87 protein-coding genes (2 of these 87 only partly in view) are annotated in these 115,343 nt (G+C 68.7%); 23 read left to right on the top strand and 64 right to left on the bottom strand.

Translation table 11 applies throughout. From position 1 onward, the window contains the following. The 9 genes from greA to AC1PLR_RS09580 form a co-directional block, all read left to right on the top strand. On the top strand, window positions 1-330 hold the 3' portion of the coding sequence (gene greA / locus AC1PLR_RS09540; RefSeq protein ID WP_026143501.1) for a transcription elongation factor GreA. The gene continues 135 nt to the left of window position 1, outside the view; the window shows 330 of its 465 coding nt (coding positions 136-465); its start codon lies beyond the left edge, outside the window; its stop codon occupies window positions 328-330. Between the two features lie 4 nt (window positions 331-334). Continuing rightward, window positions 335-1,255: a phosphoglycerate mutase gene (locus AC1PLR_RS09545; RefSeq protein WP_481098234.1), complete on the top strand. Its 921-nt coding sequence runs from the start codon at window positions 335-337 to the stop codon at window positions 1,253-1,255. Then, entirely contained in the window at window positions 1,252-2,985 is a 1,734-nt protein-coding gene (gene recJ, locus AC1PLR_RS09550) for a single-stranded-DNA-specific exonuclease RecJ (RefSeq protein ID WP_481103385.1), read from the top strand. The genes AC1PLR_RS09545 and recJ overlap by 4 nt, the downstream gene beginning before the upstream one ends. A 311-nt stretch (window positions 2,986-3,296) precedes the next feature. Further along, window positions 3,297-6,209: a VIT domain-containing protein gene (locus AC1PLR_RS09555; protein ID WP_481103569.1), complete on the top strand. Its 2,913-nt coding sequence runs from the start codon at window positions 3,297-3,299 to the stop codon at window positions 6,207-6,209. Between the two features lie 50 nt (window positions 6,210-6,259). Further along, window positions 6,260-7,156: a LytTR family DNA-binding domain-containing protein gene (locus tag AC1PLR_RS09560; RefSeq protein WP_481103386.1), complete on the top strand. Its 897-nt coding sequence runs from the start codon at window positions 6,260-6,262 to the stop codon at window positions 7,154-7,156. A gap of 68 nt (window positions 7,157-7,224) precedes the next feature. Next, window positions 7,225-8,350, top strand: a protein-coding gene (gene prfB / locus AC1PLR_RS09565; protein ID WP_100224025.1) for a peptide chain release factor 2 whose coding sequence is annotated in 2 segments (ribosomal slippage) — window positions 7,225-7,299 and window positions 7,301-8,350 — 1,125 coding nt in all. Because the reading frame shifts where the segments join, the coding sequence is not laid out codon by codon here. A gap of 95 nt (window positions 8,351-8,445) precedes the next feature. Beyond that, complete coding sequence (gene lysS, locus AC1PLR_RS09570) at window positions 8,446-9,963, top strand: lysine--tRNA ligase (RefSeq protein WP_010343334.1); 1,518 nt, start codon at window positions 8,446-8,448, stop codon at window positions 9,961-9,963. 146 nt (window positions 9,964-10,109) lie between these two features. Continuing rightward, window positions 10,110-11,246, top strand: a complete 1,137-nt coding sequence (gene rpfG / locus AC1PLR_RS09575) for a cyclic di-GMP phosphodiesterase response regulator RpfG (RefSeq protein ID WP_209029182.1) — start codon at window positions 10,110-10,112, stop codon at window positions 11,244-11,246. Window position 11,247: 1 nt separating this feature from the next. Beyond that, window positions 11,248-13,428: an ATP-binding protein gene (locus AC1PLR_RS09580; protein ID WP_481103387.1), complete on the top strand. Its 2,181-nt coding sequence runs from the start codon at window positions 11,248-11,250 to the stop codon at window positions 13,426-13,428. A gap of 51 nt (window positions 13,429-13,479) precedes the next feature. On the opposite strand, the gene AC1PLR_RS09585 is transcribed toward AC1PLR_RS09580, so the two are convergent. The 4 genes from AC1PLR_RS09585 to AC1PLR_RS09600 form a co-directional block, all read right to left on the bottom strand. Next, window positions 13,480-14,352 (bottom strand): crotonase/enoyl-CoA hydratase family protein, encoded by an 873-nt coding sequence (locus AC1PLR_RS09585; protein WP_371182298.1) that lies wholly within the window; start codon window positions 14,350-14,352, stop codon window positions 13,480-13,482. Between the two features lie 149 nt (window positions 14,353-14,501). Further along, a complete protein-coding gene (rpfB, locus tag AC1PLR_RS09590) occupies window positions 14,502-16,187 on the bottom strand; it encodes a fatty acyl-CoA ligase RpfB (protein ID WP_209029185.1) in 1,686 nt (561 codons plus the stop codon). 664 nt (window positions 16,188-16,851) lie between these two features. Further along, on the bottom strand, window positions 16,852-19,611 hold the full coding sequence (acnA, locus tag AC1PLR_RS09595) for an aconitate hydratase AcnA (protein ID WP_481103388.1): 2,760 nt from the start codon (window positions 19,609-19,611) through the stop codon (window positions 16,852-16,854). A 170-nt stretch (window positions 19,612-19,781) separates the two neighbouring features. Continuing rightward, a complete protein-coding gene (locus tag AC1PLR_RS09600) occupies window positions 19,782-20,684 on the bottom strand; it encodes a LysR family transcriptional regulator (RefSeq protein WP_420009933.1) in 903 nt (300 codons plus the stop codon). A gap of 104 nt (window positions 20,685-20,788) precedes the next feature. Between AC1PLR_RS09600 and AC1PLR_RS09605 the strand changes: the two genes are divergently transcribed. The 8 genes from AC1PLR_RS09605 to acnB all read left to right on the top strand — a co-directional run bounded on the left by AC1PLR_RS09605 (window position 20,789) and on the right by acnB (window position 29,658). Beyond that, window positions 20,789-21,895: a 4-oxalomesaconate tautomerase gene (locus tag AC1PLR_RS09605; protein WP_481103389.1), complete on the top strand. Its 1,107-nt coding sequence runs from the start codon at window positions 20,789-20,791 to the stop codon at window positions 21,893-21,895. Window positions 21,896-21,979: 84 nt separating this feature from the next. Beyond that, window positions 21,980-23,032, top strand: a complete 1,053-nt coding sequence (locus AC1PLR_RS09610) for an ABC transporter substrate-binding protein (RefSeq protein ID WP_481103390.1) — start codon at window positions 21,980-21,982, stop codon at window positions 23,030-23,032. Between the two features lie 11 nt (window positions 23,033-23,043). Then, window positions 23,044-23,877, top strand: a complete 834-nt coding sequence (locus AC1PLR_RS09615; protein ID WP_481103391.1) for an ABC transporter ATP-binding protein — start codon at window positions 23,044-23,046, stop codon at window positions 23,875-23,877. Further along, a complete protein-coding gene (locus AC1PLR_RS09620; protein WP_010343324.1) occupies window positions 23,861-24,637 on the top strand; it encodes an ABC transporter permease in 777 nt (258 codons plus the stop codon). The genes AC1PLR_RS09615 and AC1PLR_RS09620 overlap by 17 nt, the downstream gene beginning before the upstream one ends. Before the next feature lie 119 nt (window positions 24,638-24,756). Continuing rightward, entirely contained in the window at window positions 24,757-26,190 is a 1,434-nt protein-coding gene (locus AC1PLR_RS09625) for an OprO/OprP family phosphate-selective porin (RefSeq protein WP_481103392.1), read from the top strand. Between the two features lie 158 nt (window positions 26,191-26,348). Then, window positions 26,349-26,612 carry an AbrB/MazE/SpoVT family DNA-binding domain-containing protein gene (locus AC1PLR_RS09630; protein ID WP_010343322.1) on the top strand — a complete coding sequence of 88 codons (264 nt, stop codon included), beginning with the start codon at window positions 26,349-26,351 and terminating at the stop codon, window positions 26,610-26,612. Further along, window positions 26,609-27,016, top strand: a complete 408-nt coding sequence (locus AC1PLR_RS09635; RefSeq protein WP_010343321.1) for a type II toxin-antitoxin system VapC family toxin — start codon at window positions 26,609-26,611, stop codon at window positions 27,014-27,016. Before AC1PLR_RS09630 ends, AC1PLR_RS09635 begins: the two co-directional genes overlap by 4 nt. 50 nt (window positions 27,017-27,066) lie before the next feature. Beyond that, window positions 27,067-29,658 carry a bifunctional aconitate hydratase 2/2-methylisocitrate dehydratase gene (gene acnB / locus AC1PLR_RS09640; RefSeq protein WP_420009928.1) on the top strand — a complete coding sequence of 864 codons (2,592 nt, stop codon included), beginning with the start codon at window positions 27,067-27,069 and terminating at the stop codon, window positions 29,656-29,658. Window positions 29,659-29,795: 137 nt separating this feature from the next. On the opposite strand, the gene AC1PLR_RS09645 is transcribed toward acnB, so the two are convergent. The 19 genes from AC1PLR_RS09645 to AC1PLR_RS09735 form a co-directional block, all read right to left on the bottom strand. Next, on the bottom strand, window positions 29,796-32,393 hold the full coding sequence (locus tag AC1PLR_RS09645) for a sensor domain-containing protein (protein WP_481103393.1): 2,598 nt from the start codon (window positions 32,391-32,393) through the stop codon (window positions 29,796-29,798). A gap of 4 nt (window positions 32,394-32,397) precedes the next feature. After that, entirely contained in the window at window positions 32,398-33,471 is a 1,074-nt protein-coding gene (locus AC1PLR_RS09650; protein WP_041500147.1) for a protein-glutamate methylesterase/protein-glutamine glutaminase, read from the bottom strand. Further along, window positions 33,468-34,070 carry a chemoreceptor glutamine deamidase CheD gene (gene cheD / locus AC1PLR_RS09655; RefSeq protein ID WP_010343316.1) on the bottom strand — a complete coding sequence of 201 codons (603 nt, stop codon included), beginning with the start codon at window positions 34,068-34,070 and terminating at the stop codon, window positions 33,468-33,470. The genes AC1PLR_RS09650 and cheD overlap by 4 nt, the downstream gene beginning before the upstream one ends. Further along, the gene (locus tag AC1PLR_RS09660; protein ID WP_017917563.1) at window positions 34,067-34,933 is read right to left on the bottom strand and encodes a CheR family methyltransferase; all 867 of its coding nucleotides are present in this window, start codon (window positions 34,931-34,933) and stop codon (window positions 34,067-34,069) included. The genes cheD and AC1PLR_RS09660 overlap by 4 nt, the downstream gene beginning before the upstream one ends. Window positions 34,934-35,030: 97 nt before the next feature. After that, complete coding sequence (locus AC1PLR_RS09665; protein WP_481103394.1) at window positions 35,031-37,253, bottom strand: methyl-accepting chemotaxis protein; 2,223 nt, start codon at window positions 37,251-37,253, stop codon at window positions 35,031-35,033. A 440-nt stretch (window positions 37,254-37,693) separates the two neighbouring features. Continuing rightward, window positions 37,694-39,919, bottom strand: a complete 2,226-nt coding sequence (locus tag AC1PLR_RS09670; RefSeq protein ID WP_481103395.1) for a methyl-accepting chemotaxis protein — start codon at window positions 39,917-39,919, stop codon at window positions 37,694-37,696. A 168-nt stretch (window positions 39,920-40,087) separates the two neighbouring features. After that, window positions 40,088-42,469 (bottom strand): methyl-accepting chemotaxis protein, encoded by a 2,382-nt coding sequence (locus tag AC1PLR_RS09675; RefSeq protein WP_481103396.1) that lies wholly within the window; start codon window positions 42,467-42,469, stop codon window positions 40,088-40,090. Between the two features lie 100 nt (window positions 42,470-42,569). Beyond that, on the bottom strand, window positions 42,570-42,950 hold the full coding sequence (locus AC1PLR_RS09680; protein WP_244667628.1) for a hypothetical protein: 381 nt from the start codon (window positions 42,948-42,950) through the stop codon (window positions 42,570-42,572). A gap of 176 nt (window positions 42,951-43,126) precedes the next feature. Next, window positions 43,127-43,621, bottom strand: a complete 495-nt coding sequence (locus AC1PLR_RS09685; RefSeq protein WP_010343304.1) for a chemotaxis protein CheW — start codon at window positions 43,619-43,621, stop codon at window positions 43,127-43,129. A gap of 121 nt (window positions 43,622-43,742) precedes the next feature. Continuing rightward, window positions 43,743-44,525: a flagellar brake protein gene (locus AC1PLR_RS09690; RefSeq protein ID WP_420009922.1), complete on the bottom strand. Its 783-nt coding sequence runs from the start codon at window positions 44,523-44,525 to the stop codon at window positions 43,743-43,745. 59 nt (window positions 44,526-44,584) lie between these two features. Next, complete coding sequence (locus AC1PLR_RS09695) at window positions 44,585-46,792, bottom strand: methyl-accepting chemotaxis protein (protein ID WP_481103397.1); 2,208 nt, start codon at window positions 46,790-46,792, stop codon at window positions 44,585-44,587. Further along, a complete protein-coding gene (locus AC1PLR_RS09700; protein WP_481103398.1) occupies window positions 46,789-47,292 on the bottom strand; it encodes a hypothetical protein in 504 nt (167 codons plus the stop codon). Before AC1PLR_RS09700 ends, AC1PLR_RS09695 begins: the two co-directional genes overlap by 4 nt. 277 nt (window positions 47,293-47,569) lie before the next feature. After that, entirely contained in the window at window positions 47,570-50,056 is a 2,487-nt protein-coding gene (locus tag AC1PLR_RS09705) for a methyl-accepting chemotaxis protein (protein WP_481103399.1), read from the bottom strand. Between the two features lie 623 nt (window positions 50,057-50,679). Then, a complete protein-coding gene (locus tag AC1PLR_RS09710) occupies window positions 50,680-52,923 on the bottom strand; it encodes a methyl-accepting chemotaxis protein (RefSeq protein ID WP_481103400.1) in 2,244 nt (747 codons plus the stop codon). 358 nt (window positions 52,924-53,281) lie between these two features. After that, window positions 53,282-55,531 carry a methyl-accepting chemotaxis protein gene (locus AC1PLR_RS09715; protein WP_481103401.1) on the bottom strand — a complete coding sequence of 750 codons (2,250 nt, stop codon included), beginning with the start codon at window positions 55,529-55,531 and terminating at the stop codon, window positions 53,282-53,284. A 243-nt stretch (window positions 55,532-55,774) separates the two neighbouring features. Then, window positions 55,775-58,144, bottom strand: coding sequence for a methyl-accepting chemotaxis protein (locus AC1PLR_RS09720; RefSeq protein WP_481103402.1), 2,370 nt, complete (start codon window positions 58,142-58,144; stop codon window positions 55,775-55,777). A gap of 13 nt (window positions 58,145-58,157) precedes the next feature. Then, complete coding sequence (locus AC1PLR_RS09725) at window positions 58,158-58,919, bottom strand: transporter (RefSeq protein ID WP_481103403.1); 762 nt, start codon at window positions 58,917-58,919, stop codon at window positions 58,158-58,160. Between the two features lie 231 nt (window positions 58,920-59,150). Further along, window positions 59,151-61,799, bottom strand: a complete 2,649-nt coding sequence (locus AC1PLR_RS09730; protein ID WP_481103404.1) for a methyl-accepting chemotaxis protein — start codon at window positions 61,797-61,799, stop codon at window positions 59,151-59,153. Between the two features lie 180 nt (window positions 61,800-61,979). Next, window positions 61,980-62,909: a LysR family transcriptional regulator gene (locus tag AC1PLR_RS09735; protein ID WP_481103405.1), complete on the bottom strand. Its 930-nt coding sequence runs from the start codon at window positions 62,907-62,909 to the stop codon at window positions 61,980-61,982. Between the two features lie 206 nt (window positions 62,910-63,115). On the opposite strand from AC1PLR_RS09735, the gene AC1PLR_RS09740 reads away from it, so the two are divergent. The 4 genes from AC1PLR_RS09740 to AC1PLR_RS09755 all read left to right on the top strand — a co-directional run bounded on the left by AC1PLR_RS09740 (window position 63,116) and on the right by AC1PLR_RS09755 (window position 65,681). Continuing rightward, entirely contained in the window at window positions 63,116-63,895 is a 780-nt protein-coding gene (locus tag AC1PLR_RS09740; protein ID WP_481103406.1) for a DODA-type extradiol aromatic ring-opening family dioxygenase, read from the top strand. A gap of 2 nt (window positions 63,896-63,897) precedes the next feature. Continuing rightward, on the top strand, window positions 63,898-64,275 hold the full coding sequence (locus AC1PLR_RS09745; protein ID WP_481103407.1) for a glutathione S-transferase N-terminal domain-containing protein: 378 nt from the start codon (window positions 63,898-63,900) through the stop codon (window positions 64,273-64,275). 28 nt (window positions 64,276-64,303) lie between these two features. Continuing rightward, a complete protein-coding gene (locus AC1PLR_RS09750; RefSeq protein ID WP_481103408.1) occupies window positions 64,304-64,717 on the top strand; it encodes a DoxX family protein in 414 nt (137 codons plus the stop codon). A 61-nt stretch (window positions 64,718-64,778) separates the two neighbouring features. Further along, a complete protein-coding gene (locus tag AC1PLR_RS09755; protein WP_481103409.1) occupies window positions 64,779-65,681 on the top strand; it encodes an NADP-dependent oxidoreductase in 903 nt (300 codons plus the stop codon). Window positions 65,682-65,879: 198 nt separating this feature from the next. Here the strand turns inward: AC1PLR_RS09755 and AC1PLR_RS09760 are convergent, their stop codons facing one another. The 34 genes from AC1PLR_RS09760 to AC1PLR_RS09925 all read right to left on the bottom strand — a co-directional run bounded on the left by AC1PLR_RS09760 (window position 65,880) and on the right by AC1PLR_RS09925 (window position 107,193). Further along, window positions 65,880-68,132, bottom strand: a complete 2,253-nt coding sequence (locus AC1PLR_RS09760) for a methyl-accepting chemotaxis protein (protein ID WP_481103410.1) — start codon at window positions 68,130-68,132, stop codon at window positions 65,880-65,882. A 456-nt stretch (window positions 68,133-68,588) separates the two neighbouring features. Beyond that, complete coding sequence (locus tag AC1PLR_RS09765) at window positions 68,589-70,856, bottom strand: methyl-accepting chemotaxis protein (RefSeq protein ID WP_481103411.1); 2,268 nt, start codon at window positions 70,854-70,856, stop codon at window positions 68,589-68,591. A gap of 717 nt (window positions 70,857-71,573) precedes the next feature. Further along, window positions 71,574-73,577 (bottom strand): chemotaxis protein CheA, encoded by a 2,004-nt coding sequence (locus AC1PLR_RS09770; protein WP_481103412.1) that lies wholly within the window; start codon window positions 73,575-73,577, stop codon window positions 71,574-71,576. Window positions 73,578-73,608: 31 nt separating this feature from the next. Further along, a complete protein-coding gene (locus tag AC1PLR_RS09775) occupies window positions 73,609-73,974 on the bottom strand; it encodes a response regulator (RefSeq protein ID WP_010341778.1) in 366 nt (121 codons plus the stop codon). Beyond that, window positions 73,971-74,279, bottom strand: a complete 309-nt coding sequence (locus tag AC1PLR_RS09780) for an STAS domain-containing protein (protein WP_209248374.1) — start codon at window positions 74,277-74,279, stop codon at window positions 73,971-73,973. The genes AC1PLR_RS09775 and AC1PLR_RS09780 overlap by 4 nt, the downstream gene beginning before the upstream one ends. Before the next feature lie 109 nt (window positions 74,280-74,388). After that, the gene (locus AC1PLR_RS09785) at window positions 74,389-75,867 is read right to left on the bottom strand and encodes a chemotaxis protein CheW (RefSeq protein ID WP_481103413.1); all 1,479 of its coding nucleotides are present in this window, start codon (window positions 75,865-75,867) and stop codon (window positions 74,389-74,391) included. Beyond that, the gene (locus AC1PLR_RS09790) at window positions 75,864-76,646 is read right to left on the bottom strand and encodes a ParA family protein (RefSeq protein WP_209029213.1); all 783 of its coding nucleotides are present in this window, start codon (window positions 76,644-76,646) and stop codon (window positions 75,864-75,866) included. The genes AC1PLR_RS09785 and AC1PLR_RS09790 overlap by 4 nt, the downstream gene beginning before the upstream one ends. Further along, window positions 76,646-77,593 (bottom strand): flagellar motor protein MotD, encoded by a 948-nt coding sequence (gene motD, locus AC1PLR_RS09795; RefSeq protein WP_481103414.1) that lies wholly within the window; start codon window positions 77,591-77,593, stop codon window positions 76,646-76,648. Before motD ends, AC1PLR_RS09790 begins: the two co-directional genes overlap by 1 nt. Window positions 77,594-77,600: 7 nt before the next feature. Then, a complete protein-coding gene (locus tag AC1PLR_RS09800) occupies window positions 77,601-78,341 on the bottom strand; it encodes a flagellar motor protein (RefSeq protein ID WP_010341770.1) in 741 nt (246 codons plus the stop codon). A gap of 325 nt (window positions 78,342-78,666) precedes the next feature. Further along, a complete protein-coding gene (locus tag AC1PLR_RS09805; protein WP_420009901.1) occupies window positions 78,667-80,421 on the bottom strand; it encodes a chemotaxis protein CheA in 1,755 nt (584 codons plus the stop codon). 264 nt (window positions 80,422-80,685) lie between these two features. Continuing rightward, window positions 80,686-81,297, bottom strand: a complete 612-nt coding sequence (locus tag AC1PLR_RS09810) for a protein phosphatase CheZ (RefSeq protein ID WP_010341543.1) — start codon at window positions 81,295-81,297, stop codon at window positions 80,686-80,688. Next, complete coding sequence (gene cheY / locus AC1PLR_RS09815; protein WP_010341542.1) at window positions 81,298-81,690, bottom strand: chemotaxis response regulator CheY; 393 nt, start codon at window positions 81,688-81,690, stop codon at window positions 81,298-81,300. Window positions 81,691-81,709: 19 nt separating this feature from the next. After that, window positions 81,710-82,459, bottom strand: a complete 750-nt coding sequence (locus tag AC1PLR_RS09820; protein ID WP_010341541.1) for an RNA polymerase sigma factor FliA — start codon at window positions 82,457-82,459, stop codon at window positions 81,710-81,712. Next, on the bottom strand, window positions 82,456-83,340 hold the full coding sequence (locus tag AC1PLR_RS09825) for a MinD/ParA family ATP-binding protein (protein WP_010341540.1): 885 nt from the start codon (window positions 83,338-83,340) through the stop codon (window positions 82,456-82,458). Before AC1PLR_RS09825 ends, AC1PLR_RS09820 begins: the two co-directional genes overlap by 4 nt. After that, window positions 83,327-84,952 (bottom strand): flagellar biosynthesis GTPase FlhF, encoded by a 1,626-nt coding sequence (gene flhF, locus AC1PLR_RS09830; RefSeq protein ID WP_481103415.1) that lies wholly within the window; start codon window positions 84,950-84,952, stop codon window positions 83,327-83,329. Before flhF ends, AC1PLR_RS09825 begins: the two co-directional genes overlap by 14 nt. 177 nt (window positions 84,953-85,129) lie before the next feature. Continuing rightward, window positions 85,130-87,190, bottom strand: coding sequence for a flagellar biosynthesis protein FlhA (gene flhA / locus AC1PLR_RS09835; protein WP_481071095.1), 2,061 nt, complete (start codon window positions 87,188-87,190; stop codon window positions 85,130-85,132). Window positions 87,191-87,207: 17 nt separating this feature from the next. Beyond that, the gene (flhB, locus tag AC1PLR_RS09840) at window positions 87,208-88,338 is read right to left on the bottom strand and encodes a flagellar biosynthesis protein FlhB (RefSeq protein ID WP_481103416.1); all 1,131 of its coding nucleotides are present in this window, start codon (window positions 88,336-88,338) and stop codon (window positions 87,208-87,210) included. A gap of 100 nt (window positions 88,339-88,438) precedes the next feature. Then, complete coding sequence (locus AC1PLR_RS09845) at window positions 88,439-91,348, bottom strand: ligand-binding sensor domain-containing diguanylate cyclase (protein ID WP_481103417.1); 2,910 nt, start codon at window positions 91,346-91,348, stop codon at window positions 88,439-88,441. A 235-nt stretch (window positions 91,349-91,583) separates the two neighbouring features. Further along, on the bottom strand, window positions 91,584-92,375 hold the full coding sequence (fliR, locus tag AC1PLR_RS09850) for a flagellar biosynthetic protein FliR (RefSeq protein WP_209029218.1): 792 nt from the start codon (window positions 92,373-92,375) through the stop codon (window positions 91,584-91,586). Further along, window positions 92,375-92,902, bottom strand: a complete 528-nt coding sequence (locus AC1PLR_RS09855; RefSeq protein ID WP_481103418.1) for a hypothetical protein — start codon at window positions 92,900-92,902, stop codon at window positions 92,375-92,377. Before AC1PLR_RS09855 ends, fliR begins: the two co-directional genes overlap by 1 nt. 5 nt (window positions 92,903-92,907) lie before the next feature. Then, window positions 92,908-93,177 carry a flagellar biosynthetic protein FliQ gene (locus tag AC1PLR_RS09860; protein ID WP_010343869.1) on the bottom strand — a complete coding sequence of 90 codons (270 nt, stop codon included), beginning with the start codon at window positions 93,175-93,177 and terminating at the stop codon, window positions 92,908-92,910. Window positions 93,178-93,180: 3 nt separating this feature from the next. Next, entirely contained in the window at window positions 93,181-94,011 is an 831-nt protein-coding gene (fliP, locus tag AC1PLR_RS09865) for a flagellar type III secretion system pore protein FliP (protein ID WP_029562219.1), read from the bottom strand. 2 nt (window positions 94,012-94,013) lie between these two features. Then, window positions 94,014-94,430, bottom strand: a complete 417-nt coding sequence (fliO, locus tag AC1PLR_RS09870; RefSeq protein WP_481098198.1) for a flagellar biosynthetic protein FliO — start codon at window positions 94,428-94,430, stop codon at window positions 94,014-94,016. After that, on the bottom strand, window positions 94,427-94,765 hold the full coding sequence (gene fliN / locus AC1PLR_RS09875; protein WP_010343865.1) for a flagellar motor switch protein FliN: 339 nt from the start codon (window positions 94,763-94,765) through the stop codon (window positions 94,427-94,429). The genes fliO and fliN overlap by 4 nt, the downstream gene beginning before the upstream one ends. Next, window positions 94,762-95,769 (bottom strand): flagellar motor switch protein FliM, encoded by a 1,008-nt coding sequence (gene fliM, locus AC1PLR_RS09880; protein WP_010343864.1) that lies wholly within the window; start codon window positions 95,767-95,769, stop codon window positions 94,762-94,764. The genes fliN and fliM overlap by 4 nt, the downstream gene beginning before the upstream one ends. Before the next feature lie 12 nt (window positions 95,770-95,781). Beyond that, window positions 95,782-96,300, bottom strand: a complete 519-nt coding sequence (locus tag AC1PLR_RS09885) for a flagellar basal body-associated FliL family protein (RefSeq protein WP_019800353.1) — start codon at window positions 96,298-96,300, stop codon at window positions 95,782-95,784. Between the two features lie 249 nt (window positions 96,301-96,549). Next, entirely contained in the window at window positions 96,550-97,866 is a 1,317-nt protein-coding gene (locus AC1PLR_RS09890; RefSeq protein WP_481103419.1) for a flagellar hook-length control protein FliK, read from the bottom strand. Beyond that, window positions 97,863-98,324 carry a flagellar export protein FliJ gene (gene fliJ / locus AC1PLR_RS09895; RefSeq protein ID WP_010341649.1) on the bottom strand — a complete coding sequence of 154 codons (462 nt, stop codon included), beginning with the start codon at window positions 98,322-98,324 and terminating at the stop codon, window positions 97,863-97,865. Before fliJ ends, AC1PLR_RS09890 begins: the two co-directional genes overlap by 4 nt. Before the next feature lie 3 nt (window positions 98,325-98,327). Continuing rightward, entirely contained in the window at window positions 98,328-99,704 is a 1,377-nt protein-coding gene (gene fliI / locus AC1PLR_RS09900; protein WP_481098196.1) for a flagellar protein export ATPase FliI, read from the bottom strand. Continuing rightward, complete coding sequence (locus tag AC1PLR_RS09905; RefSeq protein WP_010341651.1) at window positions 99,701-100,324, bottom strand: FliH/SctL family protein; 624 nt, start codon at window positions 100,322-100,324, stop codon at window positions 99,701-99,703. The genes fliI and AC1PLR_RS09905 overlap by 4 nt, the downstream gene beginning before the upstream one ends. After that, the gene (gene fliG, locus AC1PLR_RS09910) at window positions 100,321-101,310 is read right to left on the bottom strand and encodes a flagellar motor switch protein FliG (protein ID WP_017912588.1); all 990 of its coding nucleotides are present in this window, start codon (window positions 101,308-101,310) and stop codon (window positions 100,321-100,323) included. Before fliG ends, AC1PLR_RS09905 begins: the two co-directional genes overlap by 4 nt. Window positions 101,311-101,320: 10 nt before the next feature. Further along, the gene (fliF, locus tag AC1PLR_RS09915; RefSeq protein WP_481103420.1) at window positions 101,321-103,042 is read right to left on the bottom strand and encodes a flagellar basal-body MS-ring/collar protein FliF; all 1,722 of its coding nucleotides are present in this window, start codon (window positions 103,040-103,042) and stop codon (window positions 101,321-101,323) included. 12 nt (window positions 103,043-103,054) lie between these two features. Further along, entirely contained in the window at window positions 103,055-103,417 is a 363-nt protein-coding gene (fliE, locus tag AC1PLR_RS09920; protein WP_481103421.1) for a flagellar hook-basal body complex protein FliE, read from the bottom strand. A gap of 251 nt (window positions 103,418-103,668) precedes the next feature. Further along, entirely contained in the window at window positions 103,669-107,193 is a 3,525-nt protein-coding gene (locus AC1PLR_RS09925) for a glycosyltransferase (protein WP_481103422.1), read from the bottom strand. A 151-nt stretch (window positions 107,194-107,344) separates the two neighbouring features. On the opposite strand from AC1PLR_RS09925, the gene AC1PLR_RS09930 reads away from it, so the two are divergent. Both AC1PLR_RS09930 and AC1PLR_RS09935 read left to right on the top strand, forming a co-directional pair. After that, window positions 107,345-107,785: a hypothetical protein gene (locus AC1PLR_RS09930; protein WP_481103423.1), complete on the top strand. Its 441-nt coding sequence runs from the start codon at window positions 107,345-107,347 to the stop codon at window positions 107,783-107,785. A gap of 1,121 nt (window positions 107,786-108,906) precedes the next feature. After that, on the top strand, window positions 108,907-109,356 hold the full coding sequence (locus AC1PLR_RS09935) for a hypothetical protein (RefSeq protein ID WP_481103424.1): 450 nt from the start codon (window positions 108,907-108,909) through the stop codon (window positions 109,354-109,356). Between the two features lie 164 nt (window positions 109,357-109,520). Here the strand turns inward: AC1PLR_RS09935 and AC1PLR_RS09940 are convergent, their stop codons facing one another. The 7 genes from AC1PLR_RS09940 to AC1PLR_RS09970 all read right to left on the bottom strand — a co-directional run. Then, a complete protein-coding gene (locus tag AC1PLR_RS09940) occupies window positions 109,521-110,654 on the bottom strand; it encodes an FkbM family methyltransferase (protein ID WP_481103425.1) in 1,134 nt (377 codons plus the stop codon). Window positions 110,655-110,956: 302 nt separating this feature from the next. After that, on the bottom strand, window positions 110,957-111,574 hold the full coding sequence (locus AC1PLR_RS09945; protein ID WP_481103426.1) for an acetyltransferase: 618 nt from the start codon (window positions 111,572-111,574) through the stop codon (window positions 110,957-110,959). Next, window positions 111,571-112,710 carry an aromatic ring-hydroxylating oxygenase subunit alpha gene (locus tag AC1PLR_RS09950; protein ID WP_481103427.1) on the bottom strand — a complete coding sequence of 380 codons (1,140 nt, stop codon included), beginning with the start codon at window positions 112,708-112,710 and terminating at the stop codon, window positions 111,571-111,573. The genes AC1PLR_RS09945 and AC1PLR_RS09950 overlap by 4 nt, the downstream gene beginning before the upstream one ends. Window positions 112,711-112,735: 25 nt before the next feature. After that, window positions 112,736-113,383 (bottom strand): acetyltransferase, encoded by a 648-nt coding sequence (locus AC1PLR_RS09955; protein WP_481103428.1) that lies wholly within the window; start codon window positions 113,381-113,383, stop codon window positions 112,736-112,738. Further along, window positions 113,380-114,141, bottom strand: coding sequence for an SDR family NAD(P)-dependent oxidoreductase (locus AC1PLR_RS09960; RefSeq protein ID WP_420009887.1), 762 nt, complete (start codon window positions 114,139-114,141; stop codon window positions 113,380-113,382). The genes AC1PLR_RS09955 and AC1PLR_RS09960 overlap by 4 nt, the downstream gene beginning before the upstream one ends. A 14-nt stretch (window positions 114,142-114,155) precedes the next feature. Next, complete coding sequence (locus AC1PLR_RS09965) at window positions 114,156-114,917, bottom strand: SDR family NAD(P)-dependent oxidoreductase (protein WP_481103429.1); 762 nt, start codon at window positions 114,915-114,917, stop codon at window positions 114,156-114,158. A 2-nt stretch (window positions 114,918-114,919) separates the two neighbouring features. Further along, on the bottom strand, window positions 114,920-115,343 hold the end of the coding sequence (locus AC1PLR_RS09970; RefSeq protein WP_481103430.1) for a ketoacyl-ACP synthase III. Its footprint extends 617 nt past the window's final position; only the last 424 of its 1,041 coding nucleotides appear in the window; its start codon lies off the right edge, out of view — the gene reads right to left on this strand; the stop codon is at window positions 114,920-114,922.

Raw genomic sequence — 115,343 nt, forward strand, 5'->3', positions numbered from 1 at the left:
GCGCGCGAGCAGCAGGGCTTCATCGAAGGCCGCATCAAGCAGCTGGAAAGCGAGCTGTCGCACGCCGAGGTCATCGACGTCAGCAAGCTGGCGGTCGGCAGCAAGGTGGTGTTCGGCGCCACCGTGACCCTGGCCGACGTCGAGACCGACGAGGAGAAGCGCTACCAGTTGGTCGGCGACCTGGAAGCGGACATCAAGCTCGGCCTGATCGCGATCTCCTCGCCGCTGGCGCGCGCGCTGATCGGCAAGATGGAAGGCGACAGCGTCAGCATCGACGCCCCCGCCGGTCGCCGCGAGTACGAGATCGTCAGCGTCGCCTACGTCGGCTGATCCGATGGCGGTTGCCACCTTGCTGTTGCCCGAGCGGGTCCGCCTGGCCGGCGCCGTGCTGGCCGGCGAGGTGGCGCGCGCGTTCGGCCGCGCCGACCGCACGCAGGCCGCGCCGGGCGGCGAGGCGCAGTTGCGCCGCCATTTCGCGTTGGCAGCAGCATCGCTGCCGGCGGCGGCGTTGACCCGGCAACTGGACGCCGGCGATGCCGGCGACGGCCTGTGGCTGCGCGCCGATCCCGCCTACGTGGTGCCGGACATGCAGGGCGCGCGACTGATGGCGCATGGCGACATGCTGCCGCTCGACGCGGTGGACCTGGACGCGCTGTTGCCGGCGGTGCAGGCCCTGTTCGCCGAGAGCGGGCTGACCCTGGATGCGCCCGATCCGACCCGCTGGTACCTGCGCCTGCCGGCCGACAGCGCGCTGCCGGTGTTCGCGGCGCCGGCGCAGGTGCTCGGGGCGGACCTGTTCGATCACCTGCCGCAGGGCGAGGACGCGCGCCGCTGGCGTGCGTTGCTGACCGAGGCGCAGATCGTGCTGCATCAGCATCCGTGGAACCGCGAACGCGTCGCCCGCGGGCAGCCGGCGATCAATTCGCTGTGGTTCTGGGGCGGCGGCCGCCTGCCGGCCACGGTCGGCACCGCGCATGCGCAGGTGCGCAGCCGCGATCCGCTGTTGCGCGCGCTCGCCCAGGCCGCCGGCGTCGCCGACGCACAGGCGCCGCGGGTCGATGCGCTGGTCGACCTGCGCCAGCTGCGTGCGCCCGAGCAGTTCGTCGGCGAGGTGGTACAGCCGCTGCTGCAGGCGCTGCGCGACGGCGAACTGCAGCAGCTGCAATTGGATTTCGAGGACGGCACCTGTTTCCGCATCGCCCCCGCGCAACGCTGGCGCCTGTGGCGGCGGCCGCTGTCGCGCCTGGACGCATGAGTTCCAGCGCGCGCATCGTGCGGCGGCCCGCGGCGGCCGCGGCCGGCCCGTGGCACGAGGCCACCTTGCCGCTGCTGCGGCGCATCTATGCCGCGCGCGGCGCCCACGACAGCGGCCTGGCGCAGCCCAAGCTGGCGCAACTGCTGCCGCCCGATGCGCTGAGCGGCATCGACGCCGCGGTGGCGTTGCTGGCCGAGGCCATCGCGGCGGGCAAGCGCATCCTGGTGGTCGGCGATTTCGATTGCGACGGCGCCACCGCCTGCGCGGTGGCGGTGCGCGGGCTGCGCCTGCTTGGCGCCGCGCAGGTGCTGCACGCGGTGCCCAACCGCATGGTCCATGGCTATGGGTTGTCGCCGGCGCTGGTGGCCGAACTGGCGCCGTTGCAGCCAGACCTGCTGGTGACGGTGGACCACGGCATCGCCTGCCATGCCGGCGTTGCCGCAGCCAAGGCGCTGGGCTGGCAGGTGCTGGTCACCGACCACCACCTACCGGGTCCGGCCTTGCCGCCGGCCGATGCCATCGTCGATCCGAACCTCGCGGGCGACGCCTTCCCGAGCAAGATGCTGGCCGGCGTCGGGGTGATCTTCTACGTGCTGCTGGCGCTGCGCCGGTACCTGCGCGCGCGCGGTGCGTTCGCCGCCGCGCCGCCGGACCTGGGCGTGCTGCTGGATCTGGTCGCGGTGGGCACCGTCGCCGACCTGGTGCCGCTGGATCCGAACAACCGCGCGCTGGTCTCGGCCGGCCTGCGCCGCCTGCAGCGCGGCGAAGGTTGCATCGGCCTGCGCGCGTTGATTGAAGCCAGCGGCCGCGACCCGGCACGGCTCAGCGCCAGCGACATCGGCTTCGCCCTGGCGCCGCGGCTCAACGCCGCCGGCCGGCTTGAGGACATGGCCCTGGGCATCGAGTTGTTGCTGTGCGAGGACCCACAGCAGGCACGCGCGATCGCCGCGACGCTGGAGGAGATCAACGCCGAGCGCCGCGCGGTGCAGCAGCAGATGACCGACGAGGCCGAGGCAGTGGTGGCCAAGGCGCTGCTGGCCGCACCCGAGCAGCCGCCGGTGGCGGTATGCCTGTTCGATGCGCAGTGGCATCCCGGCGTGATCGGCCTGGTCGCCTCGAAGATGAAGGACCGCCTGCACCGGCCGGTGATCGCCTTCGCCCCGGCCGAACCGGGCAGCACCCAGTTGCGCGGCTCGGCGCGCTCGATTCCCGGCTTCCACATCCGCGACGCGATGGCGGCGGTGGAGGCGCAGCGGCCGGGCCTGATGGAGAAGTTCGGCGGCCACGCCATGGCCGCGGGCCTGAGCCTGCCGCAGGACGCGCTGGCCGAATTCGAGCAGGTATTCCGCAACCATGCGTTGGCCAGCCTGGACGCGGAACTGCTGCAGGCCGAATTGCTCAGCGACGGCGCGCTGGAGCCGCACGAGCTCGACCACCGCCATGCCGAGGCGCTGCGCCAGGGCGGGCCTTGGGGGCAGGGCTTTCCGGAGCCACTGTTCGATGGCGAATTCGAGGTGCTGCAGTGGCGCGTACTGAAGGAGCGCCACCTCAAGCTGAGCCTGCGCTGCCCTGGCCGCGCCGTGCCCTTGAACGCGATCCACTTCAACGGCTGGCACGGCCGCGAACCCGGCCGCCGCGTGCACATCGCCTATCGGCTGGTTGCCGACGACTACCGCGGCGGCGATGCGGTGCAATTGGTGGTGGAGCACTGTTTGCCGTTGGATGGCTGAGCAGTTGGCGGTCTGACGCTGCAGGTGGTGCCGCACCCTCACCCCAACCCCTCTCCCGATGGGAGAGGGGCTTTGGCTTTTCCCTTCTCCCACCGGGAGAAGGTGCCCCGTAGGGGCGGATGAGGGTACGGGCAAAGCCTCGCATCGCCGAAGTGCCGCGCCTTGCGCCGCACCGTCATCCCTGACCCCTCTTCCGATGGGGGAGGGGCTACGCGTCGCCTGAGGTCTGGATGCACACAAGCAACCCCATCGCGCCGCGGCGGACGTTCAAGCCATACCGTCCCATCAAGGAGCGATCCATGCCGTCCACCATGCGTAGGAATGTTTGCGTGTTGTTGCTTTTGTTGTCGTTCCTCGCCACGGGCCCGGCCGGGGCGCAGCCTGCGCCGCAGCGGCAGTTGGTGGCGCCGTTGCTGCACACCGACGCCGGCGAACGTCCGGTCGAGCTGCGCTCGGCGGCAGTGCGTGCGCAGGCCGCCGCCGGCCTGGCCGAGACCACGGTCGAACTGGAGTTCTTCAATCCCAACGCGCGCGTGCTGGAAGGGCAACTGACGTTTCCGCTGCGCGACGGGCAGCAGCTCAGCGGTTTCGCCCTGGACATCGACGGGCAGATGCGCGACGCGGTGCCGGTGCCCAAGGCGCGCGGGCGGCAAGTGTTCGAGGCGGTCGAGCGGCGCGGCGTGGATCCGGGCCTGCTCGAGCAGACCGCCGGCAACCAGTTCCGGCTGCGCGTCTACCCGCTGCCGGCACATGGCAGCCGACATGTGCGCCTGGTCTATCGCGAATCGCTACAGCGCACCGCCGCCGGCTGGCAATGGCGCTTGCCATTGGCGTATGCGGCCAGCGCGCGGTCGCTGCAGGTAGCGCTGAGCACGCAGGCCGCACCCGCCGAGCGTGCCGTGGTGGCGTCCGGCATGCGTCTGCTGCCGACGGCGGACGGCGGCTACGCCGCGTCCTGGTCGGGCAGCCCGTCGCAGTTGCCGCCGGAGCTGGTGCTGTCGCTGCGCGCGGGCGCCACACCGCGCGTGGCGACCGGTATCCACGATGGCCAGCGCTACTTCCAGGCGCTGGTGCCGATCGCCGACCTTCATGGCCCACGTCCGCTGCCGCAGCGCATCGGCCTGCTGTGGGATGCGTCCGGATCGGCGCGGCAGCGCGACATCCCCGCCGAACTGGCCTTGCTGCAACGCTATTTCGCCGCGGTCGACACGGCCCAGGTCGATCTGATCGTGTTGCGCGACCGCGCCTCGGCGCCGCGCAGGTTCCACGTGCGCAATGGCGACTGGAGCGCCCTGAAGGCGGCGTTGCAGGCCGAGCAGCCCGACGGCGCCAGCGCCCTTGGGTCCTGGCAAGCTGCGCCCCACGTGCAGGAGTATCTGCTGTTCAGCGATGGCCTGGGCAATTACGGCGCGCAGGCCATGCCGGCGCTGGCGCCGACACAGCGCCTGTATTCGATTAACTCGGCCGGTGTGCACGCCGATGCCGCGCGCCTGGCGGCGATCGCGGAAGCACGCGGCGGACGCGCGATCGCGCTGGACGGACTGCAGGGCGTCCAGGTTGCCAGCGAACGCTTGTTGCAGCGTGGCGGCGAACTGGTCGCGATGGACGGCACCAAGGTCGCCGATTTGGTCGCCGACGCGCGCGACGCCGACGATGGCTACCTGCGCGTCGCCGGACGCCTGCTCGGGTCCGATGCGAGCCTGCACCTGGAGATCGCCACGGCCGCCAGCACGCGGCACCTGCACCTGCCGCTGCGCGCGGCGGATGACGTTCCCGGCGACCTGATCCCGGACGCATGGGCGCGCGCCATGCTACGCAGCCTCTCTGCCGATCCGCTGGGTGCGGCCGCGCGCCGCCAGGCACTCGCCACACGCTTCGGCCTGGTCAGCGCCGACACCTCGCTGCTGGTGCTGGAGAACGTCGACGACTACGTCCGCTACGGAATCCCGGCACCCCCGGCGCTGCGCGCGGCGGTAGCGGCTGCGCAGGTGCGGCAGCAGAAGATGCAGGGCCAGACGCGCGAGCGACGCATCGACGAGATCGCCGAGGCGTTCGCGCAACGCATCGCCTGGTGGCAGCGGCGCTTTCCCAAGAACGCGCCGCCAACGGCCATTGCCACTGCTGAAGATGCCGACCAGCGGATGCAGGCCACGTCCGGTGCGCCGCCGCCCATGGCCCTTGCAACGCCTGCGCCGATGCCCGCGGCCGCACCTGCATCCGCTCCGCTGGAACTGAATATCGTCGGTGGTTCGTCCGCTGCGCCCGGCGACGCTGCCGCGTCGGCGGCGGCGCGCAAGCGCGTGGCGTCTGCGGCCACCATCTCCCTGACCCTGCAGCCCTGGCAGCCGGATTCGCCGTATGCGCGGCGCCTGCATGCGGCCGCCGCGGACGCGGTGTATCCGCTGTACCTGAGCGAACGCGCCGCGCACGCCGACAGCGTCGCGTTCTACCTGGATGTGGCCGACGTGCTGTTCGCGCGTGGCCAGCGCGACCTGGCCCTGCGGGTGCTGTCCAACCTGGCCGAGCTGCAACTGGAAAATCGCCACGTGCTACGCGTGCTCGGCTACCGGCTGCTGCAGGCCGGTCGCGCCGATCTGGCGGTGCCGGTGTTCGAGCAGGTGCTGCGGCTGGGCGAGGAGGAGCCGCAGAGTTTCCGCGACTTGGGCCTGGCCTATGCCGCGCGCGGCGACGCGCAGGCGGCGATCGCGCAGCTGTACCAGGTGGTGGTGCGCGACTGGGACACGCGCTTCGACGGGGTGAGCATGATCGCGCTCAACGAACTGAACGCGATCGTGGCGCGGGCGCCGCGGCCGCTGGACACCGGCTTCATCGATCCGCGGCTGCTGCGCAACCTGCCGCTGGACCTGCGCGTGGTGCTCAACTGGGACAGCGACAACAGCGACATGGACCTGTGGGTGACCGACCCCAACGGCGAGCGCTGCTATTACGGCAACCGCGCGACCTACCAGGGCGGTCAGCTGTCGCCGGATTTCACCGGCGGCTACGGGCCGGAGGAGTTCTCGCTGCGCACCGCCAAGCCCGGCAAGTACAAGGTGGAAGCGAACTTCTTCGGCGAGCGCCAGCCCCTGGTCACCGGCGCGACCACCTTGCACCTGCAGCTGAGCACGGGCTGGGGCACGGCGGCGCAACGCGACCAGCAGGTGACGCTGCGCCTGACCGAGCGCAAGGAGACGGTGCTGGTCGGCGAGTTCGAGGTGCGCTGATCCGCCCAGGGCGCGCCGGTGCGGTCATGCCGGCGCGCTACACTTTGCCGATGTCAGACCCCTCCGGCGCCAGCGCCTACTCCCGTTTCCAGCCCTGGCGCCGCAGTTTCGAGATCGGCTTCTGGGTCGCGCTGACGCTGATCAACGCCACCGCCAACAGCATCACGGTGCTGATCGACATCCGCAACACCGGGCTACATTTCGCCGCCTGGGAGCCGGTGGTGTGGGAGTGGTCCAGCAATCTGATGTTCCTGCTGATCGTGCCGTTGGTGGTGCTGCTGACCCGGCGCTACCCGCCGCATTGGGACACCTGGCGGCGCCGGCTGCCGGGCTACCTGCTGGGCAGCGTGGTGCTGTCGGTGCTGCACGTGGTGGGGATGGTGGCCGTGCGCAGCCTCGTCTACCGCCTGCAGGGCCAGCACTACGATTTCGGGCCGTGGCCGCAGGGCCTGGCCTACGAGTATCTGAAGGACGTGCGCAGCCTGGCCTCGATCGCGCTGTGCGTGGAGATGTATCGGTTCCTGTTGCGGCGCTGGCAGGGCGAAGCGGCGCTGCTCGGCGCGCCCGACGCCGGCCCGCCGGTGGGCTCGCTGGAACGGCCGGAGCGCTTCCTGGTGCGCAAGCTGGGCCGCGATTTCCTGGTTGCCGCGGCCGATATCGAATGGCTGCAGGCGGCCGGCAACTACGTCAACCTGCGCGTGCGCGGCCACGACTACCCGCTGCGCAGCACCATGGCCGCGATCGAGGCACGGCTGGACGCTGCGCGGTTCGTGCGCATCCACCGCAGCTACATCGTCAACCTGGCCAGCGTGGTCTCGATCGAGCCGCTGGAGGCGGGCGAGGCGCGCGTGCACCTGCGCGACGGCAGCCAGGTCCCGTGCAGCCGCCGCTACCGTGCCGGGCTGCGGGTGGCGGCCGGGGAGGGCGAGGCCGCCCCCGTCGAGTAGGCGGGCGGCGCTGTGGCGCAGCGGCCGGAATTGCTAGAATCGCGCTCTTGTCTGCCGGAAATGCCGCAATGATCGAACTCAATCCGATTCGCCACCGCATCGCCGATCTGTCCGATCGGGTGCTGTCGCTACGGGGGTTTCTTTGACTACGACGCCAAGAAGGAGCGTCTAGAGGAAGTCACCCGGGAGCTGGAAAGTCCCGACGTCTGGAACGACCCCGAGCGCGCCCAGGGCTTGGGTCGCGAACGCGCCAGCCTGGAGAAGACCGTCGGCGGCATCGCCAGCGTGCTCGATGGCCTGAACGAATCGCTGGAATTCCTGGAACTGGCCGAAAGCGAGAACGACGAGGCCACCGCGCAGGCGGTGCTGGCCGACGTCGACCGCTTCCAGGCGCAGGTGGAGAAGCTGGAATTCCAGCGCATGTTCTCCGGGCAGATGGACGCCAGCAATGCCTTCGTCGACATCCAGGCCGGCGCCGGCGGCACCGAGGCCCAGGACTGGGCCGAGATCCTGCTGCGCATGTACCTGCGCTGGTGCGAATCGCGCGGCTGGAAGACCGAGCTGATGGAAGTCTCCGGCGGCGAAGTGGCCGGGATCAAGTCCGCCACGCTGCGCGTGGAGGGCGACTTTGCCTACGGCTGGCTGAAGACCGAGACCGGCGTGCACCGGCTGGTGCGCAAGTCGCCGTTCGACTCGGACAACCGCCGCCATACCAGCTTCACCTCGGTGTTCGTGTCGCCGGAAGTGGACGACAACATCGACATCGACATCAATCCGGCCGACCTGAAGACCGACGTGTACCGGTCCTCCGGCGCCGGCGGCCAGCACGTCAACAAGACCGAGTCGGCGGTGCGCATCACCCACGTGCCCACCGGCATCGTGGTGGCCTGCCAGACCGGGCGCAGCCAGCACCAGAACCGCGACAACGCGATGAAGATGCTGGCCGCCAAGCTGTACGAGCTGGAGATCCAGAAGCGCAACGCCGAGCGCGATGCGGTGGAGGCGACCAAGTCCGACATCGGCTGGGGCAGCCAGATCCGCAACTACGTGCTCGACCAGAGCCGGATCAAGGACCTGCGCACCGGCGTGGAGCGCTCGGACACCCAGAAGGTGCTCGATGGCGACCTGGACGAGTTCGTCGAGGCCAGCCTCAAGTCCGGCCTGGAAGCCGGCGCGAAACGCAGCGACGCCTGAACCGGCGGCCTCCGTCCTGGCGACGGAGGCCGTGCGGCGGCACACGGCCGCGTCGGCTGGTGCATTCTTTCCCTTCCTCACGCATCCCCCATCCCATGACCGAGCAGACCCCCGCGCCGTCCCTTCCCGTCGACGAGAACAGCCTCATCGCCGAACGGCGCGCCAAACTCGCCGCGCTGCGCGCACAGGGCGTGGCCTATCCGAACGATTTCCGCCGCAGCGACTTCGCCGGCGATCTGCAGGCCGAGTTCGCCGACACCGAGCGCTGGACCGCCGAGGCGCTGGAGGCCCAGGGCCGCAGCCTGCGCCTGGCCGGCCGCCTGCTGGCCAAGCGGGTGATGGGCAAGGCCAGCTTCGTGCAGCTGCAGGACGAGTCCGGGCGCATCCAGCTGTTCCTGCAGGCCAACGCCCTGGGCGAGGCCTACGACGCCTTCAAGGGCTGGGACATCGGCGACATCATCGGCGTGGAGGGCGGGCTGACCCGCACCAAGACCGGCGAACTGTCGATCAAGGCCACTGGCCTGCGGCTGCTGACCAAGGCGCTGCGGCCGCTGCCGGACAAGTGGCACGGCCTGTCGGACGTGGAGCAGCGCTACCGCCAGCGCTACGTCGACCTGATCGTGTCGCCGGAGGCGCGCGAGGTGTTCGTCAAGCGCTCCAAGATCATCCGCGCCATGCGCGCCTGGCTGGACGCGCGCCGCTTCCTGGAAGTGGAGACGCCGATGATGCACTACATCCCCGGCGGCGCCACCGCCAAGCCGTTCACGACCCACCACAACGCCCTGGACCTGGACCTGTACCTGCGGGTGGCCCCGGAGCTGTACCTGAAGCGCCTGGTGGTCGGCGGCCTGGAACGGGTCTACGAAATCAACCGCAATTTCCGCAACGAAGGCGTTAGCACCCGGCACAATCCGGAATTCACCATGATGGAGCTGTACGAGGCCTACGCCACGTACCACGAGGTGATGGACCTGACCGAGAACGTCATCCGCGACGTCGCCCGCGAGGTGCTGGGCACCACCCAGGTCCACTGGGACGGCGCCGACATCGACCTGGCGCCGGCGTTCCGTCGCTGGCGCATGGACGAGGCGGTGCGCCACCACAACCCGGAGATCAGTGCCGCCGACTGCACCGACCGCGAGGCCCTGCTGCGCCACTGCGAGCGGCTGAAGATCCGCACCAAGCCGTCCTACGGCTGGGGCAAGCTGCTGCTGGAGATCTTCGAGGCCACGGTCGAGCACACCCTGATCCAGCCCACCTTCATCACCGACCACCCGGTCGAGGTGTCGCCCCTGGCCCGTTCCAGCGACACCGAGCCGGGCTACACCGACCGCTTCGAGCTGTTCATCAACGGCAAGGAAATCGCCAACGGCTTCTCCGAGCTCAACGACCCGGAGGACCAGGCGGCGCGGTTCCAGGCCCAGGTGGCGGCGAAGGAGGGGGGCGACGACGAGGCCATGCATTTCGACGCCGACTACATCCGGGCGCTGGAAGTGGGGCTGCCGCCGACCGGCGGCCTGGGCATCGGCATCGACCGGCTGGTAATGTTGCTCACCGGCAGCAGCTCAATCCGTGACGTGCTGCTGTTTCCGTATATGCGTCCGGAGGCTTAACCTAGCCGCGGACGAGGTGGTGCGGTTCTTGCACTAGGCGTTGCACGCAAAAGGAAGTGAGGTGGACGCGCCGGGTGACCCCGCTCCGGTGCGTTCCCGTTGTCGTCTCAGCAGCCCGCGCAGATGCGACGGGCGGAGGATTGCAGATGCATGATGCCAGCATGAGCCTCTCCGGCGCGTCCTCGAACGGGGACCGTCTCCACTGGGCGGACGGAAGCGACAATCGTTTGAACATCGTCATCGTCGACGATCAGACCTCCGCGCGCACGATGCTGCGGCATGTCATCGAGGACATCGCCCCGGAACTGACCGTACGCGACTTCGGCGACTCGCAGGCCGCGCTGGCCTGGTGCGAAGCGGGCAAGGTCGATCTGCTGTTGCTCGATTACCGCATGCCGGGCATGGACGGGCTGGAGTTCGCGCGGCGCCTGCGCCGGCTGCCCAAGCACCGCGACATTCCCATCATCCTGATCACCGTGGTCGGCGACGAGCCGATCCGCCAGGCGGCGCTGGAAGCGGGGGTGATCGACTTCCTGGTCAAGCCGATCCGCCCGCGCGAGCTGCGCGCGCGCTGTCACAACCTGCTGCAGCTGCGGTTGCAGAGCGAGAACATCAAGCAGCGCGCGATGTCGCTGGAGCAGCGCCTGCTGGCCAGCATGCGCGAGGTCGAGGAACGCGAGCGCGAGACCCTGTCGCGGCTGGCGCGGGCCATCGAGTACCGCGATGTCGGCACCAGCGCCTACCTGGAACGCATGGCGCACGTGGCCGGGCTGATCGCCGAGCAACTGGGCCTGTCCGAGGACGAGGTGCGGGTCATCGAGATGGCGGCGAGCCTGCACGACATGGGCAAGATCGCCATTCCCGACGCGGTGCTGCTCAAGCCGGGCAAGCTCAGCGAGGACGAGATGGCGGTGATGCGCATGCACCCGCGCATCGGCTACGAACTGCTCAGCGGCAGCCAGAACCGCTTCATCCAGGTCGGCGCGCTGATTGCGCTGCGCCACCACGAGCGCTACGACGGCAGCGGCTACCCGGACGGCCTGGTCGGCGAGGCGATTCCGCTGGAAGCGCGGATCGTGGCGGTCGCCGACGTGTTCGACGCGCTGATCTCGCCGCGGCCCTACAAGGAAGCCTGGACCATGGATGCGACCCTGGCCTACCTCTACGCCCAGCGCGGCCGCCTGTTCGACCCGCGCTGCGTGGACGCGCTGTTCCGCGGCCGCGAGCAGTTGCAGGTGATCTGCGAGAAATTCTCCACCGCCTCGGCGCGACCAGGAGTCTGACATGATCTCGGCGATCAGGTGGTTGCGGCAACGGTTCGCGGAGCGCAAGGATACCGAGCACGGCCAGGCGTTCGTCCGCATCTGCATGGTCGCGCTGATCCTGGCCTACGAACTGTCGTTCTCGCAGGGCTGGGACATCGCCCCGCGGCAGCGCGCCTACGTCATCGGCCTGACCCTGATCTCGCAGGCGGTGGCCCTGGCCCTGATGACCTGGATCGTGATGCGGCCGCAGCGCTCGGACGTGCGCCGGATCATCGGCATGGTGGCCGACTACGGGCTGATGTCGATGGCGATGAGCGCGATCGGCGAGCCGATGGCCTGCATTTACGTGGTCATCATGTGGGTCACCATCGGCAACGGCCTTCGCTACGGCAACCGCTATCTGTACCTGGCCGTGGCCATGGCGGTAGCCAGTTTCAGCATCACGCTGATGACCAGCGACTACTGGATCGCCAATCGCGGCCTGGGCATCGGCCTGCTGGTCGGCTTGGCCGCCATCCCGCTGTACCTGTCGGGACTGTTGCGGCAATTGACCAGCACCACCGCCGAGGCGCGCCGCGCCAGCGAGGCCAAGAGCCGTTTCCTGGCCAACATGAGCCACGAGTTCCGCACCCCGTTGAATGGCCTGTCCGGCATGACCGAGGTGCTGGCGACCACGCGCCTGGACGCCGAGCAGCGCGAGTGCGTCAACACCATCCAGGCGTCCGCGCGCAGCCTGTTGTCGCTAGTCGAGGAAGTGCTGGACATTTCCGCGATCGAGGCCGGCAAGCTGCGGCTCGACAAGCGCGATTTCTCGCTGCGCGAAACCCTGGAAGGGATCAGCCTGATCCTGCAGCCGCAGGCACGCGCCAAGCTGCTGACCTACCAGGTGGATGTCGCCCCGGACGTGCCGGACTACCTCTCCGGCGACCCGGGTCATCTGCGCCAGGTGCTGCTGAACCTGGCCGGCAATGCCATCAAGTTCACCGAGACCGGCCGGGTCGACATCCGCGTACGCCTGCACAAGAACGAACACGGGCAGCCGACGCGCCTGAGTTTCGACATCGTCGATACCGGCATCGGCGTGACGCCGGACATGCGGCCGCGCCTGTTCGAGGCGTTCGAGCAGGCCGACGTCGGCCTGTCGCGCCGCTACGAAGGCAGCGGCCTCGGCACCACGATCGCCAAGGGCCTGGTCGAGGCGATGGGGGGCAGCATCGGCTACCAGGAGAATGCGCCGCGCGGCAGCCATTTCTGGTTCGAACTGCCGTTCGTGGCCGCGGCGGTGCCGGCGTCGGCGGACCTGGGTGCACAGCAGGCCAGCGTGCCGGCGGCGGCCGAGGAGTTCGATACCAGCGGCAACGTCATCGCCTTCTCCGATCCGTTCCTGCGCCACCGCGCGCGGGTGCGCGGCATGCGCATCCTGGTCGCCGACGATCACGCCGCCAACCGCATGGTGCTGCAGCGGATGCTGCAGAAAGCCGGCCATCGTGTCATCTGCGTCGACGGCGCGGAAGCGGTGCTGGACGCGCTGGCCGAGACCGAATTCGACGCGGTGATCGTCGACCTGCACATGCCCGGCATGAGCGGCCTGGACATGCTGCGGCAGTTGCGGGTGATGCAGGCCGGCGGACCGCGGACGCCGGTGGTGGTGCTCAGCGCCGATGTGACGCCCGAATCGATCCAGCGCTGCGAACAGGCCGGCGCCAGGACCTTTCTGGCCAAGCCGGTGGTGGCCAACCGTCTGCTGGACACGCTCTCGGACATCGCGATGGAAGGGCGCCTGCGCGTCGGCAACGACACGACCGTGCGGCAGATGCCGGTATCGAGCGAAGGGGTGCTGGATTCGTCGGTCCTGGACGAACTCGCCGGGCTCGGCATGGGCGATGGCTTCGAGCGCGAGTTCATCTCGCAATGCCTCAACGATGCCGAGGGCTGCCTCGGCGGCATGCAGATCGCCGGCGAAGCCGAGCATTGGGAGCGCCTGCGCGAACACGCGCACGCGATCAAGGGCGTCGCCAGCAACCTCGGCCTGATACGGCTCGCCAGCCTTGGCGGCGAGCTGATGCAGATGCCGGAATGGCAGGTGCGCAGCGAGTGGCGCCAGCGCTTGATGGCGCTCAACGCCAGCCTGACCGAAGGCCGCGAAGCCCTGGAGTTGCGCGCCCGGCAGAGCGCCGTGCAGGACGGCGAACTGCGCTGAGGAACGCCCGGCGCGAGGCCGGGTCATCCCTCGCTGCCGGCGGCATGCCGCTCAGGCGGCAACGACGCCGGATTGCGCGCGCCGGACCTGGGCCCGCACCAGCCGATCCATCGTCCGCAGCGACTTCTCGCCCAGGGCCAGCGCGGCGTCCACCCAGATTTCGGTCACCGTCAGCAATTCCTCGCGGCTGACCGGCTGCACCACGTTGCGCATCGCGTTCATCGCCAGATGCGCCAGCGGCGCCCGTCGTTGTTGCTGGATCAGGTCGCGCACCGCCTCCTTGCCCTGGCCCTTGGGGACCAGCACGTCGACGATGCCCAAGGCGTGCATCTCCTGGCTGCTGAAGACATGGCCTCCCAGGATGAGTTTCTCCGCGGCATGCGGCGCGATACGACGGCTGAGGAACGAATACGCGCCCATGCCGGGAAACAGGCCGAACATGATTTCCGGCAGGCCCATGCCGACGTCCTCCTCGGCCACGATCAGATGGCACGACAGCGCCATCTCCAGGCCGCCGCCGAGCGCGTCGCCCTGCAGCAGGGCAATGGTGCGGAAATTGCCGCCGAGCCCTGTATGGAAGCGGTGGACGCCATCGATGCAGCTCGTCGCGTAGGCCATCAGGCCGGCACGATCGCGGCGGCGGATGTAATGGCCGAACAGTTCCAGGTCCCCGCCCAGGTTGAACGCGCTGCCATCGGAGGCCAGCACCAGGCTGCCCAGCCGCGCCGAGGCCAGGGTGCCGGGCTGGCTGATCGCGGCGAGATAGCTGTGCATCTCGCGCATCAAGGTGGGATGGAAGCAGGGCCGCTGCTTCGCGGCACCGCCTGCATGCATGTACAGCCAGTGGCTATCGTCGTCGCCGTCGGCATCGATGCGGATGCTGGAGTAGGCGCGGGTACGGGGCAGCGGGTCGATCGTGCTCATGGCGGGCTCTCGGAAAGACGCCCGCGGAGATGGCGTGGCGCAGCGGGCGAGTGCGTTTCCACCCGGCGGATGCTACACCCGGGTGCCGCGGCCGGAACCCGCCCTGCCAGCGCCTGCATGGGCGCCGCGTGGGCGCCCGTTGGACCCGTTTACTGAGGCGGCGGCGCGTCGCGCAGTTCGCGCCGCAGGATCTTGCCGACGTTGGTCTTGGGCAGCTCCTTGCGGAACTCGACGATGCGCGGATGCTTGTAGCCGGTGAGGTTGGCGCGGGCGTGGGCTTTGACCTCGTCGGCGGTCAGGTTGGGGTCCTTCTTCACGATCACCACCTTGACCGCCTCGCCGGATTTTTCGTCCGGCACGCCGACCGCGGCCACTTCCAGCACGCCCGGCATCATCGCGATGACGTCCTCGACCTCGTTCGGATACACGTTGAAACCGGACACCAGGATCATGTCCTTCTTGCGGTCGACGATATAGAAGAAGCCCTGCGGATCCATCCGCGCCATGTCGCCGGTGTGCAGCCAGCCGTCGGCGTCGATGGCGCTGGCGGTTTCCTCCGGCCGGCGCCAGTAGCCCTTCATCACCTGCGGCCCGCGGATGCACAGTTCGCCGACCTCGCCATGGGCGAGGATCTGGCCCTGGTCGTCCTTGACGCAGGCGTCGGTAGAGGGGATCGGCAGGCCGATCGCGCCGTTGTATTCGGTCAGGGTCAGCGGATTGATGCAGGCCGCCGGCGAGGTCTCGGTGAGGCCATAGGCCTCGACCAGGGTGACCCCGGTGACCTGCTTCCAGCGTTCGGCCACCGCGCGTTGCACCGCCATGCCGCCGCCGAGGGTGAACTTCAGCGAGGAAAAATCCACCTTGTCGAAGCCGGGGGTGTTGAGCAGGCCGTTGAACAGGGTGTTGACGCCGGTGAAGGCGGTGAAGCGGGTCTTCTGCAGTTCCTTGACGAAGCCGGGCATGTCGCGCGGATTGCTGATCAGGTGGTTGAGTCCGCCGAGCTTCATGAAGACCAGCCCGTTCGCGGTCAGCGCGAAGATGTGGTACAGCGGCAACGCTGTGATGATGACTTCCTTGCCTTCCTCCAGCTTGCCGGTCGCCGAGATCCACGCACCGGCCTGCAGCATGTTGGCGACGAGGTTGCGGTGGGTCAGCATGGCGCCCTTGGCCACGCCGGTGGTGCCGCCGGTGTATTGCAGGAAGGCGATGTCGTCCGGCGCGATGTCGATCGGCGGCAGTGTGTGCAGGCGGCCGAGGGTCAGCGCGTCGCGGAAACGGATCGCGTTGGGGATGTCGTAGTCCGGGACCAGCTTCTTGACGTACTTCAGGACGAAGTTGACCAGCGGGCCCTTGGGGAAGCCCAGCATGTCGCCCAGGCCGGTGGTGATGACCTGCTTGACCGGGGTATCGGCGAGCACGTCCTGCACGGTGGTGCCGAAGTTGTCGATCACCACCAGTGCGCTGGCACCGGAGTCGATCAGTTGGTGGCGCAGTTCGCGCGGGGTGTACAGCGGATTGACGTTGACCACGGTCATGCCGGCCAGCAGCACGCCGAAGGTGGCGATGGGGTATTGCAGGCAGTTGGGCATCATCAGGGCGACGCGGTCGCCCTTCTTGAGCTGCAGTTCGCCCAGCAGGTAGCCGGCGAATTGCCGGGCCAGTTCGCCGGCCTCGCGGTAGGTCAGGGTCTTGCCGAAGTTGCTGTAGGCGGGGCGGTCGCCGAACTTGGCCACGGAGCTTTCGAAGACGGCGGCGACGGAGCGGTATTCCTCGACATCGATGTCGGCGCCAACGCCGGCCGGATAACTCTGCAACCACGGACGATCCAGACTCATATTCCCCCTCCAGGAAACGTGTTGATTGGCTCACAACGGACAGTATCCGCCAGAACCGGCAACGGCAGCATACCGTTCCGTAGGGAAAAGGCGAACAGGGAGAGCACCGAATGCCGGTGGACTGGTGCCTTTGGGTGACGGTTCTGCGAGGAATGCCGAAGAGCGATGACCGCCTGGACGCCAGCAACGCTGCTTTTGCCGTTGCACTTGCTGTTGCTGTTGCTGTTGCCGTACCGGGTTCCCTTCCGAAGCGGCGGCCATCGCGGGGAAACACCCGAAGGGCGGCGCACATGGATGTGCGCCGTCCGCGGCAGGGGCAGGATGCCCCTTCCGCGGATCCCCGTGATGGACGCGGACCCGGAGCGCGCAGCGCGGAGGGCGCGAGGCAGGGTGTGCTTTCTTTTGGTTACTTTTCTTTGCACAAGCAAAGAAAAGTAACTCGCCGCAAGGCGAAAGCCTTTGCTTTTAGAGCGTATGCGGTCAGTGGTTCGCACAAACTGCAAGGTGCATCAGTGCGCAGCCACTGGGTACGCAGGTACTGCAGCAATTCACTGTGGTCACGGCGCGGGCGCGCGAACACGCGAATAGCAGGTTCAAGCGCCCAGACAGAGCCCCCGCGCAGGCGCGGGGGCCGGACTTCCGCTGCCGGAAAGCGCAGGGTCGGTCAGCGCGCGGCCAACTGACGCAGCACGTACTGCAGCAGGCCGCCGTGGCGGAAATACTCCACTTCCTTCGGGGTCAGCAGCATCACCGCCACCTCGAAGGTCTGCGCACTGCCGTTGGCCTTGCTGGCGACGACCTTGGCGCGCTTGCTGGCGCCGTCCTGCAGGCCAGTGATCTCGAAGACTTCCGAGCCGTCCAGGCCCAGGCTCTGCGCGTTCTGGCCGTCGAGGAACTGCAGCGGCAGCACGCCCATGCCCACCAGGTTGGAGCGGTGGATGCGCTCGAAGCTCTCGGCGATCACCGCCTTGACCCCGAGCAGGTTGGTGCCCTTGGCCGCCCAGTCGCGCGAGGAGCCGGTGCCGTACTCCTTGCCGCCGATCACCACCAGCGGCACGCCGTCGGCCTTGTACTTCATCGCCGCGTCGTAGATCGCCAGCTTTTCCGGCTGGCCGCCGCCGGGCGGGTGGTACAGGGTGTTGCCGCCTTCCTCGCCGCCGAACATCAGGTTCTTGATGCGGATGTTGGCGAAGGTGCCGCGGACCATGACATCGTCGTTGCCGCGGCGGCTGCCGTAGCTGTTGAAGTCGGCCGGCTGCACGCCGCGCTCCTGCAGGAAGCGGCCCGCCGGCGAGTCCTTCTTGATGTTGCCGGCCGGGGAAATATGGTCGGTGGTGATCGAATCGCCGAACAGGCCCAGCACGCGCGCGCCGTGCACGTCCTCGATGCGGCCGACCTGCATGGTCATGCCGTCGAAGTAGGGCGGGTTCTTGATGTAGGTGGAGGCGCCATCCCAGGCGTACAGCTCGCCGTCGGGCGAGGCGATGGTGTTCCAGCGGCTGTCGCCCTTGAACACGTCGGCGTAGTTCTGCTTGAACATCTCCGGGCCGACCGTGGCGGCGATGGTGTCGCCGATCTCCTTGTTGCTCGGCCAGATGTCGCGCAGGTACACCGGCTGACCATCGCTGCCGGTGCCCAGCGGGTCGCGGGTCAGGTCGATGTCGGTGGTGCCGGCGATGGCGTAGGCGACCACCAGCGGCGGCGAGGCCAGGTAGTTCATCTTCACTTCCGGATGCACGCGGCCTTCGAAGTTGCGGTTGCCCGACAGCACCGAGGCCACCACCAAGTCGTCCTGGGCGATCGCCGCGGACACGTCTTCCGGCAGCGGGCCGGAGTTGCCGATGCAGGTGGTGCAGCCATAGCCGACCACGTAGAAGCCGAGCTGTTCCAGGTCGTCCATCACCCCGGCCTTCTTCAGGTAGTCGGTGACCACCAGCGAGCCCGGCCCGAGTGAGGTCTTGACCCAGGGCTGCGCCTTCAGGCCCTTGGCCACGGCGTTGCGTGCGAGCAGGCCGGCGCCGAGCATCACTGCGGGGTTGGAGGTGTTGGTGCAGGAGGTGATCGCCGCGATCACCACCGCGCCGTCGCGCAAGCGCCAGCCGGCGCCGCTGGCCTCGGCCTCCTGCGCCTGCGCCGCCTGGGCACCGACCGCGGTGCCGCCGCCGCCTTCGTTCTTGAGCCGGTCTTCCTGTTTCGCATCGCTGTGGCGCTTGCTGCGCGCGTCGGCGAAGGGCACCAGGCTGTCGCGGAAGTTGCGCTGCATGTCTTCCAGCAGCACGCGGTCCTGCGGGCGCTTGGGGCCGGCCAGCGACGGCTTGACGTCGCCCATGTCCAGTTCCAGCGTCGCGCTGTAGCTGGCGTGCGCGCTATCGGCGTCGTGCCACAGGCCCTGCGCCTTGGCGTAGGCCTCCACCAGCGCGATCTGCTCCTCGCTGCGGCCGGACAGGCGCAGGTAGGTCAGCGATTCGGCGTCGATCGGGAAGATGCCGCAGGTGGCGCCGTACTCCGGCGCCATGTTGCCGATGGTGGCGCGGTCGGCCAGCGGCAGGTGCTGCAGGCCGTCGCCGAAGAACTCGACGAACTTGCCGACCACGCCGTGCTTGCGCAGCATCTGCGTCACCGTCAGCACCAGGTCGGTGGCGGTGGCGCCTTCGGGCAGCTTGCCGGTGAGCTTGAAGCCCACCACCTGCGGGATCAGCATCGACGAGGGCTGGCCGAGCATCGCCGCTTCGGCCTCGATGCCGCCCACGCCCCAACCGAGCACGCCGATGCCGTTGATCATGGTGGTGTGGCTGTCGGTGCCGAACACGGTGTCCGGATAGGCCAGCGCCTCGCCGTCGCGTTCGCCGGTCATCACCACCCGCGCCAGGTGCTCCAGGTTGACTTGGTGCACGATGCCGGTGTTCGGCGGCACCACCTTGAAGTTGTCGAAGGCCTTCTGGCCCCAGCGCAGGAAACCGTAGCGTTCCTTGTTGCGCTGGAACTCGATCTTGCCGTTCAGATCCAGCGCGTCGGGCTTGCCGAACACGTCCACCTGCACCGAGTGGTCGATCACCAGTTCCGACGGGATCAGCGGATTGATCTGCTCCGGACGTCCGCCGAGCTTGACCACCGCATCGCGCATCGCCGCCAGGTCGACCACGCACGGCACGCCGGTGAAGTCCTGCAGCACCACGCGCGCCGGCATGAACGCGATCTCGGTGTCCGGCTCGGCGGTCGGCTGCCATTGCGCCACCGCTTCGATGTGCTCCTTGCCGACGGTCGCGCCGCCGTCCTCGTGGCGCAGCAGATTCTCCAGCAGGATCTTCAGCGAGTAGGGCAGGCGCGAGATGTCGAAGCGCTCGCCGAGCTTGGGCAGGCTGAAGTAACCGTAGGTCTTGCCGCAGACGTGCAGTTGGCTGCGGGTGGAGAACGAGTCGTTCATGCGGGGGAACTCCTGATTGCGGGTGGCTTGCAGTGGCCCGCTGTGACGAGCCTGCTTGCGAGTGCCGGGCCGTTGCGTTGCCGGCATTGCGTCGCGTCGCGGCGCGGCCGGAAGGCGCGGCGGCCCAAGGCGTCGGGCCGAAGCTTACACGTTCAGATGTAGCGCCCGTGTCACGGCTTGCCGCGCCAGCGGCTCATCAGCATCTGCAGGAAACGTTCGGCGCTGGGCGAGAGCAGCGCGCTGCGCCGGCGCACGATGCCGATGGTGCGCGAGACCACCGGATTGCCGATCGGCCGCGTCACCAGGATCGGATGTTCGCCGTCGGGGGTGGCCATCTTCGGCAGTACCGACACGCCGATGCCGGCCTCGACCATGCCCAGCGACGTGGACAGGTGGGTCACTTCGTAGTGCCAGCTGAGCTTCAGGTTCTCGCGCGCCAGCGCGCCGTCGAGCAGGGTGCGGTTGCCGCTGGTGCGGTGCACGGTGATCAACTGGTGCTGGGCGAGGTCGGCCCATTCGATCCGGCGTTTCTTCGCCAGCGGATGGTCGCGGCGGCAGGCCAGCACGAACGGGTCCTCGGCGAGCACGTCGAAATCCAGGTTGGGATCGTTGGCGCCCATGAAGTTGATGCCGAACTCGACCTCGCCGCGTTCCACCGCCTGCAGGCCCTCGGTGGCCGGGATGTCGAGAATGCGGAAGCGCACATGCGGATGCGCCTCGCGGAAGCGCGCCATCACGCTGGGCAGGAAGTAGAACGCAGCGGTCGGCAGGCAGGCGATGGTAACGGTGGCGCCGCGCGTATCGTCGTGGCCGCGCACCGAGAACAGCGAGCCGTCGAACTCCTCGATCATGCGCCGCACCAGCGGCAGCAGGTTCTCGCCGATGGCGGTGGTGGCCACGCTGCGGGTAGTGCGCTCCAGCAGCGGCGACCCGACCGCCTGTTCCAGCTTCTGGATGCGCCGGCTCAGCGCCGGTTGCGACATGTGCAGCGCCTCGGCCGCGCGATGGAAGCTGCGCGTCTCGGCCACCAGCAGGAACGCGCGCAGGTCGAGGATTTCGCAATTGATGCTCATAGGTAATCAATCATCGAAAAATTAGCAATTCACAGATCAATTGGGGTCATGCCAGTATCGAATCAGACGAAGACATTCATCTTCAGGGCGCATCAATCTACACCATGTCCAACGATCTGCTCGGCATTCCCTGCGTGCTCATGCGCGGCGGCACCTCCAAGGGGCCGTTCTTCTTCGCGCCGGACCTGCCGGCCGATCCCGCCCGCCGCGACCGCCTGCTGCTGGAGGTGATGGGCGCCGGCCATCCGCTGCAGATCGACGGCATCGGCGGCGGCAACGCGCTGACCAGCAAGGTCGCCATCGTCGACCGCTCCAGCCGCGCCGACGCGGACGTGGACTATCTGTTCGCGCAGGTGCGGGTCGAGCAGCAGGTGGTGGACACCTCGCCCAACTGCGGCAACATGCTGGCCGCGGTGGCGCCGTACGCGATCGAGCGCGGCCTGGTGCAGGCGCAGCATCCGCGCACCCAGGTGCGCATCCACAACGTCAACACCGGCAAGCTGATCGTGGCCACGGTGGAAACGCCGCATGGCCGGGTGGTGTACCGTGGCGAGACGCGCATCGCCGGGGCGCCCGGCGCGGCCGCGCCGATCTGGCTGTCGTTCCTGGACGCGGCCGGCGCGCGCACCGGCAAGCTGTTGCCGAGCGGGCAGGCGCAGGACACCATCGACGGGGTCGCGACGAGTCTGGTGGATTGCGCCATGCCGATGATGTTGCTGCGCGCCGCCGATCTCGGCGTGCGCGGCGATGCCTCGCCTGCCGAGCTGAATGCCGATGCCGCGCTGCTGGCGCGGCTGGAGGCGCTGCGGATCGAGGCGGGCGCGCGCATGGGCATCGCCGACGCCGGCAGCAAGGTGATTCCCAAGCCGGTGCTGCTGTCGGCGCCGCAGCACGGCGGCGACCTGCAGGTGCGCTATTTCATGCCGCAGCAGTGCCACACCGCGCTGGCCATCACCGGCGCGGTCGGCATCGCCACCGCGGCGGCCACGCCGGGTACCCTGGCCAATGCCTTCGTCGGCGATGCGGCGCTGCCGCGCCACGTCGTCCTGGAACATCCGAGCGGCGCCCTGGAGGTGGGATTGAGCCGCACCGCGGCCGATGCGCCGATCGTCGCCAGCGTGGTGCGCACCGCCCGCCGGCTGTTCGAAGGGCGGGTCTTCGCGACCTCGCCCGTGTCCACCGAGGCCCGCCAATGGATCTCCGCGGCATGACATGACCCGAACCGGCCGGGCGCCTGCACGCACGCACGGCGTCCGCGACCGACAACGCACACGCTTCAATCCTGGGAGGGATCGATGTTGTCCAGAACGTTCTTCACCGCGGCGCTCGCCGCGGCCGGCCTGCTGCTTCTCACCGCCTGCAGCAAGGGCGGCGGCGATGCGGCGAGCGCCGACGCCACGCCCGTGCGCATCAGCGTCGGGTCCTACAATCTCAACAACCTGCCGTTCTTCATCGCCGACGCCAACGGCTACTTCGACCAGGTCGGGGTCAAGGTCAAGACCGAGAACTTCGCCCAGGGCGGCTCCAAGGTGCTGCAGGCCTTGGTGGCCAACTCCACCGACGTGGCGGTGGGCTTCTACGACCACACCATCCAGATGCAGTCCAAGCGCAAGGATGTGGTCGCCTTCGTGCTGCTCTCGCGCAATTCCGGGCTGGTGCTGGCCGGGCGCAACGACACCGCCTTCGATCCGGCCAAACCGCAGACCATCCGGGGCCTGAAGGTCGGCATCACCGCGCCGGGCTCCTCGTCCGATTTCTTCGTGCGCCACTACCTCTCGCGCAACGGCATCGCCGAGAGCGCGGTGTCGCTGATCGGCGTGGGCTCGGGCGCGGCCGCGGTGGCGGCCCTGGAGCAGGGCAAGATCGACCTGCTGGTCAACTACGATCCGGCGGCGACCCTGATCAGCGAGCGCAAGATCGGCAGGATCCTGATCGACGCGCGCAGCGATGCCGGCGCACGCCAGGTCTACGGCGGGCTGTACCCGACCTCGGTGATGTACGCCAACCGCAGCTTCCTGGAAAAGCGGCCGCAGGATGCGGAGAAGATCGTGCGTGCCGAGCAGATGGCGCTGCGCTTCATCGCCGACCACTCCGCCGAGGAGATCGTCGCGGCCTTGCCCGATGCCTATGTCTCAGGGGACCGCGCCACCTATGCGCGTGCGGTGGAGAACGCCCGTGCCATCTTCACCCGCGACGGACGCTTCGTCGCCGCCGACCTGGAAACGCCGTTGACCGTGCTGCGCGAGTTCAACAAGGACGTGGCGCGCGCGGACATCGACCTGACCAGGACCTACACCAACGCCTTCGTGGATCGCGCCAGCGGTGCGGCGAAGGCGGCCCAACCGTGAGCGGAGGAACCATGGCACGCAACGCTACCGTGCAGCGCCTCAACGGCGCGCCACACCTCGATCCGGCGCAGACGATGGTCGCGATCAACAACGTCACCATGTCCTTCGGCGATTTCACCGCCGTGCGCGACGTGGACATCCAGGTCGCCGATGGCGAATTCCTCGCCATCGTCGGCCCCACCGGCTGCGGCAAGAGCACCATCCTCAACGCGGTGGCCGGCCTGCTGTCGCCGTCCGCCGGCCAGGTCGTCATCGACGGCCGCCCGGTCGCCGGTGTGCAGGAGGCGGTCGGCTATCTGTTCCAGCAGGATGCGCTGCTGCCGTGGAAGACTGCCTTCCAGAACGTGGAATTGGGCCTGCGCTTTCGCGGCGTGGCCGACGCCGAGCGCAAGCAGCGCGCCAATGCCTGGCTGTCCAAGGTCGGCCTGGCCGGGTTCGAGCACCGCTACCCGCACCAGCTCTCCGGCGGCCAGCGCAAGCGCGTGCAAATGGCGCAGGCGCTGATCGTGGAGCCGAAGGTGATCCTGATGGACGAGCCGTTCTCGGCGCTGGACATCCACACCCGCCACCTGATGCAGAACGAACTGCTGCGGCTGTGGCAGGAGCAACGCCGCTCGGTGATCCTGATCACCCACGACCTGGAGGAGGCGATCGCGCTGGGCGACCGCGTGGTGGTGCTGTCCTCCGGCCCTGCCAGCCGCGTGGTGCGCAGTTTCGACGTGGACCTGCCGCGCCCGCGCAACGTCGCCGAGATCAAGCTCGACACGCGTTTCACCGACCTGTATCGCGACATCTGGGCCTGCCTGCGCGGCGAAGTGGAGAAGAGCTATGCACGCCAAGACTGACAAACTCATCCAGCTCGCGCTGGTCGTGGCCGTGTTCGGCGGCTGGGAGGGCGGCATCGCCCTGGGCCTGATCGACCCGTTCTTCTTCCCGGCGCCGACGGCGATCGTGCAACAGGCCTGGGCCTGGCTGTCCGACACCGGGTTCTACCAGCACGTCTACATCACCCTGACCGAGACCGCGCTCGGCTACGTCATCGGCACCGCGCTGGGTGTGGCCGGCGGCGTATGGCTGGGCCTGAGCCGGCGCTCGGCGCGGATCCTGGATCCCTTCATCAAGGGCTTCAACGCGATCCCGCGCGTGGTGCTGGCGCCGATCTTCGTGCTGTGGCTGGGCCTGGGCCTGTGGTCGAAGGTGGCGCTGGCGGTGACCCTGGTGTTCTTCACCACGTTCTTCAACGCCATGCAGGGCGTGCGCGAGGTCAATCCGGTGGTGCTGGCGAATGCGCGCATCCTGGGCGCCAATCGCCGCGACCTGCTGCGCCACGTGTACTTCCCGGCGGCGGCGAGCTGGATCCTGTCGTCGTTGCGCACCTCGGTGGGCTTTGCCGTGGTCGGCGCGATCATCGGCGAATACCTGGGCGCCTCCGCCGGCCTGGGCTACCTGATCGCGCAGGCCGAGGGCAACTTCAATGCCGTGGGCGTGTTCGCCGGCATCATCATCCTGGCCGCCTTCGTGCTGCTCATCGATGCGCTGCTGGACGTGATCGAGAACCGCCTGATCACCTGGCGCCCCAACGCGCAGAACCAGGCCACCAGCTGACCGCGGCCGCGCGCCGCCGGCCAGGCCGGTGGCGCGCCTGTCGCGCGCATCGCATCCCCCGCACCATCGCAACGGGCCAGCGCCAGGCCAGGCGCCCGGCTGGCCGGAGAGACTCATCCATGCATCCCCATCCCGTGCTGCCCCGCGCAGCGCTGACGCTCGCGCTCGGCCTGCTGCTCGGCGGCGCCAACGAAGCCGCTGCGCAAACCGTGCCGGCCGCGCCGGCCACGTTGAGCCAGGCCGAACTGACCGTGCTGGTGCGCCAGCAGGCGCAGCAGATCCAGCAGCTGCAGGCGCGGCTCGACGCGCTGCAGGCCCCCGCCGCGCCGAGTCCGGCGCCCGCCACCACCGCACCGGCGCTGGAAGGTCGCGTCGCCGCGCTCGAATCGGCGCAGGCCAAGGCACCGAAGGTATCGTGGTCGAAGGGCGCCCCGGAGTTCGCCAGCGCCGATGGCAACGTGGTGTTCCGTCCGCGCGGCCGCCTGTTCGTCGATGCCTCCAGTACCGACGGTTCCGCCGCCAGCCAGCGCAACCTGTCCGGCACCGAGATCCGCTCGGTGCGGCTCGGCGCCGAAGGCCGCTACGGCCAGCTCGGCTGGGTGGTGGAAGGCGACTTCGCCGACAACGCGGTGGCCTGGAAATCGGTGTACGCCAGCGTCGACCATCGCCTGTTCGGCCTGCCGGCCGAACTGAGCGTGGGCAATCGCCTGAACGATCGCGGCATTGACGGCGCCAGCAGCACCTCCAACACCCCGTTCCAGGACCGCAACGTGGTCGGCACGCTGATCCTGCCGCAACGCGGCCTGTTCGGCGTCGGCCTGACCGAGCGCCTCTACGGGCGCGACTGGCACGCCAGCCTGTCGGTGGCAGGCAACGACCTCAACAATGCCGGCGACGATAACGACAGTCTGACCTGGGCGGCGCGCGCGCACTGGAATCCGCTGGTCGGCAAGGCCGCGACCGTGCACGTGGGTGCCTGGGCCTTCCACGAGGAGATCGCCGCCGGCGCCAGTGGCGTGCTGCGCAGTTCGGCGATCGCCGGGCACTTCAACGACCAGGTCAAGATCGCGCCGGGAACGCTGCTGGGCGCGCAGCGCAGCGACGCCTACGGTGCGGAACTGGCGGGCGTCTTCGGCCCGGCCTGGACCAGCGCCGAATGGGGCACGCGCAACCTGCGCGGGCGTGGCGCGGCCGGCGGCTACGATCTCGATCACCAGGCCTGGGCCGTGTCGGCCGGCTGGTTCCTGTCCGGCGCGCTGCCCGCGTATGCCGCCAAGACCGGCACCTGGGGCCGGGTCAAGGTCGCCGACCCGGTCACCACCGGCGGCGCCGGCGCCTGGGAACTGAAGCTGCGCTACGAGGACGTGGACTACGCCGAACTGCCGAGCGGCGGTCGCGGCAGTGCCTGGACGCTGGGGACCAACTGGTACCTCAACGATGTCAGCCGGCTGATGCTCGACGTGATCCGCTGGCAGACCGACAACCGCAGCGGCACGGTGCAGGGCCGGGACCAGGGCACCACCTTCAATACCCGCCTGCAGGTGGCGTTCTGAGCCGCTGAGCGAGGCCAGGGCGGCCGGCGCGAGGTCGCTCCGCACCGGCGGCACGGCGCCCGCCAGCTGACCGGGCGCTGTGCCGTGCCACGTCCGTCGCTGGCGGTATGACCGCTTGGGTATGTATAATTCGTGCATACCGAACCGGGGCTACACCGATGGAAGCCACTGTCGCCGAACGCGGTCAGATCACCCTTCCCAAGGCCGTGCGCGATGCGCTCGGCCTGAGCAAGGGCACCATCCTGAAAGTGGAACTGGACGGCGGCCGGATCATCCTGCGCAAGAGCGTGGACGATGCCATCTCGCGCGCCCGCGGCCGCTTCAAGCTCGACGGCTTCGCCAGCACCGACGAGGCGATGCGCGCGATCCGCGGCCGCGCCCCGGGCGATCCGTTCGAGCCCGAACCCGACGCCGGCGCATGATCGCCATCGACTCGTCCGTGCTGGTGGATCTGCTGGCCGACGGCCCGCAGGCCGACGCCGCCGAAGCCTGCCTGCGCCAGTGCCTGAGCACCGGCCCGGTGGTGGTCTGCGACATCGTCCTGGCCGAGGTCTGCAGTGCGCTGCGCGACGGCGCCGAGGCGTTGTCGGTGCTGGAGGACATGAGCATCCGCTTCAGCGCACTGGAGGCCAAGTCGGCCCTGCGCGCAGGCGAGATGCAGCGCCGCTTCCGCGCCCGCGGCGGCAAGCGCGAGCGGGTGGTGGCCGATTTCCTGATCGGGGCGCATGCGCTGCTGCAATGCGATGGCCTGATCACCCGCGACGACGGTTTTTTCCGCGATTACTTCAAGGGCCTGAAGATCATCGTGCCCAAGCCCGCCGGCTGACGCCGCGCAACCGCTACCGCTCATCCCCACCTTTTTTCCGGAGAACCCGCATGTTGGAAGCCTACCGCCACCACGTTGCAGAGCGCGCCGCGCTCGGAATCCCGCCGCTGCCGCTGAGCGCGCAGCAGACCGCGCAGGTCATCGAACTGCTGAAGAATCCGCCGGCCGGCGAAGAGCAGTTCCTGGTCGAACTGCTCAGCCACCGCGTGCCGGCCGGCGTCGACGACGCCGCCAAGGTCAAGGCCTCGTACCTGGCCGCGGTCGCCTTCGGCAGCGAGACCACCCCGCTGATCTCGCCCACCCGCGCCACCGAACTGCTGGGCACCATGCTCGGCGGCTACAACATCCATCCGCTGGTCGAACTGCTGGACAACCCGGAGCTGGGCGCGGTCGCCGCCGAAGGCCTCAAGCACACGCTGCTGATCTTCGACGCCTTCCACGACGTGCAGGAGAAGGCCGAGGCCGGCAACGCGCACGCCAAGGCGGTGCTGCAGAGCTGGGCTGAGGCCGAGTGGTTCACCAGCAAGCCGGAAGTGCCGCAGAGCCTGACCATCACCGTGTTCAAGGTGCCGGGCGAGACCAACACCGACGACCTGTCGCCGGCGCCGGACGCCACCACCCGCCCGGACATCCCGCTGCACGCGCTGGCGATGCTGAAGAACAAGCGCGACGGCGCGCCGTTCGAGCCGGAAGAGGACGGCAAGCGCGGCCCGATCCAGGCCATCGCCGACCTCAAGGCCAAGGGCCACCTGGTCGCCTACGTCGGCGACGTGGTCGGCACCGGTTCCTCGCGCAAGTCGGCGACCAACTCGGTGCTGTGGTGGACCGGCGAGGACATCCCGTACATCCCCAACAAGCGCTTCGGCGGCGTGTGCCTGGGCTCGAAGATCGCGCCGATCTTCTACAACACCATGGAAGACGCCGGCGCGCTGCCGATCGAGCTGGACGTGTCGCAGATGGAGCACGGCGACGTGGTCGAGCTGCGTCCGTACGAAGGCAAGGCGCTGAAGAACGGGCAGGTGATCGCCGAGTTCGCGATGAAGTCCGACGTGCTGTTCGACGAAGTGCGCGCCGGCGGCCGCATCCCGCTGATCGTCGGCCGCGGCCTCACCGCCAAGGCGCGCGAGTTCCTGGGCCTGCCGGCCTCGACCCTGTTCCGCCTGCCGATGGACCCGCCCGATACCGGCAAGGGCTTCTCGCTGGCGCAGAAGATGGTCGGCCGCGCCTGCGGGCTGCCGGAAGGCCAGGGCATGCGCCCGGGCACCTACTGCGAGCCGAAGATGACCTCGGTGGGTTCGCAGGACACCACCGGCCCGATGACCCGCGACGAGCTGAAGGACCTGGCCTGCCTCGGCTTCTCCGCCGACCTGGTGATGCAGTCGTTCTGCCACACCGCGGCGTACCCGAAGCCGGTGGACGTCAAGACCCACCACACCCTGCCGGAGTTCATCTCCACCCGCGGCGGCGTGTCGCTGCGTCCGGGCGACGGCGTGATCCACAGCTGGCTCAACCGCATGCTGCTGCCCGACACCGTCGGCACCGGCGGCGACTCGCACACCCGCTTCCCGATCGGCATCTCGTTCCCGGCCGGTTCCGGCCTGGTGGCCTTCGCCGCCGCCACCGGCGTCATGCCGCTGGACATGCCCGAGAGCGTGCTGGTGCGCTTCAAGGGGCAGATGCAGCCGGGCGTGACCCTGCGCGATCTGGTCAACGCGATCCCGCTGTATGCGATCAAGCAGGGCCTGCTGACCGTGGCCAAGCAGGGCAAGAAGAACATCTTCTCCGGCCGCATCCTGGAGATCGAAGGTTTGCCGGAACTGAAGGTGGAGCAGGCGTTCGAACTGTCCGACGCCTCTGCCGAGCGCTCGGCCGCCGGCTGCACGGTGCGCCTGAACAAGGAACCGATCGTCGAGTACCTGACCAGCAACATCACCCTGCTGAAGTGGATGATCGCCGAAGGCTATGCCGACGCGCGTTCGCTGGCGCGGCGGATCAAGAAGATGGAGGAGTGGCTGGCCGACCCGCAGCTGCTCGAGCCCGATGCCGACGCCGAATACGCCGCGGTGATTGAGATCGACCTGGCCGACATCCACGAGCCGATCGTGGCCTGCCCGAACGACCCGGACGACGTGAAGACGCTCTCCGACGTCGCCGGCGCGGCGATCGACGAAGTGTTCATCGGTTCGTGCATGACCAACATCGGCCACTTCCGCGCCGCGGCCAAGCTGCTGGAAGGCAAGCGCGACATCCCGACCCGCCTGTGGGTCGCGCCGCCGACCAAGATGGACGCCTCGGAGCTGACCAAGGAAGGCCACTACGGCACCTTCGGCGCCGCCGGTGCGCGCATGGAAATGCCGGGCTGCTCGCTGTGCATGGGCAACCAGGCGCAGGCGCGCGAGGGCGCCACGGTGTTCTCGACTTCCACCCGCAACTTCCCCAACCGCCTGGGCCGCAACACCAACGTGTACCTGGGCTCGGCGGAACTGGCGGCGATCTGCTCGCGCCTGGGCCGGATCCCGACCAAGGAGGAGTACATGGCCGACGTGGGCGTGATCAAGACCAGTGGCGAGCAGATCTATCGCTACATGAACTTCGATCAGATCCAGGACTACCAGGACGTGGCCGCCACGGTCGCGGCCTGATCGCCCCGGCGATGCGCTGACGCGACGGGACCGCGCATGCGGCACCGTCGCAACGAAGAAGCCCGGCATTGCCGGGCTTTTTTGTGGGTGTTGCCAGCGTTGCGATGCGCGACAGGTTGGCCGCGCTGAGGCTGCGCTCACGCCGGCGGCGCGGGCGCACGCCCCTGCAGCCAGTGTTCCAGCGCCGCGGCCGGCAGCGCCGGCGCGAACAGGAAGCCCTGCAGCACGCGGCAGCCGAGCCGCGCCAGGAACGCGCGTTGCGCTTCGGTTTCCACGCCTTCGGCAACGGTATGCAGGCCCAGGGTCTCGCCGATGCGCAGCACCGAGGTGGTCAGGGTCCGCGAGGTCTGGCAATGCTCCAGGTCGCTGACGAAGCTCATGTCCAGCTTCAGTTCGTTGACCGGCAACTGGTGCAGATGGCTGAGGCTGGAGTAGCCGGTACCGAAGTCGTCCAGCGACAGCAGCACGCCGCTGGCCTGCAACTGGCGCAGGTTGGCCAGCACCGCGTTGGGGTTGGAGAGCATGACGCTCTCGGTCATCTCCAGGGCCAGGTCGGCCGGTTGCAGGCCGGAGGCGGCGAGCAGGCCCTCCACCCGCGCCGGCAGCTGCGGATCGGCGAAATTGTTGGCCGACAGGTTCACCGCCACGCGCGGTACCGGGACGCCGCGCAGGCGCCAGTCGGCCATCTGCCGGCAGGCCTCGCGCAGCACCCAGTGGCCGAGTTCGTCGATCAGGCCGCATTCCTCGGCCATCGGCACGAACCGCGCCGGCGAGATCGCACCGAGGTTCGGATGCTCCCAGCGCAGCAGCGCTTCCACGCCGTACAGCGCATGCGGCGCCTGGCTGTCCAGTTGCGGCTGGTAGTGCAGTTGCAGCTTGTCGCGATGCAGGGCCTCGCGCAGCGCGGTCTCCATCGCCACGCGTTCCTGCGCCATGCGGTTCATGTCGGAACTGAAGTAGCGCACGCTGTGACCGCCCTCGTGCTTGGCCCGGAACATGGCCAGGTCGGCATGGCGCAGCAGGGTCTCGATGTCGGTGCCGTCCTCGGGGAACATCGCCACGCCGATGCTGGCGCTGGGGTGCAGGGTCATCTGGCCCACCACCACCGGTTCGGCCAGCGCCAGCAGCAGGCGCTCGGCGACGCCGGCGGCGTGCTCGGCGCTGCAGTGCGGCAACATCAGCACGAATTCGTCGCCGGCCTGGCGGCCGACCAGGTCGGTCACGCCCAGGGTGTCGCAGATGCGCCGGGCGATGTCGCGCAGCAGGCCGTCGCCGGCGGCATGGCCCTGGGTTTCGTTGACGCGCTTGAAGCGGTCGATGTCCACGAACAGGATCGCCACCGGCATGCCCTGGTGCTCGGCGGCGGCCAGCGCCTGCTCGGCACGGGCGCTGAACATCACCCGGTTGGGCAGGCCGGTGAGCGAATCGTAGAAGGCGAGTTGGTGGACGCGCGCCCTGGTCTGCTCGCGTTCCAGCGCCAGCGCGCACAGGTGCACGCACAGTTCGATCAGGCGCAGGTGCCAGGCCAGCGGCTCGCGCACCTGCCGGTAGCACAGCGCGAAGCCGCCGAGGACGCGGCCGCTGCTGGACTTGATCGGGGTGGCCACGCAGGTGCCCAACTGCACATGGTCCACCAGCCCCATGTAGTCGGCGAACAGCGGGTCGGTGCGCGGGTCGAGGACCAGCACCTGTTTGCCGCGCCAGATCGAGGTGGCGAGGGCGCCTGCACGCGGTCCCGCGCGCATGTTGCTCATGGTCTCGCCGAACCGCACCGGCATGCTCGGTGCCGCCAGCGGTTGCAGGCAGCCGCTGCCGTCGACGCTGACGACGGCGGCCATCAGTTCTGGCGCGATGCGCTCGACCTCCTTGCAGATCAGCGTGGCGACCTCGACCAGCGGCTGTTCGCGGACCAGCGCATCCAGCACGTTCTTGTGCAGCACCTCGTGCATCTTGCTCTGGGTGATGTCGGTGAACGAGAGGATGTAGTGCTGTTGGCTGCCGTCCTCGCCGGCGATGGGGGTGGCGACCAGGGTGGCCCACAGCGGGGTGCCGTCCTTGCGGTAGGCCAGGATGTCGGTCTGGTGGCCGAAACCGGCGCGCACGCGCTCGCGGGTGTGCTGCACGGTCTGCATGTCGGTACCCGGACCGGTCAGCACGCTGCTGGGCAGATGTCCCAGCACTTCGCTCTCGGCATAGCCGAACACCTGGCTGAAGCCGGCGTTGACGTAGAGGATGTTCAACTGCGGATCGCAGACGACGATGGCGGCGTCGCTGGTGTCCAGCGCCAGCGACAGCAGCCGCATCCTGGCATCGCGGGCGCGCTGGGCGCTGATGTCGCGGACGAACAGCACCTGCAGCTGGCTGTAGTTCTGCGGGGCCCGCGCTGCGCTCACCGCCAGCCAGCGTGCCGCGCCCTCATAGTCGTGCGTCAGCAGTTCGTAGCTGCCGCTGCCGCTGTCGTGCAGGCAATGCGCGAGGAAGTCGTCGCGCACCTCGGCATCGGCCAGCTCGCCCAGCGGACGCCCCAGCACCTGCGCGCGGGGGCGGTTCCACAGCGCTTCGGCGGTGTGGTTGAAGGCGACCACGCGCCCCTGCGGATCGACGATCAGCACGCCTTCGGGCGCGTATTGCAGGCACAGCAGCAGATCCAGCTCGGATCGGGCCGATGCGACCCGCGCCGCTTCCACGCTGGCGTCGTTGGGCGCGCTCGACGTGACGAGGCGGCGGCCCGGCATGGTCTCAGCGGGCCTGCACGGACAGCGCGATCAGGCGCTCGGCGATCTTGTCCAGCGGCAACACTTCCTGCGCCGCGCCCATGCGGAAGGCGGTGCCGGGCATGCCCCAGACCACGCTGGTGGCCTCGTCCTGGACCAGGGTGCTGGCGCCGGCCTGCAGCATTTCCAGCAGGCCGCGCGCGCCGTCGTCGCCCATGCCGGTCAGGATCGCGCCGATGGCGTTGGCGCCGGCATTGCGCGCCACCGACTGGAACAGCACATCCACCGCCGGCTTGTGCCGGTTGACCGGCGGGCCGTCGTCGATCTTGCAGCGCCAGCGCGCGCCGTCGCGGATCACCTGCAGGTGCTTGCCGCCCGGCGGCAGGTAGGCGTGGCCGGGCAGGATCGCTTCGCCCTCGGTGGCCTCGCGCACGGCCATCGCCGAGTGCCGGTTGAGGCGGTCGGCGAAGGCGGTGCTGAAGCCGGCCGGCAGGTGCTGGGTCATCACCACCGCCGGGGCGTCGGCCGGCATGCCTTCCAGGACCACGCGCAGCGCCTCGGTGCCGCCGGCGGACGCGCCGATGGCGATCAGCCGGTCGGTGGTGCGGAACTTCAGCGAGGACACCGCGGCGGGCGTGGCGGTGGCGCCGGCCGGTTTCGGCGCGGCCGGCCGGTCCAGCGCGCGGACCTTGGCCTTGGCCGCGTTCTTGACCTTGGTGACGATCTCTTCGGCGTAGCCCTCCAGCCCGCGGGCGACGTCGAGCTTGGGCTTGGAGACGAAGTCGACCGCGCCCAGCGACAGCGCCTGCAGCGTGGTGTCGGCGCCGCGCTCGGTGAGCGAGGAGATCATCACCACCGGCGTGGGCCGCAGCCGCATCAGGTTTTCCAGGAAGGCCAGGCCGTCCATGCGCGGCATTTCCACGTCCAGGGTGATCACGTCCGGGTTCAGGCGCTTGATCTTCTCGCGCGCCAGCAGCGGGTCGGCGGCCGAGCCGACCACTTCGATGCCGGGGGCGCCGGACAGGATCTCGGTGAGGATCTGCCGCACGACCGCGGAGTCGTCGACGATCAAGACGCGGCAAGGGGCTTCCAGGCTCATTCGAACAACTCCACGGCGCCGGTGACGGGGGCTTTGGTGAGACGGGCACGCACCGCCGACTCGGCCGCGGCGATTTCGGCCTCCTCGTGCGCGTGCGGCAGGCGCTGCACGACCACGCGGCCGGTGCCGGGGAAGAACCAGATCTTGCGCGGATGGATGCCGCGCAGGTCCTCGGCCACCACCGGGATCTGCTCGGCCTTGAGATAGTTCAGCACGAAGTCGGCATTGCGCGTGCCGACCGGGTTGTTGGTGAATCCCTTGAGCACGTTGCCGCCGCCGAACACCTTGGCTTCCAGGCGGTTGCGCGCGGCGCCGCGCTTGAGCAGGTCGTTGATCAGCACTTCCATCGCATAGCTGCCGTAGCGCGCCGGCGCGCCGTCGCCGCTCTGGCCGTCGGGCAGCATGAAGTGGTTCATGCCGCCGATCTTCAGCAGCGGGTCGCGGATGCAGGCGGCCACGCACGACCCCAGGATCGTGGTCAGCGCGGTGTCGTCGTCCACCACCAGGTACTGGGTCGGCAGCAGCTTGGCCGCCGTCGTCTGGAAGCGCGTATCGTGATAGCGCATCACCTGGTCTACGGCCATGGCGGCGGGGCTCATGCGCGATCCTTTTGCGCCCGGCGGTACAGCGTGCGGCCGCAGGGCTGGATCAGGTCGGCCGCGTGCAGATAGTTTTCCGAATGGCCGGTGTAGAGCATGCCGTCGTCGTCCAGGTGCGGAATCAGCCGCGACAGGATGCCGCGCTGGGTCGGCTTGTCGAAGTAGATCATCACGTTGCGGCAGAACAGCGCCAGGTACGGGCCGGCCACGTCGTAGCGCGGCTCCAGCAGGTTGAGCTGGCGGAACTCCAGCAGGTCGCGCAACGCCGGCAGCACCCGGCACTGGCCTTCGTTGGCGCCGCTGCCGCGCTGGAAATACTTGCGCTTGAGGGCGGGGTCGAGGCTGGCGACGCGCTCCAGCGCGTACACGCCGCGCGAGGCGGTGGCCAGCACCTGGGTGTCCACGTCGGTGGCCAGGATCCGCACCGGCGGGGTCAGCGTGCCGAACGCCTCGCAGGCGGTGATCGCCAGCGAGTAGGGCTCCTCGCCGGTGGACGAGGCGCAGGACCAGATCTTCAGCGGTGCGGCGCCGGAATGCTTCTGCAGCTCCTCGCGCAGCCGCTCGAAATGGTGCGGCTCGCGGAAGAACGAGGTCAGGTTGGTGGTCAACGCGTTGGTGAACGCCTCCCATTCGTCGCCGCCGTCGCGCTCCAGCCAGTCCAGGTAGTCGCGGAACGAGCGCAGGCCCAGCACGCGCAGGCGCCGCGACAGCCGGCCGTAGACCATGTCGCGCTTGGCCGGGGCCAGGGCGATGCCGGCCTTCTGGTAGATGAGGTCGCAGACCCGCTTGAAATCGCGGTCGCTGAAGTCGAAGTCGCGATTGTCGGAACCGGAGGAGGGCGAAGCGGGAGTCTGGATGGCCATGGTGCGCAGCGATGGTCGGTCAATCGGGTTATCGGCCGGGCGCGGCCGAAATTGACAGCCGGCGGTCAGGGGCGGCCGCCGGCGGTGGCTTGCCTGCTCAGAACTCCTGCCACTGCGCCTCGCTGGCCGCGACCGCCGCGATCGCCGGCCGCGGCCGCGCCGCCGCCCGGGTTCCGGTGCGGGCGGGGACGGGGGCGGTCGGCGCATTGGCGGCGACGCCGTGGTAGGTGTCCAGCTTGAAGGCGGCGATGGCCGCGCCCAACTGGCCGGCCTGGTCCTCCATCGAGCGCGCCGCGGCGGTGGCTTCCTCGACCAGGGCGGCGTTCTGCTGGGTGCTCTCGTCCATCTGCACCACGGTCTGGTTGACCTGCTCGATGCCGGCCGACTGCTCCTGCGAGGCGGCGGCGATCTCGCTCATGATGTCGGTGACGCGCTGCACCGAGGTCACGATCTCCTGCATGGTGCGGCCGGCCTGGTCGACCAGGGCCGAGCCTTCGGCGACGCGGCCGACCGACTCGTCGATCAGCGTCTTGATCTCCTTGGCGGCGTTGGCCGAGCGCTGCGCGAGGGTGCGCACCTCGGTGGCGACCACGGCGAAGCCGCGGCCCTGTTCGCCGGCACGGGCGGCTTCCACCGCCGCGTTGAGCGCCAGGATGTTGGTCTGGAAGGCGATGCCGTCGATGACGCCGATGATGTCGGCGATCTTCTTCGACGAGGCCTCGATCCCGTTCATGGTGGTGACGACCTGGCCGACCACGTCGCCGCCCTGCGAGGCGACGGCGGCCGCGCCGGCGGCGAGCTGGTTGGCCTGGCGCGCGTACTCGGCGTTCTGCTTGACGGTGGAGGTCAGTTCCTCCATCGAGGCGGCGGTGCGCTCCAGGCTGGCAGCCTGCTGCTCGGTACGGCGCGACAGGTCGCCGTTGCCGCTGGCGATCTCGGTGGAGGCGACATTGATGTTGGCGGCGGCGGCCTGGATGCGGCCGACGATGGCCGCCAACTGCGCGGCGGTGGCGTTGGCGTCGTCGCGCATGCGTCCGAACACGCCGTGGTACTCGCCATGCATGCGCGCGGTGAGGTCGCCGGCGGCGATCGCCTGCAGCAGCGTCGACAGCTCGCCCAGGTTGCGGTCGCTGACGTCCATCATCGCGTTGAGATCCTGCACCATCGTGCGGAAGCCGTACTGGAACCGCTCGGGGTCGCCGCGCGTGCCGAACGCACCGGCCGCCGCCGCCTCCGCCAGCTGCTTGATCTGCTCGCTCATCGCGGTCAGGTTCTGCTTGGCCATGTCCATGGTCTCGGTGAGCACGGCCTTTTCGCCGGGCAGGCGGTCCATGTCCTCGGACAGGTCGCCGATCGCGTAGCGCTTGATGATGTCCAGCAGGCGCATCTTCACCGCGATGTGCGAGGCCACCAGGTCGTTGGTGCCCTTGACCATCTGCCCGTATTCGCCCGGGAACGCGTTCTCGTCCATGCGGTAGCTGATGGTGCCGTACGCGTGCTGGCGTGCCATCTCTTCCTGCGCGCGGATCACCGTGTGGATGCGCGAGCGCATGATCAGCATGTCGTCCATCAGCTCGCCGATCTCGTCCTTGCCGTGCGGGTAGGTGGCGCCCTCCAGTTCACCGCGCGCCACCGCCTGCGACAGGCGCTTGGCCGCGTGCAGCTGGCGCGCCATGCCGCGTGCGATCAGCCAGGCGGTGACGCCGGCGAACAGCACGGCCAGCCCCAGCAGCGTCAGGATCAGCGTCTTGGTGTTGGACAACTGGCTGTCGGCGCGCTCCATTTCCCGATTCAGTTCGGCGACGTTGTACTCGGTCAGCGCCACGATGCGTTCGAACAGGGTCCGGCGCAGCGCCCGCGACCGGGTGTCGGAGATCGTTTGCGCGCCGGCCACGTCGCCGGCGCGCAGCGCGGCGCCCATCTCGGTGTTGGCCTGCAGGTAGGCCTTCAGGGTTTCCTGCACGCCGGCGTACATCTGCACCTGCTTGGCATCGCGCATCATCGTCGCGATGACCTGCTGGTTCTTCGCCACCTCGGTGCGCACCTTCTGCATGCGCTTGAAGTAGTCGGCCTGGGCCTTGGGGTCGTCCGCGCGCGCCAATTGCGCCAGTTCGTAGGTGCGGAATTCGCCGAGCTGGGCGCGTACCTCGGCCATGGCCTGGGTCGCCGGTACCCAGTCGTGCTGGATGCGCCTGAACTCGGCGATCGAGAGATTGGTGCGCGAGTAGGTGAGGGCCCCCAGCACCAAGGTCAGCAGCGTGGTCACGGCGAAGGCGACGATCAGCTTGTCGCGGATTTTCAGGTGCGCGAGGACGTTCATGGGCATTCCATGTGCAGCAGCGGATTGAAAAGGACGGGGCAACCGGTGGGTCAGCCGGCGAGGACGTGGCGAGGCGAGGGCGGCGACAGGGGGCAGGCGCGGCGGAGGCCATCCCGGAGCGTGCGCAGGCGGCTCCAGGATCTCCGGTGAGACCGCGTAGCGGAGAGCGGGTGGGCGGCACCGGCGGGCAAACGCCGGCCGGTGCCGGGACTGCGCGTGCATGCGGCGACGCGGCCTCGCCACGGGAGGCTGGACGATGGTGGACGGCGAAGGCTAGGCATCACGTGCTCCCTGAACGGTCGCGGTCGTGACCCGGCGGTGTCGTGCGCGGATCACGGAGCGTGATCCTGTTATCGACTCGTGCGGCGATTGCTTGAACCGCGCCAGGGGGCGAATCCTCGCGCGTCGCGTGATTGTTCCTATCGCAGCGGTATCGGTGCTCAATCGGCCCCGACGGTCGGGCCGGCCGTGCGGACCAGCCGCAGCGGCGCCTGCCGCGCGGCGGTGCGTGCCGTTACCGGGGGCGCGGTGCCTGCGCCGCCGTCCGCACCGGCCGGCGCCGCGTCCAGCCGGAACACCGCCGCTGCCTCGCCGAGTCGGCGGCCTTGCTCTTCCAGCGCCCGTGCCGAGGCGCCGGCTTCCTCGACCACGGCGACGTTCTGCTGGATCGCCTGGTCCATCTGCGCCACGGTGCTGCTGACCTGCTCGATGCCCATCGACTGCTCCCGCGAGGCCGCGGCGATCTCGCCGATGATGTCGGTCACGCGCTGCACCGAGGTGACGATCTCGCTCATGGTGCGGCCGGCCTGGTCGACCAGGGCCGAGCCCTCGCTGACGCGACCGACCGAGTCGTCGATCAGCGTCTTGATTTCCTTGGCGGCGTTGGCCGAGCGCTGCGCCAGCGTCCGCACTTCGGTGGCGACCACGGCGAAGCCGCGGCCCTGTTCGCCCGCGCGTGCCGCTTCCACCGCGGCGTTGAGCGCCAGGATGTTGGTCTGGAACGCGATGCCGTCGATGACGCTGATGATGTCGGCGATCTTCTTCGACGAGGCCTCGATGCCGCTCATGGTCTCGACCACCCGGCCGACCACGTCGCCGCCCTGCGAGGCCACCGAGGCGGCGCCCACCGCCAACTGATTGGCCTGCCGTGCGTGCTCGGCGTTCTGCTTGACCGTGGAGGTCAGCTCCTCCATCGACGCGGCGGTCTCCTCGAGGTTGGCGGCCTGCTGTTCGGTGCGGCGCGACAGGTCCTCGTTGCCGCTGGCCAGTTCGGTGGTGGCGCCGTGGATGCTGCGCGCCGCGGCCTGGATGCGGCCGACGATGTCGGCAAGCTGGTCGGCGGTGGTATTGGCATCCTCGCGCATCCGCGCGAACACCCCGTGGAATTCGCCGTGCATGCGCGCGCTCAGGTTGCCGGCGGCGATGGCCTGCAGCAGCGTGGACAGCTTGCCCAGGTTACGGTCGCTGACCTCCATCATCGCGTTGAGGTCCTGCACCATCAGCCGGAAGTCGTGCTGGAAGCGCGCCGCGTCGCCGCGCACGCTGAAGTCGCCGGCCGCGGCGGCGGCGGCCAGACGCTTGATCTCGGTGTTGATCGCCAGCAGGCTGGCCTTGGCCGCGTCCATCGACTCGTGCAGCACCGCGCGGCTGCCGGGCAGGCGGCGGGCGTCGCGGCGCAGGTCGCCATTGGCGTACTCGTTGAGGATCTCGATCGCTTCGACGATGGCGTCCAGGTGCTCGAACATCATGCGGTTGATGCTCGCGGCCAGGTCGCCGTACACGCCGGGGAAGTCCTCCGGCATGCGATGGGTCACGTCCTCGTCGGCGTGCAGCACCGCCATGCGCGCGGTCTCGCTGGAGAAGCGTTGCAGCATCCGGATCATCTCGCCGGTGGCGCGCAGCATTTCGCCGGTTTCGTCGCGGCCGGGATTGTCGATGCGCACACTCAAATCGCCACGCGACACCGCGCGGATCGCTTCCAGGCTGCGCGCCACCGGGCGCAGCACCGAGCTGCCGATCAGCCAGTTGATGCCGAAGGTGAGCAACACCAGGATGCCGCCGGCCAGGGTCATGACGCCGGTGAAGATCAGTGCCTGCCCCTGCACGTCGTCCATGTAGACGCCGGTGCCGATCACCCAGTGCCAGGGCGCGAACGGCGCGTTGTAGGAGACCTTCTCCACCGGCTTGTCGTTGCCGGGCTTGGGCCACAGGTAGTCGACGTAGCCGCCGCCGGCCTCGGCCACCTTCACGAACTCACGGAATACCGGCTTGCCGTCGGCGCTGAGCACCTGGCCGATGTCCTTGCCGACCAGGTCCTTGCGGGTGGGGTGCATCAGCATTGTCGGGTGCATGTCGTGCACGTAGAAATAATCCACGCCGTCGCGGGCACGCATCGACTCCAGCGTGCGCAGGGCGGTGCGTTGCGCTTCCTCCAGCGGCATGCTGCCCTTGTCCACTTCCGCGGCATAGGCGCGCACCACGCCCAGCGCCAGTTCGATCTGGCCCTTCAGCGCCTGCTCGCGGGTATTGCGGATGTCCAGGTACTGCATCCGCGCGGCGATCACCGCCAGCAGGACGATGCCGGCACCCAGCAACACGGTCTGCCACAGGAACTTGCGGCGCAGCGGCAGATCCGAGAGACGGGTGAGCAGTGAGCGAGACGACATGGACGCGGTCCTTGAAGGTGTTCACTAGGCTTTAACGGCCGCGATCGCGATGAAGTTGAGTGCGCGGCGCGCCGCCTTGTAGACAATTCACGCCTTGGCGCGGCGGCAAAAAAAAATCCCCGGCGCGAAGGCCGGGGATGGGAAATGCTGCGACAGGCTGGGCCGGACTCAGAATTCCTGCCAGTCCGAATCGGCCAGCGCCGGTTCGGCCTTGCGGGCGCGCACGGCGGGCTTGGCGGGAGCGACGGCCGCCGGCTTCTTCGCCACCGGTGCCGGCTTCGGCGTGGCCACTGCGTGCGGGGCATACGTCGCCACGGCCTGTGCCGACTGCTCGACACGGAAGATCGACACGGCTTCGGTCAGCTGGCCGGCCTGTTCTTCCATCGAGCGGGCGGCGGCGGTGGCTTCTTCGACCAGGGCGGCGTTCTGCTGGGTGGTCTCGTCCATCTGGGTGACGGTCTGGTTGACCTGCTCGATGCCGGCGGACTGCTCCTGCGAGGCGGCGGCGATCTCGCCCATGATGTCGGTGACGCGCTGCACCGAGGCGACGATCTCGGTCATGGTCTGGCCGGCCTGGCGCACCAGGCTCGAGCCATTGGCCACCTGGCCGACCGACGCGTCGATCAGGCCCTTGATCTCCTTGGCGGCGTTGGCCGAGCGCTGGGCGAGGGTACGCACTTCGCTGGCGACCACGGCGAAGCCACGGCCCTGTTCGCCGGCACGGGCCGCTTCCACCGCGGCGTTGAGCGCCAGGATGTTGGTCTGGAACGCGATGCCGTCGATGACCGAGATGATGTCGCCGATCTTCTTCGAGGACGCCTCGATCCCGCTCATGGTCTCGACCACTCGGCCGACCACGTCGCCGCCCTGCGAGGCCACCGAGGCCGCACCCGCGGCCAGCTGGTTGGCCTGGCGCGCGTGCTCGGCGTTCTGCTTGACGGTGGAGGTCAGTTCCTCCATCGAGGCGGCGGTCTCTTCGAGGTTGGCGGCCTGCTGCTCGGTGCGGCGCGACAGGTCGTCGTTGCCGGCGGCGATCTCGCCGGCCGCGGCATTGATCGCGTTCGCCGCCTGCTGGATGCGGCCGACGATGGCCGCCAGCTGTTCGGCGGTGGCATTGGCGTCGTCGCGCATGGTCGCGAACACGCCCTGGAAGTCGCCGTGCATGCGCGCGGTGAGGTCGCCCTGCGACAGCGAGGTCAGCAGCTTGGACACTTCGCCGATGCTGTCGCCGTTGGCCTGCAGCAGGCCGTTGAGCTGCTGCGCCAGTTGCAGGAAGAAGCCGTGCTTGCCGTCGAGGCCGACGCGCCCGCTCAGGTCGCCGGCGGCGGCCTCGCGCACGATCTTGGCCACTTCCTGTTCGACCTGCGCTTCCAGGGTGCGGTCGCGCGATTCGCAGACGAAACCGATGTGGGTGCCGTGCTGGTCGCGGATGGCGGTGATGGTCTGGGCGATGCGCGCGTCGACGTAGGCCATCTCGCGTTCCATCACACCCTTCTTTTCCAGCTCCGCCAGGGTCTTGGGATCGTGCTGGTTGCCGTACTCCAGCACGGTGACCGGCGAGCCGACCAGCGGCAGGCTCGAATCGAAGGCCGGCGCCACCGAGTGGATCTGCTCGGCGTACTTGTCGGTCAGGCCCTGCATCGAGGGGTTGGCGTAGACGATGTTGTAGTCCAGGTCGACGATGAACATGCCGGTCGAGGAATTGTCCAGCGCGGTGCGGATGCGCAGGTTCTCGGCAGCCACCGCGGCATCGCGCTCGATGCGCCCGCGCAGGTCCTGCTGCATGCGCTTGAGCGCCTGCATCAGTTCGCCGAATTCGTCCTTGCCGTTGGCGTCGATATGCCCGTCGAGCTTGCCGCCGGCCACATCGCTGGCCACCTTGACCGCATCGCGCACGCTGTTGGCCAGCATCCGGCCGAACAGGACGGCCAGGCCGACCGCCGCGCCGAGGCCGATCAGCAGGCAGATCAACAGGGTCGCGGAGGCCTTGCTGTAGGTGCCGCTGGCGGCATCGGCCGCGGCCTTGGCCTGGCGGTCGTTCTCGGCGATCAGGGCGACGACGTCGTCCACCACCTTGTTGTGCAGGGTGCGGGTCTCGCCGGTAAAGGTGTCGATGGCGTCGTCGTGCAGGTCGAGCTGCAGCATCTCGTCGACGGACTGGTAGGAGGCGCTGGCCTTCTTCCAGTCAGCGACCAGGCGCTCGTAGATGGTCTTTTCCTGCGGGCTGCCGATCTTGGGCGGATACTGGGCCAGGATCTGGTCCATCTGCTTCTTCAGCGCGACCTTGCGCGCGGCCGATTCCTTCTTCAGCGCATCGCTGCTGCGGATCAGGCTCTGGTAGGCCGCGTTGCGGTACTCGCCGAGGATGCCGCGCATTTCGCCGCCGGTGCGCACGCTCGGCACGACCTGCGCCGACACGTTGCTGGCCACGCCATTGAGCGAGTGCAGACCGCGATAGGCGGCCACGCCCTGGATGAGCATCAACGCCAGCACGACGCCGAACGCCAGCATCAGTTTGGGCATCACCTTGAGATCTTTAATCCACTGCATGAGCGCGTTTCCCGTAATTCGGAGGGGGCGACAAGGGCAAGAACGGCAAACGCCGCCGCGCCGGACCGCATGCACGGGTCCAGCACGGCGGCGCCGGGGCTTACTTGATGGTGGCCAGCTTCAGGCTGGACGGCGCGCTGACCTGGATTTCGGCGCGCGAGCTGTCCCGCTCGATCTTGCCGATCACGCACACGTCCTTGCCTTCCAGGGTTTCCGGCGGGAAGCCGAACTTGCTGCGGTCGGCGCCGGCGATGCGGGCGGAGAAGGTGTGGCGCGGGAACATGCCGCCCATGTACAGGAAGGTCGGCTCGCCCTCGGAATTCTGCGCGTACTTGGCTTTCTCGACCTTGCCGCAGACCATGCCGTCCTTGCCGACGAAACGGGTGGCCATCTCCGGCGGGATCATCTGCTGGGACTGGGCGAAGGTGCTGGGGCTGGCGGCGAGCAGCAGGACCAGCAGCATGGGAAAGCTCGGTTTCATGGAACGACTCCTAGAGGGCGGGGGGATGAAGTGAGGGCCGTGTGATGCCGGCCACTCTTCAGCTATCGGCCTGAAACCGGTTAACTTGATTCTCACAAGTGATAAACAGTTCGCATTTCAAATAAAAAACCCGCCGGGCGGCGGGTTTCGTCTACAGCCCTGCGGCGCAGGCCGCGTCAGGCGGCTTCGTCGACGTGGGCGTGCTGCTGGCCGAACTCGGCGCTGTCGAGGAGGGTCTCGATATCCAGCAGAATCAACATCTTGTCGTCCTGGGTGCCGATGCCGGAGATGAAGCGGGTGTCGACCGCGGCGCCGAATTCGGGGGTCGGACGGATCTGCTCCTGGTTCAGCGGGATCACGTCGGAGACGCTGTCGACCACGATGCCGACCACGCGGTTCTCCACGTTGAGCACGATCATCACGGTGAAGGCGTCGTAACGGGCTTCCTTCAGGCGCAGCTTCAGGCGCAGGTCGATCACCGGCACGATGGTGCCGCGCAGGTTGATCACGCCCTTGATGTACTCGGGGGCGTCCGGAACCCGGGTGACCGAATCGTAGCCGCGGATTTCCTGCACCTTGAGGATATCCACGCCGTAGTGTTCTTCGCCGAGGGTGAAGCTGAGGAATTCGCCGCCAGTGGCGTCGGAGGTGGAGCTGGTCTTGTCGTTCATCGTGTGCTCCTGGTGCGCACGGGATTGCGGGTGGTGGCGTAAGGGGAAAGCGCGACTCTGATGCTAGATCGGCGCGGTGGCGGCGAACTTTAGGCCCCGAACGGCGCGCCGCTGTCGGCGTTCAGGAAAGGACGCCGCTCTTGCGGGCGCTGCGCTGGCGCTCGATGCGGAACACGTAGCGCTGGATCGCCGCGTCGGCGCCGCGCGGCAGGTCCTGGAAACGCATGCCCACGCGCAGCGTGTCCTGGCCGTTGGCCAGCTTGGAGACATACATGTTGCAGACCTGCAGGGTCAGGCGGATGGCATCGGCATCGGGCAACTGCAGCACGCAGTTGGGATAGCTCTGCTGCAGCTGCGGCATGGGCTGGCCCTGCACCAGGGCCACGGCCAGGCCGCCGCCGCTGATGTCCACCACGCGCAGCTTCAGTTCCACCTTGCCCTCATCGTCCTCGAAACGCAGCACGCACAGCGGCGAGTCGGTGATCGGGGTCTCCAGGCGGAAATGCTCGCGCCGCTGCAGGTAGTACAGCGATTCCGGCAGCGCGGCGCGGAAGCCAGGCTGGCCGTCGTCGTCGGTGCGCTGCGGGGATTCGATGCGGAAACGCACCCGCACCTTGTCCAACTGGGCGAAGCACAGCAGGTATTCGGCCTGCTCGGCGGCGCGGTTGGAGGCTTCGTTGACGCTCAGGTCCAGCAGCAGGCTGTCCTCGTCCAGGTCCAGCAGCGCGGTCGAGAACGCTTGGTCGCGGCCGCCTACGTGGGCGCTGACCTGCGAACGCTGCTGGATCAGCGACTGCAGCAACTGGCGGATCTGCCTTGGCTTGGTCAGCAGGAAACGGTCGTCCTCCACTTCTTCTTCCGGCGAAGACGGGACAGGGGAGTCGCTGGGGATGCCTTCGGCCATGGTGGACAATGCGTACTGGTGGTGGGTGAGGCGGCGCGCGTCGGCCCGCCCCACGCATGCTATCGGCTGAGCACGGCGTTTTTGTAGACCGGACGCACGTTGCCGACTGTGGCACTGGCGCCCAGCGGCGGGCGCTGCTCCAGGGTGAAGGATGCCACGGCGTGCGCCAGTGCGCCGGCCTCCTGTTCCATCGAGCGGGCGCTGGCGCTGGCTTCCTCGACCAGTGCGGCGTTCTGCTGGGTGGCCTCGTCCATCTGCGCGACGGTCTGGTTGACCTGCTCGATGCCGGCCGACTGCTCCTGCGAGGCCGAGGCGATCTCGCGCATGATATCGGTGACGCGCTGCACCGAACTCACGATCTCCTGCATGGTCTTGCCGGCCTGGTCGACCAGCGCCGAGCCTTCGGCCACGCGGGTCACCGAGTCGTCGATCAGGCCCTTGATCTCCTTGGCGGCGCCGGCCGAGCGCTGCGCCAGCACCCGCACCTCGCTGGCCACGACGGCGAAGCCGCGGCCCTGTTCGCCGGCACGGGCGGCCTCGACCGCGGCGTTGAGCGCCAGGATATTGGTCTGGAACGCGATGCCGTCGATGACCGAGATGATGTCGGCGATCTTCTTCGAGGAGGTCTCGATGCCGCTCATGGTGGCGACCACCTGGCCGACCACGCTGCCGCCTTGCGAGGCGACGGCCGCCGCGCCCACCGCCAACTGGTTGGCCTGGTGCGCATGCTCGGCATTCTGCTTGACGGTGGAGGTCAACTCTTCCATCGACGCGGCGGTTTCCTCCAGGCTGGCGGCCTGTTGCTCGGTGCGGCGCGACAGGTCCTCGTTGCCGGCGGCGATCTCGCCGGCGGCGGTGTTGATCGCATCCGAGGCGCCCTGGATCTGCCGCACGATCGCCGACAGCTGCTCGGCGGTGGCGTTGGCGTCGTCCTTCATGTTCGCGTACACGCCCTGCAGGTCGGCATCGATGCGCCGCGACAGGTCGCCCTGGGCCAGCGCGCGCAGCATCTGCTGGATGTGGCCCAGGCCGGAGGCGCCAGCGGCGAGCATGGCGTTGATCTGTTCGCCCAGCTGCAGCAGGAAGCCGTGCTTGTCGTCCAGGCGGATGCGCCCGCCGAGGTCGCCGGCGACCGCGCCGCGCACGATGCCGGCGATCTCCTCTTCCACCGCCACTTCCTCGGTGCGGTCGGCCCATTCCACCACGAAGCCCAGGCGGTTGCCGGTCGCGTCGGTGACCGGATTGACGATCAGGCGCATGGTGTGGCCGCCGACGCGGATCTGCGCGCGGTGGGTGCCCTTCAGCTCGGCGAGCATGCGCGCCTGGTGCTCGGGATGGCGATGGAACACGTCGATGGTCTTGCCCAGCAGATCGCTGGCATCGAACTGCGGCAGGTCGCGGCGCAGATCGTCCTGCACATCAGTCAGCATCTGCAGCAGCGGCCGGTTGACGTAGACGATGCGGCGATCGGCGTCGGCGATCATCACGTTGGTGGTGACGTCGTCCAGCGCGCTGCGGATACGCAGATTCTCGCGCTGGGCCTCGCTGTCCTGCTCGCGGCTGCGCAGCAGTTGCGCGTTGGCCGCGACCAGGGTGTGGGCGATGGAGCCTTCCGGCAGGTCGAGCGCGCGGATCGCGGCCGGCAGCGGCTGCTGCTGGGCGATGGCGCGTGCGGCCTGCGCCAGGTCGTGCGGATCGTGGCCCACGTCCAGCAGTTGCCGGCGCATCTGCACCGCCATCGGCACCAGGATCGCGGTTTCCACGGCCACGTACAGCGCATGGATGGCCAGGATGCCGATGCCCGCGTCGGCAGTGAACGCCAGCACCGGCAGGCCGCGGTGCTGCAGCCAGAAGAACAGCACGTGATGCACGGCGATCGCCGCGGCGGCGACCACGATCGGCCGCCAGTCGCGGTAGTACAGCAGCAGCGCGATCAGCAGGATCACGCCGAAGTGCACCTCGACCATGCCGCCGGATTGCTGGATCAGCACGGCGGCCTGCACCATCAGGCCCAGCGCCACGGTGCAGCGGCTCAACAGGCTGCCCGGGTACAGCTTCACCTGCAGGGCAACGATGGCCAGGGTCGGCAGGCTGACCGCCAGCCATGGTGTCCACGCGGCGGCATGCCAGGCGGCGGCCAGGCTGGCGAGCGTGGCCACGACGGACACCGCCACGAACAGCCGGTCGGCCTGCGCCGCCAGTTTCTGCAGGTAGACGTAGCGCTCGTTGCCGACGAGAAAATGGCCTTGGGTAGGCGAGGCGCTCATGCAAGGGGTTCCTTGGAGTCGGTGGGACAGCTGCACTGGGCAGGAGAGATCAGCGGCGAGGTATCGCCGCTGGCCAGCAAGCGTGGGATCAGCGCGGCGGCGGCGATGGGCGTGCCGCATCCGGCCAGTTGCGCCGGACCGGCATAGATCAGGCGCGCGTGCGCATCGAACACGATCAGCGCATACGGCAGCGCCAGCGGCGCCGGGCGGTCGCGCAGGTCCACGCTGTGGATGCCCGGCAGCGCGAGGGCCGCAGGTGCGGTACAGGCGCAGCCGGCCACGCGCAGGCGAAACGCGACGGCCCGGCCGGTGGGCAGGGCGGTGGGGGCGAACGCCAGCAGGCGTGTGCGGATGGCGTCGGCACTGTCGGCCGGTGGCGGGGTGGCGAGTGCCACCAACCGGGTGGCCGCCCAGACGCTCCAGAGCACCAGCAGCAACAGCCCCCATGGCACGCGGGCGAAACGTCGCGAGCGGTGCGTCGTGGCGGAGAGTGCCTGCATGGGAAACGGGCCAGCGCGACGCCGGTACTCACCGGCTGCTCACGTTATCGACAGCACCTATCGTTCCTTAAGGTGGCATTCATCACAATTCACGTGGTGGTAACGACGCTGATGTGCGCACCTCGCGAAAAACTTGATGCGCAGGGCCAGAAACGCGCTCGGCCGCGGAACCGGTCTGCGGCCGAGTGGTGTGCAGGGTGAGGCCTCGGCATGGGACGGGAGCCGAGGCCCGGGCGCGACGGGTGGCACTTCTGCTTGCGCCACTGCCCGCGTGGACTCAGGCGAAGGCGTGCGCCGGTCTGCGTACGGGCTGCACCGCCGACGGGCTCGCCGCGTCCACCTTGAACACCGCCACGGCCTGGCGCAACTGCCCGGCCTGTTCCTCCATCGCGCGGGCGGCGGCGGTGGCTTCTTCGACCAGGGCGGCGTTCTGCTGGGTGCTCTCGTCCATCTGGGTGACGGTGCGGTTGACCTGCTCGATGCCGGACGATTGCTCCTGCGAGGCGGCGGCGATCTCGCCCATGATGTCGGTGACGTGCTGCACCGAGGTCACGATCTCCTGCATGGTGGTGCCGGCGCGCTCGACCAGCACCGAGCCTTCGGCGACGCGGCCGACCGACTCGTCGATCAGGCCCTTGATCTCCTTGGCGGCGTTGGCCGAGCGCTGGGCGAGGGTGCGCACTTCGCTGGCGACCACGGCGAAGCCGCGGCCCTGTTCGCCGGCTCGCGCTGCTTCCACCGCGGCGTTGAGCGCCAGGATATTGGTCTGGAAGGCGATGCCGTCGATGACGCTGATGATGTCGCCGATCTTCTTCGAGGAGGCCTCGATCCCGCTCATGGTGGCGACCACCTGGCCGACCACCACGCCGCCCTGCGACGCCACCGAGGCCGCGCCCGCGGCAAGGCGGTTGGCGTCGCGCGCGCGCTCGGCGTTCTGCTTGACCGTGGAGGTCAGTTCCTCCATCGAGGCGGCGGTCTCCTCCAGATTGGCGGCCTGCTGCTCGGTGCGGCGCGACAGATCGTCGTTGCCCGTGGCGATCTCGGCGGCGGCGCCGTTGATGCTGATCGCGGCGGTCTGGATACGCGCGACGATCGCGGCCAGTTGTTCGGTGGTGGCGTTGGCGTCGTCGCGCATGGTGGCGAACACGCCCTGGAACTGGCCGTGCATGCGCGCGGTCAGGTCGCCGGCGGCAATGGACTGCAGCAAGGCGGACAGCGCCTGCAGGTTGCCGTCGGCGGTGGCCATCAACTGGTTGAGGCTGTCGACCATCAGCCGGAAGTCGTACTGGAAGCGCTCGGCGTCGCCGCGCACGCTGAAGTCGCCGGCCGCCGCGGCGCCGGCCAGGTGCTTGATCTCGGTGTTCATCGCGGTCAGGTTGTGCTTGACCGTGTCCATCGTCTCGGTGAGGCGGGCCTTCTCGCCGGGCAGCCGATCCATGTCCTCGGACAGGTCGCCGATGGCATAGCGGCCCATGATCCGCGCCAGGCGCTCGGTCACGGCGATGTGCGCGGCGGCCAGGGCGTTGCTGTCGCGGACCATGCGGCCGTAGTCGCCGGGGAACACGGTTTCGTCCATGCGGTAGCTGGTCTGGCCCACGTCGTGGCGCCGCGCCATCTCGGTCTGTGCGGCCAGCACTTCGCGCAGCTGTTGCTGCATGCGCTGCATGTCGGCCAGCAGCCGTCCGCTTTCGTCGCGGCTGGGCACCACGATGCGGGCGTCGAGGCGGCCTTCGGCGATGTCGGCGGCGACACCGGCAGCGCGACGCACATTGCGGGTCAGCGTGACCAGCGTGTGCGCACAGATCGCCGCGATCAGCAGGGTCAACACGCTGAGCCCGGCCGCCGCGGACCACATCGCCTGCAGCGACGCGTCCAGATGCCGCTGCGACTGGCGCTGCAGCGCCTGCAAGGCGGTGGCGCTCAGGCCGTGCAGGGCCTCGTCCCAGCCGTGCAGGGCCGCGTTCCAGCGCTGGTCGGCGTCGGCGCCGCCGCTGTCCAGGGCCTGCGCCAGTTGCGGCAGGGCGCGATCGGCGACGGCGGCTTCGTTGCTCACCGCCTGCGTCAGCGCCGGATCCTGCTGTTCGAGCAGGCTAAGTGCCTTCTTCAGTTCATGTCGCAGGCGCGCCTGGTTGCGTGCCAACTCGCCGATCTGGGCGCGCAGGATCGGGGTCTCCGTGCCTGCCTGGGACGGATCGGGCATCGCGTCCAGTCGGGTCAGGGTCTGGCTGGTCACCGGGGCGTAGATCAGGCTGCTGACCACCAGGTGGTAGCTCTCCACGTAGGGGGTGTAGACCAGTTGGCTGTCGTCGCGCAGCGCGTCCAGCGCGTCGTCGGCCTTGTCGGCGACCGCCGCGAAGTCGTTGCGCCTGGTCTGCAAGGTCTGCTGCAGCTGCGCCAGCGCTTTCGTGCTGCGGTCGAAGCCGGGCAGGGCCGGCACGGTCCGTTGCAGTTCGCCCAGCGCCCGGTCCGCGGTCTCGCGCGCCTGCGCCGCATCGGCGCCGGTGCCGACCTGCTCTTCCTGCAGGGCCGCCAGCAGCGTCAGCATCTGCCGCAGTGGCGCATAGCTGCGCAACTCGGCGCGGCTGACCTCCACGCCGTCGTTGAGCGTTCGGGTGTACAGCAGCAGCGGAATGACCAGGCCGATCAGGGCCAGGACCCCGATCAGGCTGAGTTTGCGCGCGATGGGGAGGTCGTGCCAGATCCGCAAACGGGAGCGGCGTTCGGAGGCGGGCGGAGCGGCGTGGTTCGCGGAGTGCGACGTCATTGCGCGGGTCTCGGAGGAAGAGCGAAAGAAGGCCTGCACTCGGGTGGAGCGCAGGCCATGGGAATGCGGGAAACGTGGCGGCAGGGAACTTCGCCTGGGCGGGGTGACGTGTGCGACGGGGATCGCGCGCGCTCGTCCGACTCGGGCATTTCTTTAGCGGCGGCGTTAGACAAAAATTGAATCTGTGATCGTTTGCGGTTAGACGTTCATCAGGGTTGTGGCATGGGCGTGAGGGTCGGAGCACATACGTCCCGCCGCAGCATGCGGATGCAGCCCGACGCGGGAATCGTCGCAACTTGCTTACGACAGCACGTTCCGGAGATCGCAGGCCCGCTGAGGATGCCGCGGGAACGGTCCCGCCCTGCAGGTGCTGGTATGTCCCCAGCCGGGTCACGTCGCCCGAAGGGATGCTATGCGCCGGTGCAGCCGGTGTCGTACCGGCTGGCAGCCTGGCGTTCGCCGTGGTGATGCGGACGCTGCGCGCGGTAGTTCCGCGGTGGTGTGTGCGGAGACGCGCGGACAGGCGATCGCCGGCTGCGCGTCTCCGCGCAGCCGGCGTCCGAAGCAATGACAGGATGTGCCGCGCGTCAGGACGAGGCGGCCATGCCGTATGCGCGGTGGCCTCAGAACTCCTGCCAGGCGTCGCCATTGCTGGTGGCGGCCACCACGGGCCTGCGTGCCGCCGGTTGCGGCGTCGCGCCGGCCTTGCTCGTGACCCGCACCGCCGGCTTGGCCGGCGCCGCGCGTACCGCGGCCGGCCGCGCGATGCTGGCGACGCTGTCGATCTTGAACAGTGCGACCGCATCGCTGAGCTGGCCGGCCTGCTCCTCCATCGAGCGCGCGGCGGCGGTGGCTTCCTCGACCAGGGCGGCGTTCTGCTGGGTGGTCTCGTCCATCTGGGTCACTGTCTGGTTGACCTGTTCGATGCCGGCCGACTGTTCCTGCGAGGCCGCGGAGATCTCGCCCATGATGTCGGTGACGCGCTGCACCGAGGCCACGATCTCGCTCATGGTGCGGCCTGCCTGGTCGACCAGGGCCGAGCCGGTGGCGACACGGCCGACCGAGTCGTCGATCAGCGTCTTGATCTCCTTGGCGGCATTGGCCGAACGCTGGGCGAGGGTGCGCACTTCGCTGGCGACCACGGCGAAGCCGCGGCCCTGTTCGCCGGCACGGGCCGCTTCCACCGCGGCGTTGAGCGCCAGGATGTTGGTCTGGAAGGCGATGCCGTCGATCACCGAGATGATGTCGGCGATCTTCTTGGAGGACGCCTCGATGCCGCTCATGGTCTCGACCACCTGGCCGACCACCGCGCCGCCCTGCGAGGCGACCGAGGCGGCGCCCACCGCCAACTGATTGGCCTGGCGGGCGTGCTCGGCGTTCTGCTTGACCGTGGAGGTCAGCTCTTCCATCGAAGCGGCGGTTTCTTCCAGGCTGGCGGCCTGCTGCTCGGTGCGGCGCGACAGGTCGTCGTTGCCGGCGGCGATCTCGGTGGCGGCGGCATTGATGCTGACCGCGGCGGTCTGGATGCGGCCGACGATGCCGGTCAATTGGTCGGCGGTGGCATTGGCGTCGTCGCGCATGGTGGCGAACACGCCATGGAACTCGCCGTCCATGCGCGCGGTCAGGTCGCCGGCGGCGATGGACTGCAACAACGCCGACAGCTTGCCGAGGTTGCGGTCGCTGACCTCCATCATCGCGTTGAGGTCCTGCACCATCAGCCGGAAGTCGTGCTGGAAATGCGCGGCATCGCCGCGGGCACTGAAGTCGCCGGCCGCGGCGGCGGCGGCCAGGCGCTTGATCTCGGTGTTGATCGCCAGCAGGCTGGCCTTGGCCGCATCCATCGACTCGTGCAGCACCGCGCGGCTGCCGGGCAGGCGGCGCGCGTCGCGGCGCAGGTCGCCGTTGGCGTATTCGTTGAGCACGCCGATGGCGTCGACGATGGCGTCCAGGTGTTCGAACATCATGGTGTTGATGCCCTTGCTCAGCTCGCCGTACACGCCGGGGAAGTCCTGCGGCATGCGGTGGCTGATGTCCTTGTCGGCGTGCAGCTCGATCATCAGCGCGGTTTCGCTGGAGAAGCGCTGCAACTGGGTCTGCATGCGGCCCATCGCGACCAGCAGGCGGCCGGGTTCGTCGTGTGCATCGGTGCTCACGTCGTTGTCCAGGCGGCCGTCGGCGATGGCCTCGGCGGCGCGGGTGGCGCGGCCCAGCGGCCCGGTCAGGCTACGGGTGATCGTCCAGCCGAGCAGGCCGCTGACCAACAGGACGGCGAGGCCGCCGGAGATCAGGACGATGCGGCCACGCGCCATCGCCGTTGAGGAGACCGCATAGGCCTCCTTGCTCAGGCGCCGCTGCAGATCGGCATTGGCGCGGATCGCGGCCTGCTGCTTGTCCATCGCCACCGCCGCATCGCCGAGCAACAGCGCCTGCGCCTGCGTATTCTGGTCCTTTTCGCCCAGCGCGAGCACCTGATCGTTCAGTTGCATCGAGCGCGCGCGCGAGGCCTCGATGGTGTCCATGGCCTGGCGCTCGACCGGGCTGGCCGGCATTGCCGACAAGGCATCGTGCGCGGCCTTGTAGCGCGCACGGTTGCGCTGCACGATGTCGATCATCTTCTGGTTGGCCGCATCCCCATCGACGATGGTGATGGCCAGCAACCCGATTTGCACGTTGGTATTGGCGTCGAGCATCTCGTTGGAGAGCCGCACCTTTTCCATGTTCCTGTTGACGATGCTGTCCAGTTCGCGATGCGCCCTGGCCATGGTCAGCAGCCCCATGGCGACCAGCAGGCCGGACAGCAGGATGAGGATGCCGAACGCCATGCCCAGGCGCCGACCGACGTTGTAGCGTTGCAGAAGTGCGTTCATAGCCGACCTTTTGGGGGACAGAGGGAGCCGGGTCGTAACGCTGGCAATCAGCGCTTGCGACGCGACCTGGCAATGCCGTGTGCAATGCCGTGTCGCACCCTCGATATCGACGTGCCGGTGAGAAATTGAGCATTTCTCACGGACGTGTTGGCAGACGGTTAGGAAGCTGTCTGCGATCCGACCGATGTTGGTCGGCAAGGGCAAAATCCGACGCGGCTCCGACATGCGTTGGCGCGTAATTGGTTGGCCTTTGCCCTGCTTCTTGCTCGCCTGTGTCGACGGGCATGGCGTGCATCGCGCACGCGTGGCATTGCCGCCGCAGTCGGTCGCCATGCCCGCGGCATGGCGACCGTGCGCCTCAGAACTCCTGCCAGTCGCCGCCGACCGCGACCGCAGCGCGCTTGGCGGGCTGCGTGTGCGAACGGGCGGCTGCCTTGGCGACACGCGGTGCGTTGGCCGCAACGGACGGCCCCCGCGCCGGCGCTGGGTGCACGCCAGCGGCGGTACCGCCGATGCTGTCGATCTTGAACAAGGCCACCGTGCTGGTGAGCTGACCGGCCTGTTCTTCCATGGAACGCGCTGCGGCGGTGGCCTCTTCCACCAAGGCCGCGTTCTGCTGGGTGGTCTCGTCCATCTGCACCACCGTCTGGTTGACCTGTTCGATGCCGGTGGCCTGCTCCTGCGAGGCGGCCGAGATCTCGCCCATGATGTCGGTCACGCGCTGCACCGAGGCCACGATCTCGCTCATGGTGCGGCCGGCCTGGTCGACCAGGACCGACCCTTCAGTCACGCGCGTGACCGAGTCGTCGATCAGGCCCTTGATCTCCTTGGCCGCGTTCGACGAGCGCTGGGCCAGGGTGCGCACTTCGCTGGCAACCACGGCGAAACCGCGGCCCTGGTCGCCGGCACGCGCCGCTTCCACCGCCGCATTGAGCGCCAGGATGTTGGTCTGGAAGGCGATGCCGTCGATGACCGAGATGATGTCGGCGATCTTCTTCGACGAGGCCTGGATGCCGCTCATGGTCTCGACCACCTGGCCGACCACGCTGCCGCCTTGCGAGGCGACGGCCGCCGCACCCACCGCCAACTGGTTGGCCTGGCGCGCGTGTTCGGCGTTCTGCTTCACGGTGGAGGTCAGTTCCTCCATCGAGGCGGCGGTTTCTTCCAGGCTGGCGGCCTGCTGCTCGGTGCGGCGCGACAGGTCGTCGTTGCCGGCGGCGATCTCGGTGGCCGCAGCGTTGATGCTGACTGCGGCGGTCTGGATGCGGCCGACGATCGCCGCCAACTGCTCGGCGGTGGTGTTGGCGTCGTCGCGCATCCTGGCGAACACGCCATTGAAGTCGCCGTGCATGCGCGCGGTGAGGTCGCCGGCGGCGATCGACTGCAACATCTGCGACAGCGCCTGCAGGTTGCCGTCGGCAGTGGCCATCAGTTGGTTGAGACTCTCGACGATGGCGCGGAAATCGTACTGGAAGTAGACGGCGTCTCCGCGCGCGGCGAAATTGCCGGCCAGGGCGGCGGCGGCGAGCTGGTTGATCTCGCCGCTCATGCGCATCAGATTGCCCTTCACCGCAGCCATCGCCGTGGTGATCGTGGCCTTCTCGCCTGGCAACTGCGGCATGTCCTGGGACAGGTCGCCGATCGCGTAGCGTTCGATCAGATGCACGGTCTGCATTTTCACTGCGATGTGATCGGCGACCATCTTGTTCGCGTCGTGGACCATGCGCGCGTAGTCGCCCGTGAACACGCTCTCGTCCATGCGGTAGCTGATCTCGCCGAGTTCGTGGCGGCGTGCCATTTCATCCTGCGCGCGCATCAGGTTGCGCAATTGCGTCTGCATGGTGTGCATGGCATTCAGCAGCCGCCCCGGTTCGTCGCGCGTGTCGGTGGCGACGTCGTTGTCCAGGCGCCCGCTCGCGATGGCTTCGGCGGCGCGGGTGGCGCGGTGCAGCGGCTGGGTCAGGCTGCGGGTGATGGTCCAGCCCAGCAGGCCGCTGACCAGCAGCACCATGACGCCGCCGGCGATCAGCAGGTGGCGGCCATTGGCGATCGCCTGCGTCGCACTGGCGTAGGCGGTCTGCAACTGCTCGTTCTGCAACTGCACGTTCTCGCCGATGTAGCCGTTCCAGGTCAGGGTGGCAGGGCGCGAGCGATTGATCAGCAGCGCCTGCGCTTCGTCGTTGCGATTGACGACGGCCAACGCGATGACCTGGTCGTTCAGTGCACGTGCGGTCGCCCGCGCCGCATCGATCTTGGCACGGACCACCTTGCCTTTCGCGGAGGGCGGGAACTTGTCCAGCTCGGCGCGCAATTCGGTGTAGCGCTGACGCTGTTTCTTGATCTCTGCCACAGCCTGCTGGTTGAGTTCGTCGCTGGTCACCATCGCCAGCGTGCCCAGCGCACCAAGGATCTTGTTGTTGGCGTCCAGCATGTCGTTACTGATGCGGGTCTTCTCGACGTTGTTCTTGACGATCTGATCCAGTTCGGTCTGGGCGCGCGACATGGACACCATGCCGGCCGCGACAAGCAGGCAGGACAGCAGGATCAGCAGACCAAAGGCGCCGCCGAGGCGGCGTCCGACGTTGTAGCGTTGCAGAAAGGCATTCATGTCGACCTCTTCGTTGACGGTGTCCCTGGGACATGCTTGTCCCGACGGCTCCGGCGGCGTATGCGCGACCGGAGGAGTGGGCGTGGCGGTCAGAAAAGTGAAGAAAGGAAAACCAATGCGTTGCTGTACAACATGTTTCGCCGTCACCCAAATGTGATATCGGCGTGACGGCGCATTCCTCGATACGTCGTTGGTCGTAAGACGATTCCCGACGCTGTCTGATTCATTTCCTTACGTGGTTCCTCACGCGGTCAGCGGCTGCCAGTCGGTGCCGATCGCGTCGGCGATGGCCTGCGCGTTCGGCTGGGACGCCTGCGCGGCACGCGACGTTGCAGCGGATGCCGACTGGCCGGCCACCACCGCGGCGACGACGGCCGGGGCTGGGGTGGCACGCGTGGCGTGCTGTTCCAACCGGAACACCGCCACCGCGTCGCTCAGTTGCGCCGCCTGGTCTTCCATCGACCGCGCTGCCGCGGTGGCCTCCTCGACCAGGGCGGCGTTCTGCTGGGTACTCTCGTCCATCTGCGTCACCGTGCGGTTGACCTGCTCGATGCCGGCGGACTGCTCCTGCGAGGCGGCGGAGATCTCGCCCATGATGTCGGTGACGCGGCCCACCGAGGCCACGATCTCCTGCATGGTCTGGCCGGCGCGCTGCACCAGCTCGGCGCCGGTGGTGACGCGGCCGACCGAGTCGTCGATCAGCCCCTTGATCTCCTTGGCGGCATTGGCCGAGCGCTGGGCGAGGGTGCGCACTTCGCTGGCGACCACGGCGAAACCGCGGCCCTGTTCGCCGGCACGGGCGGCTTCCACTGCGGCGTTGAGCGCCAGGATGTTGGTCTGGAAGGCGATGCCGTCGATGACCGAGATGATGTCGGCGATCTTCTTCGAGGAGGTCTCGATGCCGCTCATGGTGTCCACCACCTGGCCGACCACCGCGCCGCCTTGCGAGGCGACCGCGGCCGCGCCGGCGGCGAGCTGGTTGGCCTGGCGTGCGTGCTCGGCGTTCTGCTTGACCGTGGCGGTCAGCTCTTCCATCGAGGCGGCGGTCTCTTCCAGGCTGGCCGCCTGCTGCTCGGTGCGCTGCGACAGGTCGCTGTTGCCCTGGGCGATTTCGGTGGCGGCGCTGTGGATGTCGCCGGCGGCACGCTGGATGCGGCCGACGATGTCGGCCAGGCGCTCGGCGGTGCCGTTGGCGTCGTCGCGCATGGTGGCGAAGATGCCGTGGAAGTCGCCGTGCATGCGCGCGCCGAGATCGCCGTCGGCCAGCGCGCTGAGCAGCCGCGAGACCTCGGCGATGCTGATCGCGTTGGCGTCGAGCAGGCCGTTGAGTTGCTGCGCCAGCATCAGGAAGAAGCCTTGCTTGCCGGTGCGGTCGATGCGCTGCGACAGGTCGCCGGCGGCGGCGCTGCGCACCACCGCGGCCACTTCCGCTTCCACCCGGGTCTCGGCGGTGCGGTCGCGCCATTCGCAGACGAAGCCCAGGTGCGCGCCCTCGGCATTGCGGATGGCGGAAATCTCCTGGGCGATGCAGACCTCGCGATAGCGGACCTCGCGCTGCGCCGCGCCTTGCCGGTCCAGCCGCTGGTAGATTTCCGCGTCCTGCGAATTGCCGACTTCCAGCAGCGCCACCGACTGGCCCAGCAGCGGCGCGGAACGGTCGAACGCCGGCGCGCAGGCGCGGATGTCCTCGGCGTGGGTCTGCAGCAGGGTCTGCAGCGCGGTGTTGGCGTAGATGATGGTCAGGTCGGGATCGGCGATGTACATGCCGGTGGAGGCATTGTCCAACGCGGTGCGGATGCGCAGGTTCTCCGCGGCGACGCTGCGTTCGCGTTCGATGCGCTCGCGCAGTTCCCGCTGCATCCGCGCCAGCGCCGCCATCAGGCTGCGCCCGTGCCTGGCCGCGAACGGGATCGGCTGATCCAGGCGGCCTTCTGCGATGTGCTGGGCGGCGTCCATCGCCACCCGCGGCTCGCCGCCGAGCAACTGCGCGACCGAGCGCAGGATCCAGGCCGCGGCGGCGGCCAGGCACAGCACGGCCACCAGCACCGCGCCAGCCTGCTGCCAGGTGGCGCGCTGGCTCTGCTGTTCGGCGGCCTTGCGGCTCTGCTCGTTCAGCGCCAGGATGCGGTCGCTGATCGCGTCCATCTCGCTTTCCAGCCGAGTGAACTGCGCGGTGAAGTCCGCATAGGCGGCGCTGCTGTCGCCGTGGGTCTCGGCCAGCGTCACCACCTTGTCGGCGGCGGCGATGTAGCGCTGCAACGCAGGCCCGGCGGCATCCAGCTGCGCGCGCAGGGCACCGTCCAGCGGCAGCTTCTGGTTGTCGTCCAGCGCCTTGCGGAACTCGCCGGCGTGTTCGCCCAGGGCCGCGCGCGCCGCCTTGATCCCGTCCGCATCCTGCCGCGCCGACGCCAGCAACGCGGCGGTGACGTCGCCGCGCAGGGCGTCGTGCATCATGTCGGCCTGCATGTGGTTGCGCAACGCGTCCGAGGAGGTGACCTGCGCGGCGACCGAGCGCAGCAGGCCTTGCTGGGCGCCGTAGCCGACCCCGCCCAACGCGAGCAGGGCGAGGACCGCCACCAGCACCAGGATCCCGAGCATATGCATGATTTTCATCGGTGTGGCCCGATCAGAAACGGAAGGACAGGCCCGCGCCCAGCGCGTGGTCCGGCGAACGGTCGTTGAGGCCGCGGCTGTACACCACGTCCAGTTGCACGTCCTGGCTGAGCAGCCAGGCCGAGCCCACGTCGAGCAGGGCGATGGTGCCGCCGTCGTCGGCATGCGCGATCTGCGGCAGGGCCAGTTCCACGAACGAGCGGGTGCGGTCGTTCCAGGCCTTGCCCAGCACCACGCCGAAGATGCCGGCGGTGTAGCGATGGCCGTTGTCGCCTTCGTCGCGGATCAGTCCGGGCATCATTCCCAGCGAGACGCTGTCGCTGAGTTCCCATTCGGCCACCAGGCGGAACGAGGGGCGGGCACCGCTGCCGCGCACGTCGCGCGCGCCGCTGGGCAGGTCCACATGCAGCAGCCAGGCCAGCGAGGCGCCGCCGATCTCGCTGGCCAGGTGGTGCTTGAGGCCGAGTGAGATGTCGGAGAAGCCGGAGACGTCGTCGCCGACCGGGACGTCGATGGTCTGCCAGCCGTCGGTCTCCAGGCGCAGTTCCCAGCTTGGGCCGATGCCGTAGCGGAACAGGGTGGGCGTGGCGTAGCCATCGACGTCGCCGTCGCGTTCCCAGGCCACGCTGGTTTCCACCTGCAGGCGCCGATCGCCGACGGTGAGGCTGGATTCCACGAAGTCGGGGCGATCGGTGGCGATCGGCTCGGCTGCGGCATGCGCCCCTCCCGCAAGGCCGAACAGAGTCAGACAAGTGGCAAGAACGACTGGCTTCATGGTGCCTCCCGTGGCGGTTCGGTCGGAACCGGGATCCGGGCGCAGTGCGTCCGGCGCCGAGGCGCGTGCGGTGCCCATGGCGTGGCAGTTCCGCTTTCTATATCGACCCTGAAGACCGTTTCTTTACGAACGTGACGTGCTAAGCGCTCTGCGGTGGCCGACGCGTCTGAGGGCTGGGGAGGGGCGCAAGGCGCTCGGGCGCCTTGCGCGGATCAGGGACGACCGGGTGGCTCAGAATTCCTGCCACTGCGCGTCGTCCGGCGGCGTGGTCGCGCGTGGGACCGCGCGCAGCGGGGCCGCAGCCGGCCGTCGTGGCGTCGCCGCGGCTGCCACCGGGGCGGCCGCGGCAGGACGGCGTGCGGGCGCCGTTGCGACGCTCTCCGCCTTGGCGCCGGTCTCCAACTTGAACAGCGCCACGGCCTGATTGAGGTGGCCGGCCTGGTCTTCCATCGAGCGCGCCGCCGCGGTGGCCTCCTCGACCAGCGCGGCATTCTGCTGGGTCGCCTCGTCCATCTGGGTGATGGTCTGGTTGACCTGCTCGATGCCGGCCGATTGCTCCTGCGAGGCGGCGGCGATTTCGCCCATGATGTCGGTGACGCGCTGCACCGAGGCGACGATATCCTGCATGGTGGTGCCGGCCTGTTCGACCAGCGCCGAACCCTCGGCGACGCGCTCGACCGAATCGTCGATCAAGGTCTTGATCTCCCTGGCCGCATTCGACGAACGCTGGGCGAGGGTGCGCACTTCGCTGGCGACCACGGCGAAGCCGCGGCCATGTTCGCCGGCACGGGCCGCTTCCACCGCGGCATTCAAGGCCAGGATGTTGGTCTGGAAGGCGATGCCGTCGATGACGCCGATGATGTCGGCGATCTTGCGGGACGAGGTCTCGATGCCGCTCATCTTGTCCGAGACCTGGCTGGCCAGTGTGCCGCCCTGCGAGGCCACCGCGGCGGCGCCGGCGGCCAACTGGTTGGCCTGTCGCGCGTGCTCGGCGTTCTGCTTGACGGTGGAGGTCAGCTCCTCCATCGATGCGGCGGTCTCTTCCAGGCTGGCCGCCTGCTGCTCGGTGCGGCGCGCCAGGTCGTCGTTGCCGGCGGCGATCTCGGCCGCGGCCCCGTTGATGCTCATCGCGGCGGTCTGGATCCGCGTGACGATCGCCGCCAACTGCTCGGCGGTGGCATTGGCGTCGTCGCGCATGGTCGCGAACACACCCTGGAAGTCGCCGTGCATGCGCGCAGTCAGGTCGCCGGCGGCGATCGCCTGCAACAGCGTGGACAGCGCGTGCAGGTTGCCATCGGCGGTGGCCATCAACTGATTGAGACTTTCGACCATGAGGCGGAAGTCGTACTGGAAGCGCTCGGCATCGCCACGCACGCTGAAATCGCCCGCCGCGGCGGCGCCGGCCAGGTGCTTGATCTCGGTGTTCATCGCGGTGAGGTTGCGCTTGACCGTGTCCATCGTTTCGGTCAGCACCGCTTTTTCGCCGGGCAGCCGATCCATGTCCTCGGACAGGTCGCCGATGGCATAGCGGCCCATGATCTGCGTCAGGCGCATCTTTACCGCGATGTGCGAGGCGGCCAGGGCATTGCTGTCGTGGACCATGCGCCCGTAGTCGCCCGGGAAGGCGCGCTCGTCCATGCGGAAGCTGATCTCGCCGGCATCGTGGCGCTGGGCCATTTCCTTCTGCGCGTCGAGCACCGCGCGCAGCTGCTGCTGCATGCGCTGCAACGACCCCAGCAACTGTCCCAGCTCATCGTTGCGCGGGTACTGGATGCGGCTGTCCAGGCGGCCGGCGGCGACCGCACTGGATACTTCCACCGCACTGGCCAATGGCTTGACCACCAGACGCCGCAGCAGCAGGTACAGGCCGCCACTGAGCAGCAGCGCGGCGCACAGGCCGACGACGGCGATGGTCCACAGCAGGTGGTGCGCGGGCGCCATCAGCACCGCCTTCGGCACCGCCACGCTCAGCGCAAAGCGCTCCTGGGCCTGGCCGATCTGCAGCGGCACGTACACTTCCACGTCGGTGGCACCGGTCTGCGGATCCACGCTGTCGCGGCTGACGGTCCTGCCCTGGGCGATGTCGGCCAGCAAGGCGCGGGTGGCCGGATCCTGCAGCGTCTTGCCGACCAGCGCGGGATCGCGATCGGCGATGATGGCGCCGCCGGGCGAGAGCAGGCGCACGTGGCCGGCGCCGAGCGGGCGCAGCTTGGCCACGCGCTGCTGCAGCGCGGCCAGGCCGAAATCGGTGGTGACCACGCCCAGGAACTTGCCGTCTTCCAGGATCGGCGTGCTGACCGTGGTCATCAGCACCTTCTGTCCGGCGATCTCGTAATCGTAGGGTTCGGCGACGGTCGGGCGCAGCAGCTTGCGCGGATTCAGATACCAGTCGCCGGCGCCGGCCACGTCGTAGTCGCGCAGCGGATCGCGCACGAGTTTTCCGTTCTGCCAGGACCAGTACACCATGTAGCGGCCGCTGGCGTCGTGGCCTGCACTGTTGGCGTAGTCCGCGTCCTTGCCGTCCAGTGCCTGCGGCTCCCACAGCGTGCCGATGCCGGTCCAGTCCGGGTGCTGCTGCAGTTCGCGGCGCAGGCTGTCGCTGAACAGCTCGCGCGCCTTGTCCTGGCCGCGCTGGGCGAGCAGCGCATTGGCCAGCGCCTGGTTGGAGACAGCGGAGGCGCCGATGGTGTTGCCGATGCGCTCCGATTCCAGGCGCGCGGCGTCGGTCATGCCGACCTTGGCCGAGGCGAGCAGGGCGGAACTGCTGCGGGCGTAGATGATGGCGGCGGTAATGCCGAAGCACAGCAGGGCGATCGCGGCCACGCCCAACATCAGGCGGGTGGCGACACTGCTCGGGCGTGTGGAGGACGTCGTGGGCATCGCGGTCGTCTCGATGGGAGGAATGAAGCGCGCGCCGTCGTGGACTCCGACTGCCTCCTGGCGTGAGGCGGTCGGGGCAGGGGACGTGCGCGACGTCCTCGTTATCGGCACCGCGTCCCAGAAATGTAGTGTGCGTTGTGGTGTTTCCGCCGCCACGGCTGGCTGGCAGGTGCCGAACCGCTAGGAGTGCACCGCCATCTCGGGGATGCGGTACCAGGTGCAGGGACTGTCCTGCGAGGCGAGATGATCGATGAAGGTCCGTACCTTGGCCGACAGGTATTTCCGGCTTGGGTAGACCGCGTGCAGGGTGGCGCTGAACGTTGCCACCTCGGGGAGCACGGCGCGCAGCCGCCCTTGCATGACGTCGGCCAGCACCATCCACGCCGGCAGCATGGCAAATCCCATCCCCTCCAGGGCCGCCAGATGCAGGAGGGTCTCATTACCGCTGCGCATCACGGCGCGAAAGCGCACCGTCTCAGGTCCGTCCGCGCCATGGAACGTGATATCGGGTCCGATGTTGACGCCGCTGTAGAGCAACAGATTGTGGCCGTTGAGGTCCGCGATCCGTGCAATCTCGTCGGCGCTTTGGAGATAGGACGGCGCGGCGACCAGGCAGAAGTCGATGCGCCCGAGTGCGCGCGCGACCAGACCAGGATCGAGCCGTTCCGGCGTGGTCGCGCGCAGCGCAAGATCGAAGCCCTCGTCGACGAGATTGACCAGCCGACCACTCAGATCCAGATCGAGGCGTACCTCCGGATAACGCCGCTGGTAATCGGCCAGCATCGCGACGATCCGCGGGGTCGCGAGCCAGACCGGCGCGCTCACCTTGAGGGTTCCGCGAGGCGACACCGCGACATCGCTGAGCGCCGCCTCGACCTCGTCCAGGCCGTCGAGGGTCTGCCGCGCCTGGACCAGATAGAGCGCGCCGGCCTCGGTCAGGCTGACACGCCGGCTGGTGCGGTTGAGCAAGCGGATGCCCAGTCGATCCTCCAGGTGCTGCACATGCTTGCTGGCCATGGGGGTCGACAGGCCAAGACGGTTCGCAGCGGCGGTGAAACTTGCCAGCTCGGCCACCGCGCAAAAGACCCGCAAGCTCGTCAGCGTATCCATGGATCGTCAATCTAGAGGAAATGATTCTTCTACGGAAGGGTCGTTGTTCATCTGGAAAGAAAAGATGACCTTGTACGGACGCGGTGGCAACGCCCCGTGCCCCCCGGGCTGACAGCCTGGTTCGGACCATAGCGAGGGTCTCCATCGTGCGTGCAGGTCGTCTTCCTACCTATTTCGTCTGCCATGGAGGCGGTCCCTGGCCCTACATGACCGGCGCGTTCCGTCGTCATTTCGACAGGCTGGAGCAATCGCTGGTCGAGATGCGCGCGGACTTGCACGGCGCGCCGCAGGCGGTGCTCGTCATCTCCGGGCATTGGGACACGGACGGCTTTTCCGTCTCGTCCGGCGAACGGCCCGGCATGGTCTACGACTTTGGCGGCTTTCCGGAGCATCTCTACCGTATTCGTTATGCCGCGCCGGGGTCGCCAGCGCTGGCGCAGCGGGTCAAGACGCTGCTGGGCACCGCCGGCATGGAGGTCAGGCTCGATCCGGCGCGTGGCTTCGACCACGGCACTTTCAGCCTGATGAAGCCGCTCTATCCCGATGAGGACATCCCGGTCGTCCAGCTCTCGCTCGACAGCAGGTTCGATCCCGCGCTGCATATCGCCGTCGGTCGGGCGCTGGCGCCGCTGCGCGACGAAGGCGTGCTGATCGTCGGCAGCGGCCAGAGCTACCACAATCTTTCGAACATCGACGCGGCCGAGAGCCGCGAAGCCTCGCGCCAGTTCGACGACTGGCTGCAGCAGACCGTGGTCCATGCTGCGCCCGATGCCCGTGTCGCGCGATTGCTGCACTGGGAACAGGCACCGGCGGCGCGGAGAGCGCACCCACGCGAAGACCACCTGCTGCCGTTGATGGTGGCCGTCGGCGCCGCAGAGGACGACGCCGCGGCGCTCAGTTACCACCAACACGATTTCATCGATGGGATCACCGCGTCGAGTTTCCGCTTCGGCACGCTTCCTGCGGTTTTTTCCCGGAGCCAGTGACCATGACCGAGACCTTCAAGCCGATCGTCTACCTGAAGCAGCACTGCCCCTTCTGCATGAAGATCCGTGTGTTCATCCTGGAAGCGAATCTCGGGGCCGCGGTCGAGACGCGCGACTTCGCCAGCGGCACCCCGCAGGAAGACGCAATCCGCGCCGAGCTCGCGCCGCAGTTGAGCAGGGTCAGCTTCCCGGCGGCGCAGCTCCAGCCCGGCCAGTACATCGCCGAGTCGGACGACATCGTCGCGTCGCTCGCCCAGCGATTCGGCCGCGATCCAGCGGCAATGCCGGTCTACCGGAACTATGTCGCTGGCGCCCTGGCCGCATTGACGCGGCTCTGGAAGGAAAACATGGACCTCAAGACCGCCGCCGCCACAGCCTGACGCCCCCCCTGGATAGAGAGAAACGATCATGATCGACACCACCGTCTGGACGCCCCGCGTCCTCGCCGTTCTGCGCATCGTCGCCGCACTGCTGTTCCTCGAACACGCGACGATGAAGTTCTTCCAGTTTCCTGCCCCGGTTCCGGGTGTCGCCTATCCGCTGCCGACCATCATGCTGGTCGCCGGCGTCATCGAAATCGTCACCTCGTGCCTGATCGCGAGCGGCTACTACACCCGGATCGCCGCGTTCATCGCGTCGGGGGAAATGGCCGCCGCGTATTTCATGGTGCATCTGTCGATGGGGTTCTGGCCCGCGCTCAACATGGGCGAACCGGCCGTGCTGTTCTGCTTCATCTTTCTCTACCTCGCCTTTGCAGGCGCGGGGGCCTGGGCACTCGACAACGTCCTGCGCCCCGCATCGCGGCGCGTTGCGCTCGCCTGATTCCACCTCCTGCACCCACCGACCCGGCGCTCACGCAGCGCCCTTCACAGGAATACATCCCATGAAAGCGGTTCTTCTTACATCCTATGGCGACACTGACCGGTTCGTGTCCAGCGACACGGCCACGCCGGAACCCGGTCCGGGCGAGGTGCTGCTGCGCCTGCATGCCTCCGCCGTCAATCCGTTCGACCTCTCTCTGCGCCAGGGCTACTTTGCCGAGATGGTTCCCTTGCCGCTGCCGGCGATCCTGGGCAGCGATGCGGCCGGCGTGATCGCCAAGCTCGGCGAGGGCGTGAGCGGCTGGTCGGTGGGCGAGCGCGTCGTCGCCGACTTCCGGCACAACGGTCGCGGCGCCCATGCCGAGCAGGGCGTCGTGCCTGCCACCTCGATGGCACGGCTGTCGGAGGCGTTGAGCTTCGAACAGGGCGCTGCCTTGGTGAAGGCCGGCCTGATCGGCAGGCAGACGGTCGCGGCGCTGGGCATCAAGGCCGGCGACCGCGTGCTGGTGTCCGGTGCCTTGGGAGCGGCAGGCCGCGCCGCGGTGCAATACCTCCAGGAACTGGGCGCGCAGCCCGTGGCCGGGGTTCGCCCTGAGCGCCTCGCGGAGGCGCGTGCCTTGGCCGGCGACGCCATCGACATCACCATCGCCGCCGCCGCACCTGACGTCGACTTCGCGATCAGTACGGCGGCCCCGGTGGCGGGCAACCTGATCGGTCATGTGCGCGATGGCGGCACCATCGCCAGCATCGTGCCGGTGCCCGAAGGCGCCAATGCGATGGGCCGGGTGACGATTCTGGAACTCATTCATCAGACCGACGCGGCCACCTTGGATGCGGTCCTCGACGCGGCTGTACGCGGCGACCTGATCATCCCGATCGCGCAGATCGTTCCGCTGGAACACCTCGGTGCCGCGCACGCCGCCGTGGCAGCCGGCGCACCTGGCAAGGTGGTGTTGAAACACTGATCCGCGCGGGCGCCGCGCCGCACCAAGCGACCGCTCGAGCACCACGTTGGTCGAGGGCATCGACGCATCGCCCCTGCGACCGCAATGACGCCGGGTTCTTCCTGCCCGTGACTGCCATCGCCTGAAGACCCAAAAAAAGCCCCGGGAGCGCGTGCTCCCAGGGCTGTTTGACGCTGGATGGGCGGCCGCTGCGCGGGCTCAGAACTCCTGCCAGGTGTCGTCGCCGCCGGCGACGGCGACCGCACGCGCCGATGGCCGGACCGGGCGCGGGGCAGGCTTGGTCACCGGCTTGGCCGCCGGCCGGGCGATCGCGCGGACCGGCGCGCTCGGTGCGCTGGCGACCGCTGGCGGGGTGGCGTGGCTGCTGTTCGCCTCGATCTTGAACACGGCCACCGCCTGGCTCAGCTGGCCGGCCTGTTCCTCCATCGAGCGGGCGGCGGCGGTGGCTTCTTCGACCAGCGCGGCGTTCTGCTGGGTGGTCTCGTCCATCTGGGTGACGGTCTGGTTGACCTGCTCGATGCCGGCGGACTGTTCCTGCGAGGCGGCGGCGATCTCGCCCATGATGTCGGTGACACGCTGCACCGAGGTCACGATCTCCTGCATGGTCTTGCCCGCCTGGTCGACCAGCGCCGAGCCCTGGGCGACACGGCCGACGGAGTCGTCGATCAGACCCTTGATCTCCTTGGCGGCGTTGGCCGAGCGCTGGGCGAGGGTGCGCACCTCGCTGGCGACCACGGCGAAGCCGCGGCCCTGTTCGCCGGCACGGGCGGCTTCGACCGCGGCGTTGAGCGCCAGGATGTTGGTCTGGAACGCAATGCCGTCGATGACGCTGATGATGTCGGCGATCTTCTTCGACGAGGCCTCGATCCCGCTCATGGTCTCCACGACCTGGCCGACTACCGCGCCGCCCTGCGAGGCGACCGTGGCCGCACCGGTGGCGAGCTGGTTGGCCTGGCGGGCGTGTTCGGCGTTCTGCTTGACGGTGGAGGTCAGTTCCTCCATCGACGCAGCGGTTTCTTCCAGGCTGGCGGCCTGCTGTTCGGTGCGACGCGACAGGTCGTCGTTGCCGGCGGCGATCTCGCTGGCGGCGCCGTTGATGCTGACCGCGGCGGTCTGGATCCGCGCGACGATCGCCGCGAGTTGTTCGGCGGTGGCGTTGGCGTCGTCGCGCATGGTGGCGAACACGCCCTGGAACTGGCCGTGCATGCGCGCGGTCAGGTCGCCGGCGGCGATCGACTGCAACAGCGACGACAGCGCCTGCAGATTGCCGTCGGCGGTGGCCATCAGCTGGTTGAGGCTGTCGACCATCAGGCGGAAGTCGTACTGGAAGCGCTCGGCATCGCCGCGCACGCTGAAATCGCCTGCGGCTGCCGCGCCGGCCAGGTGCTTGATCTCGTGGTTCATCGCGGTGAGGTTCTGCTTCACCTTGTCCATGGTCTCGGTGAGCACGGCCTTTTCGCCGGGCAGGCGATCCATGTCGTCGGACAGGTCGCCGATGGCATAGCGGCCCATGATCTGCGCCAGGCGCAGCTTCACCGCGATGTGCGAGGCGGCCAGGGCGTTGCTGTCGCGGACCATGCGGCCGTAGTCGCCGGGGAACACGGTTTCGTCCATGCGGAAGCTGATCTGGCCGGCGTCGTGGCGCTGGGCCATCTCGGCCTGCGCGGCGAGCACCGACTGCAACTGGCTCTGCATCTTGTCCATGCTCAGCAGCAGCACGCCGGCCTCGTCCTTGCTGCGCAGGTCGATCGCATTGTCCAGCTTGCCGCGGGCGATGGCATCGGCCACGCCGATCGCGGTGCCGAGACGCTTGAGCAACTGCCGGCGGATCACGATCGCCAGGCCGATCGCGGCCACGATCACCAGCAGGTTGCCCAGCAGCACCGCCCACTTGTTCTGCGCGCGCACGGCGATCAGGGTGTCGGTGCGCTTGGCCAGCAGGCCGCGCTCTTCATTACTGAAGTCGCCGAGCAGGCCGCGGATCTCCTGCATCGCCTTGCGGTCGCGGGCCTGGCCGAATTCCGCGGCGATCTTCGCCGGGTCGTTGGATTGGGTGCGCAGCGCGATGATCTGCTTCTCGATGCCGACCAGATCGTCGAACGCCGCGTGCACCTTCTCCAGCCGCGCCTGCTGACGTGGATTGTCAGCGGTCAGGCGCTTGGCCTCGGCGAAATTCTTTTCGAACCCGGCAACGCCCGCGGTGAACGGTTGCAGATGCTGCTGCTCGCCCGCCAGCAGATAGCCACGCGAGCCGGTCTCCACGTTGAGGGCATCGATTTCCATCATGTCGCCGGTGGCCATCACCTTGTAGGTGTGGTCGTTCATGTCGGCGGCGCTGTTGAGCGAAGAAAGGCTGCTCAGGCTGATCGAGCCGATGATCACCGTGATCAGCACGATGACGGCAAAGCTGAGCGCGAGCCTGGCGGAGAGACTGAGATTCTTGAGCGTCATCGTTGTAGTCCTGATGGGTGAAGCGTTGGGGATGGCGTACCCCTTGCCTGAGTCGATGTCCGCGGAGGCGTCGGGCGCTGCCTTATCTATTTCGTCTGTGAATCAAAAACATTCAATTGATAGTTTTCGTCGAATTAATAGGTTTTGAAGATCGAAACGAATGGTTCAGTTGCGTCTGTCTTGCTTTAGCCCGTTCTCAGTCAATCTTGTTCAAATTTGTAGACAATTTGTGTACGCAAGTCTCGTATCGGCGTGTCCTCGGTCTTCTTTAGGAGGTAGTGGCGCGCATTTAGCTTGTTTTCACTTTGTTTTCACGCGAACGTGGATAGGGCTCACGCTCTGCGAGCGCCGCATATCCGCGCGCGACCTTTCGGCAGCGTGGGACGCACAAAAAAGCCCGGGAGCGCGCGCCCCCGGGCTTGATTCAGGTGCTCCGGATGCCTTTGGTGAAGGGCGTCAGAACTCCTGCCAGTCACCGCCCGCGACGGCAGCCGGGACGACAGCGGCAGTGCGGTGCGTGGTCGCCGGTGGCGCAGGCTTGCGGATCGGCCGCGGTGCGCCGACGCTGGCGCGTGCCGGTGCCGGTGCCGGTGCCGGTGCCGGCGCGCGGTTGGGCGCGGCCGGTGCCTGCTGGTCGATCTTGAACAGGGCCACCGCCTGGCTCAGCTGGCCGGCCTGATCCTCCATCGAGCGTGCGGCCGCGGTGGCTTCTTCGACCAGGGCGGCGTTCTGCTGGGTGGCTTCGTCCATCTGCATCACGGTCTGGTTGACCTGTTCGATGCCGGCCGACTGTTCCTGCGAGGCCGCGGAGATCTCGCCCATGATGTCGGTGACGCGCTGCACCGAGGCGACGATCTCGTGCATGGTCCTGCCGGCCTGGTCGACCAGGGCCGAGCCCTGGGCGACGCGGCCGACCGAGTCGTCGATCAGGTCCTTGATCTCCTTGGCCGCGTTCGACGAGCGCTGGGCGAGAGTGCGCACTTCGCTGGCGACCACCGCGAAACCACGGCCCTGTTCCCCGGCACGCGCGGCTTCCACCGCAGCGTTGAGCGCGAGGATGTTGGTCTGGAAGGCGATGCCGTCGATGACCGAGATGATGTCGGCGATCTTGCGCGAGGAGGCTTCGATGCCGCTCATGGTCTGCACCACTTGGCCGACCACGTCGCCGCCTTGCGAGGCGACCGAGGCCGCGCCGGTGGCGAGTTGGTTGGCCTGGCGCGCGTGCTCGGCGTTCTGCTTGACCGTGGAGGTCAGTTCTTCCATCGAGGCGGCGGTTTCTTCCAGGCTGGCGGCCTGCTGCTCGGTGCGGCGCGACAGGTCGTCGTTGCCGGTGGCGATCTCGCTGGCGGCGGCATTGATGCTGACCGCGGCGGTCTGGATGCGCGCGACGATGGCGGCCAGTTGTTCGGTGGTGGCGTTGGCGTCGTCGCGCATGGTGGCGAACACGCCCTGGAACTGGCCGTGCATACGCGCGGTCAGGTCGCCGGCGGCGATCGACTGCAGCAGCGACGACAGCGCCTGCAGGTTGCCGTCGGCCGTAGCCATCAACTGGTTGAGGCTGTCGACCATCAGGCGGAAGTCGTACTGGAAGCGCTCGGCGTCGCCGCGCACGCTGAAATCGCCGGCCGCCGCGGCGCCGGCCAAGTGCTTGATCTCGGTGTTCATCGCGGTCAGGTTGTGCTTGACCGTGTCCATCGTCTCGGTGAGTCGGGCCTTCTCGCCGGGCAGGCGGTCCATGTCCTCGGACAGGTCGCCGATGGCGTAGCGGCCCATGATCTGCGCCAGGCGCTCGGTCACCGCGATGTGCGCGGCGGCCAGGGCGTTGCTGTCGCGGACCATGCGCCCGTAGTCGCCGGGGAAGGTACTTTCGTCCATGCGGTAGCTGATCTGGCCGGCGTCGTGGCGCTGCGCCATCTCGGCCTGCGCGGCGAGCACGGCCTGCAACTGCTGCTGCATGCGTCCCATGGCGTTCAACAGGCGGCCGGTCTCGTCGCGGGCATCGGTGCGCACGGCATTGTCCATGTGGCCATCGGCGATGGACTCGGCGGTGCGGGTGGCCAGGCGCAGCGGCGCGGTCAGGCTGCGGGTGATGGTCAGCGCCAGCAATGCACTGAGCACCAGGGCCAGGACGGTGCCACCGATCAGCAGCATGCGGCCACGGTGCATCGCCTCCAGCGCCGCCTGGTAGCCGCTGGCGGCCTGCGACTTCTGCCGTTCGGCGAACTCGCGAATCTTGCCCTGCCACGCCAGGGTCGCCGGCAGCGCCTCGCGATTCAGCATCTCCAAGGCCTGGGCGTTCTCGCCCTTTTGGCCCAGCGCGACGATGGCGTCGTTGATCTTCTTGGCGGCGGCACGCTTGGCGTCCATGTCGGCACGGATGGCACGGCCGGCCGGCGTGCTGGACAGCTTGTCCATCTTGGTGCGGGCCTCGGCGTAGCGCTCGCGCTGGCGGTTGAACGTGTCCAGCGCCTCTTGCCGCATCGTCGCGTTGGTGGAGGTGGTATAGGTGCTCAGCGCCACCAGCACGGAAGCATTGGCGTCGAGCATCTGGTTGCTGAATTCGATCTTCGCCATGCGGTCCAGCACGATCATGTCCAACTGCTTGCGCGCGTCGGCCATGCCGGACAGCCCGATGATCACCAGGATCACCGAAAGAACAATCAGCAGGCCGAAGGCCGCCGACAGGCGGACACCGACGTTGTAGCGTTGCAGAAAGCGGGTCATTTCACATCTCCAAGGGGCAAAAAGGCGGCTCGGCGCGCAGGGATGCGACGTCGGCGGTTGACGCGGGCAGAGAGACACGGCGTGCGTTGGAGACGTCGGCAGTCACATGGCGTGATGACCGGCGACGCCTCGGGCAGGGCGTGCGAAAGCGCCGCAATCGCGACGGTGACCATGGCGTTGGCATGCCCGATCCGCACCTGGAATCGCCTGTGGCGACGACCGGTCGTATCGGTGGATGCGTCCTGGTGTCGCAAGATCGCATGCATGCTGGGCCCCCGTGTACGAGTGAAGAAACGACGCGTGTTGCGGTGCGCCGGGGATCCGGGGTGTGGTGCGACCTGGACGAAGCGTGTGGCGAAAAACTGCAAGTCGAGCCTGCGCGCATGGCATGCATGCGCGAAAAGATCAGTCGTCAGGGCTTGCCACCTTCCCCCGTTTGGTATTCGACTTCAGCGACCGGCGTGTCTGCCGATCGTTCCCTCTGAAGCGCCGGTGGACCTCCCCAGGCCGTGCCGGCACGCACCGATGTAGACAAAAAGCGTGCGCTTGATGTTGTATCGACAGGCGCAGGGAATTCTTTAGCGCCGCATGCAGCGCACATCGCGCCTGTCCGCGGCGACCATGGGAACAGCTGGGGTTGCAGCGCGCACCGCAAACAAAAAGCCCCGGCATCGCTGCCGGGGCTCGTGTGGGACGTGACGCGGGAGGGCGGGGCGATCAGGCCGCCTGCTGCACCCGCAGCGAGCGCACCAGACCGCCGATGTCCACGATCAGGGCGACGCGGCCGTCGCCGAGGATGGTGGCACCGGAGATGCCGCTGATGCGCCGGTAGTTGTTCTCGATGTTCTTGACCACCACCTGCTGCTGGCCGATCAGCTCGTCCACTTCCAGCGCCAGCTTCTGCCCGTCGGCCTCGACCACCACCACCAGCGGTTCTTCGCTCTGCTCGATGCGGCCGAAGCCGTAGGAGTCGCTGAGCGAGAGGATCGGCAGGTACTCGCCACGGACCCGCAGCACGCGGCCTTCGCCGGCCATGGTGCGGATGTCGTCGGCCTTGGGCTGCAGCGCCTCGATGACGTAGGCCAGCGGCAGGATCAGGGTTTCGCCGGACACCGCCACGGTCATGCCGTCCAGGATCGCCAGGGTCAGCGGCAGGCGGATCAGCACGCGGGTGCCGCGGCCGGATTCGCTTTCCAACTGCACTTCGCCGCCCAGGCCCTGGATGTTGCGGCGGACCACGTCCATGCCGACGCCACGGCCGGACAGGTCGGTGACCGCGTCGGCGGTGGAGAAGCCCGGGGCGAAGATCAGGTCCCAGACCTGCGCATCGCTCGGGTTGTCCGGCACCGCGATGCCGCGTTCGGCGGCCTTGGCCAGGATGCGGTTGCGGTTGAGGCCGGCGCCGTCGTCGCTGACTTCGATGACGATGTGTCCGCCCTGGTGCGAGGCCGCCAGGGTGATGGTGCCGGTCTCGTCCTTGCCGGCGGCGCGGCGCGCCTCCGGCAGTTCCAGGCCGTGGTCGATGGAGTTGCGCACCAGGTGCACCAGCGGATCGGCGATCTTCTCGATCAGGCCCTTGTCCAGCTCGGTGCCCTCGCCGATCGTGCGCAGGCGCACCTGCTTGCCGAGGCGGGTGGAGAGGTCGCGGACCAGGCGCGGGAAGCGGCGGAACACCGCGTCCACCGGCAGCATGCGCACGCCGATCACCGCTTCCTGCAGGTCGCGGGTGTTGCGTTCGAGCAGGTCCAGGCCGGCGAACAAGCGCTCGGCCACGGCCTGGTCCAGACCGGTGGAGACCTGCTTGAGCATGGCCTGGGTGATGACCAGTTCGCCGACCAGGTTGATCAGCGCATCGACCTTGTCGACGCTGACGCGAATCGAGCTTTCCGCTTCGTGCGCGGCGGCGGCGTTGCCGGCCGGGGCGTTGGCGGCCACTGCGGCGGCCGGCGCGGCGGTGGCGGCGGTCGGCGGCGCGGTCAGCACCGGCGCCGGCGCGGTGGCCAGGCTCGGCGGCGGCACCGGACGGATCTCCAGTTCGCAATCGTCGATGACCCAGGCGAAGGTGTCTTCGATGGCGCTGCGCGGAATCTTGCCGACCAGGCCCAGGTCCCAGGCCAGGTAGGCCTCGAGCGGGTCGAGTTCGGCGAAGCCGGGCATGCGCGTGGTGCGGCAGGCGACCTGCAGCGGGCCGAGGTGTTCGAGTTCGCGGATGATGCGCAGCGGGTCGTTGCCGCTCATGAACAGCGACGGCGCCGGGGTGAAGCCGATCTGCCAGGCTTCCGGCTCGGCCGGCTGGTTCGCCGCCGGGGTGGCCGCGGCCGGTGCGGCCGGGCCGCCGTTCAGCGCGTGCTGCAAACGCTCGTGCACGGCCTTGACCGCGGCCGGGTCGGCCGGGACGCCGTGCTCGGCTTCGCGCAGCAGGGCGCGCAGCACGTCCACCGAGCCGAGGATGGCGTCGATCGCGTGCGCCTCGACCTCGCGCTTGCCGGCGCGCAGCTCGTCGAGCAGCGTCTCCAGCACGTGGGTGAGCCCGGCCATCGCCTCGAAGCCGAAGGTGGCGGCGCCGCCCTTGATCGAGTGCGCGGCGCGGAACACCGAGTTGATGGTCTCGGGGTCGCGATTGCCTTCTTCCAACGACAGCAATCCGGCTTCCATCGCATCCAGCCCTTCGCGGCTTTCCTCGAAGAAGGTGGCGTGGAAACGTTGCAGGTCCATGCTCATGGGGCGGGAATCCGGAAAAGGAGGGAAGGGATCAGCCCAGGACTTTCTGGACGGTGGCGATCAGCTGTTCGGGATTGAACGGCTTGACCAACCAGCCGGTGGCGCCGGCGGCCTTGCCCTCGGATTTCTTTTCCGCCGCCGACTCGGTGGTCAGCATCAGCATCGGGGTGAACTTGTAGTCCGGCAGCTGCCGCAGTTCGCGGATCAGGGTGATGCCGTCCATGTTCGGCATGTTGACGTCGGTGACCACCGCGTTGAAGCGCTGGCCCTTGGCACGGCCCAGTGCGACCGCGCCGTCTTCGGCTTCTTCGACGGCAAAGCCGGCCGAGGTGAGGGCGAAGGAGACCATCTGGCGCATCGACGCCGAATCGTCCACAACCAAGATACGTGCGCTCATGCCGCGTTCTCCACAGATTTCAGATTGTCAGGGGTTGCAGGAAGGCCCAGCGATTCGCTGACCCCTAGCAGGCGGGCCGCGTCGCGGAAGGTCGCGTTGCAGGCCTCGAATTCGGTGCGCTTGCCGTCCTTGCGGCGGGCATCGACGAATGCGCACAGCACCTGGACCGACGCGGTATGGACGCGGCGGACCTCGCCGGCATCCAGCCGCAGCACGTCGTCCGACGCAAGGAACGCGGTCAGGCGTTGTTTCAGGTCGGCGCTGGTCTCGATACCGAGATCCTCGCCAAGGGGGACTGTGCTCATCACTACTCCGCACCAATGGTTCTATGGCAGATAACGGCCGTGGCCTGAAAAGCTTTAGCGGCGGTTGGAAAGTGCGGCACCGTTCGCAGTTGCCGCCCGCCGGCCCGGGTCAGTGCAGCAGTTGCTCGGCGTCGAGCAGGATCATCGGCTGTTGCGCAAGCCGCGCCACGCCGCGGAACAGATGGTTGGAAATGCGGCAGATGCGGGCGTTGTCCGGCGGCTCGATCTGCTGGTCGCTGAGGCTGGCCACGTCTTCCACCGCCGACACGCGCAGGCCCAGGGTCTCGCCGTTCTCTTCCAGCACCACCACCCGGGTCTGCATGTCCATCTCGATCGGGGCCGCGCCCAGGTGCACGCCGAGGTCGAGCACCGGCACCACCTGGCCACGCAGGTTCATGATGCCGAGCATCGCCGGCGGGGTGCCGCGCAGGGCCAGCAGCGGCACCGGCAGCACCACTTCCTGCACCTTCAGCAGCTCCAGCGCGTAGGCTTGCTCGCCGCAGCGCAGGCGCAGCCAGCGGGTGCGGCGCTCGGACAGGCGGTCGGGGGCGATGGCCGAGCCGTGCGGCACGCTCGGGGCCATGAAGGACTGCAGGTTCGGCGGCAGCTTGGCGCCGGCGGCCTGGGCGCGGCTGGCCTCGGCGCGGCGTTCCGGCGGCACCGCCATCGGCGGGCGCTTGATTGCGCGCGCGGCGGCGGCGTCGTCTTCGGCGGCCAGGTCGCGCGGCACGGCGGCACGCTGCCGTTCCATCGCCGCGACCGCGTCCAGGTCGGCCTGGCGCTCGGCCTGCTGGGCCGGGGTCAACGCGACAGGCGCGGGCGCGTCCTGCGACATGATGCCGGCCAGGGCCGGATCGGAGTCGGCTTCGGCCAGGACGGCGGCGGCGATCTGTTCGGGCGTCGGGCCGGTCGGGGCGGGTGCGAGCGCTTGCTGCGACATGATGCCGGCCAGGGCGGGATCGGAATCGGCTTCGGCCAGGACCGCGGCCGCGATCTGTTCGGGCGTCGGACCAGTCGGCGCGGGTGCCAGCGCCTGCTGCGACATGATGCCGGCCAGGGCCGGGTCGGAGTCGGCTTCGGCCACGACGGCGGCAGCGATTTCTTCGGGCGTCGGACCAGCCGGCGCGGGTGCCAGCGCCTGCTGCGACATGATGCCGGCCAGGGCCGGATCGGAATCGGCTTCGGCCAGGACCGCGGCCGCGATTTCTTCGGGCGTCGGGCCGGCCGGCGGGGGCGCGAGCGCCTGCTGCGACATGATGCCGGCCAGGGCCGGGTCGGAGTCGGCTTCGGCCAGGACCGCGGCAGCGATCTGTTCGGGGGTCGGGCCGGCGGGGGCGGATGCCAGCGCTTGCTGCGACATGATGCCGGCCAGGGCCGGATCGGAATCGGCTTCGGCCAGGACCGCGGCCGCGATCTGCTCGGGCGTCGGACCGGCCGCGGCCGGGGCCGGCGCGGGCGTCTCGGTTTGCGCCTGCACGTCGGCGACCGCGACCGGCGCGGGGCTCGGCGGCACGGACTTCTGCTCCTCCGCGATCACGTCGTGGAGCAGGCCTTCCAGATAATCGTCGATGATGCCGGGAGTGCTCATGCGGCTTGCTCCATCGGCGTCGCATCGCTGGCCACCAGCCATTCCAGCGCGCGGCGGTAGGCGGCCAGGCCGCGGCCGGGGTAGTCGCCGGGCACGCCGGCCACCGTCAGCGCCTTGACGTTGCAGATCTTGGTGTCGACCGGGATGGCGTCTTCCCAGACCCGCTCGCCGTAGCTGTCCTGCATCTGCCGCAGGGTCTCGTTGCCGGCGCGGGTGCGCTTGTCGAACAGGGTCGGCAGGATCGAGGCGGGCAGGGGGCGGCGGCGCGAACGCTCGACCATGTCCACGGTACGGACCATGCTGGCCAGGCCGTGCAGGGCCAGCGGCTCGGCCTGGGTCGGGATGATCACGCGGTCGGCCGCGGCCAGCGCGTTGATCATCAGCAGGCCCAGGGTCGGCGGGCAGTCGAGCAGGATGTAGTCGTGCTGGCCGGCGTGGCGGGCCATGGCCTGCTGCAGCGCCAGGCCCAGGCCGGGCTGGTTGGCGCTGCGCCGTTCCAGGGTGGCCAGCGCGGTCTGCCCGCAGACGAAGCTCAGGCGCTCGACCGCGGTGTCGCGGGCCAGCGCGGCGAGTTCGCCCGGCGGCGTCCCGAACAGATCCAGCACGCCCGGCGGCTGCGGTTCCTGCGGCACGTCGAAGGCCCGGGTCAGCGAGGCGTGCGGATCGAGATCGAGCATCAGCACGCGGTGCCCGAGCATGGCCAGCCCACGGCCCAGGGCCAGCGTGGTGGTGGTCTTGCCCACGCCACCTTTCTGGTTGGCGATCGCCCAGATGCGCATCAGTTGACTCCTTCAATGGCAGGTACTGCGCGGGACCCAACGGCGCTGCCGGGGGCCGCCGCGGCGGGGGGTGTCGGGGTGGCCGGCGCGGCGCCGGCGCTGAGACGGTCGGGGGCCGACGGCGTCGTATCGCTGCTGTCGCCGGAATCGGCCAGGATCACCAGCACCACGCGGCGGTTGGCGTTGCGGCCGGCCGGGGTGTCGTTGCTGGCGCGCGGGCGGAACTGGCCGTAGCCGATCATCGACAGTCGCGAGGGTTGCAGGCCCTGGTCGGCGAACAGGTGGACCACGCTGGCCGCGCGCGCCGCCGACAGTTCCCAGTTCGACGGGAACTGCGCGGTGGCGATCGGGGTGTTGTCGGTATAGCCCTCCACACGCACCCCGTTGGGCACGCCGGACAGCACCTGCGCCAGTTCCGCCAGGGTGGCGCGTGCGCTCTGGTCGAGCGCGGCCGAGCCGGAGCCGAACAGGATGTCGCTGTTGATCTCCACTTCGATCCACAGCCCGGCGCGGCGCACGGTGATCAGCTTCTTCTGGATCAGCGGCGCCAGCGCGGCGCCGAGGCGGTCGGCGATGCTGTCGAGCTGGCGTTGCGCGCGGCGCAACTGCTGCGCGTCGCGCAGGTCGTCGCCGCGCTGCGCGGTGCCGGTAGGCAGGCGGTTGGGGTCGGGCAGGGTCAGCGCCGGGCTGGACTTGATCGGGGTCGGCCGCTCGCCGCCCTGGCCCTGCAGCGCGTGGTCGCCGACCTGCACCGGACGCAGGGTCGTCGGGGTACCGCCGAACGCCGCGCTCATCGCATCGGCCATGACCCGGTACTTGGCTTCGTTGATCGTGGACAGCGCGTACATCACCACGAAGAAGGCGAGCAGCAACGTCATCAGGTCGGCATAGGGGATGGCCCATGCCTCGTGGTTGGCGTGCTCGTCGTGGGAGTGCTTGCGGGCCATTGGCAACTCAATGCAAGAATCCGGCCAGTTTCGATTCGATGTTGCGCGGGTTCTCGCCCTGGGCGATGGCGATCAACCCTTCGATGATCATTTCGCGCTCGCCGCAGCTGTGCTTGATCACGCTCTTGAGCTTGGCGGCCATCGGCAGGAACAGCAGGTTGGCCGAGGCGATGCCGTAGATGGTGGCGGTGAACGCGGCGGCGATGCCGTGGCCGAGCTTGCTCGGGTCGGCCAGGTTCTTCATCACCGCGATCAGGCCAAGCACCGCGCCGATGATGCCCAGGGTCGGTGCGTAGATGCCCATGCCCTCGAACACCTTGGCCGCGGCCAGGTCGCAATGTTCCTGGCCTTCCAGGTCGATCTCCAGCATGTGCCGGATGGCTTCCGGCTCCACGCCGTCCACCAGCATCTGCAGGCCCTTGCGCACGAACGGATCCTGCTGCTGCGGCACCTGGTTCTCCAGCCCGAGCAGGCCCTGGCGGCGCGCGATGTTGCTCCATTCCACAATCTGCTTGAGCAGCGCCTGGCGATCGCTCGGCGGCGGCCACAGGATCCACTTGGCGATCTGGAACGCACGGCGGAACACGGACGGCGGGGTATGCACCAGGATCGCGGCGACGGTGCCGACGATCACGATCACGAACGCAGCCGGCGACCACAGCGCCGAAATGCCGGCGCCCTTGAGGATGCTGCCGCCGATGAGCGACAGAATCGCCAACAGCAGGCCGATGAGACTGAGCTTGTCCATGCAGGAGGTATCGGCCAGGGGCCAGGGGACTTGATGGGGGCGGGATTCGGGAGTCGGGATTTGGGATTGGCAAGAGCGCGAGGGCGCAGGGTTGGTCGGTGTGTCGTAGGAGCGGCTTCAGCCGCGACGCGCGGACCTTGGCGCGTTGCCTAAGCACAATCGTTCGGATCGTCTCGGCAATTGGCACTGCGCCGCGCGTGCTATCGCCAATCCCAGCCTCACCGCGTCGCGGCTGAAGCCGCTCCTACGGCGGAATCAGGGAAAACGAGGCCCCAGGGAAGCCGCCGTTGCGAATCCCCACTCCCGAATCCCCAATCCCGGCCCCTCAAGCCTTCAAGCCATCCACATCCAGGATCAGCGCCAGGCGGCCGTCGCCGATGAGGGTGGCGCCGGCGTAGCCGGGCAGGCCGCGCAGGGAGCGCGGCAGCGGCTTGATCACCACTTCCTCGCGGCCGCGGACCTGGTCCACGACCAGGCCCATGCGCGATTCGCCGGCCTGCAGCACCACCACGGTGAGCAGCGGCAGTTGCGGGGCGTCGATGTTGAGCCACTGGCGCAGGTCCACCAGCGGCAGGGTGTGCGATTGCCGGTCGAGCACGGCGCGGCCGTCGAACCAGCCCAGCGAGCGGCGCGGGGCGTGCAGCACTTCCACCACGCGCGCCAGCGGCAGCGCATAGACGGTGTCGCCGGCCTGCACCAGCAGGGTCGGCAGGATCGCCAGGGTGAGCGGCACGCGGATCAGGAAGCGGCTGCCGCGGCCCAGTTCCGACTGGATCTGGATCTGGCCGCTGAGTTCGCGGATGCGCGACTGCACCACGTCCATGCCGACGCCGCGGCCGGAGATGTCGGTGACCTCGGACTTGGTCGAGAAGCCGGGCAGGAACACCAGGTGCAGGCATTCCTCGGTGGTCAGGCGGGCCGCGGCCTCGGGGTCGATCAGGCCCTTCTCGCGGGCCTTGGCGCGCAGCCGTTCCGGGTCGATGCCGGCGCCGTCGTCCTGCACCTCGATGCTGACGTAGTCGCCTTCCTGCTGCGCCGACAGGCGCACGTGGCCGCCGCGCGGCTTGCCGGTGGCTTCGCGCAGCGCCGGGGCTTCGATGCCGTGGTCGATCGCGTTGCGCACCAGGTGCACCAGCGGATCGGCCAGCGCCTCGACCAGGTTGCGGTCCAGTTCGGTGTCGGCGCCGATCAGCTCCAGTTCCACTTCCTTGTTGAGCGAGCGGGCGACGTCGCGCGCCACCTTGGGGAAGCGCGAGAACACCTTGCCGACCGGCTGCATGCGCGTGCGCATCACCGCCGACTGCAGGCGCGCGGTGGCGATGTCCAGGCTGCTGACCGCGCGGTCCAGTTCCTCGTCGCGCAGGCGCACGCGCAGGGTCTTGAGGCGGTTGCGCGAGAGCACCAGTTCGCCGATCAGGTTGACGATCGCGTCCAGGCGCTTGGTGTCCACGCGCACGGTGTGCTCGGGCTCGGCGGCCTTGGCCGGGGCGGCCGCGGCCTTGGGCGCGGCGCTGGGCGCACGCGGCGCCGGCTGCAGCGCCTGCGGCGTGGCCGCCGGCGGCGCATCGCCGTGCAACTGGTCCAGCAGCGCCTCGAATTCGTCGTCGCTGATCAGGTCGGCATCGCCCGCGGCGGCCGCGGGCGCCTTGGCGGCGGGCGCCGGCGCGGCGCTCTTGGCCGGCGCCGGCGCCGGCGCGGCGTCGCCGTGCGCGTCGAACTGCGCGATCAGCTCCGCCGGCGCGCGCGGCGGCTCCTGGCCGCTGCCGAAGGCGTCCAGCATCGACTGCAGGTAGTCCAGCGACTGCTGCGCGGCGTCGAAGTGCCGCGCCTGCAGGGTGGCCTGGCCGGCGCGGGCCATGCCCAGGGTTTCCTCCGCGGCGTGGCACAGCTCGACCATGGCGTTGATCGCCAGGAAGCCGGCGCCGCCCTTGAGCGTGTGGAAACCGCGGAACACGGCGTTGAGCTGGCCGCTGTCCTCGGGCGCCTGCTCCAGCGACACCAGCTGCTCGCCGAGCCGGTCCAGGATTTCCTGGGCCTCGATGATGAAGTCGGCAGCGATGTCGTCGGGTACGGCGCTCATGGCTAGAGCCTGCCGACGCGATTGGAACAGGCCACGTTGCCGTGTCCGGTTCCCAGGTGGTTGCGCGCGGCGCCGCGACAGGCCGACCGCCTGTTCAAGCCGTGCGCGGCCGCCTGGGGGCCGGACACGGCAACCCGAAGGGCCGCGCTTGGGTGCGCGCGAACCTGCGTCATCATTTGGTCGTTTGTTGACATAAATTCCCTCATTCTTCTCGCCGCGCGCACCCAAGTGCGGCGTGGCCTATTCCAATGGCGTGGGCAGGCTCTAGAGTCCCAATCCGGACAGCAGGTCGTCGGCGTCGTGCTGCGACACGCCGTGGCGGTCCAGGCCGGGCAGGGCCGGACCGGCCAGGCTGCCGTCGGCCTTCTTGTTTTCTTCCTTCGGCGGCAGACCCAGCGCGCCGAAGCCTTCGTGCACGCGGCGCACGATGCCGGCGACGCGGCGGATGATCTGCCCGGTCAGGTCCTGGAAGCTCTGCGCCAGGGCCATTTCGGTGAGGTTGTGGCGGATCTTGTCGAGGATCTCGCTCTGGTCGCCGCTGAGGCCGCCGGCGGCGAGCTGGTCGGCCAGCGCACGGCATTCCTCGGCCAGGTCCAGGGTGCGGTGGCTGGCCTGTTCGGTCATCTCCACCACGTGGTCCAGGCGCGAGCAGGCGTCGTCCAGCTCGCCGGCCTCGCTGGGCACCACCGGCAGTTCGCCGAGCGCCTGCCCCAGATCGCGCGCGAGCCGGCTCAGGCCCTGCATCATCGGCCGCGTGCGCCAGGCGGCGAGGGTGTCGATCTCCCTGCGCCAGCCGGCCTCGTCGCCGTTTTCCAGCGCGTCCAGCGCGCCTTGCAGGCGTTCGATCAGGGCGGTACGTTCGGCGGTGGCTTCCATTTAGGCGGTCGCTCCCAGGCGTTCGAAGATCTTGCCCAGCTTCTCCTGCAGCGTCTGCGCGGTGAACGGCTTGATGATGTAGCCGTTCACGCCGCACTGTGCGGCCTCGATGATCTGCTCGCGCTTGGCCTCGGCGGTCACCATCAGCACCGGCAGGTGCTTGAGCTTGTCGTCGGCGCGGATGTTGCGCAGCAGATCGATGCCAGTCATGCCCGGCATGTTCCAGTCGGTGACCACGAACTCGAACGGCGCCGAGCGCAGCGCGGCCAGGGCGCTGTTGCCGTCTTCGGCCTCGGCGGTATTGGTGAAGCCCAGATCGCCGAGCAGATTCTTGACGATGCGTCGCATCGTCGAGAAATCGTCCACGATCAAAATCCGCATGTTCTTGTTCACCACTGACTCCTAAGGGTTCCTATTCTTCGTCTTCCAGACCGGCATCGGCGACCTCGAACGCCTTCAGGCGTCCGCGCAACCGTACCGTGGCCTGGCCATGGATCTGACACACGCGCGACTCGCTGACCCCGAGCACCGCGCCGATTTCCTTGAGGTTCAATTCCTGCTCGTAGTACAGCGACAGCACCAACTGCTCGCGTTCGGGCAACTGCGCGATCGCCTTGCCCAGCTCGCGGCCGAATTCGCTGCGCTCGAGCATCTGCTGCGGATTGGGTCCGCCCTTGGCGATGGTATCCAGTTCGCCATGGTCCTCGATGCGCGACTCCAGGCTCAGCACCTGGCCGCGGGCGGCATCTTCCATCAAACGCAGGTATTCGGGAAGCGGCATGTCCATCGCCGCGGCCACTTCGTTGGCGGCGGCGGCGCGGCCGGTGCTCTGTTCGATCTTGCGGATCGCCGAGGCGGCGTCGCGGGCGCGGCGGTGCACCGAGCGCGGCACCCAGTCGCCACGGCGGATCTCGTCGATCATCGCGCCGCGGATGCGGATCGAGGCATAGGTCTCGAACGAGGCGCCCTGTTCGGCGTCGTAGCTGCGCGAGGCCTCGATCAGGCCGATCATGCCGGCCTGGATCAGATCGTCGATCTCGACGCTGGCCGGCAGCCGCGCCGCCAGGTGGTGGGCGATGCGCCGGACCAGGTCCGAGTGCTGGGTGATGTAGTCGTTGGCGCTGTTGCGCTGGACGGCGCGGTAGTGGGCGGCGGCGTTCATGCGGCCACCCCACGCTGGATGATGCGTTCGACGAAGAACTCGACGTTGCCGCGCGGGGCGGTCGGCGCCTGCCAGCGCGCGGTGCGCCGGGCGATCTCGCTGATCGCCTGCGCCGACGGGCTGGACGGGTAGGCCTTGACCACCGGCTGCTGGCGCTGCACCGACAGGCGCAGCCAGTCGTCCTGCGGCACGCAGCCCAGGTAGTTCAGCGACACGTCGCCGAGGAACTTCTCGCAGACCCGGCTGAGCTTGTCGTACAGCAGGCGGCCTTCGTTGAGGTCGCGGACCATGTTGGCGACGATCTGCACCCGGTCCACGCCGCGCTCGCGCGAGAGAACCTTGATCAATGCGTAGGCGTCGGTGATCGAAGCCGGCTCGTCGCAGACCACCACCACCGCGTCCTGCGCGGCCTGGCAGAACGTCAGCACGCTGTCGGTGATGCCGGCGGCGGTGTCGACGATCATCACGTCCAGCTCGCGCTGCAACTCGGAGAACACGTTGACCAGGCCCACGTGCTGGGCCGGCGGCAACTCGGCCATGTAGCGGCGGCCGGAGGCGGCGGGCACCACCATCAGCCCGTTGGGCATGTCGATCAGCACCTCTTCCAGGGTGCAGCGCCCGGCGACCAGGTCGGCCACGGTGAACTTGGGGGTCAGCCCCAGCAGCACGTCGACGTTGGCCAGGCCCAGGTCGGCGTCCAGCAGCAGGGTGCGCTTGCCCATGTCGGCCAGCGCCATGGACAGGTTGACCGAGATGTTGGTCTTGCCCACGCCGCCCTTGCCGCCGGTCACGGCGATGGTGCGCACCGGACCCAGCGGTTCGCTGCGCGTCGCCGACAGGGGGAAGGCATTGGTCAGATTGACGTAGTCACGCGACGGCATGGGTCTGCTCCGGAGTACAGGGCTTATCGGCAGCGCGCCGCAAATCTTCAAGGCGCAATACCAGGCTGGCGGCGTTGGCGCGGTGCAGGTCGTCCGGCACACGCTGTCCATCGGTCACCCAGGTGATGGGGAGGCGGTGGTCCACGACCACCGACAAGGCACTGCCGAACCGCCCGGTCTCGTCCAACTTGGTCATGATGACCCCCTGTGGGTCGGCGCCGGCGAACCGGCGCACCACCTCGTCCAGGTCGGAGAAATGGGCGTTGGCGGGGAGTACCAGCAAGGATCGGACCACCCGCGAGGCGCGCAGCCAGTGCAGCTGGGCAGCCAGGGCGCGGTCGCGCTGGCCCATGCCGGCGGTGTCGATCAGCACCAGCTTGTAGTCGGCCAGGCGCTCCAGCAGCTGCTGCAGCGCGGCGTCGCTGTCGGCCTCGTGCACGGCGATGCCGAGCTGGCGGCCGTAGCTGTGCAGCTGTTCGCGGCCGCCGACGCGGATGGTGTCGGTGGTGACCAGGGCCACGTCGCGGGCGGCATGGCGCTCCAGGAAGCGCGAGGCCAGCTTGGCGATGGTGGTGGTCTTGCCGGCGCCGGTGGGGCCGATCAGGGCGATCACGCCGCCTTCCTCGAGCGGGTCCAGCGGGGCGATCGGCAGGCGCTTGGACAGCAGGCCCAGCATCAGCCCGCGGCCGCGGTGCAGCTCCAGGTCGGCGGGGATCTGCATGACCACGTCGCGGGTGATGCCGCTGTCGAAGCCGTAGTCGTCCATCAGCTCCAGCGCCTGGGCACGGACCGGCGAGCCACGCAGGCGCTCGTCGGTGAGGCGGTTCATCTCGCGCTCGATCATCTGCCGCATCAGCGCCAGTTCGTCGCGCAGCTGCGTCAATTGTTCGTCGTTCTGCGGGGCGGGGAAGGTCGGCACCGCCGCCAGCGTGGCGGCCGCCGGGATTCCGGCAGCGGCCGGCGCGTCGGCCTTTGCCACGCTCGGCGCGGCCGGGGCCGGAGCCGTGCTCGGGCTCGCCAGCGGGGTCAGCGCCACCGCGGCGACGTCGTCGCGCCAGGCCGGCATGGCCTCGGCGGCCGGCGCCGGGGTCGCGAACGGGCTGGGCATGGGCACGCTGATCGGGGCGTTGCGGAACACGTCCTCGGGGATGCTGAACTCGGCGCGGCCGGTGACCGGTGCCGCGGCCTTGGCCGGGGCGGCCTGGCGTGCGGCGGCAGCCGGGGCGGCCGCGGCGGGCATCGCCGAGGCGGCCAGCGCCGCCGGCTGGGTCAGCGGCCGTGTGGCGGAAGCGGCCGGCGCGGCACTGCCGCGGCGCTCGCTGATCGCGGCCATCATCGCCATCGCCGGGCTGGCGGCGGCGCTGTCGTTACGCGCAGCGCGCGGGGCGGGAGCGGCCGGTGCCTGCGCGGCCGCGGCGCGCGGCGCCTCGTCCGGGCGCACCGCATCCAGCGCCCGCTGCACCAGTGCCTCGTCGTAGTTGCTGGCGGCGACGATCTCGATGCCCTCGTCGGTACGCCGATTGGACAGGATCACCGCATCCGGCCCGTGCTCGTCGCGCACCATCCGGAAGGCGGTGCGCATGTCGGGGGCGACAAAGCGTTTGATCTTCATGGTTGGAAGCCGGGATTGGGGATTGGGGATTGGGGATGGAGCGCGGATACGGTCACGGCCTGGCTTGCGCCCGATCGCCTTGCTTTGGTTGTGTTCGATGCCTTCACTGCTGTCTCTCTCCGCTCGCATGGGCCGCTATTGCGAATCCCCAATCCCGAATCACCAATCCCTGCAACATCAACTGATCGTCCCCACCAGCTTCAGCCGCTTGTCCTCCGGCACTTCGCTGTAGGACAGGACCGACAGCGCGGGGACGCTGTGGCGGACCAGGCGGGCGAGGGCGGCGCGGACCTGCGCCGGGACCAGCACCACGGCCGGTTCGTTGCGCGCCTCCTGCTTGCTCACGCAGTCCGCCAGACTTTGGTGCAAGCGCTCGGCCAGTCCGGGTTCCAGCGCCGCGCCGTTGCCCTGGGTAGAGTCCTGCAAGACACGTTCCAATTGCGGGGCCAGGGTGAACACCGGCAGTTCCGGGGCCATGCCGGCGATCTCCTGGACGATGAACCGGCCCAGGGCGTTGCGGACGGCGGCGGTGAGCGCGCCGGGTTCCTGACTCTGCGGGGCGTGCTCGACCAGGGCCTCGACGATCTTGCGCAACTGCCGCACCGGGATCTTCTCGATCAGCAGGTTCTGCAGCACCCGCACCACCACCGACAGCGGCAACGCCTTGGGGGTGAGGTCCTCGACCAGCTTGGGCGCGCTCTTGGCCAGGGTCGCCAGCAGCTGCTGCACTTCCTCGTGGCCGAGCAGTTCCGGGGCGTGCTCGCGGATCAGGTGCGAGAGGTGGGTGGCGATCACCGTGGCCGGGTCGACCACGGTGTAGCCCATGGTCTCGGCCTGGGCGCGCAGGTGCGGCTGGATCCAGATCGCATCCAGGCCGAACGCCGGGTCCTTGCCGGGGATGCCGTCGATCTTGCCCAGCGCGCCGCCCGGATCCAGCGCCAGTTCGCGGTCCGGGTGGATGTCGGCGGTGGCCACCGGCACGCCATGCACCAGCAGGCGGTAGGCGTTGGCCGGCAGTTCCAGGTTGTCGCGGATGTGCACCGGCGGCACCAGGAAGCCGATGTCCTGGGTCAGCTTGCGGCGCACGCCCTTGATCCGCGCCATCAACTCGCCGCCCTGGGCCTTGTCCACCAGCGGGATCAGCCGGTAGCCCACTTCCAGGCCCAGCGGGTCGATCGGGCGCAGTTCGTCCCAGCCCAGTTCGGCGTTGGCCTGGGCCGCGGCCGCGGCCTGCGGCGCCGCCTCGGCGGCGGCCGGGGTCGGCTGCAGGCTGCGCTTCCACATCTTCCAGGCCAGCACGCCCAGGATCAGCGCCAGCGTCAAGAAAGCGACGTTGGGCATGCCCGGGATCAGGCCGACCAGGCCCAGGATCGCCGCGGCCACCGCCAGCGCCTTATGCTGGCCGAACACCTGGCCCATCATCGAGGCGCCCATGTCCTGCGAACGCGAGGCACGGGTGACCAGCATCGCCACCGCCGAGGACACCAGCAGTGCCGGCAGCTGCGCGACCAGGCCATCGCCGATCGACAGCAGGGTGTAGGTGGAGGCGGCCTGCGCCACCGGCATGCCATGCTGCAGGACGCCGACCGCCATGCCGCCGATCAGGTTAATGAACAGGATCAGGATGCCGGCGATGGCGTCGCCGCGGATGAACTTGCTGGCGCCGTCCATCGAGCCGTAGAAGTCCGCTTCCTCGCGCACCTCCTCGCGGCGGGCCTTGGCTTCCTCGCGGGTCAGCAGGCCGGCGTTGAGGTCGGCGTCGATCGCCATCTGCTTGCCGGGCATGGCGTCGAGGATGAAGCGCGCGGTCACTTCCGACACGCGCCCGGCGCCCTTGGTGATGACCACGAAGTTGATGATGGTGAGGATCGCGAACACCACGATACCGACCGCATAGTTGCCGCCGATCACGAATTCGCCGAAGGCCTCGATCACCTTGCCGGCCGCGCCGTGGCCGCCCTGGCCGTTGATCAGGATCACACGGGTGGAGGCCACGTTCAGCGCCAGGCGCAGCATCGTGGTCATCAGCAGCACGATCGGGAAGATGCTGAACTCCAGCGGCCGCTTCACGTACACCACCGCCAGCAGCACCATCAGCGAGATGGCGATGTTGAAGGTGAACAGGGCGTCCAGCACCGGGGCGGCCAGCGGCACCACCACCATCGCCAGCATCAGCAACACGATCACCGGGGCGCCGAGCCCGTGCTTGATCATGTCCATCACTTTGCGCGTGTTCATCTGCGCGGCAGGCTGGCTCATGGCTGGCTCCCCGGGGCGAATTCATCCACTTCCAACGGCGGCAACGGCGGCATCGGCCCGCTGCGCCAGGCGCGCAGCTGGTAGACGTACGAGAGGACCTGCGCCACCGCGGAATACAGTCTCACGGGAATTTCCTTGCCGAGTTGGCCTTCCCTATACAAGGCGCGTGCCAAAGGCGGCGCCGAGATCACCGCCACGCGGTGCTGCTCGCCGACCTCGCGGATGCGGAAGGCGATCTCGTCCACGCCCTTGGCGACCACGGTGGGCGCGCGCATGCGCCCGCTCTCGTACTTCAGCGCCACCGCGTAGTGGGTGGGGTTGACCACCACCACGTCGGCCTTGGGCACGGCTTCCATCATCCGCCGCTGCGACATCTGCATCTGCATCTGGCGAATGCGGCCCTTGACCTCGGGGCTGCCGTCGTTTTCCTTCATTTCCCGGCGCACTTCCTCCCGGGTCATCTTCAATTTGCGGATGTAATTCCACTTCTGATAGGGCGCGTCGATCGCGGCCAGCAGCGCCAGCGCGCCGGCGGTGTACAGCAGCAGCCGCAGGGTGAAGCCCAGGCCGTGGCCGATGGCCTGTTCCAGCGGCTGCAGCAGCAGGCCGCGCAGGAAGTCGGTGCTGCCCCACAGGCACAGCATCGCGGCGCCGCCGACGAAGCCCATGCGCAGGATCGACTTGAGCAGCTCGACGATGGTCTCGGCGCCGTACATGCGGCTGAGCCCGTTCATCGGGTTGAGCCGATCGAACTTGGGGATCAGCGCCTGGCCGGAGAAGCGCAGGGTGCCCATCAGCACCGGCGCGGCGAAGCTGGCCGCCAGGCAGATGCCGACCAGCGGCAGCACCACCCAGAGCAGGTTCAGCAGCAGGTCGCCGAAATGGCCGAACATCGCCTCCGGATGCTCGCGCATCGACAGGTCCGGGCGCAGCGCCTGTTTCAGCCAGGCCACCGCCCCGGCGGTCATGGAGGTGGACAGGCCCATCAGGGCGAAGACGCCGGCGCTGAACACCGCGGCCGTCGCCAGCTCGCGCGAGTGCGGGATGTTGCCCTGTTCGCGGGCTTCGCGCAGGCGTTTGTCTGTTGGCTGTTCTGTGCGCTCTGCGCCTTCTTCGCTCTCGGACATCGGGGGTGCGCTCGGCCAGGATCGACCCTGCGCCCTGCAAGGACCGTGCCGGTCCCGGAAGCGAGGCAGGGCGGCGCCGCGGCGCGTCGCTTGGCGTCCGCTAGGCCGGCTGCAGTTCCACCCGGTCGCGGCCCAGGCGCTTGGCCTGGTAGAGGGCGGCGTCGGCGCGCGCCAGCAACTGCTGCAGCGGCTCGCCAGGCCGGTACCAGGCCACGCCGATCGAGGCGGTGATCGCCAACTGCCGCTCGCCGATGCGCAGCGGCTGCCCGGCGATGATGGTGCGCAGGGCCTGCAGCCGGTCGCCGCAGCTCGTCGGCAATCCGGGCAGCACCGCCAGCAGTTCCTCGCCGCCGTAGCGGCCGACCAGGTCGGCGTCGCGCAGGTTGGCGCCCAGGCGCCGCGCCACCTCGATCAGCACCGCGTCGCCGACCAGATGGCCATGCTCGTCGTTGATCCGCTTGAAGTGGTCGAGGTCGATCATCGCCACGGCCAGCGGCGTCTGTTCGGCGTCGCTGCGGCGCATCTGCGCAGCCAGCGCCTCGAGGATGCCGGCGCGGTTGAGCAGGCCGGTGAGCGCGTCGTGCGAGGCCTTCACCGCCAGCGCGGCGCGGGCGATCTCCAGTTCGCGCTTGTCGTGCTCCAGTTCCTCGGTGCGCCGCGCCACCAGGTCGGCCAGTTCGCGCTGGCGCTGGTGCAGGCGGCGTTCGCGCCAATGCAGCAGCGCCACCGCCAGGCCGCCACCGAGCAACAGATACAGCGCCAGCATCGGCTGGCTGCGCCACCACACCGGCGCCACCGAGAACGCCACCCGCAGCGGCGCCGAGGCGCTGCGCCGGTAGGCGTCCAGCAACTGGACTTCCAGCACGTAGTCGCCCGGTGCCAGTGGCGGTTGCTCGAATTCGAAGTTGGGCGTGTGCAGCCAGCGGGTATGCGCGCCCTCGAAGCGATAACGGAAGCTGATGCGGTTGCGTTCGTCGTACAGGTCCGGCGAACCGACTGCGATATGCAGGGGATCCTCGCTCCAGCGCAGGCGCGCGCCGGCGGCGATGGGTACACCGCCGCGGCTGAATTCCTTGAGCGCCAGCCGCGGCGCCCGCGCCGGGAACAGCCGTGCCGGATCCAGCAGATGGGTGACGCCACGGCTGCTGCCCAGCCACACCGATCCGTCGTGGTCCTCCAGGAAGGCCGACTCGGACATGTCGTTCCAGAGCAGGCCCTGCGCCTGGGTCAGCCGTGCCCAGGCGCGTCCGTTATAGACGTCCACGCCCTGGTTGTGGCTGATCCAGATCCAGCCGTTGCGGGTGCGGCGCAGGTTGTAGATATACAGGCCGCTCAACTCCGCGTCGGCCGGCGCCAGGTGCAGGGTGTCGCCGTCGAGCCGCCCTTGCCAGGCACCGGGGCCGTACAGGCTAGCCCAGGCCTGGCCGTCGTCCAGGACCAGCAGCTTGCTGAGGGCCGGCTGCGCCGGCGCGCTGTCGGCGACCAGCCGGATCGGGGTCCAGGTGTCGCCGCGCAGGCGGAACAGCCCGGCGGCGCCGGTCACCAGCATGCTGCCGTCGTGGCGCTGCTGGATATCCGAGTACTCGCCGCCAGGCAGCGTCGACAGCCGTTGCGGGACAGCGTCTGCAGTCGCCTGCGTCAGCAGGTAGACGCCGTCGTCGGTGAGGATCCAGACGCGGTCGGTCGCGTCCACGAACAGTTGCTTGGCGATCACCATCCGCTGGCGGCCGCCGCTGTGCAACGGCGGATACGCACGCAGCAGCCGGCCCTGCACGTCGTAGTGACGCAGCACGCCGATCGAACCGATGCTCCACAGCGTGCCGTCCGCGGCGCGGCGCAGGCCGATCATCTGCGCGCCGTTGTCGCTGGCCCAGCGCTGGAAGCGGCCGTCCTCGCGCAGCCGGTCGACACCGCCCTCGTTGCCGATCAGCAGTTGGCCGTGCTGGGTACGCTGGATGCTCCAGGTCGGCGCCCGGCTGATGCCCTGCGACACATCCCAGTTCTCGATCCAGCCATAGCCGTTCCAGCGCAGCACGCCTTCGCCGTCCATGCTCAGCCACAGGTCGCCGGCCTGGTCGAAGCGCATGGCGACGAGGTTGCCCTCGGGCAGGCCGTTGCGACGGTCGAAGGTGCGCCAGTGCCTATCTTCCCAGCGCGCCAGGCCGTGGTTGGTGCGCACCAGCACGCGGCCTTGCGGGTCGAGCAGGATCGGCGCGCGCCATGTCACCAGGGTCGGCCCCTGCAGACCAGGGGGTGTCTGCTCCTGGAAGCGCGTCGCGCCGGCCGGCAGCCGCATCACCTTGTTGCTGCCGACGACCCACAGGCTGCCGGCGCGGTCCCGCACCGCGTTGCGCCAGAAGTCGGGCGGCAGGCCGTGGGCCTGGTCGTAGCGGGTGGCGTGGCCGTCGGCATCGACCCGGCACAGGGCCTTGGCGCAGCCCAGCCACAGCGTGTCGTCGACGACGAACTGGTCGTGGATGTCGGCCAGCTCCGGTTGCCGCGCCAGCGTCGCCGCATCGAACAGGGGCCGCAGCTCCCATCCGCTGGCATCGGCCTTGCGCACCGCGCGTAGGAGGCGGCGGTCGTCCAGCACTACCATGCCCCAGGCAGGGGCGGCCAGGCGCGGGCGATTCAACTTTCGATGCGACGGCGTGCTGTCGTGTTCCAGTGGGATCCACCGCGCCGGCGCGCCGTCGTCCACATAGATCGCATCGAAGGTGGCCACCCACAGCCGCCGCTCGGCATCTTCGGCGGCATCGGAGATGTAATGGCCACCCCGGCCCTGCAGCGTCACTTGCTGGAACTGGTCGCCGTCGAAGGTGTACAGCCCGCTTTCGCTGCAGACCAGCAGGCTGCCGTCGCGCCGCTGCAGCAGGCAGGTGCCGGCCAGGCCGAGCAGGCCCTGGTCCTGTGCGTAGTGCCGCAACGGGATGACTTGGGCCTGCGTGGACCCCATGCAGGTCAGGGCGGACAGCAGCAGCCAGAGCGGCCACCACAGGGATCGACCCATGACCGTGCGCATACGACGCTCAGCCGCCGCCGCGCCGCCGTGGGACACGGCGAGGGCAGGCACGAGCGGACGCTGGCGAGCGATAGGGCATGGCGTGCGGCGAGCGATGGGCGAAGGGACGGACCGCGGCGATCGGCGGTATCCGGGACGGTCGGCGGTGCCGCCGCCCATCCTGGCGCGCCAACGATAGCCTTCTGCCGGTATCGGCCGCGTTGTGCTGCAGCTTGAGTCCCGGCTATGCGGTCAGCGCGCGCGCGGCGTTGAAGGCGGCATCGAACAGGCGCTGCACCGGCGGCCCCATCTCGCCGACCAGCACCGCCAGCAGCGCCAGGCCCAGTACCACCGCCACCGGCAGGCCGAGCTGGATCGGGTTCAGCGACGGCGCCGCCTTGGCCAGCGCGCCGAAGGCCAGGTTCACCGCCATCATCGCCACCATCACCGGCAGCGCCAGGGTCACCGCCCCGCGCATGATGCTCATGAAGAAGTTCGGCGCGACCGAGGCCATGGCCTGCGCATCGGGCAGGGCGGTGCCGATCGGCAGCGCCTTGTAGCTTTCCACCAGCAGCGACACCACCGCCAGATGCCCGTTGGCGGTGAAGAACATCATGCCGAAGGCCAGGTAGAACCACTGGCCGATCACCGGCGAGTTGACTCCGCGCAGCGGATCGGCCATCTGCGCGAAGCCCAGGCCGGTGCTCTGCGAGACCAGTTCCCCGGCCATCGCACCGGCTTCGAAGATCATCCGCAGCATGAAGCCCATGCTGGCCCCCACCGCCAGCTCCCGGGCCACGCTGAGCACCACCGCGGCATTGAACCCATCCCAATCCGGCACCGGCGGCAGGATCGGCGCCAGCGCGATGGCCAGCGTCCCGGCCAGGATCACCCGCACCCGCCCCGGCACCGCCTTGCTCCCGACCATCGGCATCACCGTCAACATCGCCCCGATCCGCAGCATCGTCCACAGCACCGCCCCGATCATCGCGAACGCCCGCGATCCATCGACGACCATTTGCGTGGCGGCATCCATCAGCCCGAGATCCCGGCAGACATCACGAAGGAACGGCCAGCGCCTACTACGTAACGCGAGAGGCCCGCAGCCGAAGACGCACCAGCGAGTCCGCGAACAACAACTGAAACCGCACGACCGGCACTCAAGGCAACGCCCACATGGCCGCAGCTATAGCTTTTGCTTTTGCCGTTGCCGTTGCCGTTGTTTTTGCTGTTGTTTTGCTCTTGCTCCACCGGGTCCCCTCCGCAGCGGCGGAGCTGGCGGGCAAAACCCCCCGCAGGGGGGCGGCGCACATGGATGTGCGCCGTTTTCGGCCGGGGCAGGATGCCCCGTCCGAAAATCCCGTGAGCGGAGCGGACCCGCGTAGCGGGCGCGAAGGCGGGGTGTGCTTTCTTTTGGTTACTTTTCTTTGCACAAGCAAAGAAAAGTGACTCGCCGCCAGGCGAAAGCTTTTGCTTTTCAAACGGCTCGCCGTAAGGCGAAAGATATTGCCGTTTCCCAGACAAAAGCGATCCAATCGCGAGACGGTGGCTCAGAGCAGCCATCCCCGCTACCCAATCAAATGCGGAATACGCTGAAACAGCATCGTCGTGTACTCCACCAGATGCGCCAGCAACATGCTCCCCGTCGCGAACAACATCGCCGTCAACGCCACCACCTTCGCGATGAACGCAATGGTCGGCTCATTGAGCTGCGTCGCCGCCTGGAACACACCGATCACCACACCCACCGCCAACATCGCCAGCAACAACGGCCCCGCCACCCACAACACCGTGATCAACCCGCCACGCAACTCGGTCAACGCCAGCTCCGGACTCATGGCTCAGACCCCGTTGAAACTGGCGGCCAGCGTGCCGACCGTCAGCACCCACCCGTCGACCAGCACGAACAGCAGGATCTTGAACGGCGCCGAGATCAGCATCGGCGACATCATCATCATGCCCATCGACATCAGCACGCTGGCCACCACCAGATCGATGATCACGAACGGGATGAAGATCAGAAAGCCGATCTCGAACGCCGTCTTCAGCTCGCTGGTGACGAACGAGGCCACCAGCACCTGGAACGGCACCGCATCCGGGCCGCTGTAGGTGCCATTGCCGGCCATGCCGGCGAAGGTCATCAGATCGGTCTCGCGCACCTGCGCCAGCATGAACGCGCGCAGCGGCTGCGTGGTCAGCGTCCACGCGGTCTGGAAATCGATCTGGCCGTTGAGATACGGGCTCATGCCCTGGCCCCAGGCCTTTTCCCACACCGGCATCATCACCAGCGCGGTCAGGAACAGCGCCAGGCCCATCAGCACCTGGTTGGACGGCGTCTGCCCGGTACCCAGCGCCTGCCGCAGCAGGCCGAGCACGATGGTGATGCGGGTGAAGGCGGTCAGCACCAGCAGCAGCGACGGCAGCAGGGTGATGGCCGTCATCAGCAGCAGGGTCTGCAGCGGCAGGCTCACCGGCTGCGCGCCGATCTTGCCGACGTTGACCTCCGGCAGCGAGGGCAGGGTGGGCGCGGCGTTCTGCGGGGCCTGCGCGGTCGGCGTGGTGGCCGGCGCCGGCTTGGCCTGCGCCCAGGCGAACGCGGGCAGCAGGCTCAGCGTCAACAGGATCAGCAGCAGGCGCAGGCGGCGGGCGTTGCGGTTCCAGAAAAACGGCATGGTCATTTGTCCTTGCGCAGCTTTTGCGCCAGAAGCTGGGCGAAATCGGGAAGCTGCTTGAACTGCTTGATCGAGGGCAGGGTCGGCGCGGGCGCCTGCGGCAGCGGCTCGGGCAGGTGATGCAAGGTGCGTACCCCGCCGGGCGAGACGCCGAGCAGCAGCTGTTCGCCGTTGACCTCGACCACCACCACCCGTTCCTTGGCGCCGACCGCCAGGCTGGCGACCACGCGCAGGCCCTGCGCCGGGCGGAAGCCGCTGCCGGGCAGGCGCTTGAGCACCCAGGCCATGGCCAGGATCAGCCCCAGCACCAGCAGCAGCGCGAACACCGCACCGACCAGGCTGGGCGCCGACGGCGCCGCGCTGCCGACGCCCGAGCCGTGCTTGGCGGTCTGCGCGGCGACGGCGAGCAGCAGGCTCACCGCAGTCTCCGGATGCGCTCGCTGGGGCTGACCACGTCGGTCAGGCGCACGCCGAAGCGGTCGTTGATGGTCACCACCTCGCCGTGTGCGATCAGGGTGCCGTTGACGTACACGTCCAGCGGTTCGCCGGCGCCGCGCTCCAGCTCCACCACCGAGCCCTGGTTGAGCTGCAGCAGGTTGCGGATCGGGATGCGGCTGCGGCCCACTTCCAGCGACAGGGTCACCGGCACGTCCAGGATCACGTCCAGGTTCAGGTCGTTGGACTCGGCCATGGCATCCGGCTGCAGGCTGTCGAACTGGGCCGGCGCCGGCTGGGTGGGATCGGTCTGGGTCATGGCAGGTCTTCCTGGAGAGCGGGGCGGCGGCGCAGCGCGCCGGGGGGATGGGTGGCGGTGATCTTCACCGCGTTCTGGCCGTGCGAGATGCCGAACTCACCGGTGAACACCGGGATGTTCTCCACGCACAGCGGTACCTGCTTGGGCAGGTCGATCGGCAGCACGTCGCCGATCTTCAGCCGGGTCAGCTCGCGCAGGCTCATCTGTTTCTGCGCCAGCACGCTGGAAATGGTCACCTCCGAGCCGAACAGCTGCTCGCGCAGCATGATGTTCCAGCTCTCGTCGCGGTCCACGCGGTCGCTCTGGATGCCGGCGTCGAGCAGTTCGCGGATCGGCTCCAGCATCGAGTACGGCAGAGTCACGTGGATCTCGCCGCCGCCGCCTTCCAGCTCCACGTGGAAGCGGCTGACCACCACGTACTCGCGCGGGGTGACGATGTTGGCGAAGTGCGGGTTGACCTCGGAATTGAGGTACTCGAACTCCACCTCCATCACCGGCGCCCAGGCTTCGGCCAGGTCGGCGAAGGTCTGCTTGAGCATCAGCTGGATCACCCGCATCTCGGTGGGGGTGAACTCGCGGCCCTCGATGCGGGTCGGGTAGCGGCCGTCGCCGCCGAAGAAGTTGTCGACCACGGTGAACACCAGGGTCGGCTCGAACACGATCAGGCCGGTGCCGCGCAGCGGCTTGAACTTGATCAGGTTCAGGTTGCTCGGCACGTACAGCGAGTGCATGTAGTCGTTGAACTTGATCAGATCGATGCCGCGCACCGACAGGTCGGCCGAGCGCCGGATCAGGTTGAACAGGCCGATCCGCCACAGGCGGGCGAAGCGCTCGTTGACCATCTCCAAGGTCGGCATGCGCCCACGGATGATCCGGTCCTGGCTGGAGAAGTCGTAGCTGCGCGCTTCGCCCGGCTCGGCCGGCGCCGGCTCGGTATCCACCACGCCGGCGTCGACGCCATGCAGCAGGGCATCGATCTCGTCTTGGGAGAGCAGGTCGGTCATCGCGGCGGCGCCTTACTGGGTGACGAAGCTGGTGAACAGCAGTTCTTCCACGCACTTCTTGCCGGTCTCGGCGGTCATCAGCTTCTGCGCGGTGGCCAGCGCCTCGGCCTGCAGCTTCTTGCGGCCGTCGATGTTGGCGATGTCGGTCGCCTGCACCTGCGAGAACAGCATCAGCAGGTTGGCGCGGATCGCCGGGGCGTTCTCGGTGATCAGCTTCAGCTCTTCCGGGTCGCGGGTCATCAGCTGCACTTCGAGCTGCAGATAGTGCGGGCCGTCTTCCGCGCCGCCGTTGAGGTTGACCACGAACGCCGGTTCCATCGGGAAGTACTGCGCCGGCTTGGGAATCTCGGCGGTCTTCGCCTCGGCCTTGGCGTGGCCGCCCTCGGGCTTCTTCAGGAAGAAGAACGCACCGGCACCGCCGCCGCCCAGCACCAGCACCGCCGCAACGACGATGATCAGCAGCTTCTTCTTCGACTTGCCGCCTTCCGGGGCGTCCTTGGCGTCTTTCTTGGATTTGTCGGCGGCTGACACAGAGCGGGCTCCTGAAGGGGGTCTGCCCCTGAGGATGCAATCACCGTGCCGAAACCGGGCGCCTGGCGCGCCGGGTGTTTGACGGTGGCGCCGAGCGCCCATGCAGGCGCGGGCGAGACCCTTGCGGGGCAACGGGTTCGGGCAGGGGAAGCGTTGCGGCCCCGACGCACTCCCCCGAGATACGCCGGGGCCGTCGCCCCCTGCACCACACACATCGCCCCATCCGGGGCGGCGGCTACGCCGCCAGGATCAGGCGTAGGCGTCGAGCAGGCCGCGCTGGCGCAGGACCACCGACGGAATCCCGACGCTGCCGGACAGGTCGTCGCCCAACTCGCTGCCGCCGAGGCTGCTGCCGCCCCGCGACGTGCCCTGCGGATTGGCCTGCTGTTGCTGCGGCTGCTGCTGGCCGACATCGGCCTGGCCGAGCTGGAAGCCGTGCTGGCCGAGCATGTCGCGCAGGCGCGGCAGGCTGTTCTCCAGCGCCTGGCGCACGTCGGCCTGGGCGCTGCTGAAGCTGGCGTTGACCTGGTCGCCGGTCATGTGCAGGCGCACCTCGACCGGGCCCAGCTCGGCCGGATTCAGCTTGATGTGGGCATGGCCGATCTTCTGGTCGGCGAGCCAGCTGATGCGCGCGCCCAGCTCCTCGTCGAACTGGTTGCCGTGCAGGTTCGGGGTCGGCGTCGGCGAGCCGGTGAACGGCTGCGGATCGGTCAGCCGGGTCGTGGCGTGCAGCGGCGCCGCCGCCGCGGTCGGCACGATGGCGCTGGGGTCGGCGGCGGGCGCGGCGTCGCCGCTCTCGCCCGTCTTGCCGCCGGCCGCGGCGGCGATGGCGGCCAGTGCCGCCAGCGGGGCCGCGGTGTCGCTGCCGCCGGCCTTGTCGCCCGACCCGGCCTGCGCCAGCAGCATCGCGCCGAAGCCGCCGGCGGCGGACGCGGGCGCGGTGCCAGCCGTCGCGGCAGCGCTGCCGGCGGTGGCGGCGTTGGGATCGGTGGCACCGGCCGCGGTCTGCGCGGCGGCGTCGCCGCCGAGCAGGGCGCCCACGCCATTGGCCACGGCGCCGGCGACGCCGACCGCCAGCCCGGCCGCCGCACCCAGCGGGGTCGCGGAGGCGGCCGGCAGGACCGCCGCGCCGATCGCCGGCAGCAGGCCCAGGCCGATGCCGGCCAGCCCGGCCGGCGGCCAGGCGCTGTCGTCCGGCTTGGCGTCGTCGCGCTTGTCCTCGTTCTTGGCCTTGTCCTTGCCCGTGGCCTTGGTCTCGGTGCTGCTCTTCTCGTTGTCCTGGGCGACCTTGTCGCCGGCCTGCGCGCTGCGCGCCGGATCGCTGGCGGTGTCGTCCGCGGCGGCCGGGCGCTTGTCGGCCTGGTCTTTGTCGGCACCCTGCGCCGCCTTGGCCGTTTCGCGGGCGGCGGGCTTGGGCGCGGTGGTGCGCGCCGAGCCGCCGCCACCGAGCAGCTTGGCGAAGTCCTTGTCCCTGCCGCCGCTGCGGTCGCTGCCCTGGGTGTCGCTGCCGCCGCCGATCTGGCTGGCGCGGCCGCTGCCGCCCAGCGCCGAAAGCGCGTTGTTCATCGTCCGTCTCCGTCATCGTGTTCGTCGGCGGTGGCCGCCAGGCGCGCGCGGCGCGCGCCGAGGTCGTCCATCTCGCGCTGGCTGCGGCGGTCGTCGACCTTGCGTTCCTGCGCGCGGTAGCTGGCCGCGAGCTGTTCCAGCACCTGCTTGTCGCGGCTGGCCAGCAGCAGCCGGCTGCGTTCCATCTCCACCTTCTCGCGGTTGCGGTCCACGGTCTGGCATTGCTGCTGCACCGCGCTCTCCAGCCGGTCCAGGAAGGCGCGGCGGTTGGCCAGTTGCGCCAGGCTGGTTGCGGCCATCTGGCTGTTGGCGTACTCCTCGGCGTAGCGGCGCAGTTCCTCCAGCCGCGACTCGTGGGTGGCCAGGGCGCGCTGGCGCTCGGCGAGATCGCGGGCGACCTCGTCTTCGTGCTGCTGGGCGCGGCGGAGCAGGGGATCGAGACGTTGCGATTGCATCATGGCTTAGTTCTCGCGGTCGACCAGGCGCTTGAGGGCGGCCTGGCTGTGGGGCAGATCTGCGGCTTTGGCGACGTCCTGTCCGAGGAATTCCATGATCTCCGGCCAGCGCTCCAGCGCTTCGTCCACGGCCGGATCGTTGCCGCGCTGGTAGGCGCCGATGGTGATCAGGTCGCGGTTGGCCGAGTACGCGGCCACCAGCCGCTTCAGCGAGCGGATGCGCATCCGCCACGGCTCGTCGGCGATGTCTTGGACCACGCGGCTGACCGAGGACTCGACGTCGATGGCCGGATACAGGCCGCTGTCGGCGACGCGCCGCGACAGCAGGATGTGGCCGTCGAGGATGGCGCGCGCGGCGTCGGCGATCGGGTCCTGCGGATCGTCGCCTTCGGTGAGCACGGTGTAGAAGGCGGTGATCGAGCCGCGGCCCTTGGCGCCGTTGCCGGCGCGCTCGACCAGCGCCGGCAGCTTGGCGAACACCGACGGCGGGTAGCCGCGGGTGGTCGGCGGCTCGCCCACCGACAGGCCGATCTCGCGCTGCGCCTGGGCGAAGCGGGTCAGCGAGTCCATCAGCAGCAGCACGTTCAGGCCCTGGTCGCGGAACCATTCGGCGATGGCGGTGGCGCGGTAGGCGCCGTGCAGGCGCGCCAGCGGCGGGCGGTCGGCCGGGGCGGCGACCACCACGGCGCGGCGCAGGCCTTCCTCGCCCAGGGTGGTCTCGACGAAATCGCGCACTTCGCGGCCGCGTTCGCCGATCAGCCCGACCACGATCACGTCGGCGGCGGTGTAGCGGGTCATCATGCCCAGCAGGGTGGACTTGCCGACGCCGGAGCCGGCGAACAGGCCCACGCGCTGGCCGCGGCCGATCGGCAGCAGCGCGTTGATCGCGCGCACGCCCACGTCCAGCGGGGTGGTGATGGGTTCGCGCGCCAGCGGGTTGATCGACACGCCGGCCATGCCCACCGAACCTTCGGCGCGGATCGGGCCCTTGCCGTCCAGCGGCACGCCGTCCGAATCGATGACCCGGCCTAGCAGGCCTTCGCCCACTTCCACGCCGCCGCGGCGGTGCAGCGGCACCACCCGCGCGTTGGGCAGCAGGCCGTGGGTTTCGGCGCTGGGCATCAGCGAGGTGCGGTCGCCGGAGAAGCCGACCACTTCGGCATCGACCCAGCCGCCGTCGACCTCGACCTTGCAGGTGGCGCCCATCGGCGCCTCGCAGCCGACCGCTTCCAGGGTCAGGCCGACCGCACGGCGCAGGATGCCCTCGCGGATCAGGCCGCGGCCGGCGGCCGCGTCCAGGTCGAGCTTGCCCAGGCGGCCGGCCAGGCGCAGGTTGCGCGCATCCAGCCAGTCGCCGGGGTGGGTGCCGGACAGCGCGCTCACAGGCCCGCTCCGGACTTGCGCATCACCGTCTCCAGCGCCGCGCGCAGGCGCGCCTCGAGGGTGCCGTCGATGCGCACCGATTCGGCGTGCACGCGCAGGTCGCCGCGGCTCAGGCTCAGGTCCGGCACCAGCCGGATGCCCTGGTCCATCAGCGTCAGCAGCGGGGTCAGCGCGGCGATGTCGTCCGGGTGCAGGCGCACCTCGACGTCGCGGCGCGCGCCGCCGACCGCGTCCAGTGCCTCGGCGACCAGCTCCGACAGCAGCACCGGGTCGGCCTGGTAGGCGCGGCCGACCAGGCTGCCGGCGATGCGCACGGCCAGTTCGCCGAGCGCACCGACCACTTCGTTCTCCAGCCGCGCCAGCGGCCGCGAGAAGTTGTCCAGGATGCCTTCGATCTGCGCGGTCAGGCGGCGGATCTCGGCCTGGCCCTGGGCCAGACCCTCGGCGTGGCCGCGTTCGAAGCCTTCGTGCTGGGCCGCGGCCTCGATCGCCTGGATCTCCTCCAGGCTCGGCGGGCGCAGTACCGGCTCGTCCGGCAGCACATCCTCGTACGGCTGCGCCGCCAGCGGGGGCGGGGCATCGAGTTCCGGCGCCAGCCAGCGCACCACGTTGCCGTTCATACCATGGCCTCCGCACCGCTGCCGCCGAGGCTGATCACGCCCTCATCGGCCAGGCGCCGCACGATCGCCAGGATCTCCTTCTGCGCGGCCTCCACGTCGGACAGGCGCACCGGGCCGCGCGCCTCCATGTCTTCCAGCAGGATCTCGGCGGCGCGCTGGGACATGTTCTTGGTGATCTTGTCGCGCACCTTGATGTCGGCGCCGCGCAGGGCCAGGCCGAGGCGGTCGCCGCTGACTTCGCGCAGCATGGTCTGCAGCCCGCGGTCGTCCAGCTCCACCAGGTTGTCGAACACGAACATCAGGTCCTGGATGCGGCTGCCCAGGTCGGCGTCGATCTTGCTGATCGCCGACAGCACGCCCTGGTCCGACCCGCTGTCCAGGAAGTTGAGGATGTTGGCGGCGACCTTGACCCCGCCCACGTTGGACGACTTCAGGTTCTGGTTGCCGGAGAACTGCCGCTCCATGATCTCGTTGAGCTCGTTGAGCGCGTGCGGCGGGATGCCGTCGAGGGTGGCGATGCGCATCAGCACGTCGGCGCGGGTGCGCTCGGGCAGCAGCTTCAGCGCTTCGGCGGCCTGGTCGCTGTCCAGGTGCGCCATCACGATGGCGATGATCTGCGGGTGCTCGTTGCGCACCAGGTCGGCGATGGAGCGCGGGTCCATCCACTTCAGGGTGTCCAGGCCGGTGGTGTTGCGGCCCAGCAGGATGCGGTCGATCAGGCTGCCGGCCTTGTCGGCGCCCAGCGCCTGCACCAGCACGTTGCGGATGTAGTCGTCGGCGCCCACGCCCAGCGAGGTCTTGCTGCCCAGCTCGGCGTTGAACTCCTCCATGACCTTCTCGACCTGGTCGCGCGAGATGCCGCTCAGCGTCGCCATGGCGATGCCGATCTTCTGCACCTCCTTGGGGTCCATGTGCTTGAGCACCTCGGCCGCATCGGCCTCGCCGAGCGACAGCAGCAGCACGGCGGCGCGCTGGGTGCCATTCATTGCATTCGCATCAGGCTTCACTGGCGACCCATCCCTTCACGACCTGCGCCACGCGCTTGGAATCCTGTTTGACCGCTTCGCGGGCCTGACGCAACCGCTCTTCGTAGGCGTCGGGCAGGGCGATGGCGGGGTTGCCGCCAGCGCCGCCGCTGAGGCTGGCGGTGTCCTCGCCCAGCGACGGCAGCAGCGGGTTGTCGTCGTCGAGCATCGACAGCTTGGCGTCGCGCGGCTCGCCGCCCTCGCGGTCGTGGCCTACGGCCGCGGCCGGTGCGGGACCGGCGATCTGGCGCAGCGCCGGGCGCAGCACGCCGAACAGCAGCGCCAGCACCACCGCCGCACCCAGCACCAGGCGCGCGACGTTCATCACCCGCGGATCTTCCCACCAGCCGGGCTTGTCGGTCGCTTCCGGGGCCTGGCGGACGAACGGGGCGTTCATCACCGAGACGGTGTCGCCGCGTTCGGCATTGAAGCCCACCGCCTGCTTGACCAGGCCTTCGATGCGGGTCAGCTCGGCGGCGCTGAGCGCCTGCTCGGTCATCTTGCCCTTGGCGCCGGGCCGCATCACGTGGTCCACCAGCACCGCCACCGACACGCGCTTGATGCGTCCGGCCGGCTGCCGGGTGTGCTGCAGGGTGCGGTCCAGCTCGTAATTGCGGGTGGCGCTCTTGGAGCTTTCGGTCGGGGTCGCGGCGGCGGCCTGCTGGGTGCCGGTGGTGCCCGCGGCGGGCGGGGCGCCGGTGGCGCCCGGCTGGCCCGGCGCGCTGCCCGGCGAGTTGCTGGTCGCGCCGGGCGCGCCCTGCGGACCGCTGGTGCTGGTGCTGCTGTCGCTGACCTGCTCGCTGCGCAGCTTCGGCGGGTCGCCGTTGTACAGCTCGCGCGCTTCCTCGACCACCGAGAAGTCCATGTCCACGTTCACTTCCGGGTTGACCCGGCCCGGGCCTGTCATCGGCTCCAGCAGTTCGCGGATGCGCTGGTTGTAGGCGCTTTCCTGGCGCCGCACCTGGTCGAACTGGGCGGCATTGAGCGCGGCGTCGCTGTTGGGGTCGGCGATGGTCAGCATGCGCCCGCTCTGGTCGACCACGGTGACGCGGTCCGGGGCCAGGTCCGGGATGCTGGAGGCGACCATGTTGACGATCGCATCGACCTGGTTGCGTTCCAGGGTGGTGCCGCCGCGCAGTTCCAGCACCACCGAGGCGCTGGCAGCCTCACGCTGGCGGGTGAACGCGCTCGGCTTGGGGATGGCCAGGTGCACCCGCGCCTCGCGCACCGGGCGCAGGCTGGCGATGGTGCGCGCCAGTTCGGTTTCCAGGGCGTGCTGGTAGCGCGCGTTCTCCACGAACTGGCTGACCCCGAAGCCGGGATCCTTCTCCATGACCTCGAAGCCCATGTTGCCGTTGTCGGTCAGGCCGGAGCCGGCCAGCTTCAGCCGCGCGTCGTACAGCTTGTCCTCCGGCACGGTGATCGCGCCGGTGGCCTGGTCGAGCTTGAACGGGATCTGCGCGGTGCGCAGCAGGTCGGTGGCTTCGGCCGTGCCTTTCTCGTCCAGACCGGTATACAGCGGGGTATAGGCCGGCTTCTGCGACCAGAAGAACACGAACAGGCCGGCCGCCACCGCCACCGCGATCATCGCCATCAGGCCGATGCGGCGGGTGAGCTGCAGGCTCTGCAGGCGGTCGAACCACGCGCCGGCCTTTTCGCTGCTGAACGTCTCTTTGCTGATCGCAAGCGCCATCGTCTTCTACCCTTACAGCGGCATGTTCATCACGTCCTGGTACGCCTGGACGAGTCGGTTGCGGACTTCCACGGTAGCGCGAAACGCCACCTGGGACTGTTGTGCGGCCAGCATCACCTTGGCCAGATCGGCGCTGGGGTCGCCCAGTTCGAAGGCCTTGGCGAGGTCGCCGGACTTCTGCTGGGCCTCGTTCACGCCGCCGATGGCGTTGCGCAGGGTCTCGGTGAAGCTCGGGCCCTGCACCCCCTGGCTGCCGCCCAGGCCTTCGATCGCAGTGCTGCGGCCGACATCGCCCACCCGCGTCTGCGCCGCCTGGCCGACCTGGCCCTGGTAGCTGCGGATCTGCGAAAGGATGGAGCTGATGGAGTCGCTCATACGGTGAAGTCCCTGCCGGGAAACGGCTTGCCCGTATGCAATGCAAGCGGTGTGCCGAAATGGCCGGCACGCGCCGCCCGGCACCCAAGCGGGCGCGGGCGGGGGCATCGGATGGCCGGCGACGGGTTCCCGGCGCCGGCCGCGGCGCCGATGCGGGGCAGGCGCCGGCGACGTGTCGGCGGGTTGACGCTGTGCGCGTCGTCACGGTCGGGCGCCGGCGCGGCGACCTCAACTCGGCGGGAAGGGCGGCCTCAGTCCGGCAGCCAGGCCGCCCGCCACTCCTGCAGGTTGGCGCCCTGCAACATCCAGTCGCGCTGTACCGCCGCGCGCAGGTCAGCGCCGGCCGCCGCCCGCGCGTCGGCATCGGCCAGGTGCGCGCGGATCGCATTGACCCAGTCGCGGAATCGGTTCTTGACCAGGGTGACCGGCAGCCCGCCGTCGCGGTAGGGCGGCAGGTCGCTGGCCACCACCGGATAGCCGCAGGCGCCGTACTCGAGCAGGCGCAGGTTGCTCTTGCAGCGGTTGAACAGGTTGTCTTCCAGTGGCGCCAGCGCCAGGTCCAGGCCCAGCGCGGCCAGCGCCTGCGGATAGCGGGCGAAGTCCACGCCGGCGTGCACCTCGTGCACGTGCCGGCGCAGCCGCTCCGGGCACAGCCCCATGAACACCCAGTGCACCTCGTCGGCCAGCGCCTGCACCACGTCGGCGATCAGTTCCAGGTCGCCGGTGTGGCTGAGTCCGCCGGCCCAGCCGACCCGCGGCTTGGCCGCGCCGGACGCCGCCGGCGCCGGCAACGCGCCCCACAGCTGCGGCTCCAGCCGGTTGCGCACCACGCGGATATCGCCGTGCAGGCCGGCCAGCGCTTCGGCCAAGTCCGGCGTTGAGACGGTGACCCGGTCCACCAAGGTGGCGGCACGCCGCAGCGAACGCAGCACGTCCTTGGGCATCTGCTCGCGATGCGCGCTCTTCAGCGGCAGATTGGGCAGGTAGTCGTCCAGTTCGTAGACCATGAAGGCATTGCCGAACCGGCGCATGCGCTCCATCCGTGCCAGTTCCGCATCGCCGACCCGGCGCTGCAGCACCACCGCGTCGGCGCCGATGCGCTGCAGCTCCACCGGATCGAGCAGGCGCGCGTAGTACAGGCCGTCGATCTGCCCCGCCTCGGCCAGCGCCTGGAACGGCTGGATCACCCGGTACTGGCCGCTGCCGAAGGTGTCGCCCGGGTGGGCGAGCACCCGCGGCAGCGGCTTCCACGCCAGCGGCTGCCAGGAGAATTCGGACTCGGTCAGCTGGAAACCGCCGGGCTGGTCCAGGCCCAGACTGGGCGAATACGCCGGATCCTGCGCCAGCGCCGGCAGCCAGCGTTGCAGCAGGGCGTCGTCGGCCGCCTCGCTGCGGGTGGCCGGGGCCGGCTGCAACAGCAGCGCCTGTGGCGTCCACACGGTCCAGGCGCCGGCCGCGGCAGCGCGCAGGCACAGATCCACGTCGGCACCGCCGGCGGCGAAGCCGGCCGCGTCGAAGCCGGACAGGTGTTCGAACAACGCCCGCCGCACCAGCAGGCAGTGCGCCGACACCGCGCTGTAGCGGTGCGCCACCTGCAAGCGGCCCATGTAGCCGGGCTGGGCCATCGCCTCACCGGTGAAGGCATGGCCGGCGCCGGCCAGCAGCCCCGGCAGCAGGCCGGCATGGGTGATGCGGCCATCGGCGGAGACCCCCTTGGCGCCGACGATGCCGACCTCGGGCCGCTGCGCGTGGTTCATCAGCGCGTGCAGCCAGCCGTCCTGCACCGCGGCGCTGTCGGCGTCGAGGAACAAGAGGTACTCGCCTTGCGCCTGGGTGGCGGCGAGGTTGTGCGCCTCGGCCTGGGAGACCCGCTGTTCCAGGGCGAACACGCGGATGCGGCCGTTGCCCAGTTCGGCGACCGCCTGCATCCACGCGGTGATCTCCGGCGCCTGGCTGGCATTGTCCACCAGCAGCAGTTCGTAGGCCGGGTAGGCGGTCCGTTCGAGCAGGCTGACCACTGCGCGCTGCAGCGCCGGCAGGTTGTCCTGCGCCAACAGCACGATCGAGACCGGCGGCTGCGCGGCATGGCCGTAGTCGATGCGGAACAGGCCACCCGGCAGCGGCTCGACCGTGGCCTGCGGATAGCCGCGGCCCTGCAGGTGCGCGGCGATCGCACGTTGGCGCGCCTGGCTGCCAGTCTCGGCGCTGGCCGGCGTGGCGACCAGCAGCGGCTCGGGCAGGTGCACGATGCCGTCGCCGCCGTCGCGCAGGAACAGGCGCAGGATCAGCTCCAGCTCACTGGCGCCGTCGTAGGCCGGATCGAAGCCGCCCAGCGCCTGCACCGCGGCGCGCCGGAACACCCAGTGGCCGGCGGTGACCAGCGGATTGCCCAGCAGCAGGTCCAGGTCCGGATCGGGACGCAGCAGCGGCGCCAGGGTGTCCGCGTCCACGGCCAACCATTCGTCCGCATACAGCGCGTTGCATTGCGGCTGCTGCGCCAGTTCCAGCAGCAGCCGCAGCAAGCCGCCGGTGTAAAAACGGCTGCCCGCGACCACGCGCAGGCACCAGTCGCTGGCCGGAGAGGCGTCCAGCGCGGCGGACAGCGCCGCGGCATCGGCCTCGGTCGGCAGCGCTGGCAGGATCCGGACCCGCGGGTCCGGCCACGCGGGCAGGGGGGCGTCGCCCAGCACCAGCGCCTGCACCTGCGCGAACGGCGCGCCGTCCAGCAGCAGGCTGTCCAGCGTGGCGTCCAGCGCGGCACGGTCGGCGCCGCGTGCGTCGACCAGCACGGCCAGCCGCGGCGCGCCGCCGAGGGCGTCCAGGCGCGCCTCGAGGAGGTCGCGTTGCGCCGGCGTCAGCGTCCGCCGCGCCTGCCAGTCGCGCAGCGCGGCCTGCACGCAGACCCGCGCGTAAGCGTCCTGGATCGCCTGCAGCAGGTCCACCGGCGTGCCTGGGCCGCCGCCCAGCGGCGTCACCGTGACCTGGCGGACGTCGCCATCGCCCCGGTACCAGCCCATGGCGCGCACGCCCTGGCGGAAGTTGGCATGCCCCTGGTCGCCGATGCCGGGCTGGTCGCGGCCGGCCTGGCTGTATTGCTCTTCCGATACCCGGAACCGGGTCAAGGGCTTTGCCAGCAGCGCCAGGTGGCCGCGGTGCAGCAGCTTGGCGTACAGCGCCAGGTCGCCGACCCAGTTGATGACCTTGCCGGCCAGCGTCATCAGCTCGTCGCCGATCTCCAGCAGGTCGCTGCGCCGGCACAGCACGCAGCTGGGCTCGCCGACGAAGTTGATGGTGTGGTCGGCCAGGAACGACAGCAGCTCCGGCCCGTCCAGCAGCACATCGCCGGCGAACGGGAAGGCGGTAGCCGGAATGTCCTCCAGCGGCGCGCCGTGGCTGTCGATGCGCTGGCGGCGCGAGGAGGCCAGCAGCACGTCCGGCGCACTCTGCATCGCCGCAACCAGCGCGGCCACGCAATCCGGCGCCAGCACGTCGTCGTCGTGCAGGAACTTCACATACTCGCCCTGGGCCAGGGCGATGCCGCGTGCGGTGCTGCCGAGTTCGCCGAGGCGGCTCGGGTTGCGTTCGTAGCGGATCGGGAACCGTGCCAAGCCGCGCTTGCGCTCCACCACCTCGGCGATCGTGTCGTCGGGGTTGTCGTCGCAGATGACCAGTTCCAGCGCCGGATAGGTCTGGGCCAGCACGCTGTCGAGCGCCTGCTCGAAGTAGCGGGCCTTATAGGTCGGCATGACGATGCTGACTACGGCGGGATCACTCATCGAGACATCGTCATCCAAAAAGGGCATCTCCGGGATGCAATAGCCATGCCAGCAGGGGTGGTGGCGTATGACCCACGAGCATGATACTTCTGGCTATCGCATGACCAACTGGGTTATGTGAATTCCTTCAATATATGGAATGGGGCGAAAAATGATCTTCAAAAAGGTCTTGGCGGTTGTGGTTCTTGGGGTCCTTTCATTCAATTCGCAGGCATCAACACTCGTCTATGCAACCGACGCGAATGGCAACGTAGTGTCTGGCTCTCTCCAGACCCTTCGTACGGCACTGAATAGTGGGGCAAACGTGAAGGTGCTCGTTACCGCTCCTAACGAACACGTCTGGGCGGTGCCTTGTACGAATACCTCGGTTAAATTGGATGCATCTCAGGCTGTTGTTTGCGTAAGCAATCAAGGCCTTGGTATGAATATTTCAATGGGGAGCCAATTTGGCGGTGTGAGCAATCCGCCTCAATCCGTGCATTTTTTGCTTAATACTTCTGGCCAGTACGTCCAGGCCAATATCGACATGGGGAACGGTACACTTGTTTCACGTTCTTCCTATGTTTTTGCAATGCAATGGTACGTCGATTGAGATGACTGCAGAGCGTCCATCGGACGCGCTTTCAAAGGCGGTATTTGGCCGACGAAAAAGCACGCCGCTCGTCAATGAGCGGCATGCCAGTGTGAATTACACACCCGTAGGAAAGCGGTCCAATAGATCGTACGTGATATTTATACTTCCGTTTCCGTTTGTGACTAGCCATATCCCATTTCCTGGTGGAATATAGACTTGATAAGGGAAGTGGTCCGATGGAGGCGCGACACCTAAAAATATCACTCTCTTGGTTCCATCCCCATATCCCGAGGGTGCCGACGTATCTGCATAGACAGCCAGGCCTATCGCAGTTGACGCGCCACTTAGACTACATGTACGAACTACAAGGCCATACTGGTTGTCAGTAGGGGACACGACTTGCGTGACTACATTCGCCGAAACTCCAATGTTCGCGAATTTAGCCCCGATGGGGGCGATACTTCCTTTTCCCGAAATTTCCATTGGACCACCTCACTAAGTGCTTGTGTATACGATGGCGGGTTTATTTCGAATGTGATTTTGGTGCGTTTATTTTTTACGTGAAGTTCTCCTGGTTGACATGCGGCTGGGGGCACGGTGGGGCTGTCTATGCTTTTGAGCACGACGCCGATTGGGATGGTACAGACACGTCCAACAGGTCGCGTTGCGCAGTTGTGACCGTCCGCTGCGCCTTCGAGTTGCGCAAAGCAAGTTGCGCGCAGATGCGTGCGAGATGCACCGGCGTACCCGGGCCGCCGCAAGCGGCGTCACAGTGACCTGGCGGATGCCCTATTGCCGTCTTACCAAGCCATCCGCGCGCGCCCTGGCGGAAGTTGGCGTGGCCCGGCTCGCCGATGCCGGGCTGGTCGCGGTCGGTGAGGAGTGAAACGCCGATACGCTTTGGTTGGCGACTTTTGCCGAGGAGGCGGTATCGCGCGATGCGTGCCATCCGCTATGTCGGCAGGCAGGGTGTCATGCGCAATGCGTGTTGCCTTTCCGCCTCCGCCTTGCCTGTTACGTTCGCGAGATTGGGGAATGGATCTGTCAAAGCGTCGAATGCTGCGGTGGTGAGCAGAAATCGTAACGTCATGCCTTGTTGATATCGTGAACGCGCTTCATCTCAACTCATAGGGGGAAATATGATCAGGCTCAAAGCTTTGGTTTTCAGCGCGCTCGTTCTGACGGCGGGTGCTTCGCAGGCTTGGACGTTGGTCTATGCGACGGACGCCAATGGGAATGTCTCGGCTGGTTCTTTGCAGTCGCTGCGCACGGCCGTGGACAATGGTGCGGACCTCAAGGTGTTGGTGACGGCGCCGAACCAGAATACGCAGCACACCTGGGGCGTTCTTTGCACGAATACATCCATGAAGCTTGACTCTTCGCAGGCTCTGGTGTGTGTCGGGCACGACGATTACGCGATGAATATCGGTATGGGCAGCCAATTCGGCGAACCCAGCAACCCGCCTTTTTCGGCCCATTTCCTCATCAATACCTCGGGGGAGTATGCCGAGGCCGACATGAGGCTCGGCAGCGGTGAACTCATTTCAAAGTCGAAGTATGTCTATGCGATGCGCTGGTTTGTGAATTGATGGCAATTTGAATTGGTGCTGTTTTATTCAATCCTTTTTGGATTGAATCACCGGGCGATGCCAATTAGCCAATAACTATGCGGTAACCGCGCGGTGGCGCTCTGGAAGGGGGTGCCACCGCGACCTCGCGAAGCGAATGCGTCGCGCCTGTGCGTAACCTTGTGTCATTCTACGTAGAGCACGGTGTCGTAGAAGTAGAAAGAGTACTGGCGCAGGCGCAGCTTGGCGTCCGGCAGGATCCGGTCCAGTTCGGCGACGATGTCCAGTAGGTCGAGCGCATGGTGGTAGCAAGTGATGGCCATGCGCGGGCGGCAGCGCCGGATCAACTCGGTGGCGCCGCGCAGCACCTTGGGCTCTGATCCCTCTACATCCATCTTCAGCAACGTGGCGCGTTCGACAGCGTCGTCCAGGCGCACGCAATCCACACGTGCGGCGCCGCCGCCATCGAGTCTGCTCCCCATGGTGCCCTGCGCGTCGAATGCCAAGGTACCGGTAGTATCAGCGACTGCGGCGTTGTACAGGCGGGTGCGACCTCCGTCTTCCGCCAGCCCCTGCTGCAGGGCAGCGAAGTTAACGGGGTCTGGCTCGAATGCATGGATGGCGGCGTACTGATCGCGGGCAGCGACGCGGAACTTGCGTACGGTGTCGCCGTCATAGGCGCCGATGTCCACATAGTGTTCATCCGCACCAATTCGAATCGGATGCAGGGTGCTTGCAAACATGGAGAAGTACTCCTGTTCTCCAGGGCACAGCACATCTAGCAGCGAGCGACGATCGCCGCTCATACGCAATTGCAATACAGCATCGAGTGTCTGAACGCTCAAGGCATCGGCGAGACGGGCGCGCACCGCGTCGAAACGCTCAGTGTGCGTCAGTGTTTGCGTACGCGTCTTGGGTCCGGTCTCGTAGATCAGCGTCATGTCAAGTGCATACATGAGTTCTGGTAGGTCGACGTGACGGCCGCCGACCTGTTGCACCAACTTCGCAAAGTGCAGCCACGTCGGGATCGAATATGCGCAGTTGATCGCCGGCAAATCTGCCAATGCCGGATCTTGACGAAGCGCCGCGGTCGGCAGTACCGCGTCGAAGCCGTCGACGGGCGTGGCTCGCGCATGCAGGACGTCGTCTAAGGCAAGAATTCTGATGCCTGGTGCTTTCGCGACCAGCGCTGCGGCCGCAGCGGCCGCAAAGAGCGTTCCAGTAAAAGCGCTAGGCGCCAGGAACAGTGCGCCACCGGCGCGCTTGCAAGCATCGATCAGGTCCGCTTCGCGCTGAAGCGCGGCCAGAGTGTCGGTCATGGTTTTACTCGAGGGGTGCGCAGCACAGGCGCGCGGGCGTTGGGAAACCAGAGGCGGGCAACGCGTCGCGTCTTAGCGCGGTCAGGCCGCGCAGCGATCAATGCCCACGATTGATCCTAGCGAAACTCGCTACGTTTGCACCGTGCATCCATCCCAGCCCGACGTGCTGTCGCACGTCGCGCAATTGTCCATAACGTGAATCGGACAGGTCAGTACCGCGCGATGTCATGCGCGTCGCACGCGGAAAATGTCTGTGAATGTGCCGCGCGGCCTCACGTAAGCGCAGGCCACGCCCGCTGGCGTCAACGCAGGATGCGGGCGCCGCCAGGCATCAGAGCGTCGTAGAAGCAGCGGTCGGGCAGCACATCCGGCACGGTGCCGGGCAGCAGCCACTCGCAGTGCCGGCCAATACTGGCGCCACTGCGGGTCATGCTGCCGCCGCCCAGGGTGCTGCCCTGGCCGATTTGGGTGCCGCGGCCGAGGTGTACGCCGGCATGCAGGGTGACGCAGGCGCCAATGCGCGCGTCCTGTTCGACGATTACCTGCCGCTCCAGCCAGGCGCCAGGGCCGATGCTGCTGCCGGCAGCGATGTTGCAGCCTGGGCCGATGTGCACATTGCCGAGCAGGCGTACCCCGGTATCGACGTGGGCCTGTGGCCAGACCAGGTCGATGCTGCCGTAGCCGGCCAGGCGCACATCGGCCAGGAGCTTGTGACGCGACTGGTTGACCGCGCGTTCGTCCAACGCCACGAACATGTTGGTCGTGGCGGCTGGATGGCTGGCGTGCAAGGCGCCAAGGTCGAAGTTGTAGCGGTCCGGTGATTCCAGCTCGATGACGAGGTGGTCCAGGCCGCACGCCTGCGCGGTACGGTGTGCCTGCTCAAGCGCCTGGCCCTCGCCGATCAATGCCAGTGTCTTCATGCGGATTGCTCCAACACGTTGGCGCGATACCACAGGTGCTGGCGGACCAGTTCGGTCTCGTAGTCGCCGTGCGTGAAGGGCAACGAATGTGGGCCGATACCGGCCTGCATGCGTTCCAGTAGGGCCGTGTCTTCCGCGATTACCAACCGCTCGGCCCTGATCAAACTGCTCAACAATGCGGTGAAGTCGGTACGCGCGTCTTTACGGCGTGCGGTCATGACCCACAGGTGATAGTCGGTTTCACCTGGAGCCACAGGATCGTACTGCTGAAGCAGGAAGTGGTCGCCGCGGACGCAGCAAAAATTCACGTTCGGATAGAGGAACCAGTTGTAGTAGGCCGAGTCCTCGCCGTAACGCTCGCAATGGCTGCGGAACCAGTTGTCCTGCTGCACGATCGCCCCCTTGGCCGGAAAGCTCAAGCAATGCAAGTGCGGAGGCGCGTGCGTACTCAGGAGTTGCTCGACTTTGGAAGCAACATCGGCGGCGCGCTCGATGTTTGCGGGAGTCCTGTCCGCCTCCGTCATCAGCGGTCCGAAGGTCTTTGGATGGACGAAAGGGACATGGTTGTAGTCCTTCACGTTCTCCATGTTGAGCTTCCAGTTGTAGCGCACGCGGTGGCAGCTGTAGGCGATCTGCGAATCCAGGTGCGATGATGCGGTCGCTATATTCTCCAGGAACGCCGGCGCGAACTGCTCTTCGAGCGGCAACGGCTGCTCGGCCATGTTCACGAACAACAACTCGCCGACCTGCTGCAGATGCAGCTTGGTCAAACAGATGCCGGCCTTTTCTTCGGCGGTGAACTGATACAAGCCCGAGTTGGGCAAGCCGCGCAACTCGCCCTCGGCGCCGAACGACCAGGCGTGGTACGGACACACCAACGGGCGCTTGCCGTGCGACTCGATCTGGATCGCCGACTGCCGGTGCGGACACTGGTTGAGGAAGGCGCGGATGCCGGCCTCGGTGCGCTGCACCAGCACCGGCACCCCGGCCACCTGGCGCGCGAAGAACTGGTTGCGCTCGCGCACCATGGAGGCGAAGCCGACGAAGATCCACAGCTTCCCGAACAGCCGTTGCTGTTCCAGGCGCAGGCTGTGCGGGCTGATGTAGTGTTCGGCGTCGAGGGCGTGGCGGGTCATGCGGAAAGGCGTCCTGCGCGTAGGGTCAACGGCTGAAGATGGTACGCGCCGGATTCCCGGCGACGGTGACATGCGGCGGCACGTCCTTGACCACCACGCTGCCGGCGCCGATCACCGCGCCGTCGCCGATCGCGATGCCGGGCAGCACGGTGGCATGCGGGTGGATGACCACGTCGTCGCCGATGCGTGCGCCGCCGCCGACGAACACGAAGTTGCCGATCTGCACGTAGTCGCCGATCACCACGTCGTGGCCGACGATGGTGGTGGCGAGGATGGTGACGAACTCGCCGATGCGGCTGTCGGCGCCGATCGACACGCCGACTTCGAACAGGCTGCCGCGCCCGATCGGCGTGTCCGAGGCCTCGCGCAGGCGCGGGCGCAGCACCATGAAGTCGGCGCCGCGCGCCAGCAGCGGCTGGCTGTAGCGGCGGCGCGCGGCCGGATCGCCGAGCGCGCAGACGAACAGGTCGCCGGGCACGGGCTGGTAGGTGTCCGGGTCGCCCAGCAGCGGCCAGCGCAGACCGGGGGCCAGTTCGCTGCGGCTGTCGAGGAACCCCTTGATATCCCAGGCCTGGCCATGGCCCGGATCGTCGTTGTACGCCATCGCCGCGATGCCGCGGCCGAAGCCGCCGGCGCCGACGATCAGCACGTGCTTCGGTGGCGCAGCGCTCATGCGAACTCCACGCCGCCGTCCATGCTGAAGGCCTGGCCGGTGACCTTGCTGCTGGCGTCGGAGAGGAAATACAGGCAGGCCAGGGCCACGTCCTCGGGGTCGCCGATGCCGAGCGGATAGCGCTTGCGGCTCTCCTCGAACCAGGCCTTGTCCTCGTTGATCAGCGTGGTCTCGACCAGGCCCGGGCACAGTGCGTTGGCGCGGATCTGGCGCCGCGCCAGTTCCAGCGCCAACGGCCGCAGCATGCCGATCAGCGCCGCCTTGGAGCCGGCGTAGGGGCCGACGCCGACGGTGCCGGTCAGCGCGGCGATCGAGGCGAGGAAGACGATGGAGCCGCCGGGGCGCAGCGCCTGCCGCGCGAGCAGGTGGCGGGTCAGCATCGTCGGCGCCACGTAGTTGATCGTCGTCACCTCGGTGAGGAAGCGCTCGCTGACCAGCTTCATCGGCGACAGGCCGCGGATGCCGGCGCTGTGCACCACGCCGTCCAGCGGCCCGCTCTCGGCGGCCAGGCGTTGCACGGTGGCGGCGTCGCAGAGGTCGCCGGCGAACAGGCGGTGGCCGTCGCCCGGCAACACGTCCAGCAGCGCCTGCAGCCGCGCCAGATCGCGACCGGCCACGAGCAACTGCGCACCGGCGCCGGCGCAGGCCTTGGCCACCGCCTCGCCGATGCCCTTGGAGGCGCCGGTCACCAGGATGCGTTTGCCGTGCACGCCGTACAGCGTCTGCAGCAGGGCGGCGGGCGTTTCCGCAACGGACATGGAGGTCTCCGGGCTCATAGGCGGATCGGCAGGGACAGCCCGCCGTCGATGGTCAGGGTGCTGCGGGTGATCCAGCGGCTGGCGTCGGACAGCAGGTAGACGGCGCCGTTGGCGACATCGGCCGGGTCGATGCGGCCGAGCGGGGTCAGCGCGATCTTGTCGCCCATGTCCGCGGTACTGCCCAACCTGCTCAACATCGGCGTGTCGACATAGCCCGGGGCGATGCAGTTGGCGCGGATGCGGTGCCGGGCCTGTTCCAGGGCGAAGGACCGCACCGCGGCCTCCAGCGCCGCCTTGGAGCCGGCGTAGCCGGCGCTGGCCTGCGGCGCGGCGCGCGCGGTCAGCGCCGAGACGTAGACCAGCGAGGCGCCTTCTTGCAGCCTGCGCTTGGCCAGCAACTGCTGGGTCAGGATGACCGGCGCCAGGTAGTTCACCGACAGCATCTGCTGCAGGTGCTTCTCGGCGGCCATCCGGAACGGCACCAGCGCGGCGATGCCGGCGCACGAGGCCAGGCCGTGGTAGCGCTCGGCCGCCTCCAACAGCTGCGTGCGGGTCGCGTCCTCGGTGAGGTCGCCGACGACGCTGCGGTGGCCCTCGCCAGGCAGCGCCGCGGCGACCGCCTGCAGACGTTCCGCATCGCGCCCGTTGAGGACCAGCGTCGCGCCCAGGCGCGCGCACAGCGCGGCCACGGCGGCGCCGATGCCAGAGGAGGCCCCGGTCACCAGGATGGTCTTGCCCTGCAGCCCGAAGGCATCGGTCGTTGCGGCAGGCGCCATCGTCAGGACTCGATCAGGTCGGGGAACACCGCGCCGTCGATATCGACCAGGCAGGTGCCCCAGGACAGGCCGATGCCGAAGCCGCACAGCAGCACGCGCTTGCGGCCGGCTTCCAGCTCCTTGTTGATGCACGCGGTCATGGTGACCGGCAGCGAGGCGCCGCTGGTGTTGCCGAAATCGTGCAGGGTGGAGGGCACCTTTTCCGGCGGCAGGCCGAGCTTCTTGCGGATGGTCTCGTTGATCATCCGGTTGGCCTGGTGGAACACGAAGTAATCGACCTCGTCCTTGGACATGCCGCTGTAGTCGAGCAGCTTCTGCACTGCCGGCGGCACCCGCTGGGTGGAGAAGCTCAGCACCGCCACGCCGTCCAGTTGCAGGTCCACGCCGCGGTGCCAGTGGTCGTTCTCGTCGGCGCGGTACGGGATC

Source organism: Xanthomonas sp. NCPPB 3570, from assembly GCF_056725115.1.

Coding starts and splice junctions, on each gene's coding strand:
- fliP (WP_029562219.1), bottom strand. CDS start 94,011: ATGCCGTTTTTCTGGAACCGCAACGCCCGCCGCCTGCGCCTGCTGCTG.
- AC1PLR_RS09750 (WP_481103408.1), top strand. CDS start 64,304: ATGATCGACACCACCGTCTGGACGCCCCGCGTCCTCGCCGTTCTGCGC.
- AC1PLR_RS09800 (WP_010341770.1), bottom strand. CDS start 78,341: ATGGACAAGCTCAGTCTCATCGGCCTGCTGTTGGCGATTCTGTCGCTC.
- AC1PLR_RS09605 (WP_481103389.1), top strand. CDS start 20,789: ATGTCCAACGATCTGCTCGGCATTCCCTGCGTGCTCATGCGCGGCGGC.
- AC1PLR_RS09755 (WP_481103409.1), top strand. CDS start 64,779: ATGAAAGCGGTTCTTCTTACATCCTATGGCGACACTGACCGGTTCGTG.
- AC1PLR_RS09700 (WP_481103398.1), bottom strand. CDS start 47,292: ATGCAGGCACTCTCCGCCACGACGCACCGCTCGCGACGTTTCGCCCGC.
- AC1PLR_RS09555 (WP_481103569.1), top strand. CDS start 3,297: ATGCGTAGGAATGTTTGCGTGTTGTTGCTTTTGTTGTCGTTCCTCGCC.
- AC1PLR_RS09675 (WP_481103396.1), bottom strand. CDS start 42,469: ATGCAGTGGATTAAAGATCTCAAGGTGATGCCCAAACTGATGCTGGCG.
- AC1PLR_RS09785 (WP_481103413.1), bottom strand. CDS start 75,867: ATGAGCACTCCCGGCATCATCGACGATTATCTGGAAGGCCTGCTCCAC.
- AC1PLR_RS09680 (WP_244667628.1), bottom strand. CDS start 42,950: ATGAAACCGAGCTTTCCCATGCTGCTGGTCCTGCTGCTCGCCGCCAGC.
- flhF (WP_481103415.1), bottom strand. CDS start 84,952: ATGAAGATCAAACGCTTTGTCGCCCCCGACATGCGCACCGCCTTCCGG.
- AC1PLR_RS09715 (WP_481103401.1), bottom strand. CDS start 55,531: ATGAATGCCTTTCTGCAACGCTACAACGTCGGACGCCGCCTCGGCGGC.
- AC1PLR_RS09810 (WP_010341543.1), bottom strand. CDS start 81,297: ATGGAAGCCACCGCCGAACGTACCGCCCTGATCGAACGCCTGCAAGGC.
- AC1PLR_RS09925 (WP_481103422.1), bottom strand. CDS start 107,193: ATGAGTGATCCCGCCGTAGTCAGCATCGTCATGCCGACCTATAAGGCC.
- AC1PLR_RS09965 (WP_481103429.1), bottom strand. CDS start 114,917: ATGGCGCCTGCCGCAACGACCGATGCCTTCGGGCTGCAGGGCAAGACC.
- fliN (WP_010343865.1), bottom strand. CDS start 94,765: ATGACCCAGACCGATCCCACCCAGCCGGCGCCGGCCCAGTTCGACAGC.
- AC1PLR_RS09735 (WP_481103405.1), bottom strand. CDS start 62,909: ATGGATACGCTGACGAGCTTGCGGGTCTTTTGCGCGGTGGCCGAGCTG.
- AC1PLR_RS09890 (WP_481103419.1), bottom strand. CDS start 97,866: ATGAACAACGCGCTTTCGGCGCTGGGCGGCAGCGGCCGCGCCAGCCAG.
- AC1PLR_RS09930 (WP_481103423.1), top strand. CDS start 107,345: ATGATCTTCAAAAAGGTCTTGGCGGTTGTGGTTCTTGGGGTCCTTTCA.
- AC1PLR_RS09860 (WP_010343869.1), bottom strand. CDS start 93,177: ATGAGTCCGGAGCTGGCGTTGACCGAGTTGCGTGGCGGGTTGATCACG.
- AC1PLR_RS09585 (WP_371182298.1), bottom strand. CDS start 14,352: ATGAGCACGATCGACCCGCTGCCCCGTACCCGCGCCTACTCCAGCATC.
- AC1PLR_RS09720 (WP_481103402.1), bottom strand. CDS start 58,144: ATGAAAATCATGCATATGCTCGGGATCCTGGTGCTGGTGGCGGTCCTC.
- AC1PLR_RS09710 (WP_481103400.1), bottom strand. CDS start 52,923: ATGAACGCACTTCTGCAACGCTACAACGTCGGTCGGCGCCTGGGCATG.
- AC1PLR_RS09955 (WP_481103428.1), bottom strand. CDS start 113,383: ATGAGCGCTGCGCCACCGAAGCACGTGCTGATCGTCGGCGCCGGCGGC.
- flhB (WP_481103416.1), bottom strand. CDS start 88,338: ATGTCCGAGAGCGAAGAAGGCGCAGAGCGCACAGAACAGCCAACAGAC.
- AC1PLR_RS09635 (WP_010343321.1), top strand. CDS start 26,609: ATGATCGCCATCGACTCGTCCGTGCTGGTGGATCTGCTGGCCGACGGC.
- rpfG (WP_209029182.1), top strand. CDS start 10,110: ATGCATGATGCCAGCATGAGCCTCTCCGGCGCGTCCTCGAACGGGGAC.
- AC1PLR_RS09820 (WP_010341541.1), bottom strand. CDS start 82,459: ATGAACGCCGCCGCCCACTACCGCGCCGTCCAGCGCAACAGCGCCAAC.
- cheD (WP_010343316.1), bottom strand. CDS start 34,070: ATGAGCCCCGCCGCCATGGCCGTAGACCAGGTGATGCGCTATCACGAT.
- fliR (WP_209029218.1), bottom strand. CDS start 92,375: ATGGATGCCGCCACGCAAATGGTCGTCGATGGATCGCGGGCGTTCGCG.
- AC1PLR_RS09705 (WP_481103399.1), bottom strand. CDS start 50,056: ATGACGTCGCACTCCGCGAACCACGCCGCTCCGCCCGCCTCCGAACGC.
- AC1PLR_RS09760 (WP_481103410.1), bottom strand. CDS start 68,132: ATGACGCTCAAGAATCTCAGTCTCTCCGCCAGGCTCGCGCTCAGCTTT.
- AC1PLR_RS09960 (WP_420009887.1), bottom strand. CDS start 114,141: ATGTCCGTTGCGGAAACGCCCGCCGCCCTGCTGCAGACGCTGTACGGC.
- AC1PLR_RS09695 (WP_481103397.1), bottom strand. CDS start 46,792: ATGAGCGCCTCGCCTACCCAAGGCCATTTTCTCGTCGGCAACGAGCGC.
- AC1PLR_RS09610 (WP_481103390.1), top strand. CDS start 21,980: ATGTTGTCCAGAACGTTCTTCACCGCGGCGCTCGCCGCGGCCGGCCTG.
- AC1PLR_RS09665 (WP_481103394.1), bottom strand. CDS start 37,253: ATGAACGTCCTCGCGCACCTGAAAATCCGCGACAAGCTGATCGTCGCC.
- AC1PLR_RS09935 (WP_481103424.1), top strand. CDS start 108,907: ATGATCAGGCTCAAAGCTTTGGTTTTCAGCGCGCTCGTTCTGACGGCG.
- fliE (WP_481103421.1), bottom strand. CDS start 103,417: ATGAGCGACTCCATCAGCTCCATCCTTTCGCAGATCCGCAGCTACCAG.
- AC1PLR_RS09600 (WP_420009933.1), bottom strand. CDS start 20,684: ATGAGCATCAATTGCGAAATCCTCGACCTGCGCGCGTTCCTGCTGGTG.
- acnA (WP_481103388.1), bottom strand. CDS start 19,611: ATGAACGACTCGTTCTCCACCCGCAGCCAACTGCACGTCTGCGGCAAG.
- flhA (WP_481071095.1), bottom strand. CDS start 87,190: ATGAACACGCGCAAAGTGATGGACATGATCAAGCACGGGCTCGGCGCC.
- AC1PLR_RS09940 (WP_481103425.1), bottom strand. CDS start 110,654: ATGACCGACACTCTGGCCGCGCTTCAGCGCGAAGCGGACCTGATCGAT.
- AC1PLR_RS09730 (WP_481103404.1), bottom strand. CDS start 61,799: ATGCCCACGACGTCCTCCACACGCCCGAGCAGTGTCGCCACCCGCCTG.
- AC1PLR_RS09855 (WP_481103418.1), bottom strand. CDS start 92,902: ATGGCTGCTCTGAGCCACCGTCTCGCGATTGGATCGCTTTTGTCTGGG.
- AC1PLR_RS09740 (WP_481103406.1), top strand. CDS start 63,116: ATGACCGGCGCGTTCCGTCGTCATTTCGACAGGCTGGAGCAATCGCTG.
- motD (WP_481103414.1), bottom strand. CDS start 77,593: ATGGCCCGCAAGCACTCCCACGACGAGCACGCCAACCACGAGGCATGG.
- AC1PLR_RS09945 (WP_481103426.1), bottom strand. CDS start 111,574: ATGAAGACACTGGCATTGATCGGCGAGGGCCAGGCGCTTGAGCAGGCA.
- AC1PLR_RS09625 (WP_481103392.1), top strand. CDS start 24,757: ATGCATCCCCATCCCGTGCTGCCCCGCGCAGCGCTGACGCTCGCGCTC.
- AC1PLR_RS09825 (WP_010341540.1), bottom strand. CDS start 83,340: ATGCCGTCGCGTGACTACGTCAATCTGACCAATGCCTTCCCCCTGTCG.
- AC1PLR_RS09690 (WP_420009922.1), bottom strand. CDS start 44,525: ATGGCCGAAGGCATCCCCAGCGACTCCCCTGTCCCGTCTTCGCCGGAA.
- AC1PLR_RS09745 (WP_481103407.1), top strand. CDS start 63,898: ATGACCGAGACCTTCAAGCCGATCGTCTACCTGAAGCAGCACTGCCCC.
- AC1PLR_RS09905 (WP_010341651.1), bottom strand. CDS start 100,324: ATGAACGGCAACGTGGTGCGCTGGCTGGCGCCGGAACTCGATGCCCCG.
- AC1PLR_RS09630 (WP_010343322.1), top strand. CDS start 26,349: ATGGAAGCCACTGTCGCCGAACGCGGTCAGATCACCCTTCCCAAGGCC.
- fliG (WP_017912588.1), bottom strand. CDS start 101,310: ATGAATGGCACCCAGCGCGCCGCCGTGCTGCTGCTGTCGCTCGGCGAG.
- AC1PLR_RS09620 (WP_010343324.1), top strand. CDS start 23,861: ATGCACGCCAAGACTGACAAACTCATCCAGCTCGCGCTGGTCGTGGCC.
- AC1PLR_RS09545 (WP_481098234.1), top strand. CDS start 335: ATGGCGGTTGCCACCTTGCTGTTGCCCGAGCGGGTCCGCCTGGCCGGC.
- AC1PLR_RS09685 (WP_010343304.1), bottom strand. CDS start 43,621: ATGAACGACAAGACCAGCTCCACCTCCGACGCCACTGGCGGCGAATTC.
- AC1PLR_RS09765 (WP_481103411.1), bottom strand. CDS start 70,856: ATGACCCGCTTTCTGCAACGCTACAACGTCGGTGTCCGCCTGTCGGCG.
- fliJ (WP_010341649.1), bottom strand. CDS start 98,324: ATGATGCAATCGCAACGTCTCGATCCCCTGCTCCGCCGCGCCCAGCAG.
- fliM (WP_010343864.1), bottom strand. CDS start 95,769: ATGACCGACCTGCTCTCCCAAGACGAGATCGATGCCCTGCTGCATGGC.
- AC1PLR_RS09580 (WP_481103387.1), top strand. CDS start 11,248: ATGATCTCGGCGATCAGGTGGTTGCGGCAACGGTTCGCGGAGCGCAAG.
- recJ (WP_481103385.1), top strand. CDS start 1,252: ATGAGTTCCAGCGCGCGCATCGTGCGGCGGCCCGCGGCGGCCGCGGCC.
- AC1PLR_RS09645 (WP_481103393.1), bottom strand. CDS start 32,393: ATGCCGGGCCGCCGCCTCGTCACGTCGAGCGCGCCCAACGACGCCAGC.
- acnB (WP_420009928.1), top strand. CDS start 27,067: ATGTTGGAAGCCTACCGCCACCACGTTGCAGAGCGCGCCGCGCTCGGA.
- fliF (WP_481103420.1), bottom strand. CDS start 103,042: ATGGCGCTTGCGATCAGCAAAGAGACGTTCAGCAGCGAAAAGGCCGGC.
- AC1PLR_RS09845 (WP_481103417.1), bottom strand. CDS start 91,348: ATGGGTCGATCCCTGTGGTGGCCGCTCTGGCTGCTGCTGTCCGCCCTG.
- rpfB (WP_209029185.1), bottom strand. CDS start 16,187: ATGAGTCTGGATCGTCCGTGGTTGCAGAGTTATCCGGCCGGCGTTGGC.
- AC1PLR_RS09805 (WP_420009901.1), bottom strand. CDS start 80,421: ATGAGCGCCGTACCCGACGACATCGCTGCCGACTTCATCATCGAGGCC.
- AC1PLR_RS09615 (WP_481103391.1), top strand. CDS start 23,044: ATGGCACGCAACGCTACCGTGCAGCGCCTCAACGGCGCGCCACACCTC.
- AC1PLR_RS09790 (WP_209029213.1), bottom strand. CDS start 76,646: ATGCGCATCTGGGCGATCGCCAACCAGAAAGGTGGCGTGGGCAAGACC.
- AC1PLR_RS09770 (WP_481103412.1), bottom strand. CDS start 73,577: ATGAGCATGGACCTGCAACGTTTCCACGCCACCTTCTTCGAGGAAAGC.
- AC1PLR_RS09780 (WP_209248374.1), bottom strand. CDS start 74,279: ATGAGCACAGTCCCCCTTGGCGAGGATCTCGGTATCGAGACCAGCGCC.
- AC1PLR_RS09775 (WP_010341778.1), bottom strand. CDS start 73,974: ATGAGCGCACGTATCTTGGTTGTGGACGATTCGGCGTCGATGCGCCAG.
- AC1PLR_RS09660 (WP_017917563.1), bottom strand. CDS start 34,933: ATGGCCATCCAGACTCCCGCTTCGCCCTCCTCCGGTTCCGACAATCGC.
- AC1PLR_RS09650 (WP_041500147.1), bottom strand. CDS start 33,471: ATGAGCCTGGAAGCCCCTTGCCGCGTCTTGATCGTCGACGACTCCGCG.
- AC1PLR_RS09950 (WP_481103427.1), bottom strand. CDS start 112,710: ATGACCCGCCACGCCCTCGACGCCGAACACTACATCAGCCCGCACAGC.
- lysS (WP_010343334.1), top strand. CDS start 8,446: ATGACCGAGCAGACCCCCGCGCCGTCCCTTCCCGTCGACGAGAACAGC.
- AC1PLR_RS09725 (WP_481103403.1), bottom strand. CDS start 58,919: ATGAAGCCAGTCGTTCTTGCCACTTGTCTGACTCTGTTCGGCCTTGCG.
- AC1PLR_RS09560 (WP_481103386.1), top strand. CDS start 6,260: ATGTCAGACCCCTCCGGCGCCAGCGCCTACTCCCGTTTCCAGCCCTGG.
- AC1PLR_RS09670 (WP_481103395.1), bottom strand. CDS start 39,919: ATGTCGTCTCGCTCACTGCTCACCCGTCTCTCGGATCTGCCGCTGCGC.